This window comes from Vibrio agarivorans, from assembly GCF_030409635.1.
GTDB lineage: Bacteria > Pseudomonadota > Gammaproteobacteria > Enterobacterales > Vibrionaceae > Vibrio > Vibrio agarivorans.
The window spans coordinates 2,820,305-2,935,647 of record NZ_JAUFQF010000004.1 but is presented as its reverse complement, the minus strand read 5'-3'; the positions used below and the strand labels follow the sequence as shown (position 1 = coordinate 2,935,647).

The window sequence follows — 115,343 nt, the reverse complement described above, 5'->3', positions numbered from 1 at the left end:
TCGGCGTCTGCGAATGCGGCTGAAACAGAAGGCACTTGGAAAGTATCAGGCTCTCACTGGGGTGCATTCCGCGCTCGAGTGTGGGGCGGCAAGGTTCAAGAGATTAAACCTCTTGAGATCGATAAATACCCAACAGATATGTTGAATGGTATTAAAGGCATCATTTACAGCCCATCTCGCGTACGTTACCCAATGGTGCGCCTAGATTGGCTGAAGAAGCACAAGTATTCAGCAGACACGCGTGGTAACAACCGGTTCGTTCGCGTGACATGGGATGAGGCTTTAGACCTATTCTATCGTGAGCTTGAGCGCGTACAAAAAGACTACGGCCCTTGGGCTCTGCATACTGGTCAAACTGGCTGGCGTCAGACAGGTCAGATGCACAGCTGTAACAACCACATGCAGCGTGCTATGGGTCTGCACGGTTACTCTGTTAAGAAAGTAGGTGACTACTCAACAGGTGCGGGTCAAACGATTCTGCCTTACGTACTTGGCTCAACTGAGGTTTACGCACAAGGTACGTCTTGGGAGTTGATTCTTGAGAACAGTGATAACATTGTTTTGTGGGGCAACGATCCAGTTAAAAACCTCCAAGTGGGTTGGACCTGTGAAACTCATGAGTCATTTGCCTACCTTGAACAGTTGAAAGAGAAAGTTGAGAACAAAGAGATCAACGTTATCTCTGTTGACCCTGTTCGCAACAAGACCGCTCGCTACCTTGGTAATGATCTACGCTACATCAACCCACACACAGACGTACCGTTTATGTTGGGTGTGGCGCACGTACTTTATAACGAAGGTCTTTACGATGAGAAATTCATTGAGACTTATTGTCTAGGCTTCGAAGACTTCATCAAATACGTTCAAGGTGAGACCAAAGACCGTATTGAGAAGACGCCTGAATGGGCGGCTGAAATCTGTGGTGCAAGCGCACAAGAGATCCGTGAGTTTGCTCGTATGCTTGTCAACGGTCGCACACAGATCTTGGTGGGTTGGAGTATCCAGCGTCAAGAGCATGGTGAGCAGCCTTACTGGATGGCGGCAGTTATCGCAGCGATGGTTGGCCAAATTGGTCTACCGGGCGGCGGTATTTCTTACGGTCACCACTATTCAGGTATCGGTGTTTCATCAACGGGCTTTGCTGCACCTGGTTCGTTCCCTTTGAACATCGACCAAGGTCAAACGCCTAAGCACACTAACCAAGACTTCAATGGTTACAGCCGCGTCATTCCGGTAGCACGTTGGGTTGATGCCTTGATTGAACCTGGTAAGAAGATCAACGCAAACGGCGCAGTGATCACGCTTCCTGACACTAAGATGATGGTATTCAGTGGTAACAACCCATGGCACCACCATCAAGACCGCAACAAGATGAAGCAGGCGTTTAAAGCGCTTCAAACGGTTGTGTCGATTGACTTTGCATGGACGGCAACGTGTCGTTTCTCTGATATCGTACTGCCAGCATGTACTCAGTTTGAACGTAACGATATCGATGGCTACGGTGCATATTCAGGCCGTGGTCTGATTGCGATGCATAAGCTAGTTGACCCATTATTCCAGTCGAAGACAGACTTCGATATTATGACAGAGCTAACGGCTCGCTGGGGTCGTGACAAAGATTACACGCGCGGTATGTCAGAGATGGAGTGGGTGAAATCACTTTACGACAACTGTAAAGCAGCAAACGAAGGCAAGTTTGATATGCCTGAATTTGCAGAGTTCTGGGAGAAAGGCTTCCTAGACTTCGGTAAAGGCCAACCTTGGGTTCGCCATGCTTCTTTCCGTGAAGACCCAGAGATCAATGCGCTAGGTACACCATCTGGCTTTATTGAAATCACAAGTCGTACGATCGGCAACATGGGCTATGAACACTGTCAAGAGCACCCTATGTGGTTTGAGAAATCAGAGCGCTCTCACGGTGGTCCAGGCTCTAAGAAACACCCATTCTGGCTGCAGTCTTGTCACCCAGATAAGCGCCTGCACTCTCAGATGTGTGAATCAGAAGAGTTCCGCGCGACATACGCAGTACAAGGTCGTGAGCCAATCTACATCAATCCAGAAGATGCGAAGAAGAAAGGCATCAAAGATGGCGATGTCGTTCGTGTGTTCAACGACCGTGGTCAGCTTCTAGCCGGTGCCGTTCTGATGGACGCATACGCTCCAGGCGTTGTGCGTATTGAAGAAGGTGCTTGGTATGGCCCTATGAACGAAAAAGTCGGCGCACTAGATACTTACGGCGATCCAAACACACTGACGCAAGACATCCCATCTTCGGAACTTGCTCAGGCGACCAGCGCCAACACGTGTCAGGTTAATATTGAGAAGTTCACCGGTGAATTACCACCAGTAACCTCATTCGGTGGTCCGATTGAAGTGGCATAGCCACTAACCCAACCGAGCTGAACAAAAGGGCAAGTGATGATTCACTTGCCCTTTTTAGTACCAATGGAATAGTCGCTATTCCTATTTTACTGCTTGATTTCGATAGACTAAGTCGCTGGTGGATTTAGCAAGGTTTCGCGCTGCAGTGAGTTAGGGATTACCCACCTATTTACAACAGTAAATTAGACACAGTTTAGGGTAGTCGACAATGAAATTTATGCGCATTGAAAACGGTTTGGTGAAAGATCATACCGGACGTCGTTGGATGAGTATTTGGTTTTATCGCAAGAGCAATAATCTACAAACACAAACCAAACAGCTGACAGAGGCACAAGGTATTGCGCTTCAGCGCGAAGGGCATCCTATGCATTGGGGCGACAATGAAATCATGAAATGTAAAGTGAGGATGTTTCCTGAAGTGGTTTTGGACAATCACTATTCAACAGTGATTTAAATCTGATTTCAGCACTATCTTTAACGGTGAAAGGTATAAAGGTGAAAGCTCAACGGTGTATCAAGCTTTCACCAATATCAACAAAAGCTACTTGCGCTTTGTTTCGCGTTTTTGCAGCTCAAATTCAAACTCATCTGGGTAAAGTACAATGCCTTCGCCCTCAGAGTCTGGAAAAACCACGAGTGAGAGTTCGTCTTCTTCTAATCCACGAGTCCAGCGGCTCTTCCATTTTGCTAAAGAGATCGGCTCTGCTTTAAAGCCTTCCCACTCATCGGTTGCCCACATAAGCGCGTGCTCTTCAGATGGCCATACTGGAACACACTCTTCATCATCAGTATTGAGAAGGACACTACCGTGTTCATCGATCAGTAGCCAAATTTTCAGATCAGCTACCGCAGATTTAAAGAAGATATTCATTCGTTCCATCGGATCTTTAGGAACTGATGGTGTATTTACAGAAGTCATGACAACCCTTTGGTGTTCAGTGAGATAAACTAGATTATAGTCGAGTCGAGTAGCCTGTGGCTACAGCGAGTATAAGGGGGATGGGTGGAACCAATCAGATTAACTCAACAAGACAATGGAACTGACACCTACCTAGGCATAGACGGCTGTAAATCAGGTTGGTGCGTATGGTGCTTATCCGATGGTGTGCTCTCGTTTGATGTATTCCCAACCCTGAACGCTCTGTTTGCATCATTTGATAAACCGGTGCATTGCCTAATCGATATGCCGATAGGTTTTAGTGATGCTGTTACTCCGGATCGATTGTGTGACAAAGCGGCGCGAAAGCGACTGACAAAGGTTAGGCAGTCTTCGGTGTTCCCTGTGCCGTGCAAGGCAGCAGTTTATTCACAAGATTATGCGACTGCATGTAAAGTGAACCTTGAACAATTGGGTAAGAAATTCTCAAAGCAAACATGGGGAATTGTGCCAAAAATCCGTGAACTGAATGATTTTTTGGAGCTTGACTCTCAGCATGTGATTCGTGAGTCTCACCCGGAAGTTCTATTTACGGTGTTAGCTGGAGAGCCTCTTCGCCACAGCAAGCGCAGCAAAGAGGGGCTAGCTCAACGCATTGTATTGTTAGAAGCACTGAGCCCTGCCTTGAAGGAGGCGTTAGAACATGCCTTTCGCAGCACAATGAAAAAGGTGGCAATGCCGGATGATATCGTTGATGCGCTTGTGCTATGTATCGTGAGCCAATCTCAACGCAGATTGACTCGTTTTCCTACCTGCGTTGATTATGATGCAGATGGTCGCTGTCGAGAGATTGTTTATCCCACCGAGTTTTTGGTTCCAACTATCCAACACATAAAGATTGCGGGCGTTTGCTATCCGCTCTCTTAGTGTCTTTGATGCCTAGAAAGGACGCACAGTAGGCTACTCCAGCCAATCACCAGTAGCCATAGGTGGGTATAATGTTGTGACACCTGCTGCCAGCTTGCCCCCATTTGATTGAGCGATAAGAACGCTTTAATCGCTACGGTGCTTGGGAACAAATCAGCTGCCCAAAGGAGCGGTGTTGGTATCATTTCGACAGGCCAAATAAAGCCTGCAAGAAAAACCAATGGCATCGAGCTTATCAGGACTAAGACGGTAACAAGTTCTCTGCGAGGTAGCCAATAGCCCAAAGTGTACCCAACGAGACAGCAAGCAATGAGAAAAGGAAGCAGCATTGAGAGAATATCACCCATGGAAGCAATCGTACTGACACCATGCATCTCAAAGCTCGCACCGAAATAGTACATACTGAGCAGATAGTAAATACCAACAAGGATTAAGGTTCTTGCCGTGAGCAGTTTAAAGCGTGAAAGGTTATCCCAATATCCTGGTTGGCCTTTTTGCGTGCCCACCATCAGGCCTGCCGCCATTACCAATGTCTGTTGCAAAATGAGGACGAATACCGCAGGAACCACATAATCTACATAGCCCATTCGAGGGTTAAAAGTAGGTTTTAAATTCGATTTCACAGCGCTGTATTGCTCCGAGGCAAGCGCAATCGGCTCACCGGAGGAGAGAATTTGTGCAATTTTGACTTCCGCCCCGAGCGTACCGCCTGCTTGCGCAAGCCCCTCAACTACCGTGCCATAAACCAGAAAGTAAGACGCATCACCCGCATAAGATAAGACCGGACTTTTGCCGAGAAGAAGATCTTTGTGAAAATGCGTCGGAATGACAATAAAGCCTGATATATCGCCTTGTTTGAAGGCTTGTTGCGCCTCAGCGAGTGTATAAACGCGCTTGACGACCTGCACTTGAGGCGTGGCATCAATCATTCGTTCCAGCTTCATACTGACTTGGCTTTTGTCGAGATTGACCACCGCGATCTTCTGCTGCAGTGGGGTCTGTTGTGCATACGGCAATGGGTATAAAAACGAATAAAAGACCACGCCACCGAATACCGTTATCACTACGACAGGGTTGGTTAAAAGCGCAAAGAGCTCGCGTTTAAGCAGAGAAAAGACACTCATGCGAATTGCTCCTTGTGTGACTGTTTTTTGATGATCAAAGTAATAACAACCAGAGGAATAAGGTAGCCAATCATAGGTATAAGGTGTGACATCGTTTGAGCGAAAGTCAGCCCGTAGCTTGTTTGTGAGACTTGAACTTCAATGTAGTGGCTAACCGGTAGGAGATTTCGCCATGCCTGAGCGAGAAATCCCATATCCGTGACTGGAAATGTGATGCCCATGAACGCAAAGCTTGGGGCAGTATAAGCGCCGGCAAAGCTTAGAGCGCGAGCAGGATCAAGCGTGATGAAATAGAATAAGCTACCCATGATCATACAGGCAATAATGGTAAACCATTGGGCAAGGGCAACGATCCATAACGCGCCATGTTGCGGCCAATCCAGCCAGTGATAAAACCAGATGAGAAATAGCACGCCCTGAAATGCAAAAACGACAAAATATCGACTAAGTAGTGTTGCCACCGTGGTGACTGGACGCTCGCCAAGCCATTGCTGCAAGGAGTGGTTCGTTGCACGGTGATTGGCAGCTAAGATCATAATCGCACCCACCACAATACCTATTTGCCAGATAGCGGGCACAATCGCTGAGACCAGAAATTGAGCATAGTTGGTGTTTAAGTTAAAAAGAGGCGTAATTTGAGTGCGGATGGGCACCGCTTTTCCCATTGCTGCATCCAGTACCTGATTCCCTTTTGCCAGTTGTTTGCCGGTTTCTATTGACGCGTTGAAGTAACCTGTCGATTGAACCACCGCTGAGCTAATCAGGCGACCTATCAGAATATACTGGCTGTTATAAAACGTGGTCACTTGAGGCAAGGTTTGTTTTGTAAGCTGCTTATCAAAATCTTTTGGGATCACCACATACGCATACACCTCGCTTTCAACGAGTGCATTTTTCGCATTAAGTGAATCGGCATAATACTCGGTCACGTTCAACGTTGGAGAGGCGTTGAAATGGTTAATTAGGCTACGAGAGGCTTTGCTATGGGATAAATCGACGACACCGATGGGTAGGTCTCGAGCAATACCCTGCGAGAAAATCGCCCAAATGGTGACAGCAAGCACAATGGGGATCCAGGTTAAGCATGCCGTTAACCATTTGTCCTGTTTCAGAATCTCAAGCTGTGAGCGTGGGTTGTTCATCCAGTCACTCCGCTACAGTTCAACGACTAAACTCATGCCAACGCGCAGTTCGCTGTCTTGTTTGATAGGGCGAGCTTCAATCTCGAAGGTGCGTAAATCAAACCCTTGTGACGCATCGGTTGAGCGCCAAGTCGCGAAATCACCCATTACCGCTATGTGAGCAACAACAAACTGTTCGCTGCGATCGAGAGCTGGAAGGTAAGCCTCAAAGGTATCGCCTTTTTTGAAGTGCTTTAGATAGTCTTCACGAACATTTAAAACAGCCCAAGCATCTTTGGTGTCGGTAATGGTGACCACAGGAAACCCTTGTGGAGCTAACTCACCACTTTGCAGTAAAACTTGTGCAACTTCCCCGTCAAACCAGCTTTCGATTTGAGTGTCAGCGGCGAAAGCTTCCACTTCGGCGACTTGACCGGCAGCCATACGCACTTTCTCTGCCGCTGCGACTTTCGTCTCTTCGCGCGCACCTTCTTTGGCCATTTGATACATCTGGAAAGCGGCACTTTCAGTATATTTTGCAGCCTGCCATTGGGTTCTTGCTTCATCACGTTTTTGCTCTGCGACCACACCATCAGCATAGAGGTTGTTGACTCGTTGATAGGTCTTTTCCATTAAATCGGCGGCAGCTTTTGCTTTGAGCCACTGATCTTTAGAGGCTTGAATTTGCTGGCTACGAGCGCCGGTTTCTGCTTCTTGCGCCAATGCACCAGCGGCTTTTTCTCCCGCTTTTGCTTGTTCTAACTTGGCTTCAATTTCTGGGCTGTGCAGTGTAAAGATTAGCTGACCTATTTCAATGTTGTCGCCTTTACGCACGAGTACTTGGTCAATCCTTCCTGGCACTTTAGAGGAGATACTGTATTGCTGTGCTTCAATCATACCTTGGATACGCATGGGTTGAGGTTGATAAGCCGTATAGAAGTTGTAGCCAACCCAACCAGCAAGAGCGAGACCAACGACAGCAAGAGAAAGAGTTTGAGTAGATTTCATGACGGCTCCTAGTTGGCACTCACGTAAGCGCTGGTTTGGTATTGGTTAAAGGTGTTCATTTGGCTGCTGACCGCAAGTAGGCGGGTCAGAGAGACCAGATATTGATAGCGAGCAACGGATTGCTGCGTTTGAATACTGGCCAGATAGAGCTGTGCATCCACCACATCAAGCGAGCTTGATAAACCCTGTTTAAAGGCCTTTTCACGCAGGCGCAGGTTCTCTTGGGCAAGTTCAATACTCGACTCTAGCCCAAGAACTTCATCAATCGCTTGCTGTGCTTCTAGATAAGTTTTTTGTACCAATACCGACAGGTCTTCACGCGCTTGTGATTTCAGCGCTTGAACACGCTGAACCATAGAGTTAGCGGCTTTGATGTTATCTGAGCGGCCTGTTGATTCAATTAAGGGGACACTGACGCCAACTCCTACCATCCAGTCGGGTTTCATTTGGCTGGCTAGCGTATCTTCTTCGTAGAGACTGTAATCACCGTAAAGATACACTTCGGGATAATATTTCCCTTTCTCGGCTTTGATGAGGCTGCTTGCCTGCTTTTCTTTGGCACTGAGAAGTGCAAGCCCGGGATAGGTTGCCAGTGTTTGGTCGATATACACCTGCATTGGAGGCAGGTTTTTATTGATAAACAGCAGTTCGGTAGGTTCTACCGAGGTGCCTTGCGCAAGTATTTTACTCAATGCGGACTGGGCAATGGTAAGCTGGCTTAGGGCTTTGCGCGTCTCTACTTTGGCTTTATCGAGCGAAGCGTCTGCTTGTAAGCGCTCAACGCGTGCGATTTGCCCTTGCTCTTCAAGTTTGACTGCAAACTCTTGGTGTTTGTGCAACCCTTGCTCGACAGCTTGTCGGGTCTTTAATACCTCTTTGGCGAGCACGACGGAGAAATAGTATTTGCTGAGATCTTCGTAACGCGCTTGCACTTCCATATCAAATTGGCTTCTCGCCGCTTCGGTTTCACCTTTGGCCGCCGTTTGCGCCGCGGTGATTCGTCCACCAGTGAAAATCGGCCATACCGCTCGAATCGAGGAGGTGAAAATGTCTTTCTCAGCGATTGTTGTTTCTATACCACCGAGTATAGGCAAAAGGCTAGACAACGCTTGAGCAGAAGCTATATCGAGCCCTGGGATAGTTGTGGCGTCAGCAAGCTGCTTACCCGTCACCGTGACATCGTTATCCAAACGCGTGTAATTAGCGCCAATGGAAACTTGAGGAAGGTTTAGGTTACCTTTTGCCGATTCAAGGTGTTGATAGGTTTCTACATTAGCACGCTCAGCGGCTAAAGAGTGGTTGTTGTCTTGCAGCACTTGCCAAGCTTGATCAAAAGAGATCGCACCAGCATAGCTATTGAAAGTGAGCAGTGATGCACTGCTGATTAGTAATAAGCGTTGTAAATGCGCCATCATCCTGAATACCACGCGTTAGAGTATTAACTCTAAATATAACTAATTTATAGGAGCTTGTTAATATTTAACTATAGGATCATTTGTAACTAATTATCTGAAAGGGATAAAAAAACGCGAGCATCTTGCTCGCGTTTAGAGAGTGTTAGAACGGTTAATTTAAAGGCTACTTGCGTTTACCACGGCGTTGTCCTTGGCCTGCAGAAGCTGCAGGTTTACCGTTGTTGCCACGGCGCTGTTGACCTTGAGTGCCGTTATGTCCTGCTGAGCTGCCCCCGGATGAGTTGCGGCTGCCTTGGCTTCCTTTACCTTGTGGCCCTTTATTCTGCCCCGGGCGACCAGCGCCATTACTTTTTGGTTTACCGTCTTGACGGCGATCACTACCTTGGCCAAAACCAGGTTGGTTTTTAGTGTGCTTGGTGGCGAAACGGTTCGCACCATGGCGTCCTGAGCGGCGGCGTTGCGCCGGTGTTTGCGCGTCGAGATCTTCCGCTGGCACCAGACAGTTTGGCTTATCGCCGATCAGATGCTTCTTGCCCATGTTGACTAACGCTTCGCGGATCAACGGCCAGTTTTCTGGATCGTGATAACGCAACAGAGCCTTGTGTAAACGGCGTTGACGCTCGCCCTTAGCAACGGGTACATCTTCGCGTTTTTTGTACTTCACACGTTTGAGTGGATTCGTTTCCGAGTAGTACATTGCCGTCGCATTACACATCGGCGATGGATAGAAGTTCTGTACTTGGTCACACTCAAAGTTGTTCTGCTTAAGCCACAGTGCAAGGTTAAGCATGTCTTCATCTTCTGTGCCTGGGTGCGCAGAGATGAAGTAGGGGATAAGGTACTGTTTCTTGCCCGCTTCCGCACTGTACTTCTCAAACATCTCTTTGAAGCGGTCGTAAGTGCCCATGCCCGGTTTCATCATCAGATCGAGTGGGCCTTTCTCTGTATGCTCTGGCGCAATCTTGAGGTAGCCGCCAACGTGGTGGGTAACCAGTTCACGCACATATTCTGGTGACTCAATAGCGAGGTCATAACGTACACCAGAAGCGATCATGACTTTCTTCACGCCTTTTACTTTACGCGCGGCACGATACAGGTCGATGGTGTGCTTATGATCGGTATTGAGTTTGTTACAGATTCCAGGGAACACGCACGACGGTCGGCGACAGTTCATCTCTGCTTTAGGATCGCTACAGCCAAGGCGGTACATGTTGGCGGTAGGGCCACCCAAGTCTGAAATGGTGCCGGTAAAGCCCGGTACCTTGTCGCGAATATCTTCCAGCTCATTAAGGATAGACTCCTGTGAGCGGTTTTGAATGATACGTCCTTCGTGCTCTGTAATAGAACAGAAAGAACAGCCACCAAAACAGCCTCGCATGATGTTAACTGACGTTTTGATCATGTCGTAAGCGGGAATTTTCGCTTTGCCATACATCGGGTGAGGCACACGAGCATAAGGTAAGCCGAACACGTAATCCATCTCTTCGGTTGAAAGCGGGATCGGCGGTTGGTTTATCCAAAGTTCGCGATTACCGTGACGTTGAATGAGCGCGCGACCAGAATACGGGTTAGTCTCAAGGTGCATGATACGTGCAGCGTGAGCGTACAGAATACGGTCGTTGTTAAGCTTCTCGAATGGCGGTAAACGCACTGCCGTGGTTTCTGCATCATGGCGCGAAGGACGGATGGTTATCGGCTTCGCTTGCGCTTCTTCGACCTCTGATTTGGTTTCACATTGAGTTTCAACTTCGTAAGGGTTTGGCGGAATAAACGCCTCTTTACGTGGCTTTTCAATGCGAGAAGAATCGATGATGTTGTAATGTTCGGGCTCTGTGGGCAAGTTAACTGCCGTACCACGAATATTGGTCAGCTGAGCAATATCTTCACCATCAGCCAGACGATGAGCCACTTCAATCAGAGCTCGCTCTGCGTTACCAAACAGCAGAATATCCGCTTTGGCATCAAACAAGACAGAGCGACGAACTTTGTCAGACCAGTAATCATAGTGCGCAAGACGGCGAAGGCTAGCTTCAATACCACCTAATACAATTGGTGCTTCTTTATAAGCTTCACGGCAGCGCTGCGAGTAGACGAGCGTGGCGCGGTCAGGGCGTTTACCCCCTTCGTTGTGGGGCGTATACGCGTCGTCGTGGCGCAGTTTACGATCAGCAGTGTAGCGGTTGATCATAGAGTCCATGTTGCCCGCAGTAATACCGAAAAATAGGTTCGGCTTGCCAAGCTTCATGAAATCAGTTTTATCATTCCATTTAGGCTGTGCGATGATGCCAACGCGAAAGCCTTGCGCTTCCAGTAGACGGCCGATGATCGCCATACCAAAGCTAGGATGGTCAACGTAAGCATCACCCGTTACGATAATTATGTCACAGCTATCCCAGCCGAGTGCGTCCATCTCTTTTCTGCTGGTTGGCAAAAATGGCGCCGTACCAAAGCATTCCGCCCAGTACTTTTTGTGTTCGTGAATTGGTGTGATGTTACTTAACATAGTTGACTCTCATTTTCAGGAGCGCGAATTATATACTTCTGCCGTGTAAGTTGCACCCTGCGATTAGTACGGGTATTTACTGGTCGAAATCTTGCGCTGACAACGCTTGAGTAAATTGCCCAGCGTCTTGCTTTTCGCTACACTCTCGCCCCATCTATAGGCTCTATTAAGTGAATACCCATCGCTATGATCGCAACGCTGTTAATGACCTTTCCGCCTATGCTGTTAGGTGCGCAACTGGTTCTTACTCTAATTCTAGTCAAAGGTGAGATTTGTCCTGGTCAACGTGGCCGAATTCATCGTGTTTTGCCTGTGCTAGCCATTTTGTGGCTTGCGGTGTGCTCTTTGCGAGTAGAAGCTTTTATGGTGGTATTCGCCATTTTCTATTTTTACACTCAAGTGCAAACGAAAAAGACCCGTGAGCAAGGGCCTATATGGTTACTGTATCTGGCTGGTGGCCTTGCGGCGACATTTACCTTGATGTTATCGCTCCAAGCCCCTCAAGCAGCGATGACATTGGGTATGATCACCTGGCTAGTGTTGTTAGGTGGCGCGTTAGCACACGGCTTGTTGGTGGTCGCACGAACACGACTACAAGCATTTCATCGTCTATTACCGTTTAGCGGTGTGATTGCTGCGATGCTGTTTGCACTTTGTGTGTTGTGGCTGAGCTATGCACTGGACATTGATGCTCATCCACAATTGCTCACGCCTATTGTGAGTGTCGTTGTCATGCTGATCATCGGTGTCGTCGCTTGGTGCTGGCACTTGATTCGTCCAAGCGAGCCGAACAAGTATGTCATTTTCTTCGCACTGATCCTTTTGCTGGGATCTAGCCAAGCATTTTTGAGCCTGTCGTCACTGACAGCCCCGCTATAACTCAGATTTAGAGAAAGGCTGGTGAGATTAGGTGCACAGAAATGATCATATTTGAGTAATCACTCTGTCGAATGCCTGAATAGCTTCTATGCTTACATAAGTGGTGTGAATGCAAGGAGCGTCGTATGGACCTATCAAATGTGAGAAACTTCGATAGTGTGATTTTGTTGGGCATCGTCAATGAGAAGCTGCGACTTGAATGTGATAGTTTTGAAGAGTTAGCCACAGCCTACGAAATTGATGTCGAAGGCTTAGTGGGTAAGTTGGATGTTTTAGGGTATCAATACGACCCACTGACTAACCAGTTTAAATCCTACCCACGCTAGCGCTTTATCAATTTATTAAGCCATCTTGATCCCATCAAGGTGGCTTTTGCATTGCTGGCGAGCGGTAGAAAAGAATGCCTGCAAATAACGCTTATCTTTATCTGATGCACGCGTTGCGGCAAACAGACGTCGCCACAACCCTTCCCCTAGGGGCTTGCTTGTGATCAACCCTTGTCGAGAAAATTCACTGATGGCCCAATTGGGCAAAGCGGCAACGCCTAATCCAGCCGATACCATTTGTACCAGCATCAACGTATTGTCTGCCTGTTTCCATTTTGCAGGTTCGATGCCGGCTGGGCTAAGAAAGTGTTTTACCACATCAAGACGCTGCTTTTGTACTGGATAGCTGATCATCGTTTCATTGATTAGGTGATCAGGTTGGATCACGTCTACTTCTGCAAGTGGGTGGTTGGTAGCGGTGATCAGTCGCATTTCAAAATCAAACATCGGCTCATAGTGGACTTCTGAGCGTGGATTGACATCGGAGGTCACCACTAAGTCGAGTTCGCCTCCAATCAATGCCGGGAGTGGTTCAAATCCAAATCCAGATGAGAAGTCTAAGGTGACACTTGGCCAAGTGACTTGGTACTCCTTGAGTGCAGGCATTAACCACTGAAAGCAGGAGTGGCACTCAATCGCCATATGCAAGCGTCCATTGACATCCTCTTTCAAACTCGCGAGGTCATTTTCAGCCTTGGCAATTTTTGGCAGCACTTCATCGGCAAGCCTTAGCAAGATCTCTCCCTCTGAAGTAAAGCGCACGGGGCGGGTTTTCCGCAGAAATAGCTGACTTCCTAACCGTGATTCAAGATCTTTGATTTGATGCGACAGTGCCGATTGTGTCAGGTGCAAAGAGGTTGCGGTCGCAGTCAGAGACCCTGTATCACGAAGTGCTGAAAGTGTTTTTAGGTGTTTTAAATCAAGCATCTAGGTTGTCCTTATCCCATATGTGCGATTGCTGACTCTGTCCAAGAGCGACTTTTACCATAAGAACTTTATTGAGCATTGTAAATAGAACTAATGAAAGAATTTCATTTATGAAATTTCTTCATGTTTAAGCTGAAACTTTGTCGCTTGGCTCTGGGTTGGCATTGATAAATACTTTAGCCATCCAGACGCCTAAGTTGGTTGGGCGTAATAATCTCAAGGAAAGAACTTATGACAACCACTCATATTCTTGGTTTCCCACGTGTTGGTGAAAAAAGACAACTGAAATTTGCTTTAGAGAAATATTGGCGCGGGGAGATAACGCAAGACGCCTTGAAAGATGAAGGTTCGACAATTCGAGCGATCAACTGGCAAACACAGGCTGATGCGGAGCTAACCTATGTGACTTCCGGTGATTTTGCCTGGTATGACCATGTTTTAGGGACTAGCTTACTGCTTGGCAATGTTCCAAAGCGCCATCAACAAGATCGCATCACACTCGATACGCTTTTCCGTGTTGGGCGTGGCCAGTCGCAAAACGATTGTGGTTGTGGTCAGGCGGCCTCAGACATGACCAAGTGGTTTAATACTAACTATCACTATCTCGTACCAGAGTTTAATGCGGATACCCAATTTTCTGTACAGTGGACGCAGCTTTTTGAAGAGACTAAACAAGCACTGGATGCTGGGCATAACGTTAAACCTGTGTTGTTGGGGCCGCTAAGCTATCTCTACTTGGGTAAAGAAGTTGAAGAGGGTTTTGAGCGTTTATCCCTGTTACCGAGACTCATCACGGCGTATCAGCAGATCATCACGAAGCTGGAGGCACTTGGGGTTGAGTGGGTGCAAGTGGATGAGCCTATTCTCGCACTAGAGCTCGACAACGCTTGGATCGGAGCGTTTAAGTTGGCCTATCAAATGCTGCGCTCGAAAACAAAAGTGCTACTAACGACCTATTTTGATTCAGTGAATCATCATTTAGATCAGATTGTCGAACTGGATGTGGACGGTTTACATATCGATGTTACTCACAAGCCTGAATCTTTGAGTGAAGTAGTGAATAAACTACCTGCCCAGTGGGTGCTATCTGTAGGGGCGGTTAATGGTCGCAACGTATGGCGGGCCGATCTTGCACATTGGTTGGAAACATTACAACCACTGAAAAACCAGCTAGGCAAAAGATTGTGGGTCGCAAGTTCATGTTCCCTTTTGCACAGCCCTGTGGACCTAGAGTTGGAAACTGAGCTCTCCGTTGAAACGAAAAGCTGGTTTGCTTTCGCTAAGCAGAAAGTGCATGAAGTTAGCCTGTTAGGTCGAGCGTTATCAGGCGATGATAAGGCAATAACAGAGTGTCATGCTTACAGCGAGCCATTAAAGCAGCGCGCCTTATCACAGTTTATCCATAAATCTCATATTCAAAAGCAGGTGCAGTCGTTAGTGGCAGGATCGTCAGATCGTTCACTGCCCTTTACTAAGCGTATTGCGGCGCAAGCAACACACTTGCAACTACCTAAGCTGCCTACGACGACCATTGGGTCATTCCCTCAAACAGCAGATATTCGATTGCAGCGCAGTGCTTATCGCCAAGGCAAGTTGAACGAGAGCGACTACACGCAAGCGCTTAAAGGTCATATCGAAGACGCGGTGCGTCGCCAAGAGGCGTTGGACCTCGATGTACTGGTTCACGGTGAAGCAGAGCGAAATGATATGGTCGAATATTTTGCTGAATTGCTGTCAGGCTTTCAAACCACGCAATTTGGCTGGGTACAAAGCTATGGTTCACGTTGCGTGAAGCCAGCGATTGTTGTTGCAGACATCGAGCGTGAGCAGCCAATGACGGTTGAGTGGACACAGTTTGCACAGTCTCTAACCTCTAAGCAGATGAAAGGGATGCTGACAGGGCCGGTGACCATTTTATGTTGGACCTTCCCTCGAGAGGATATCTCTCGTCACGAAATTGCACAGCAGTTATCGTTGGCGCTGCGTGACGAGGTAAGTGACTTACAGCAAGCAGGTATCAATATCATTCAAATTGATGAGCCGGCGATTCGTGAGGGGCTTCCATTGAAAAAAAGTGAGCAACAACAGTATCTCGATTGGGCGGTCAATGCCTTTAAGCTTTCAGCATCGAGCGCGCTGCCACAAACTCAGATTCACACCCACATGTGTTACAGCGAGTTCAACGAGATCATTGATTCTGTTGCGGCATTGGATGCAGATGTGATCACGATCGAAACCAGTCGTTCCAATATGGAACTACTGAAAGCCTTTGAAGAGTTTGAATACCCAAATGAAATTGGCCCAGGCGTTTATGATATACATTCACCCAATGTACCAACTAAGGATTGGATTAAGAACTTGATTCAATCCGCAGCAGAGAAGGTGCCAGTCGAACGGTTGTGGGTGAACCCTGATTGTGGTCTGAAAACACGCGGATGGGATGAAACAGAAAAATCGCTCGCCAACATGGTGGCGGCAGCGAAAGAGCTGCGCAAAGAGTATGAGGGGATCTAACTAGACGACTCATCCATTGTGCCAGCCCCCTTTTTAATAGGTGGTAAAAGGGCAGCCAATGATGGCTGCCCTGATGTATATGCCAAGTGGGAGTGACTAAGCGCTTAGCACACGCAAGATACGGTCAGCATGCTCGGCAACCTCAATTCCTTCATCAGTAAGATAGCCACCGTCTGGCTGAGTACAAAGTTTCTTATCGTATAAACGCGAAACGGCTTGCTGCATCTCGTCTGTTGCCTCTGAGTGAACTTTAATGCCTGTTGCAGAACTGCTCAGGTCAAATTGCAGAAGTAGGTTTAGCTCAGCTAAGTGTTCTGGAGTGTATTTCATGGTTCTATCCTTTAGCTCTTTTTTGTTCAAGCTATGCCTGATTAAGCCTTTGAGCAACCTTGGATTAGCAAAACTGTTAGATAGGTAGCGAATGTAAAATAAAGCCTAAAAATGCCTAGCACTTAGTATCAAAAAAGGCTTCCAATCTGGAAGCCTTTTGCATAATTCATAGTCAATTGACTATCACTTGTTAAGTGACGTTAGTTAAGCCTTAGCGATTTCCGCAGCGGCTTCTTGTTGCTTAGCGGCGGTAAGCATTTTCTTGATAACCCAAGAAGAGCCAAGCGCAACACCCACCATAACGACAGCAAGTACAGTAAGCAGCTGGAAGTACTCACCGTAAACCGTTTGCACAATCTCTTGCGTGATCTCTTGGCCTTTCTCTAACGCGATAGAGGTAGAGAAAACAGCACCCACAATGCCACTTAGCGCAATGGCGACAGAGAACAAACTTACTGAGAAGTTTTCAATGTGCTTTGGTGCGACAGAAAGGATAAAGGCAACCACCATTGAACCTACAACAACCTCAGCAAATGCTTGGAAGAAGTGAATCGCAAGGAAGATTTCAGGGCGAATAACCACATCAGCGCCAACGGTGCTTACTGCCATGGTCAGAATACCAAAAGCAATTGCTGTAAGAACAAACGCGAAGCCAACTTTAGTGGCGGTTGAGAAGTTAATGTTACGTTTCTCTAGTGATGAGAACAGCACAGCAATTAACGGACCTGCTACCATACACCATAATGGGTTCATCGCCATTGCCGCTTCCGGAGCGACAGGAATGAAGCCAAATAGATCGCCACGCATTGTGTTGATCGCCACCATGTTCATTGATGTCATCATCTGACCGTAGTAAACGAAGAAACAAGTCGTTAGGAAGGTCATAATTAGGATCGTGCCCATTTTGAGCTTCTGTGCGTGGTCAACTTTGAACATCAGGCTAATGAAGTACAAGATGGCTGCAGCGCCAATAGCGTAAACGATGTTTTGACCGACATCCATGTTTGAGAACATGAAGAATACCAGACCAATCATCGCGACAGAAAGCACTGAGAAAGCGATCCAGTTTTTCATGCTAACCGGAGCTTGGTCGATATCGGCCGCAACGGAGCGTAGACCTTTTGCTGACAAAATAAGCGTCAGTAGAGCGGCACCTGCCATCACACCAGACAACATAAAGCTGCCATTAAAGCCCAGAACAAGCACTAACATTGGGAAAAGGTATTGACCCAAAAATGCGCCGATGTTGTTGACTGAGTAGTTTACTGGATAACCGTTTTCAAAATCTTCATGGGTCTTGAACGTACGCTTATACAAGCTCGGGTAAGACGGAGACATTAAACCGCGAGAGTAGCTCGCAAGTGCAATACCACACAAAGCCATTGGAACATTCAGTGCCGATGCACCAGCAAAAAGCAAGACATAACCAGAGGTGAAGCCGAGGTATGAAATGGTGAGAGAGCGGTAGGCGCCCAAGAATTTATCGGCAATGAAACCACCGGCAATCGCGAAAAGAGGACCAATTGCAGAGAAAGCGCCCACCACCATCATGGTATCAGCTTCACTGTAGTTGAGTTCTTCAAGGAAGAAACGGGTGAGGATAACCATCACACCGTAGAACGATAAGCCAAACATCATTTGGCAGAACATCATAGATTTATTGAGTTTATTCCACATAGCTTTGTACTTCTCTTATAGCTTCTCGTGGATAATTCGTCCCTAAATTAACACTTGAGCAAAAAATTGTGTTGCTCGTGATTTTCGCACAGTAGCACGTAAATGATGCGTGCCGGAAAGTATGTTTGCTAATTTGATCGGTTGTTGAGGTTTTGGTTAATAAAGTTTAATTGGTTGAGATGCAGTTTTTTCCTTTTTGTTTTGATACGTAAAGGGCAACATCGGCACGTTTATAGATTTGATCAATGGTATAGTCATGAGTGTTAAATTGACTGATGCCAATGCTGATAGACAATTTCATATCACAGCATTCCGGGTCGATCGTCAGTTGAGAGATGCTGTCTTTCATGCGCTTGGCGAGATGTTCAACCGAGTGGTTAGATGTCATCTTATGGATAATGGCAAACTCATCACCACCCAGTCTTCCTAATGTGTCTGAGCGTCTCAATTGGCTACGGCAGCAGTCAGCAAGATTTTGAATCGCTTTATCACCACATTGGTGGCCGTAAGTGTCATTAATCAGCTTAAAATCATCAATGTCGAGAAGCAGAAAACTGTAGTTTTCTTGATAGCGCTGGAAGGAATAAAAGGCGTGTTCAAGTTGAGCAAACAGCTTTCGTCGGTTGAAAGTGTGGGATAGGGCATCGACCTCAGATTGATAGGTGAGTCGCTTTTGTAACTCATATCGTTCGGTAATATTGCGAGCGACCCAAATCACCGCACGTTCGTCATAGCGAAAACCGGGTAAGGGGTTTACACGGCCCTCAAACCTTAAAGTACCCTCGGGCCCTGAGAGTTCGGTGATCGTATTAACATCATTACCTGCTAAGGAATAGTCAAAAACCATCAGTTTGTTCGCATCGAGGGTTTGATGAATACGGTCATGAAACCATTGTGCTTTTTCCAATGGCAGAACTTCAAAAATTGAGCGTCCGACCAAACCGTGGTCTTGATGATAGAGCTCTTGGCTTCCTCCACCGAACACAGCCGCATATCGACCTGATTCCGTTAATACAAACACCAGATCAGGTAGAGCGGAGATCAATGCTTCATGCTCTTCGTAGTTGTCTATACCCATACACTCAAATCCTTTTGAAAACACGGTGAATGACAAGAAGTTCCATTATCTTGACATATTTACCGTATGAATGAGTATGAAATTAATTGAAACGACGATTAAGTTGCAGAATGGCTATTTTGAACTGATAGTTTTCACAATATTCTGGCGTTAGTCGTTGAAGCGGCAATGGTTGAGCGTAGTAACAGAGGTCGTATTGGTTTTTTAGATTCGATTATTTTAGATACAACTAATAGCCGCGTGCTTTCCAAAATTGGCCTTCGTCACGGCCTGTGACTTTAAAGATTTTTTCTGCAATGATTTTCCCCTTCATCTCGAGCACCATTCGCCACTCGCCTAGGTTGCTTTCTAGGCCATCAACGGGGTGAAGCAACTGAATCGTATCACCTAGATAGAAATCCCAGTCGTTGCTGCGAACGTAGATGTCTCCATCGAAAGGGTCGAGAACCTGTCCCTTTTTGTTCAAGATCCCCGGGTGATAAATACAGAAGTTGAGTAGCTCACCTTTTGCTTTCTTGATGTTGACGATAAAGCCAAACTCGACGCCTTCATCAGCCGTTACCGTGGTTGTGAAGTCTTTGATCTTAGGCAGGTCTTTAGAGGCGGCATCCCAATGAGAGTAGATGCCATATGAGGTCATTTCGACAACAGGGGTACGTTTTGCCACGTTGATTGCTCCAGAGTTTGCTTTCACGCAGGCATGCTAAACCAAAATGAAGTTAAATGGAAACAGACAGTTATAGCAGCATAATGAATTCAATTAGCGCAATCGCTGTCGCTATCAAGGTAGTGAGTTTCCAAAAAGTAATCGGGTTACGTTGTAATAGGGGGCGGTCATTAAGCTCCTTTTGCAGAGTTTGATTAGGTGTATAGAGGTCAAGAACGAACTCAGATAAAACCTGATAGCGTTGGTTTGGTTTGGGGTGTGTGGCTTTTTTCAGTGCCAGGTCAATCCAAGTGGGTATGTCATAGCGATACTGGCTTATTGAACGGTAACACCATTGCTTGTGACGCGCTGTTTGAAGGTTTTGGCTGGTGGTAGGCTTATAGGGTAAATGTCCTGTCAGCAATTCATAGCCAATGACCGCAACGGAAAACAGATCCGATAAAATACTCGCCTCTCCAGTATCAAGGTATTCTGGAGCAATATAGTTGATCGCACCCAATGGTATCTGCTCGTGTCTTTTCCCAGAGTCATTGGTTTGGGCAAGCTCGTTCAAGCTCGAGACATGCACTGCGCCAAAATCGATAATCTTAACCTGACCACAAGAGGTCAGCATAATGTTCTCAGGCTTGAGGTCTCGGTGGACCATAGAGGCTCGTTGAAAAGTGCGTAAGGCTTTAATTATCTCATCGACAATATCGCGTACTTGCTGCAGGGGCGGGGTAGGGTGGTCATACATCCATTGGCGCAGCGTGATACCCTCTATATGTTCGCACAGTTGATATAGAAACTGACTGTTTGGCTTGCTTGGGTACATCTGCATGATGCGATGACTGTTGAGCTGCGTCGAGACCCAATACTCGTTGGCAAACAGCTTTAATACGTCGAGGTTATCTTGATCATGCTGCGATGGTGCTTTAAGAACAAATCGCCGCCCGCTATTGAGTTCTGTCACTTGATAGACATGACTTCGGCTGCCGGCATGAAGCACCTTATCGACACGATACCCTTCTAGTACATGGCCCTCGGCTAGCGCAGGTGGGATTTTGCGCGACAGAAGATCATATTGATACTCCGTTATAGAGTGCTCTGGGAGGTGTTCTACGTCGATGATTAAGCAGCTGGTATTGTCTTTGCTATCATTGGTCAGAGCTTGAGAGCAGATTTGGTGACAAAGACGTTCCAGCCCTTGGTTGATATTGTCGCTATAAAGGTCAGTGTTGAGGTGTTCAACCAGTGCAGACTCAGAAATGAAATCATGCACCCCATCAGTACTCAGAAACAAGCGATCGCCTTGTTTCAATGCGACAGCTTGATAGTCAATCTCTAAAGCGCTGTCCATACCTAAAGCACGAGTCAAATAGGCCGCTTTGCCAAAGTTAATCCGTTGATGATCGCGGGTCAATTGGCGTAGTTGTCCTTTGCGCAATAGATAGATTCGAGAATCACCGACATGAAAGAGGTGAGCGGTATTGGATTTAAGGATAATCCCCGTAAAAGTGGTGACAAGGCTATTATGGCTGAGCTTATGTAACGTACCTTGTTCGAAGAGCCAGTTGTTGAGGCTTGAGAGGATCTTATTGGCAGACTGCTTGATGCTCCAACTGTAAGGCGTAGCGTAATAGTCAGAGATAAACTGCATCACAGCAGTGTGGCTGGCGAGTTGGCTGCTGTCACTACAGCTGACACCATCGGCAATACAGGCCACAATGCCTTTGTGGGTTATTTCATGATGATGCTCGGGTACATTGACTGCGAAAGCATCTTGATTTTCGTCGCGTCGACCACGATCAGAATACCCACCATAAGAGAGGCTAAGCGTTGAAGGAGGTATGGCAGCTTTAGAATTCATGGTCGTCCTATCCAACGTGACCCTGTTGAGCCAGAGTGAAAACACACAACCTAGCCACAGGAAGGGCTAGGTTGGGCGAGTGATTAAAGTCGAGTGAGATTAGTGTGAGACATCGATTAAGGTCACACTGCCATCTGCATTAACTTCGGCAATTTTGCCACTGGGCTCTTCCATGAACAGTAAGGCTACAAATCCAATCACTGCGGTAGCTGCGATGACATAGAAGAAGGTTTGATAATCAACAAAAGAGAGAACAGTAAGATATGTCACGGCACCCACGTTACCATACGCCCCAGTCATCCCTGCAATTTGTCCTGTCATGCGACGCTTAATTAGTGGCACTGTTGCAAAGACAGCCCCTTCGCCAGCTTGAACAAAGAAAGAGCACACCATGGCACACACAACGGCAAGCCATACTGGCCATTCACTGCCCACTTGACCCATCATGAAGTAACCCATGGCCAAGCCTGCAGTCAAAAAGAGTAGTGTTGATTTGCGACCAAATTTATCTGAAATCCAACCACCGCCTGGGCGAGACATTAGATTCATGAAAGCATAGGCTGATGCCACCATGCCCGCTAACACCGGTGATAGCTCAAACGTTTCAGAGAAGAACAGAGGAAGCATAGAAACGACGGCTAGCTCTGAGCCAAAGGTTGCAAAGTAGAGAACATTCAGCACCGCAACTTGCTTAAACTTATATTGATGGATCTCTTCGACCGGCTTGGTAAACACGCCTTTATTGACCTTCCAGACTTGAGATGCTTCGATAGCATAAAGGGCGATGAGGCCAGCGTAGATGCCATAGACCATAGTATCGCTCAACATCCCGATGCCACTTGGTGACAGCTTCCACGCGAGTAGGGCGAGAACGGCATACATCGGGATCTTCATACCCAAAAGGAAGAAGAAGTCGCCTTTGGATGTCACTTCCATTGCGGTTAGGTGTTTCGGCTTGAAGTAAGTAGAGCCTTTTGGTGTATCAGACACATTGCGGTAAAAGATGAATGAGAACACAAGACTCATTACCCCGGTAATCGCTACTGCGTAGCGCCAACCTTCGTCACCACCAAAGAGCAAAGCCACAGTCGGTAAAGTAAATGCGGCAGCGGCTGAACCAAAGTTACCCCAACCACCATAGATACCTTCTGCGGTACCCAGTTCGTTGTGTGGGAACCACTCCGAAACCAAGCGAATACCAATCACAAAGCCGGCGCCGATGAAGCCGAGCAGGAATCGAGCGATGGCGGCCTGCATAAATGAGTCTGAAAATGCAAACATAAAGCAGGGAATGGAACAAACTGCTAAAAGCGCGGAGTACACCAATCGCGGACCATATTTATCGGTAAGCATACCGATTATCACACGAGCAGGTATGGTGAGTGCCACGTTGAGAATCAGCAGTGTTTTCACTTCTTGGGTGCTAAGACCCAGTGTCTCTTTGACCATTTGCAGCAATGGAGCGAAGTTAAACCACACTACAAAAGTGATGAAAAACGCCATCCAACTCAAATGGAGGATTTTCATTTTTCCTTTAAATGAAAAGATTGAAAATTGATTGTCTTGCATAATTTTGCCTCGAATTACTTCCGTATAATTGACAGACTTTAATTTTGATAATTTTTATTTTGTTGATACGAGCACTTGAATTTCACCGTTGTGCTCACGAACGCTGTAGGTTTTGACCTGATACTCCGGCTCTTCTAAACATGCGCCTGTCGTGAGGCTGAAGTGCTGTTTATACAGTGGTGATGCCACGACAGGCTCATCGTTGATTGAGCCAATAATGCCGCGCGATAGGATGTTGGCATTGCCAATCGGGTCATAGTTGTCAATGGCGTATAGAGCGCCGGATCGTTGACAGTTGAAGATCGCGACTTGCTTACCGGCCACAAGGGCGCAAACGCCGGTGTTAGGGGAGAGGTCTGCCAGTGTGCAGACGGTTAGCCATGAAGTGGTAGTAGCGGGTTTGATTGTCATTGTATTCATAGGACTCTCCTTATTGCTCAACTTCGACAACATCAATGTCACCGAGGGTTTGCTTAGCTTTGGGTGCTGGTAACTTTTGGTCACGAACTTCAATGAAGTTGAGCTGTTCGTCTCTCGCATCACTGTTAATAAAGTGGTTGAAACGTTTGAGTTTTTCTGGCGATTCAATGGTGGTCTTCCATTCACATTGATACTTGGCAATATTGGCTGCCATCTCGCTCTCAAGCTCACTGCATACACCCAGTTTGTCTTCAATAACGACTTGTTTGAGGTATTCAATGCCACCTTCTAAGTTTTCTAGCCACACGGATGTGCGCTGTAAGCGATCAGCGGTGCGAATATAGAACATGAGCACTCGGTCGACGTATTTGATTAGGGTTTCGCGGTCGAGATCTGTTGCCAGTAAATCAGCATGACGAGGACGCATGCCGCCGTTACCACACACATAGAGATTCCAGCCGTTATCTGTAGCAATGATACCGATGTCTTTAGATTGCGCTTCGGCACATTCGCGAGTACATCCAGAAACGGCGAATTTAAGTTTGTGCGGGGAGCGCAGACCCTTGTAGCGGTTTTCAATATCGATAGCGAACCCTACGCTGTCATCGACTCCATAGCGACACCAAGTGCTGCCGACACAAGATTTGACCGTACGAACTGATTTGCCGTATGCGTGACCGGTTTCAAAGCCAGCATCGACGAGTTTTTTCCAGATGATAGGGAGATCATTGAGTTGCGCACCAAATAGGTCAACACGCTGACCGCCGGTGATCTTGGTATAGAGATCAAACTCCTTTGCGACCTCGCCCAAGACAATTAGCTTATCTGGGGTAATTTCCCCCCCCGCGATACGCGGAACAACAGAGTATGTACCGTCTTTTTGCATGTTACCAAGATAGATATCGTTGGTGTCTTGCAGTTCCATATGCTCATTTTCAAGGATGTAATCATTCCAAAAACTCGCGAGGATTGAGCCAATAGCGGGCTTACAGACCGTACAACCCAGGCCCTTACCATATTGCGTTAACAACTCATCGAACGTCTTGATTTTGTTGATGCGCACAATGTCGCTCAGCTCTTGCCGTGTGTAGGCAAAGTGTTCACACAGGTCGTTATTCACTTCTACACCGAGGCTGAGCAATTCGCTATCTAGAACTTGCTTTGCTAGAGCACTACACCCCCCACAGCCTGTCGAGGCATTGGTACTCTCTTTTAAAGCCGACATTGTGGTGCAGCCTGCTGCTACAGCGTCTTTGATATCGCCTTTAGTGACATCGAAACATGAACAGATGACCGCCGTATCAGGCAGCGCATCGACTCCCATCGCACCAGAGCTATCATCGGCAGTGTTCGGTAAGATAAGAACAGAAGGGTTGGACGGAAGCGGCATATCGTTTTGTTTGTACTGCAATAATGTGCCATAGGCCTCAGCGTCACCAACTAATACAGCACCGACAATCTTGGTGCCGTCAGCAGAGATAATCAGGCGCTTGTAGACTTGCTCAATCTCGTCGTTATAGGTGTATGATTGAGCGCCTTCGGTTTGACCATGAACCTCACCAATACTCGCCACATCAACCCCAAGTAGTTTGAGTTTTGTACTCATATCTGCACCAGTGAAGGCGTGTTCGCTTTCAGAGTCGATAATATGACCCGCAGCGACTTTCGCCATTTGGTAACCCGGGGCGACAAGACCAAATATCTTGTTATCCCATAACGCACATTCACCAATCGCATACACATCGTCTATATTGGTTTGGCAGAAGTTATTGATTGCGATACCGCCACGCTCACCTAACTGGATTTGGGTCTCTTTAGCGAGCTCATCTTGTGGTCGAATACCGGCTGAGAAAACGATCATATCGGTTTCAACGTGGGTGCCATCGGCAAAGTTCATGCGATAACGTGATGTTTCGCCTGCAACGATTTCAGTGGTGGCTTTTTCGGTATGTACAGTCACACCAAGGCTTTCAATTTTACGACGTAGTAGGGCACCGCCCCCCTCATCCAATTGCACCGCCATGAGGCGTGGCGCAAACTCAACGACATGGGTTTCTAAACCAAGGTTTTTAATGGCGTTGGCCGCTTCTAGGCCGAGTAGGCCGCCACCGACGACAACGCCCGACTTGCTCTGTTTGCTAGATAGTTCAATGGCATCGAGGTCTTCAATTGTACGATAGACATGACAATGAGCTTGATCATTGCCTGGGATTGGCGGAACAAAGGGATATGAACCGGTAGCAAGTACTAACTTATCGTACGGCTCCACACGACCCGATGCGGTGATCACCTGTTTATTCTCGGTATCAAGCCCAGTCACCTTTTCATTCACCACATAATGAATACCATTTTCTTGATAGTAGAGCTCATCTGTTAGTGACAGATCTTCTACCGTCTTTCCAGTGAAATAAGAGGTCAGTTGTACTCGGTCATAGGCGAGTCTTGGTTCTTCAGAAAAAGTAATAATATCCAGGTCATCTCGATCAGCGGCGATCAATGAGTCGATAAACTTATGGCCAACCATGCCATTACCGACAACCACAATTCTTTGTTTTGTCATGAGTTCATTCCTTTGCTCTTAAACTTTACTTATTCGTGTGAAATTGAAACTGTTAATTATGCTGACAGCTTGATCGGCTGTGCGTTGTTATCTGTTTGTTGAAGCTGTTGTAACCAGCTCATTTGCTGCGAGACACTGACCACTCGTCCAATGACTATCAGTGCAGGCGATTGAATGGCATGCTGCTCTTTTAATTGGGTCAGAGTTTCAAGTGTGCCAGTCACAATACGCTGATCAGGTGTACAACCTTTTTCTATGAGTGCGACCGGCGTGCTTGGGCACATACCACACGCAGAGAGTTTGTCACTTAGCCATTGAGTTTTTGAAAGCCCCATATACACCACTAATGTCTGATTGAGTGTCGCGAGTGCATCCCAGTTGAGGCTTAAGTCTTTATCTGCATGGGCAGTAATAAAAGTACAGCCTTGGGCGAGGCCACGATGTGTGAGTGGAATATTGGCATACGTAGTGCAACCAGAAGCGGCGGTAATGCCAGGAACAACATTCACCTTGATACCGTGTTTAGCCAGAAACAGCATCTCCTCTCCACCTCGGCCAAAAACAAAGCTGTCACCCCCTTTAACACGGCAAACTCGCAAGCCCTGTTGAGCGCAATTGAGCAACGTGTGGTTGATCTCATCTTGTGTTGAGCTGTGATGATTCTTGGCTTTACCAACATAAATTTGTTGCGCGCTTTGGGGAAATAGTTGACGTATTTCACGGCTGACTAAGTTGTCAAAGATGATGCACTCGGCGTTTTCTATCGCCTTCATGGCCTTAATCGTTAGGAGATCAGGATCGCCTGGCCCCGCACCAACGAGGGTAATATGACCGGATTGATATAGAGTATTTGTCATGTTGCTTCCTGCCCAGCACCTATCGTGTCATTGGTTATTGCTTGAATGATTAGAGGCAAATTAAATGCCAGATGTAAAATTACTGTTGTTACTTTGTTGCAAAGTTCTTTTTGAACAATGGTTTGGGTGGTTTTTGTGTCATGAAGGTAAGCATGTTTATCAGGGTGTTTAAGGCTAAATTTGCTATAAATTGGGCTTTTGTGGTGCAAAACTGTTCAAGCTGGTGCAAGTAAGTTGTTTGCTGGTTATAAAATTACAATATTCAATATAATACTTTAGGGGTAGTTTTGTTTTATCTTATTGTTTTGTAGGGATAAATATTCAAATAGTTATATTTTTTTACGGTTGGATTGAATATTGCTTTGTGATTGGTAATCAACGGAATGAATAACTAGGGTGATAGTAGTGACTCAACAGAACGATGGTTGGATAAAAACGACATGTGCGTATTGCGGTGTGGGTTGCGGAGTAGAGGCTCGCCCAACAATCTCGGGAGAGCTTGAAGTTCGTGGAGACAAAAGCCACCCCTCTAATTATGGCAAACTTTGTACAAAAGGGATCGCGCTCGGCGAGACAGTGATTCAAGACGGAAGGTTACTGACGCCAACATTGAATACGCCTCACGGTGAGCAAAGTTTAGACTGGTCGGATGCGACTTCATTGGTAGCGGAGAAATTTGCCCAAACCATAAAACAACATGGTGCAGACTCGGTGGCCTTCTATGTCTCTGGACAGCTGCTCACAGAGGACTACTATGTCGCCAATAAATTGATCAAAGGGTTTATGGGCACAGCGAATATTGATAGTAACTCTCGTCTTTGTATGGCTTCTTCGGTGGTGGGCCACAAAAGAGCCTTTGGAGCGGATACGGTTCCGGTCTGTTATGAGGATTTAGAGCAAGCGGAGCTGGTGGTATTGGTGGGTTCAAATCTAGCGTGGTGCCATCCAGTTCTATTTCAACGTCTACGCATGGCAAAGCAGGCTAATCCTCAATTGAAGGTCGTGGTGATCGACCCTCGCGAGACTGACTCTGACGAGATCTCTGATCTGCATCTATCAATTGACTCAGGAGCCGATGTTGCCTTGTTTAATGGGCTGCTAAATTACCTTCATCGCCATAATCATGTTGATCAAACCTTTATCAAAAAGCATACCCAACAGTTTGAACAAGCGCTGGAATCAGCACAACAAGAGCAGCGTATTGAGCGTCAAACGGGGCTAAGTGGCGAGCAACTTGCTGCTTTCTACCAGCTATTTGCACAGACAAACAAAGTGGTGACGGTCTACTCGCAAGGTGTCAATCAATCAACCAGCGGTGCAGATAAGGTCAACAGTATCCTCAATTGCCACCTTGCAACCGGAAAAATCGGTAAGCCGGGTTGTGGTCCATTTTCTGTTACCGGACAGCCCAATGCGATGGGGGGGGCGCGAAGTGGGGGCGCTGGCCAATATGCTCTGTGCACACATGGAACTTGATAACCCAGAGCATCATCAGTTGGTGAGCGAGTTCTGGCAAGCCCCTTTATTAGCCAATCGCCCAGGTCTAAAGGCAGTGGATATGTTTGATGCCATGGCGGATGGTAAAATCAAAGCCGTGTGGATAATGGCAACCAATCCTGCGGTGAGTTTACCGAACTCAGAAAAGGTCAAGCAAGCGTTAGCAAACTGCCCATTTGTCGTGGTGTCAGATTGCATCAAGCAGACAGAAACCACGGCACTGGCAGATTTGTTATTACCTGTGCAGGGCTGGAGCGAAAAGTCAGGTACAGTGACCAACTCTGAACGCCGAGTGTCGCGACAAAGACGTGTAATGCCAAGCCCCGGAGACGCAAGGCCTGATTGGTGGGTTATCTCTCAGGTCGCACAAAAAATGGGATTTGGTGAAGCCTTTGATTATCTGCACGAAGGGGAAATTTTCAAAGAGTACGCGACACTGACAGGGTTAGGGAACATGAACGGAGAGCGAGATTTCTCTCTGATTGGCTTGAGTCAGTTAGATGATCAAGGGTATAGCGTGTTAGAGCCACAGCAATGGCCTGTGCTCAAGCACCAAACGGAGGTCGTCAATCAACGCTTTTTCACCCATGGTCAGTTTTACACCGCTGATGCTAAGGCGCGCTTTGTCCCTGTTAGTCATAAGCCACCACAGAGCACGGTCAATAGTGAGTATCCACTATTGTTGAATAGTGGCCGTACTCGCGATCACTGGCATACCATGACTCGCACAGGCTTGGCTGCGCAATTAGGCGATCACACCCCAGAGCCTTATGTACTCGTTCATCCTGATACTGCGGCGAAGTATGGTTTAAAGGATCAGTCTATTGCGCGCCTACACAACCGTTTCGGCGAGTGCTTAGCGAAAGTCACGTATTCACCACAGCAGCAATTGGCAGAGCTATTTGTGCCGATTCATTGGAATGGTCAAACCGCCAACAATAGCAAACCGTGTAATCTTATTGCGCCATACACCGATAGTCTATCGGGCCAACCTGAATTTAAGCATACTCCGGTTGTTATTGAGCCTTGCTTGTATCAAAGTCAGGGGCTATTTCTGACTCGTCAGCCTATCGAACTCGAGGGAATAGAGTATTGGGCAAGACAAAAAATAGCCGATGGTTATGCTTATCACATTGAATCAAACCGTTCCCTCAAAGACCTACAGACTTGCCTTTCTTCGTTGATCAAAGACCAAAGCCGCCATATGCAATATCAAGATGGTAATCAAAATATGGTTAGTCGTTTTATCAGTGACCAGGCACAGGCCATGAGTGAGATGATCGTGGTTAAAGGTGCGTTCGGTGAGGGCGAGAAAGCCGCTTATATTGCGTCATTTAATGAGCCACTCGACACCATTAAGGCACAGTCTTGGTTCCCAGCAGCACAAGAAATCATGGTTTAATGAAAAGTTTCTCGGGGACTGGAGCTTAACAGGAAGTGGAATAAGCTCACTGAGTTCTCAAAGACAATCAATAAGCGTTAAAAACAGGTGCATCGCACGATATTTCACTGCTATCATAACGCCAATAGTCGGGGGGCCAGTTTATGGCTGAGATCGAATTTCGAGACCCGTTGAACCTGATTCAGTTAGCACTGACGTAGGGAACTATCGCGCTTTAGCAAGGCTGTCAAACAGTGGCAGTCAACTTGATGAGGGCTATGTTAGCCTCAACTAAAGCCCGTTCCTCTGCGTCACGCATTAGGAGCGATCATGACGCACGTAAACACTTCTCAAACTCCCATTGTACTTACCATTGCAGGGTCGGATAGCGGCGGTGGTGCAGGCATTCAAGCCGATATCAAAGCCATCTCTGCCACAGGTAGTTATGCTTGTTCGGTGATCACAGCAATTACCTCGCAAAACACCCAGGGCGTTTCTGCTATTTTGCCCATCCCATTGGAGCATGTTGAAAGCCAACTTGATGCGGTATTCACGGACTTAAACATCGTTGCGGTAAAAGTGGGTATGTTGGCCGATAGCAATATTATCAAGGTCGTGGCCAACAAAATTAGACAGTATCAACCTCGCTTTTTAGTGGTTGACCCTGTGATGGTCGCGACAAGCGGCGACTTATTGCTTGAGCAATCCGCCATCAGCACCTTGAAACAAGAGCTACTTCCTCTTGCTGATATCATTACACCTAACCTTCCTGAAGGCGCAGCTTTAATCGGTACATCGGTTCCGCAAACCCAAGCAGAGATGGGGGCGATGAAAGCGCAGCTTCGTTCGCTTAGCGCTAAGGCTGTTCTGCTGAAAGGTGGTCATTTAGAGAAAGATGAAAACAGTAACGATCTGTTGATCACTCAAGAGAGTGACGAGCTGATCAGCGCAAAACGTTTCCCTACCCGTAACACGCATGGCACAGGTTGCACACTGTCGTCTGCCATTGCTTCTTATCTTGCGCAGGGTAATGACTTAACAGCGGCGGTCAAACTAGGAAAAAGTTATATCTCGCAAGCCATCGTACATGCTGATGAGTTAAATGTCGGTCAAGGTCATGGCCCAGTGAATCATTTCTATCAAGGTCATGCGGATGTCCGCTAATGCTATAGGTGTCGGTCTCGAGAGATTGCGCCTGCAGTACCTTGATGCTGATGCCGCCACGTTAGAGCAGTTGACGCTGAATATTACCGCCGGCCAATGGACGGTGCTGCTAGGGCGTAGTGGTTGCGGAAAAACAACACTCCTTCGTTATCTGGCGGGCTTGTTATCGGACAAGGTCGCAGTGTCAGGTAAGCTGCAAGTGAGTGATGGGCATGGCCTTGAGCATCGTATCGCTTATATGGCTCAACAAGATCTGCTGATGCCTTGGTTAAGCGTGCTCGACAATGTATGCCTAAGCCAACGTTTTTCTGATCGCCATAAGGAGGTAACAGTCACTCAAAGTCGTGAGGCTGCGATACAATTGCTGGAAAAAGTGGGCTTGGCGCAATATTCACAAGCGATGCCAAGTCAGTTATCAGGAGGGATGCGCCAGCGTGTCGCTCTTGCTAGAACATTGATGCAAGATAAGCCACTAGTGTTGATGGATGAGCCCTTTTCCGCTTTAGATGCCGTCACTCGCTACAAACTACAAAACTTATCTGCTCAACTATTGCAAGGCAAAACAGTCGTGCTGATAACCCATGATCCACAAGAGGCTGTGAGATTGGCGAATGAGCTGTATGTGTTGCAAGGCAGTCCCGCTAGCGCGCTAAAATTAGCGGTTCCTGCGACGCAAACGCCACGTCAATTGGATACTGAGTGTGCCCAAATACAGCAGTCTATTTTGGATCAGTTGGAGCGAGATTATGACTGACACCACACAGTACAACCAACTGGTTTCTCAAACAGCAGTGCGAGAACGTCTTGACCACCCGGTTATTCGATTATGTATCACCACCTTGATCATCTTAGCGATTTGGCAAGCTGTGGTTGTGGTGTTTGAGCTGCCAAGCTTTATATTGCCCGCTCCGCTTGATGTTATGGATAGGCTCATTGCTCGCTATGATGTGCTTTTGGGGCACTCGTGGGTGACGGCACAGGAGATTTTATTGGGGCTGATGCTGGGTTTGAGCATGGGGCTACTGTTCGCGTTACAAATGTTGATGTTTGAGCCGCTAAAGCGTTGGTTGTTGCCGATTTTGATCGCGAGCCAGGCCATTCCTGTGTTTGCTATTGCGCCGATATTAATGCTGTGGCTCGGCTATGGTATTGCCTCAAAAGTCGTTATGGCTGCCATCATTATCTTCTTCCCAGTCACGACGTGCTGCTATGACGGTTTACGAAATACCCCACGAGGCTACCTCGATCTAGCTCAAACCATGGGCGCGACTAAGTGGCAATGTTTACGTCATATCCAACTACGCGCCGCACTGCCTACATTAGCATCCGGTATTCGTGTTGCGGTTGTTGTCGCACCCATTGGTGCCGTAGTAGGAGAATGGGTAGGTTCAAGTGCAGGGCTTGGCTATCTGATGTTGCAAGCCAATGCGCGGATGATCATTGATGAGATGTTCGCTGCTCTGTTTATACTCGCGCTACTCTCGATATCGCTTTACTTCATTACCGATAAATTACTAAAAAAATGGATTCCCTGGGAAAACCAGTAGGGATATCACCTTCAAAGGAAATACAGATGAAAAAGACTTCATTTCTTACCGCCGCTGCAGTGATAGCCACCACCTTTTCACTCAATGTGGCTGCTGCTGAAAAGAAAATGACCTTGATGTTGGATTGGTTCGTCAATCCAAACCATGGCCCAATCGTAATTGCGCATGAGCGTGGTTACTTCAAAGAGCAAGGTTTAGAGATTGCGATTCAAGAGCCAGCCGATCCAAGCACACCAGCAAAATTGGTGGCCGCAGGTCGAGTTGATTTAGCCGTCTCTTATCAGCCAAGCCTAACCACCGATGTGGCAGCAGGTTTACCTTTGATCCGCGCAGCGACTTTGATTGCCACACCACTAAACACGTTAATGGTGTTGGATAATGGTAAAAATGATTCTCTCGCCGATCTGAAAGGCAAAAAGATTGGTATTGCGATTTCTGGCAATGAGGAAGCCACCATTGGCACTATGCTCGGCAAAGAGGGCTTAACGCTATCTGATGTCGAAACGATTAACGTAGGTTGGGCACTCTCTTCGTCTCTGGCCTCCGGTCAAGTGGATGCGATTTGGGGTGGTCTACGCAACTTTGAAACCAATCAACTCGCGTTAGAAGGCTTTAAAGCGAAAGCGTTCTTCCCAGAAGAGCATGGCGTACCAACCTATGATGAGTTGGTGTTTGTTGCGAATGCGAACAAGCATGATAAAGAAGCGCTCAAGGCATTTGCTAAAGCACTAGAGCAAGCAACTACCTATATTGTTAATCACCCAGAAGCGTCTTGGAATGAGTTTGTCGCTTATTCACCGGACACGCTAGACAATGAGCTGAATGCGCGTGCATGGAATGACACTTTGACTCGATTTGCTCTGCGCCCTTCTGCGGTTGATTTGAAGCGCTACGATGATTATGCAGAGTTTATGTACAACAAGGGCATCATAAAATCCCTGCCGAAAGCGGCGACTTACGTTCCAAGTTTTGATTAAGAGGTCATGATGAAAGTTCAAGATTTGATAGAGGCGTGCCGTGATGACTGGCAAGCTTACACTGAACATGCCTTTGTTCGTCAGTTGGCAGCGGGCACGCTTGCACAGCCCTGTTTTCTTCACTATTTAAAGCAAGATTTCTTATTCCTAAAGCAATACGCGCGAGCGTATGCCTTGGCGATGTACAAAGCGCAAACGCTGGCTGATATGCGTCGCGCCCTGCCAAGTGTTCATGCTTTATTGGATTCCGAGATTGCTCACCATGTGACTTACTGTGAACAGTGGGGACTGAGCGAAATCGATCTGGAAAACGAACCTGAAGATTTCGGTACCGTTGCCTACACGCGTTATGTGTTAGACGCAGGCATGGCGGGTGATCTGGTGGACTTGTATGCGGCACTTGCGCCTTGCTCTATTGGTTATGCAGTGATTGGTAAGATGCTGTGTGAAGATGAAAGCACGGTTATTGATGGAAACCCCTACGCGAGTTGGATTCAGCTCTATGGCGGTGATGAATTCCAAACGGGTGTGGCTGCAGGTGAAGAGTACTTCAACGGTTTGCTGGCAGAAATCGACATCAATAGTCAACGTGGTCAGAATTTGGTCCATATTTTTAGAACGGCGACACGTATGGAAGTGGCGTTTTGGCAGCAAGGACTGGATGCCCTAAAGGCTTAGAGGAAATACAATGCACAAAGAACAGATTATCCAAGCGCTTAGCGCTGTGCGTGAGCAAAAACCGCTGGTAGTGAACATCACTAATTACGTTGTGATGAATAATACCGCTAACGCTTTGCTGGCGATTGGAGCGTCACCGATCATGGCACACTCACAGCAAGAGCTGGCGGAAATGATGTCGTTCGCAGGGGCTTTGGTGATCAACATCGGTACGCTTGACAGTGTATGGACACCGCGCATGACTTATGCCGTAGAGCAGGCGAACGCAAACAATAAGATTGTTGTGCTTGACCCTGTGGGCTGTGGTGCCAGTCAGTTGCGCACGCAAACCTCACGTGAGATCGCAAAGCTGGCGAATCAGCTGATTATTCGTGCTAATGCTTCAGAAATCATTGCGTTTGCGGGCGAACAAGCACAGAGCAAAGGTGTAGATGCACTAGACAGCAGTGACACTGCACTAGATGCGGCCAAGTTCTTAGTGGCAGAGTATGGCGCTAGCGTTGTGATTTCAGGAGCAACAGATTACGTTGTCACTCAGGATTCGGTGGTTAAACTGGACAATGGTGATGCGATGATGCCATATGTAACCGGAATGGGTTGTACTCTTACAGCCTTAACGGGTGCGTTTGCCGCAGTCGGTGATCATACCGGCCTTGCTGCGGCGGCTGTGTTGGGTGTTGCGGGCGAAATCGCTGCCCAGCAGTCACGTGGCCCGGGCAGCCTGCAGCTTAATTTGCTTGATGAGTTGTATCAGCTTGATGAACAGCGCTTGAGTGAGCGTCTTAAACTTAGCTAAACCACTAGGCTCTGCTTGCGCTGTGTGTTTTCAGTGTAAGCAGAGCGATATGAGAAAGTCGATTATGAACCCATATAAACTGTATCTGGTGACGGATGATCAGCAAGATCTTTCGACCTTGACTCGTGTGGTGCAAGAGGCGGTAGCGGGTGGCGTTACCATGGTACAAGTGCGGGAAAAACATGGTGATGTCAGGGCGTTTATCGAGCGTGCTCAGGCGGTGAAAGAGGTTCTTTCAGGGACAGGTGTGGCTTTGATCATCAATGACAGGGTAGATGTGGCGTTAGCGGTTGATGCCGATGGCGTTCACCTTGGTCAGTCGGATATGCCTGCAACCCTCGCAAGACAACTTATCGGTAAAGAGAAGATCTTGGGTTTGTCTATTGAGACAGAGCAGCAACTTGAGCAAGCAGATTCCTTACCGATCGACTATATCGGCCTTAGCGCAATTTTTGCCACGCCCACTAAAACCAATACCAAAAAGCATTGGGGTTTGGATGGCTTGGAGCGAGCGTTAAGAAAGACATCGTTACCCATCGTTGCGATCGGCGGTATTAATGAAGCCAATATTCCGCAGCTATCTGCAACAGGCGTGCATGGACTCGCTTTGGTGTCTGCCATTTGTCATGCCGATGAGCCAAAAGCTGCAACGCAACACTTGTTGTCTTTAATGGCTTAATGCCTCTAGGCCGGTGTTTTTGGAGCTGGCCTAGTCTTCGAAGGATAACACTCTTTTCTTAGATATTATCTATCCATCACAGTATCTCACCGCCATTTACATAAACTAATGATAGATAGCCGATCTTTTGTTGGGGTGGGGTATGGATATTAACGAGTTTGTTAGCGGTGAACATCTTATTTGGAATTTGTTCATCGCGCTGCTGTTGGGTGCAATTGTCGGCACTCAACGCGGCTGGGTGATGCGCAATAGTCTTGAGGGCAGTCGTGTCGCAGGTATCCGTACTTTTTCGCTGGTAGGCCTGCTCGGTGGCCTCATCGCCATCTTGGCTGATCTCTATTCTCCTGCTTTACTGGGTTTTGCTCTTGTGGCCTTAGTGGTGCTTGCTTGTATTGCGTTTGTGATTCAGCAAAAGAAAAGTGATGACATTAGTATCACAGGCGTCGTGAGCCTAATAATCACCTTTGTATTGGGTAGCCTCGCGGTGTCAGGAGAGGCAGTGTTAGCCGCAGCTGCTGCCGTTATCACCGCTGTGGTGCTCGATAACAAAAAAGAGCTGCATCAAGCACTGCAAAGGCTGCAAGAGTATGAGCTTGATGCTGCCTTAAGACTGCTTTTGATCTCCATTGTTTTGCTGCCTCTCTTGCCCAATCAAACCTACGGCCCATGGGGAGCACTGAATCCTTACGAGATATGGTGGATGGTGGTATTGATCGCGAGTATCTCATTTGTTGGGTATTTTGCTATCAAGATTGGCGGCACCAAACGGGGGATTCTATTTACTTCTGTGTTTGCCGGTTTGAGTTCATCTACAGCCTTGACGCTGCAATTTTCGCACTTATCCCGTGAACAACCACAAATGAGTCCACTCTTGGCGAGCGGCATATTGCTGAGTTGTGGCACCATGTTCCCACGATTGTTGGTCGTTCTTTCAGTCATTAACCCTCAGCTGATCCCTCGGCTAAGCCTGATTGTGCTGACAATGATGATCATGTTGTATTTACCCGCTTGGTGGATCTGGCGAACGTGTAAAGACGACACGGTTGAGCCCACAAATAAGCAATCCAACCCCTTAGCGCTGCAATCGGCTCTGTTCTTTGGCGTAGTGTTGGCGATGATTATGCTGCTCTCTCATGCACTTTCTGAGTGGTTTGGTAGCGCGGGTATTTTGATCTTGTCGGCGGTTTCAGGGATGACAGATGTCGATGCGATATCGTTGACCTTAGGTCGGCAAAGTACACTGTCACTCGATATGGATATTGCGGTGTTCGGTATTCTTATCGCGGCATCAGTTAATACCTTGGTAAAAATGGGTCTCGTCATCGCTATCGGGGATAAAACGCTTGGCTATCGTATTGCGCCGGTAATGATGCTAAGTGTGTTGTTCGGTGGCGTTATTTATTGGTTGAGCTAGAGCTTGTGACTGACTAGGAATATTGGCCAGTTCAAGGCGAAAAAAAACCTCCGCAATTTGCGGAGGTTTTGGTAACAACCAAGAATCGAATTAATTCGCTTCTTGGTCTGCTTGGATAGCTGTTAGAGCGATGGTGTAAACGATGTCGTCTACTAGCGCGCCACGAGAAAGATCGTTTACTGGCTTGCGCATACCTTGCAGCATTGGACCGATAGATACTAGGTCTGCTGAACGCTGTACCGCTTTGTAAGTCGTGTTACCTGTGTTTAGGTCAGGGAATACGAATACCGTTGCTTTACCTGCTACTGGAGAGTTAGGCGCTTTAGAAGCGGCAACATTTTCCATGATAGCTGCATCGTACTGTAGAGGACCGTCGATCACGAGATCAGGACGTTTCTCTTGAGCAAGTTTCGTTGCTTCACGTACTTTATCTACGTCTGCACCCTTACCAGATTCACCAGTAGAGTAAGAGATCATAGCAACGCGTGGGTCGATACCGAATGCTGCTGCAGAGTCAGCAGATTGGATAGCGATTTCAGCAAGCTGTTCCGCTGTTGGATCTGGGTTGATCGCACAGTCACCGTAAACCAATACTTGGTCAGGTAGCAGCATGAAGAACACAGAAGATACGATAGACGCATCAGGTGCCGTCTTGATGATCTGGAACGGAGGAACGATAGTGTTCGCAGTTGTGTGAACTGCACCAGAAACTAGACCGTCAACTTCGTCGTTCTCAAGCATCATTGTGCCTAGGAATACTGAGTCTTGTAGCTTCTCGCGAGCAACAACTTCAGTCATGCCTTTCTTAGCACGTAGTTCAACTAGACGAGCTACGTAGTTCTCACGAACTGCATCAGCATCGATGATTTGAACGCCAGCGCCAAGCTCAACACCCTGCTGTGCAGCAACGCGTTTGATCTCTTCTGGGTTACCTAGAAGTACACATTCAGCGATACCGCGCTCAGCACAGATAGCCGCAGCTTTAACTGTACGTGGCTCATCACCTTCAGGAAGAACGATACGCTTACCAGCGCGACGAGCAAACTCAGTTAGCTGGTAACGGAATGCTGGTGGGCTTAGACGACGAGACTTCTGAGTACCCTCAGTCATAGACTCGATCCAGTTACCGTCGATGTGACCAGCAACGTGCTCGTTGATGAACTCGATACGCTCTTTATCGTCTGCAGGTACTTCGATAGAGAAGCTCTGTAGGTTTAGAGAAGTCTGCCAAGTGTTACCTTGTGCTTTGAAGATAGGTAGACCTGTCTCAAATGCAGGCTTACATAGACCTTCGATTTCTGCTGGGATGTCGTAACCGCCAGTCAGAAGTACCGCACCGATATCAACACCGTTCATTGCTGCTAGAGAAGCTGCAACGATAACGTCTGGACGGTCTGCTGAAGTAACAAGAAGTGAGCCAGGCTTGAAGTGCTCAATCATGTTTGGCAGAGAACGTGCACAGAATGTGATGCTCTTGATGCGGCGAGTGTTTAGATCACCTTCGTTGATGATGTCAGCATTTAGGTGCTTCGCCATATCAACTGCGCGAGTAGCGATTAGATCGATGCTCCATGGCACACAACCTAGTACACGAATTGGAGAAGTGTTGAAGATTTCCATCACTTTCATTTCGTTTTGCTTCGCGCTATCTGCTTCATCAAAGATTTCAGATAGGTCTGGGCGTGTACGGCCTGCTTCATCAACTGGTGCGTTTAGCTTGTTGATGATTACGCCAGAGATGTTTTTGTTCTTCGTACCACCGAAGTTAGAACATGCTACTTCGATACGCTCTTTTAGTTGAGCTGGGTTGTCGTTGCCAGGAGTCGCAACTAGAACAATTTCAGCACCAAGAGTTGCAGCAATTTCAGCGTTAAGCTGGTTTGCGAATGGGTGCTTACGAGTTGGTACTAGGCCTTCGATAAGGGTTACGTCAGCATCTTTATTGATCTGGTTGTAACGCTCAACAACGGTTTCTAGTAGCTCATCCATGTTGTCATTACCGATAAGACTCTCAGTAACAGACATTTGCATTGGTTCGCCGATCTTCATATCGCTGTTTGCACTAACGATAGTTGAAGTTAGATCTGGCTGGTCACCGCCGCTGCGAGGTTGAGCGATTGGCTTGTAGAAAGAAACTTTAACGCCTTTGCGCTCCATTGCACGAAGCACACCCATGCTAACGCTTGTTAGGCCAACGCCTGCGCTAGTAGGGATAAGCATAATAGTACGGGACATTGATTAGGACCTCTAACTATATGATTAGGTAAGAACTCAGTTAAACAAATTGGGGTATTTTTGCTTATGAGAGCCCAGAAAAAATCTGGCCAGCCCAAGGGCCAGCCAGATTAGAAAGGATTAAAGACCTGCTAGACGCGCAGTATCTTCAGCAATCACTAGTTCTTCGTTAGTAGAAACAACCATTGCTGGAATGCGGCTGTCAGCAGTAGTGATTACGCCTTCGCCACCGAAGCGTGCTTTAAGGTTAGCTTCGCCGTCAACTTCGATACCGAAGATGCCTAGACGGTTAAGAACTAGCTCACGGATTGGAGCGCCGTTCTCACCGATACCGCCAGTGAATACGATAGCGTCTAGACGACCGTCTAGAGTTGCAGTGTAACCCGCTACGTATTTCGCTAGACGACGAGTCATCACGTCCATCGCGCGAGTAGCCGCTTCTTCTTTACCGAAGTTATCTTCGATGTAACGACAGTCAGGAGTCACTTCAGTTAGACCCATTAGGCCAGACTCTTTAGTTAGCATGTTGTTGATTTGTTCAACAGAGTAACCTAGAGCGTCGTGTAGGTGGAAGATGATCGCAGGATCGATATCACCAGAACGAGTACCCATTACTAGACCTTCAAGGGGAGTAAGACCCATAGAAGTATCTACAGACTGACCGTTCTTGATAGCACATACAGAAGCACCGTTACCTAGGTGACAGTTGATGATGTTTAGTTCTTCAACTGGCTTGCCTAGACGCTCTGCAACTTCGCGAGCGATGAATAGGTGAGAAGTACCGTGCATACCGTAGCGACGAATACCGTGCTCTTTGTATAGGTTGTATGGAAGAGCGTATAGGTACGCTTCTTCAGGCATTGTTTGGTGGAATGCAGTATCGAATACAGCAGAGTTCTTAAGTGCTGGGAACGCTTTTTGCGCTGCTTTAATACCAACGATAGCTGCTGGGTTGTGAAGAGGTGCTAGAGTTGCACAGTCTTCGATACCTTTAAGTACTTCGTCGTCGATAAGAACAGACTTAGTGAACTTCTCACCACCGTGAACAACACGGTGACCGATTGCAGCAAGTTGATCTGCAAGTTCTGGCTTAGAAGCAAGAATAGTTTCAACGATGAACGATAGCGCTTCGTCGTGAGCAGCACCGTCACCTAGTTGAGCTTCGTGTTTACCATCAAGTTTCCACTTGATACGAGCTTCTGGAAGGTGAAGACACTCTGCAAGACCTGTTAGGTGCTCGTCGCCGTTGTCTGCATCAACAATAGCGAATTTAAGAGAAGAACTACCGCAGTTTAAAACTAAAACTAGCTTAGACATGGTTGACTACCTGTAAATTGTCTGAATTTAAATCAGTAATGGTGAAAATCAATCACAAGGATAGTAGACGGCTAAAAAACTGCTACTTGCCTTGGTCAGAAACCTTGAATTTCCGTATAAATGGACCAACGTTCTATAAACAAGTTGGCCTGCATTCCATGCAAAGTCGTCACAGTGTTGCCATAATTGTAAATAAGGGCAACAATGAGATTGAGAGTGCGCATAGAATAGCGATAATGGCTCAATATAACAAAAAAATTTGAAAAAATATTAACTCGGGTCAATTTTTTGCAGGATTAGTTGAATACGTTCAATTTTTTTTAAGAAAGATAGCGAAAGGGTACTGGGGAGGTGTCATGAGTAGACAAGTAGGATTTATCCATAGCATGAAAGATGGACAAAGCTACATGGACATTTGGCCGATGAAAAAGGAGCTCAATCTGCTTTTTCCTGAAGCGCGTGTCATTAAGGCAACCAAGTTTGCGGTTAAAGTGATGCCCGCTGTGGCTGCGATTAGTGTGTTGACGCAGATGGCGTTTCAGAATGCAGACGCGATGCCACAAGCTATCGTTGTAGCGCTGTTTGCAATCAGCCTTCCTTTACAAGGCATGTGGTGGTTAGGACATCGAGCGAATACGCAACTGCCTCCTTCATTAGCCGCTTGGTATAGAGAGATTCATCAGAAAATCGTTGATAGCGGTTTTGCGCTAGAGCCAATGAAAAGTCAGCCACGCTATAAAGAGTTGGCTAAAGTGCTTAACCGAGCATTTCGTCAGTTAGACAAAAACGCTCTTGAGCGTTGGTTTTAACTTCCCCGGGTTATTACCTAATAGATAGTTAGTCTCTGACACATAGAACGTAAAAAAGCGCCCATCTCAATGATGGGCGCTTTGCTATTTGATACTTGCAGTGAGCAAATGATCAACGTTGGTTCGTGAATGGTTAGCTGAACATAGTAATCGCCGTTTCGGCTTCAACGTATTCAAGGTCGAAAGACTCCGCGACCTCTTTGCACGTCACTTTACCATGAATAACATTTAAACCTTCTAGGAAGCCGTTGTCTGAAAGCAGTGCTTCGCGATAACCCTTGTTCGCGAGGCTAACGATATAGGGTAGGGTGGCATTGTTCAAAGCGAACGTTGACGTACGAGCAACGGCACCTGGCATATTCGCAACACAATAGTGGACAACTTCATCAACAATGTAAGTTGGGTCAGCGTGTGTTGTCGCCTTAGAGGTTTCGAAACAGCCACCTTGGTCAATCGCGACATCAACGACAGCAGCACCTGGTTTCATTTTGCTGATCATCTCTTTGGTCACAAGTTTTGGCGCGGCGGCACCAGGGATCAGTACTGCACCAATCACCAAATCGGCTTCAAGCACATGCTTTTCAATCGCATCTGTAGTTGAATAAACAACTTTAGCTCGACCTTGGAACTCTTCATCTAGTCGACGAAGGGTATCGATGTTGCGATCTAAAATGGTGACATCAGCACGCAGGCCAACCGCCATACGAGCAGCGTTCGCACCGACAACACCACCGCCGATAACCACCACTTTAGCTGGCTCAACGCCTGGTACTCCACCTAATAGTAAGCCTCTACCACCATGGGATTTTTCCAGTGTGAGTGCCCCTGCTTGAATAGACATTCGACCGGCAACTTCAGACATTGGCGCTAATAGTGGCAAGCGACCCATATTATCTGTTACAGTCTCGTAGGCAATACAGACAGCTTTGCTCTTGATTAGCTCATCAGTTTGTGGAAAATCTGGTGCTAGGTGCAAATAAGTAAATAATATTTGCCCTTCGCGAAGCATAGCTCGCTCGACCGCTTGAGGCTCTTTTACCTTAACGATCATATCTGCCGAGGCAAACACCTCAGCAGCAGTAGGAAGAATGGATGCGCCTACAGAGATGTAATCTTCATCTGAGAACCCGATGCCAGCACCGGCTTGGGTTTCTACAAACACTTGGTGACCGTGTGAGATAAGCTCTCGCACACTAGCAGGGATCATACCTACGCGGTATTCGTGGTTTTTGATTTCTTTAGGTACGCCAATGATCATCCTGACTCCTCATTATTTTATGGTTTTAACGACTATATGTAGGGTAAAATTGTCGAATTAATTGCTAGTATAGGAAGATATTAGTAGAATTTGATGCTAAATATTAAGAAGTTGTAGTATAAATTTTTGCAAGGAAGTAATAAGGTGGAATAAAATGGCAGATAATTACAAGAAGCCGTCCAAGGATTTAGATCGTATCGACCGTAACATTCTGAACGAGTTACAAAAAGATGGTCGAATCTCAAATGTTGAGTTATCAAAGCGTGTAGGCCTTTCTCCTACACCGTGTCTAGAGCGTGTACGCCGTCTAGAACGTCAGGGTTACATTACGGGCTATACGGCTCTTCTCAACCCGCAGTTCTTAGATACTTCGCTACTCGTTTTCGTAGAAATCACCCTTAATCGAGGTGCGCCAGATGTGTTTGAGCAGTTCAACACGGCGGTGCAAAAGCTTGATGACATTCAAGAGTGTCATTTAGTGTCTGGTGATTTTGACTATCTTCTCAAAACGCGAGTGTCTGACATGAGCGCTTACCGTAAGTTATTGGGCGACACGTTACTTCGTCTACCGGGTGTGAATGACACACGTACTTATGTGGTGATGGAAGAAGTCAAACAATCGAATCAGCTTGTTATCAAAACTCGCTAAAAACTAGCACTGCCCTGATTTTCTGATGTTAATTCATTGGGTTTTTTAGGGCATTGTGTTTAAATCTTTCTGAGCGGCATTAGGCCGCTCAGTTTGTTTTTAGACTAAGGACTAGCTGAGTCAATACTGAGTATTGACTCGCCGAAAAGAATCATCATGTTCATGCAGAACAAAATAAAAACAGTGAAAACCATCGTCAAAACTGGCCAAGATAACCCGAAGCGTAAGCTATCGGGGCTTCAACGTTTGCGTGAAGCCGGGCTTATTCTCTTTATTCTGGGCTCGGTCTTTCTCGCCATATCCCTTTTTACCTTTAACGCTGCCGATCCCTCATGGTCACAAACCAGTTGGGACGCCAAAGTTCAAAATTCTGGTGGCCGCTTAGGTGCTTGGCTTGCCGATACCATGTTTTTTACTTTTGGCATCTTGGCCTACACTCTGCCATTTATTATCGCGGCCGTTTCTTGGTTGTCTTTACGTGTACGTGATGAAGATGAAGAGATCGACTTTGTCATGTGGGGCACAAAATTGATGGGGCTGGTGGCTCTCATTTTGACGAGCTGTGGCCTTGCGGACATTAACTTTGATGATATTTGGTATTTTTCATCGGGTGGCGTCATTGGAGACGTGCTGACCAGCTTATCCTTACCGATGCTTAATGTGCTGGGTACCACGCTCGTATTACTGTTTTTGTGGGGCGCAGGCTTTACCTTATTGACAGGTTTATCTTGGCTGACCATCGTTGAATGGTTGGGTGAGCGTGCGATTTTGGCGTGCCAAGCAATGTTGTCTAAAGTTCGAGGTGAAAAGAGCACGGTTTACAAACCGACCTTGCAAGATGATGAGCCAGTACAGATTGCGGGTGATCAGCATGATCCAGCTTCAGAACTCTCGTTTAGTGCTAACGTGGAATCCGATCCATTACTAGAACAAGCCTCTGACAAAGCTGAATCTGGTCGCCGTTACAACATCCATATGCCAGAACAGGCAGTCACCCCTGCTAAGCCAGATCCAGTCGCGCCATCGATTCCTGTGATCATAGAAGAGCATGCAAATTTCTCTGCTTCACATCAAGCCGAGAGCTCGGAAGTTCAAGTGACTGAAAACCAAGATACGCCGAGAACGATTGAATTGGGTGCGACAATTGCAGAGCTAGAGCAAGATGCGTTAGCGCATGACGACTTAGCATCAGAAGATTTGCAGCCATCGGTTGTTAGTGCCCCTGATGCACCGATAACTGAATTTGTTCAGCCTCTGGTTGAAGAACTCACTTCAGAGCCATCTGCTACGTCAGCTCCCGCAGCAAGCTCAACAATAGAGCCTGAGCTCTCAGCAGACTTTGTGATGGATGATTCGATGGATGATGAGGTTGATGATCGTCAACCAAGCTTCTCCAGTATTGATATTGACGAAGATGTGGATACACCAGTGCCGATGATGTCGGACGCTGACGTCGAGTCGTCATCGGTTGAACCTGATGAAAGCGAGGTTCAAATAAGTGATCTACCTTGGGCGGATGAGTCTGCTCAAGAGGGTGAGTTTGAAGAAATCGATCAGAGCCAAGACCAAGACGTGGCGGCTTTCCAATCTTTGATAAAAGAAGCACAAACGAATGTTGCAGCACAGCAAAACCCATTCTTGGTACAAAACGATGTAAACCTTCCTGTACCAGAAGAGCCAATGCCAACCTTAGAGTTGCTTTATCACCCAGAAAAGCGTGAAAGCTTTATTGATCGTGAAGCCCTAGAAGGGATTGCGCGTTTGGTTGAATCCAAGCTAGCTGACTATAAGATTCAAGCTGAAGTCGTCGATATTTTCCCCGGCCCGGTGATTACCCGTTTTGAGCTTGATCTTGCTCCGGGCGTTAAAGTGAGCCGTATCTCAGGCCTCTCCATGGACTTAGCGCGCTCTCTATCGGCCATGGCGGTTCGTGTGGTTGAGGTTATCCCAGGTAAGCCATACGTTGGTCTTGAATTGCCAAATATGAGTCGCCAGACGGTGTTTTTCTCTGATGTTGTAGGTAGCCAGCAGTTTATCGAAGCTAAATCACCCACCACTGTTGTACTAGGCCAAGATATTGCGGGTGAAGCGGTGATAGCTGACCTGTCGAAAATGCCACACGTTCTCGTTGCGGGTACAACCGGTTCGGGTAAGTCGGTAGGTGTCAACGTCATGATCTTGAGTATGCTGTACAAAGCAACTCCGGAAGATGTCCGCTTTATCATGATTGACCCGAAAATGCTCGAACTGTCGGTTTATGAAGGCATTCCACACCTATTATCAGAAGTGGTTACTGACATGAAAGACGCCTCTAACGCGCTTCGTTGGTGTGTTGGAGAAATGGAACGACGATATAAGCTGATGTCAGCATTGGGCGTACGTAATATTAAGGGCTTTAACGATAAATTGAAGATGGCTGCAGAGGCAGGACATCCTATTCATGATCCACTTTGGCAAGCAGGTGATAGCATGGATGCAGAGCCTCCATTGCTTGAGAAGTTGCCATACATTGTCGTTATCGTCGATGAGTTCGCTGACCTCATGATGGTAGTGGGTAAAAAAGTTGAAGAGCTGATTGCTCGTCTTGCGCAGAAGGCGCGTGCTGCGGGTGTCCACCTTATCTTGGCGACTCAGCGTCCATCCGTTGATGTTATTACAGGCTTGATTAAAGCCAACATCCCAACACGTGTGGCATTTACCGTATCAACGAAGACCGATTCACGTACCATTCTTGATCAAGGTGGCGCTGAATCACTTCTCGGTATGGGTGATATGTTGTATCTACCGCCAGGCTCGAGCCACACTGTACGTGTTCACGGTGCGTTTGCCTCAGATGATGATGTTCATGCTGTTGTGAATAACTGGAAAGCCCGCGGTAAACCGAATTACATTGATGAGATCACCAATGGGGATCAAGGGCCAGATGCGCTACTTCCGGGTGAGACTGCTGAAGCGGATGAAGATACGGACCCATTGTTTGACCAAGTTGTCGAGCACGTGGTTCAATCAAGACGAGGCTCAGTATCAGGCGTTCAAAGACGCTTTAAGATTGGTTATAACCGTGCCGCACGCATTGTTGAGCAACTCGAAGCTCAGGGCATTGTAAGTGCACCAGGGCATAATGGTAACCGTGAAGTACTGGCTCCCGCACCGAATAGGGATATGAACTAGCCTAAGTATCTAAACGTTACGTAATAAAAAACGCAGATGGGTTTTATCCATCTGCGTTTTTTTGTTTCATGCCTTCGGTTTTTCTAGCTAAACATGCGAGGTTTGCTGACGAACTGCGAAATAACAATGAACAGCAGTGCGACGAGATTTCCGGCGAAGATAACGACAAGCCATTGAGGCATAGAGAGTGATAGGAACTCCCATACGACCTTACTGCAGTCACCATACGCTTCAAACATCCAAGGAACCCATTTGTGGAGTGGTGCCCAGTCAGGGAAGTTGACGAACAAGTCACAGGTCTTGAATGGTGAAGGGTTAAATTGATAGTCAACGTGTTCCAGAGAAAGCGCTAAACCTTTGTATGAGCCAAAACCCCAACCGATAAGGCCTATCCAACGGATAACCGGATTTTTAGGTGCAATTGCGCCAAACAGAGCTGCCCCCGCGACAGCAAGCATTGCTACTCGCTCATAGATACACATTACACAGGGCGCGAGTAACATGACGTGCTCAAAATAGAGCGCGGTTGCTTCAAAGCCAATGATGATAAAAAACAGCAAAAGCCAAGAAAAACGACTCTTCGAAAAGGTTTGCAGAGAATACAGAAAGCGCACACTAAATCCTTGTAAATAAAAAAGCTCTGAATACTCAGAGCTTTTTAACGTGTATAAGTTTCTAACGCAATGAAAAATTAATGTCCGTGAGACATAGCAGCGTCTGAAATCTCACCCGAGTGGTGGGTAATCCAACCAATATCGTAAAAATGTGCAGTCATTGGCTCTAAGAAGAAGATGATGCCAATGAAGCCGACAATCGCTAATACAATCGTGTATGGCAGAGCCATAATAACCATGCGTCCGTATGATAGGCGGATCAGAGGTGCAAGTGCCGAGGTCAGTAGGAATAAAAATGCGGCTTGGCCATTTGGAGTCGCAACCGAAGGTAAGTTTGTACCTGTGTTGATTGCAACCGCTAGGAGATCAAACTGATCTCGGTTAATCACACCTTCCACTAACGCCGTTTTCACTTCATTAATATAAACCGTACCTACAAATACGTTGTCGGAAACCATCGAGAGAATACCATTGGCAACATAGAACAGCGCTAGCTGTGTGCCGCTATCTTCGATATGGAGAACGGTGTCAATGATAGGGGCAAACAGTTCTTGATCAATAATCACTGCCACAATAGAGAAGAAGACTGCGAGTAGGGCAGTGAAAGGCAGTGCCTCCTCAAAAGCTTTACCCATAGAGTGCTCTTCAATTACGCCGGTAAACGCGGTCGCTAGTATGATCACCGAAAGACCAATCAAGCCAACTTCTGCCACGTGAAGTGCTAGACCCAAAATCAACCAAACTGCAATTGCACCCTGAATCCAGAGCTTTGCCACATCTTGCTTGGTGCGCTTTTGCTTTTGCTCGTTATCAAAATCTACCAATATCTGACGAACATTGTCGGGTAGCTGTGAGCCATAGCCGAAAATCTTTAGCTTTTCGACGATAACGCAAGTTGCGATGCCGCAGAAAAAGACAGGCAGCGTCACGGGTAGCATACGCATGATGAACTCACCGAAATCCCAGCCTGCTTGGCTTGCAATCACTAAGTTTTGAGGTTCACCTACCATAGTGGTTACACCACCAAGCGCTGTCCCCACACCGGCGTGCATTAACAATGAACGAAGGAAGGCACGGTAGTCTTCTAGGTCCTCGCGGGTAAGCTCATTCAACTGATCATCTTGAGTATGGTCATGCTGGGCAGTAGAACCCTTCCCTGAAACCACCTTGTGATATATCGCGTAAAAGCCAACGGCTACACTGATAATAACGGCAATAACCGTTAAGGCATCAAGGAAAGCAGAAAGGAAAGCCGCAGCGAAGCAGAAGGCAACAGAGAGAAGCACTTTAGAACGGATGCCCAACAGGATTTTGGTAAAGATAAAGAGCAGCAGTTCTTTCATGAAGTAAATGCCGGCGACCATGAAAACCAACAATAGAAGCACAGGAAGGTTCATTTGAATCTCATGATACACCTGCTCAGGACTCGTCATGCCGATCATAATCGCTTGGATAGCTAAAAGACCACCGGGCTGAAGCGGGTAGCATTTGAGTGCCATCGCAAGGGTAAATATAAATTCAGCAACAAGTAGCCAGCCGGCTACAAAAGGATTAACAAAAAAGAAAACAATCGGGTTTATGATTAAAAATGCAACTATGGCAACTTTGTACCAATCGGGCGCTTTACCAAGGAAATTCTTAATAAACGCGTTTCCAAGCGTCATTGGCATGGGAAATACTCTTATGTTGTTTGAATAGACTGGAAAATCACATGAATTCTTTTCTAAACAGTGACTTAGAAAAACAACAGTTGAGCTTTTGTGGTCTTGCCAAGTCACTCCCTACGTCATTCGAGTGAGAGATAAATTCGCCCGCAACTTTACCGAGACTAATATTTTAGTCAACGATTTTTTAACAATTTACTCATGTATGGGTAGGCGTTTTTTGTTGAAACGCGATCCAAGCCACGAGATTGATGCCAGAGAAGGGCTTAATCCGCTTTTGTTTGCAGGCGAGCGAGAGAATGTAAACTAGTTCATAAGGGGTGAATAGCATTTAAATTAACAATGTAATATTGCAAAATTGTTCTTTTGGGTAATTTTAATTGATCTTATGAATAAAGGCTTAAAAAGATGATTTTATATGGTGTATTTTCCCAATTGTTGCCATGTTAATTTGTTTTTTAGTATGACAAATAGATGGGTTTCATTGGTGATAGTGTTCATTAGTTTTCACATCTTGATATAGTTTCTAACCAGGCTTTTATTTGAGGATTACGGGGGATGTAATTAGAGTGTAAACTCTAATTGTTAGGGTGTTGAAAGATTCTTAAGACTTTGTTTTCGCATCAACTGAACTAGTGGTATGATGAGTCGAAATGTAATAAATGAATTGGATCGAGCTTAATGGTAATCAAGGCAAAAAGCCCTGCGGGATTTGCAGAGAAATATATAATTGAAAGTATCTGGAATGGTCGATTTCCCCCAGGTTCTATCTTACCCGCAGAACGTGAACTGTCTGAGCTGATCGGTGTGACCCGAACCACTTTGCGTGAAGTATTACAGCGCCTAGCTCGCGATGGTTGGTTGACGATTCAACATGGTAAACCAACGAAAGTGAACCAATTTATGGAAACATCGGGTTTGCATATTTTGGATACGTTGATGACACTCGATGCAGATAATGCGACGTCTATCGTTGAAGACCTGTTAGCTGCTCGCACCAACATCAGTCCTATCTTCATGCGTTATGCATTCAAAGCAAACAAAGAGAATTCTGAGCGTACGATTACCAGCATTATTGAGTCTTGTGAAAGCCTGCTTGCTGCTGAATCGTGGGATAGTTTCTTAGAAGCCTCACCGTATGCGGATAAAATTAAACAAGAAGTTAAAGACGATGGTGATCGAAACGCTGAGCGCCGTCAGGCATCGCTTGTCGCTCGTACTTTTAATTTTTATGACTACATGCTGTTCCAGCGTCTAGCATTCCACTCTGGCAACCAAATCTACGGACTGATTTTTAATGGCTTACGCAAGCTTTATGACCGTGTGGGAAGTTACTATTTCTCTAATCCTGAGGCGCGTGATTTAGCGCTTAACTTCTACAAGAAGCTTCTAGAAATCTGTGAAAGTGGCCAGCGTGAAGAGATTCCAAATGTCGTGCGTAAATATGGTATTGAGAGTAGCCTTATCTGGAATCAGATGAAAAAGACACTGCCATCTGATTTCACTGAAGATGACGCGTAGCAATCACCCAGAATTTACGTAGTTTAATGAGATTACAAAAAGACCCCGCTCTGAATGTGCGGGGTCTTTTCATTTGTGCTCAAGCACAATGGTGACTAGTTACTTACTACTGTTAGCCATTTATCTGAGCATCAACGCCACCAGCACCTTTAAACCATTGGGTTAGGTGGGTGCGTAGGTCTTTTAGCTCGTCAGGCCCAATCAGTGCTAAACCTAAATCTTCTGCTCGGGTAATGTCGTTATAACGCAGAGGGCGGAAGCTAACGAGCATCGCTCGTGCTTGTAAGCCACCTAGGAGGTCTTTAAGTGACTCTAGTTTATATAGCGTATCATCGCCGTCATCACGCATGCCTTTGGTTTTACATTCAATGATGTGCAGTTTGTTGTTCACCACCGAAGCGACATCGAGCTCGTTTCGCACTTCACGTTCACCTAACTGGCGATAGACTTGAACGTTTAAAGAGCGATCTTGAATGGTTGGCATCGTATCTTGGATCTGTTTAACGGTACTATGGACTAAGGTTTCTAGCCACTCACCATTGGAAAAACGACGAGCATCTTCACTGACGAAAGTCAGAACGCCTTTCTCATAACTCGCGATTTTTGCTTCGACAAGATCATCAAGCAGCATATTGAGCTCGCGATAGCCTTGTTGTTTCTCTGATAGCTCCACATCAAGGCATTGCTCTTTACGACAGGTGGTCGCAAGGTAATTCAGTGTCGCAAGGCCAGGCCCAAGTTCAAGCGCATTGCTCGCCCACTTTTCACCTAACTGATAAAGTTTTTGATCCAGTGTAGGGGGAAGCTCATAGTCATTGAACTCTGCTCGCGCGCCAAAAATGGTTAGGTAGTCCGAGATCGTTATATGGTCTTGAACTTGTGCGTCATTCTTCCCATCTGGGTAGAGCCAGCATAGAGTATCGCTATTTGGCTCGACGACAAAAATTGGCCAGCGATAAGAGCGGAATACTTCATAAACGGAAAGCAGTCGATGTCTTAAGCCACAGCTAGCGTTCAGCTTTACATCTTCGCCTCGCTGTTTCAGAGTTTCAGCCAACTGAGTGACAGACTGTTTAATGAGAGAAGAGTTGGTCACTTCAGGGATAGGGTAAAACTCAGTAGTTATCTCACGTTTAGCCAACACGCTTGTTAAGCGTTGAAACATCGTTTCTTGGCTTTTATCGCCAATAAAAATGATGTGACGACCTACGCTTCGGTCATCAAGTAATGGGGTGACCAGACGGATAGGGTCTTGGTCAATGATCCCAACATGAATTGCCATAATTATCCTCGTTATTATAAAACGGCGTATTGATTATAAGCGTTCGTTAGATGTAAAAACGATGATATGCGAGTGGTAAGGTTGTCTTGGGGAACTCTCCTGCACATATCATTCATTTTTGCCAATGGTTTGCATTGTCCAGAGCAGCACCACTGGTCGAAAAACATAACGAATACTAATAAGAGATATAAAGGCGTGAAGATAAAAAAACAAGGGTAGCTATCAAAGATGACTACCCTTTTACGTTGTTTGCACAAAATAAACACTTGTTACGTGTTATTTGCTCATGTTGCTTAGAGTTTGAAGCGGTGTACGAGTTCGCTTTGTGTCTCTGCAAGGCGTGTTAGATTGACACTGGTTTGTGCAATCTGCGACATCGCTTGGAAGCTTTCATCGGCAATCGCGTTGATCTCTTCGATGTTTTGAGCAATACCCGCAGTCGTCTGACTCTGCTCTCCGGCTGCTTGTGAGATGTAAGAGCTCATTTGACTGATTTCTAAGATCAGCGCCTGAATCTCTTCCATCGCACTGTTTGCACTTGAAGCTTGTTGTACTGAGCGCTCCATATCGCTCATACAGCTTTCAATCACAGAGCTAGCTGACGATGAACTGCTCTGTAGGTTGCTGATCATATTCTCGATCTCTGTGGTTGATTCCGTTGTACGTTGCGCAAGTACTCTGACTTCATCAGCAACAACGGCAAAGCCACGGCCTTGTTCGCCTGCGCGCGCTGCCTCAATCGCCGCGTTCAGCGCAAGGAGGTTAGTTTGCTCGGCAATATTACGAATGACATCAAGGATAGACCCGATTTGGCTACTCATCTTTTGCAATTCGCCTACCGCATCAACAGAGTCGTTCAAACGCGTCTCAAGTTGATTAATCGTGCTGATGTTTTCACTCATGATCTTGCGGCCAGAGTCAGAAGCGGTTTCGACTTCTTTTACCATGGTCAGAGAGTTTTGCGCACTATTCGCGACTTCTTGCACCGAATGTGACATCTCCGTCATTGCGGTCGCCACACTGGATGTTTGCTCACGTTGAGTGTTAAGGCTTGTTTTCGCACTGTTTGATGTATTTTCGTTACTTGAAGCCGTTTGTGTCAGTTCATCGGATGCACTGTTTAGACGTTGAAGAATGTCGTGCAAGTTGTCGGCTAATGAGTTGATGTGTCCGCTGACACGGCTAAACTCATTATTATAACGAATCTCAATGCGATTGGTTAGGTCGCCTTTAGTTAGGCTCTCAAGAGATTTCAGGATACGTGTCAGTGGCTCGCGCACGCTGTTTGCAATGTGGTAACCAATCGCCGTTGCCATCAATACGACCAGAACGAGTGAACCAATACTGCGAATGACACCCTGGTCGTAAACGTTACCTGCTTCAACAAGAGATGCATCAAGGCCCGAAGATGCCTCGGCACTGAATGACTCTAGTACAGCCATTGCAGAGTCAATATCGGCCGCCAAATTGGCGATGTTTTCATACAGTGCAAAGCGTGATTGTAGATACTGGTTATGTTGATCAAGCACGCCGCCTTTTTGGCCGATATCGCGTGTAAATGTATCAACCGAACTACCGAAATTGTTCTTCAGACGAGGCATCTGACTCGCAAGGCCATTAAAAGAGTCGTTAAGATGCGTCACTGCTTTTTTATTTGCTTTGACCGCCTCAAGTACGAAGTTGATATCGTTGCTTGCTAATGCATCAGAAGTGATCACTTCTGCGTCACGTAATCTCAAGAAGTAACTTTTTGCGAGAAACTTTACAGAAGCACTTTCCGCATCATCGACATACTCTTTCATACCTACGCCTAGTTCTGTATGCAGGCGCTGGAATCTGCGTGTAGATTCTTGAACTGTTTCTTGAGCAGCAAACATGGCAACGTAATTGTCCATGGCCGAATTCGCTTCAGTGAAGTAACGCGCTTCTATCTCTTGTAGCTGTTTGATTTGCTGAGACAGCTGAGCGTTGTTGCCACTGATTGCGGATAAATCTTGGAATGACTGATTAAACTCTTCACGCGCTTGGTTAAATTGCTCACGCGCTTCTGCCATGCGGTCTGGATTTTCGGTTGTGAGATAGTCCTTAAATGATTTATCTGCAGATAGTAGACGAACCGATGTTTCATTGGATTGGGATACCAATGGTAGGGCAACATCAGAAACAGACTTGAAGTTGGTATGGATTTGGTTCATGCCACTGATCATCATGTAAGTCGAAATAACAAACAAAACGATAATGACAGTAAAACCGGCATACATACGGCGTATAACCGAACCTTTCATTTTTCTCTCCATGTATAACAACGTATATCAACCAAAACGGCTGAAAAATAGAAATCTTGAATAGTTTTTTGGTATATCAAAATTTGCCTTAGTTTAAACCGGAGAGGGCGCACAGTTTTTGACGAGCTATACAAATATTTCATCCATTTTCATATCAATGTTGATAAATGAGTCATTGAGCGGGTTCATATTGTGCTTTCAAGGGAGATAGCGCATACTCAACGGCGATTAAATCTATCAATTTCAAGGAGCTCCCATGGCTGAAGAAACCATTTTTAGTAAGATCATTCGTAAAGAGATTCCATCGGACATCGTTTACCAAGATGATTTGGTTACAGCTTTTAGAGATATCACCCCTCGTGCTCCTGTTCACGTTTTGATCATCCCTAATAAATTGATTCCGACGGTTAACGATATCCAAGCTGACGATGAGTTAGTGATGGGACGCTTGTTTACCGTGGCTAAGAAAATCGCCAAAGAGGAAGGGATTGCAGAAGACGGTTTCCGTTTGATAATGAACTGCAATTCTCATGGTGGCCAAGAGGTATATCATATTCATATGCACCTTGTTGGTGGTCGTCCACTAGGACCGCTATTAATGAGCTAAAATAGCGATTGATGAGCTAAGATAAAAGTTAAGCGCTGCATGCAGCGCTTATGTGTTTTCTATTCATGAGGCTTTCATTGAAATCATACTCTCGCAAAGCGGTATTGCTGTTAGCAACGGTCGGTTTGGTTGCTTGTAGTAACTTGTCAGTGAGTAATCTATTCAGTCACTATTCCGTGGCCAATCAGCCTGCACGAAATGCACTGGTCAAGGGCGACTACAGTGCCGCACAAAAATCGATAGAAAGTCGTGCCGATCAAACGATGCTGGGTGGATTTGAACTGGGTCGCGTCTCATTTCTTAATCAACAGCCTGACCTTGCCTTTACATCGCTGCAACGTTCGGACACACAAGTTCGTCAGTGGCAAGATAAACCAGTTATTTCTGTCTCAGATAGCTTATCTAGTGCCGGTGCGCTTGCCGTTAATGACAATCTTACCGATTACCATCCTCGCGATTACGAACTCGGGTTTCTTCATCTTTATCTGGGTCTCAACTATATTTATAGCAATGACTTAGAGGGCGCATTAGTTGAAGTCCGTCGTGCTAATCAAGTTCAAGAAGCGGCGAAACAGAAGCGTGAAAAAAGCTTAAAGTCAGCGGAAAGTGAGCTTAAATCGCAGGGGATTCAACCTAATTTAGGCAGCGTATTGTCACGTTACCCAAATGCGGGAAAGAAACTGCAAGCGGTACAAAACGGCTATCTCTTTTATCTGTCTGCGCTTTTGTACGAAGCAGAAAGAGATCTTAACAGTGCTTATGTCGATTATCGACGCGCGTTGGCAGTAATGCCTAACAACCAAGCGATTATTGACGGTGCAAGGCGTGTGGCGCAGCGTTTAGGCATGCGCCAAGATCTTGAGCTATTAGAGCAGAAATACGGACAAACACCAACGTTGGCAAAAGGCCAAGCTCGAGTCATTGTGCTAGAAGAACGCGGTGTCGTCGAAGCAATGAAGGGATGGCGACTAGATTTACCCATCTATGACAGTCGAGATAACTTAGCGATCTATTCTATCGCACTCCCATACTATACTGGGCAAACTCAACAGTCATGGCCGCCACTGATGGTCAACGGATTTTCAAGTTCTAATGATTTGTTGGTGGATGTAGACGCGATGGCGCAGCAAGCGCTGTCTGAAGAGATTCTTGGCGTTGTAACTCGCCAAGCGATACGCGTTTGGCTAAAAGACCGTATCCGCAAAAGAACCGCGGGTGACGATGATGTTGGCAACGCTCTGTTCAGTGTGTGGAATGCAGTGACAGAACAGCCTGATACACGTTCATGGCAGTCTTTACCACAATATGTGGTGGGGAGTGAATTACGCGTTCCGGCGGGTAAACAAACAGTACGAGTGGATGGCGTCGAGTATCCATTTACAGTAGAGGCAGGAAGAACAGTCCTAGTATGGGCTTCTCGTCATGGAAATCAGCCAGTCGTCTGGCATAAGCAGTTAGGTAATTTGTGATGAAAAAAGTATGGGTCGCATTGATGTTGGTTATTCTGGCAGGGTGTACAACCCCCACCGCTGGTTTGAGAATCGACAGCAAACAACAGAATGTCATTTTTGGTGACAATGTTTTAGGTCAACGATTACAAGTGAATGATATCATCACCACAGAAGTTGATGGGCGCACACGTGGTGTGGTGACGTTGGAAAGCTTTTATAAAGGCGATCAAAATATTCAATACCGCTTCTACTGGTATGACGATCAAGGTTTAGAGGTCAACACCAAGTTGGCTCCGTGGAAGCAGATTGTGGTGCGTGGTGAAGAGATCGTAACGATTTCCGAAGTGACAGTGAATCCAAACGGTCGTCAGTTCCGTGTTCAAATTAGACAAGCAGACTAAGCATCGTGACAGCGACGCTCAATTTTATAAGTAGGAAAGTAAGATGAAAAAAAGTGTAATTGCTATGCTCGGCCTAGCCGTTATTCTCGGTGGCTGTTCAAATAAAGTCAGCTATGGCGATGCTCAAGCAGTTGAAACAACGACCATTGATTTTGGTTCAACGGATCTTCAAACCATCGTGGGTGAGATGGTGGATAGCATGCTCATGTCAGGTTCTGTAGCGGCAATTACGCGTGAAGAACGCCCGATTGTATTCGTTGAGCGCATCAAGAATAAAACGCCAGAACACATCGATACCGAATCTATCACTGATAGTATCGCGACGAAAATGCTGAATTCTGGTAAGTTCCGCTTTGTTGATATGGACCGTGTTGAATCTGTTCGTGAACAGCTAAACTTCCAAAACAATGATGAGCTTGTCAATCAAAGTACAGCGATTCAATTTGGTAAAATGGTCGGCGCGCAATACATGTTGTATGGCAATTTATCGAGCATCAATAAGCAAGCGGGCAATGATAAAGACGTTTACTACAAAATGACGATGCGTTTAATGGATTTAGAAACGGGTCTCATCGAGTGGGCCGATGAAACAGAGATTCGTAAGCAAGAATCAAAAAGTTTCTTAGGGCTATAATCGCTGAAAGTGACAAGAAGCTGCACAGAATGTGCAGCTTTTTTTTGCTGTCAATCTAGCAATCACCCGTCATCAAGTGATGAGAATGAATCGAAATCAAAACCCCGCCGTTGATGTGAACCTCAAGGCATTAGCTTCAAGATTGGAAACCACCTTTGTTGAAGCATCTCCGTTAAGTGGTGGTTTAACCAATCGATGTTGGAAGTTAAAGGACTCAAGTGATAATCAGTATGTTTGGCGTCCGAACTCACTAATTCTAGATGTGTTTGGTTTAACCAGGAAACAAGAATTTCAAGTACTGAAACTTCTCGATGAGGTTAGTTGGGCTCCTAAAGCAATCGACTGTACGTCACGGGGTTTATTAGTGTCCTGGTTAGAAGGGGAAGTCACAGACAGCAATAGCACAGTCAGAGTGAATCAGTTGGTCGACTTATTGTCGACCATTCATAAAACAAAGTTACCGCAAGGGCATAAGTTAGCCTCGTTTGATTACGAGCAACGTATCGAACACTATTGGCAGCAGCTAGACCCGAAGTATCATTCACAGGCTTTGCGAGAGCTGAACCTAAAGTATCAACATCAACCCGTTCTGCCTGTTGTCGAGCCGGCACTGTGCCACCTTGATTTCGGTGTTCACAACATCGTGCAAGCGCAAGAGGGGCTCAAAGTCATCGATTGGGAATATGCGGCTATTGCCGATCCGCGTTTAGATCTTGCAATGGCGCTGGATATGGTAGGTGAAGTTTCCTACTCTGTGGTTGAACGCTACTTAAGCAACCGCGGGTTAACTCGAAGCGAAATGCAGAGTTATCACTGTGGCGTGCAAGCATGGCTTAATCACTCGAGGTACATGGCTATACTCTGGTATCTGCTTGCTCATCAACACTATCAGCAACCCTTGTATAGGGATTCCGCGTTGGCGTTGATTGCTCAATTAACTGCGTAAGTTTAAATGGTTATTTTTGAGTCACCCTCTATCATTTGTGATAAAGAGATCACTTTTTGATAATCAAGTAGCACAATTTCATTCACAATTCATTTTAAACCCTAGTAATCATGGTAGATTGAGGGAAATGAAATGCTGAAATACCGTTTTAAGAGTCACGCTTTCAAGTAGGCTCAATGAGCAAGAACAAGGGAATGCCTTATGATTATTTATTTGCATGGTTTTGATTCAACAAGCCCTGGTAACCATGAAAAAGTACTTCAGCTGCAGTTTATCGATGAAGATGTTCGCTTCATCAACTACAGCACACTTCATCCTAAACATGATATGCAACACCTTCTCAAAGAAGTCTCTAAAGTAATCGAGCAATCTGGGGACAAGAACGCGCTGATTTGTGGTGTTGGCTTGGGGGCATACTGGTCTGAACGTATCGGATTCTTGTGTGGAATCAAACAGGTGATGTTTAATCCGAATCTACATCCTGAGAAAACCATGCAAGGGCGTATTGACCGCCCTGAAGAGTATGAAGATATTGCCACCAAATGCGTAGAGAAATTCCGTGAAAAGAACAAATTGCGCTGCATGGTAGTCTTATCAAAAGAAGATGAGATTCACGATAACTCAAAGAGTGCTGCTGAATTAGAGCCATACTATCAAGTGACTTGGGATGATACCCAGACTCATAAATTCAAAAAGATCTCTCAGCACTTGCAAGCTATGAAGGCCTTTAAACAAGCCTAGCTTATGTCATGTGGAATCATTTAGAAAAGCGATGCTCTTGTAGCATCGCTTTTTTTGTTAGCATTACGAGTAATAAATTTACAAAACCGTAAAAATAATAATGAAATTCTTCCGCGTTTCCCTTGCGCGTTGGGCCAAGCCCTATATAATGACCGAAACTAAAAAAAATTGATAAATATCAATAAAAGTTGAATAAGGCATACAATAATGCCATTAAGACTGTCTCAGGAAACGGCAGCGTAAAGTCAGAACTTAGATGAGCACCGCTTAACATGCTCACAGCTTTAGGCTAAGGGAATAACCAGTTTCGAGTCGATAGAGCCTGTCTGTCGATGAAAATTTTGAAGTAAAAAAATTAAGAGGAAGTGTATTGTGACTAGTATTGTAGTTGTCGGTGGCGGCGCAGGGGGACTGGAGCTCGCTACCAAATTAGGTCGTACACTAGGTCGTAAAGACAAAGCGAAAGTAACACTGGTTGATAGAAAAGCCAGTCATCTATGGAAGCCTTTGTTACACGAGGTAGCCACTGGGTCTCTGGATGAGGGTGTTGATGCTCTAAGCTATCGCGCTCACGCTAAAAACCACGGTTTTGATTTCCAAATGGGTAGCCTTGAAAACATCGATCGCGAGCAGAAGTTTATTACTCTAAGCGAGCTTAAAGATGAGCAGGGTGAGTTGTTAATGCCAAGCCGTACTATCGCCTATGACGTGTTAGTGCTTGCGATTGGCTCGACGTCGAATGACTTTAACACTCCCGGTGTTCGTGACAACTGTATCTTCCTAGATAGCCCAGAGCAGGCGCATCGCTTCCGTACTGAGATGAACAATGAGTTCTTGAAGCTACACGCGAACAATGGTCAAGGCACTGTTGATATCGCTATTGTCGGTGCGGGTGCAACGGGTGTGGAATTATCTGCTGAGTTACATAATGCTGTAAAAGAATTACGTACATACGGATTTGGCGACCTAGACTCAAGCAAACTGAATGTAAACCTCGTTGAAGCGGGTGAGCGTATTCTACCTGCACTGCCACCACGCATTTCATCAGCAGCCCACAGTGAGCTGACGAAACTCGGTGTCAATGTTCGCACAGCGACAATGGTGACACAGGCTGACAAAGATGGCTTGACCACCAAAGACGGTGAGAAAATTCCAGCTCAAATCATGGTTTGGGCTGCAGGTATCAAAGCGCCAGATTTCATGAAAGAGATTGCTGGCCTAGAAACCAACCGTATTAATCAGCTTGTGGTGAAAGACACGCTTCAAACCACACGAGACGACAGTATTTTTGTGATCGGTGATCTTGCGCAGTGCACTCAAGCAGACGGTTCATTTGTACCACCTCGCGCACAAGCGGCTCATCAAATGGCTTCACAAGCGTATAAAAACATCGTTGCGCAAATGAATGGTCGCGAGCTTAAAGCGTATGAGTATCAAGACCACGGCTCTTTAGTTTCTCTGAGTCGTTTTTCTACCGTAGGTAGCTTGATGGGTAACTTAACCAAAGGCTCAATGATGGTTGAAGGGCGCATCGCTCGCGTTGTCTATATTTCACTCTACCGCATGCACCAAATGGCGCTGCATGGCGTGATGAAAACAGGCCTTATGATGCTGGTGGGGCGTATCAACCGAGTATTGCGTCCAAATCTTAAGTTGCACTAATACTAAGTCATATACTGAACAGACAAAGCCGCTTTTTCGAGCGGTTTTGTTATTTATGGTGTTTACGCCAGCATCAAGATAAGCCCACCAATCGTTGCCGCTGCGGAAATATATTGCCCGGCAGTATAAGAAGGGTCGTTCTGCTCTTTGACCACATCTGGGTGATCCATACCGAGAGCGCCGTAAGCAAATGCCTCTACGCTGCCGCCTTTTTCTTCCTTCATTTCGGCGTCTTTTGGTGCTTGTTGTGACAGTTGTACCGACTCATTGGACAGCGTCACTTTGTCTTGCTGCCCATGAGTTGAGCTTTGTGTCGCCTGCTCTTGCTTAGTAGCAGAAGAATCTGACTTTGGCGCTGCCGCGTTCTGTTGAGCCAGATAAGCGTTGGTAGAATTAGATTGAACAGGATTCACGACTCCCTCCTAAATAGCGACCACGCGGTTAAAGCCTAAACATTCGGCTATGGTCTCGCTAACTATTATATCGACCTGTATGTGAAAAACTTGTGGCAAAAATTACATGCAGTAACATTTGGCAAAGATAAGCTAGCAAGTTAAGTGCCTAACTTTTGCACTGCAAAGTAATCTTCTAGTTTTTCACTGGCAATCTGGAGCCTTAAAGGTGTGCCCCATAGAATGATAGGCTTCCATCTGATGCTTCTCTTGCACATAGCGTTTAGGAGGGGAAAGGACAAGTAAAGTGTAATCGCTACCGGATTCTATTTCTGCTGATGGACTGATCGTAACCACCTTTAAATCAGGGTTTAAGCGTTGGATTACTCGGCCAATGCCTAAGCCTTTGTTGATGTGGAAGTCGCCAGCGATATGCATGACTTGTGTTTTAGGTGAGACGCGTAAAGCGTTGACTATGCTCTCTGCCATCGTTTCGTCCCAAGTTGCTTGCGCCGCATACTGTCGCTCATTCATCGCTGGGTCACCATGGTGCATTGACGACAGAAATTTTGACTTGTATGGGTTATCACTCAAATCAATATCTTGAGCTACCCATTGGCGCTGGCTCTCGGGCAAGTTGTCTAGATGTTTGGCACCATGATAACCAACGCACTTTACGATGTCTCTCGGGGCATTGGCAGCAATGACCTTTTGCTGGTGGCTCTTTGCAAGCTCGACCAAGCTTCTATAGTCGCTTTCATAATTTGGCCACGCATTCGCCTTACGCTTGAGAAACTGCTCTCCAATGGTGCCTTTGAGATAGGCGTCCATAAGTGATTGCTTATCTCGACTGAACTGTTCCATTGATAATGTAACATTGTGGTTTTGTTTCAGCAGTTGGTAGTACAAATCGGTCTGAAATCGATGTACTGCTGAATGGGTGTGCCATTCACCCACCAAAATGACATCTGCTTCAAGAACATCAGTTGGCAGCGTATTGAGTGTGACAGGGGCTTGTTGACGTAAAAGTTGGTAGTCGTAGTAATGGGCAACACTAGGCGGTTGCGCTGGAGCATGGTTCGATTGTGTGCAACCACCAAGAAACAGAGAGAAGGTGAGTATTAGCGTTGTTTTTGAGTGCACTGTTGCCATGGTGTTTTCCTTTCACATCGAACCTCTCTTTTCTGTTCAGTCTAAGAGAGGCGCAACATATTGGCAAACAGAGCAGCGAGCTTTTGCTTAATTCGCACCGAATTGGTGTTCAAGCTACTTAGTTTGTTTTTCGATAAACTCTGACTGAAAAATCCGTTTCGCAGATGAAGGTCTCACTTGCTTTGAGGTTATTGACGACTTCGGGCGTGGCTTTCCACGCAAATGGTGTCATCTGCAATAGGTCATACGCATCTGATCCCGAAAGGTGCATTGGGTAGCTCAATTTTTCGTCCGATTCTAACTCAAAACCTTCGATGACTTCCGGTTGCTCATCATGTAGGCGAACATCACTGTAAATCAGTTCACGCAGTTGATAGAGGTGTCTTGCCGCTGGTGTTACGGTGATAATGATCCCTTGATCTTTCAGCGTGCGATAGAGTTCATCGTGCTGACAAGGGGCATAGATACGCACAATGGTACTCAATGTGTTGTCAGCAAAAGGTAGCCGCTGACTAGAGGCGACAGTAAAATCAACCTCGCGGTAGCGTTTTGCGGCATGCTTAACCATCGCTTTTGAGATATCAAGTCCATAAACCTGCGCTTGGGTTTTCTCGGCGATGTAAGCTGTGTAGTAGCCTTCACCACAGCCAATATCGAGAATCGTAGGCTGATCAGATTGGTTATTTTCTAAACACAGTTTTGCAACGCTATCACGCAACGGTGCGTAGTAGTCGTGCTCAAGAAAGCGACGTCTTGCCTGCATCATCTCTTTGTTATCACCCGGATCTTTAGAGCGTTTGTGCTGCACAGGCATAAGGTTGACATAACCTTCTTTGGCTAAGTCGAAGCTGTGATTATTGGCGCAACGATAGGTGCGTTCGGTGAGACTGAGGGACAGATGACAAAGGGGGCATTGGTAAGACATAGCATACAATCGTTAGAAAAAGTGCGCTAAGTCTAACAGGAATTGAAAAGGGGCTAAAGCATCAGCATAGCCCCAATGCGAGGGTTTATGCCGAGATAATCGTTGCTAAAACATGCGACTCGCCTGGCTGCAAAGTCATCCCTTGTTCAAGGCTATTCGCGTGTACAGTCGATTCAACACACAGCATAGTCTGATAACCATCATCGTTCATGTCGCCCATCCCTTTTGCGCCTTCCGCCCATGGGTTCCATAGTACGGCGGAGTTATGACCTTGGTTTTCGACACTAATGTTACGCTCAAGGGCTGGATCTTCAACCACAATTTGCGCCTCTGGTTGGGTGTAGACGCGATCAATCGTATCGCTGAGGATCAGTGTATCTTCACCTTGGCACACTTTACCGTTTTGCAAGCTATCTATGTACTCAAGCCCCATGCCGCGCGTTTGAGTGTTAAGAATATCGCCAACATTAAGGTAAGTGTGTAGAGCGCCAGAGAAAGTCCAGGCTTGGTCGTCAATGTTGGTCACATGCAGTGACACCTTCAACACATCAGAGACCTCGACAATCAATCGTGCGTCAAACATATGTGGCCAAATGTCATGAGTCTCTTCAGAAGGGTAAAGAGCAAGCTCAACAATCACACCATTGTCGTTTTCACGATGCTCTACTAGCTCCCATTGTGTAGTGCGGGCAAAGCCGTGCGCAGGCGTGGCAATGCGACCAAACCAAGGCCAGCAAACAGGGATACCGCCACGAAGGGCAGCTTTGCCATCGAATTTCGCTTCTTTGCTCATCCAAATTAAATCTGGCTTGCCTGTTGGGATAAATGACATCACATGACCGCCGTGAAGAGATATCGCCGCAGAGGCTTTTTCATGTTGAACGCGAACGATTTTAATGTCTTCAAGCTGTGCGATGGTCACGCAATCAGATAGGGCACTAACGGTTGGGAGAGTTGAGTAGTCCATTGTTTTCACTCCAAAGGGCAAGGTAATAACGATAATAATCTAAAGAGCAATGGGTGAAGATGTGTCCCATTGCTATTGAGACTAAACGCAAATTACAGGCACTAAAAAGGCGACCCTAAAGTCGCCTTTCTTCAACATAATTCTATGCTAAACGCTTAATCTAAGTAATTACTTAGAAACGTGAGCGATTAGGTCTAGAACTTTGTTTGAGTAACCGATTTCGTTGTCGTACCAAGATACAACTTTAACGAACTTGTCGTTAAGTGCGATACCAGCTTTAGCATCGAATACTGAAGTGCAAACTTCACCGATGAAGTCTTGAGAAACAACTTGGTCTTCAGTGTAACCAAGAACGCCAGCCATTTCGCCTTCAGAAGCTTCTTTCATAGCTGCACAGATAGCTTCGTAAGAAGCACCGTTCTTAAGGTTAACTGTTAGGTCAACTACAGATACGTTAGCAGTTGGTACGCGGAAAGCCATACCAGTTAGTTTGCCGTTTACTTCTGGAAGTACAACGCCTACAGCTTTAGCAGCACCAGTTGAAGATGGGATGATGTTCTGAGAAGCACCACGGCCACCGCGCCAGTCTTTAGCAGAAGGGCCATCTACAGTTTTTTGAGTTGCTGTAGTAGCGTGAACTGTAGTCATAAGACCAGACTCGATACCGAACTTGTCGTTAAGAACTTTAGCGATAGGCGCTAGACAGTTAGTAGTACAAGAAGCGTTAGAAACGATGTCTTGACCAGCGTAAGTGTCGAAGTTTACGCCGCTAACGAACATTGGAGTAGCGTCTTTTGAAGGACCAGTTAGAACAACTTTCTTCGCGCCAGCAGTGATGTGCTTACGTGCAGTCTCGTCAGTTAGGAAAAGACCTGTTGCTTCAGCAACAACGTCAACACCGATTTCGTCCCATTTTAGGTCTTCTGGGTTACGCTCAGCTGTAACACGTACAGTTTTACCGTTAACGATTAGGTTACCGCCTTCAACTTCAACAGTACCGTTGAAACGGCCGTGAGTTGAGTCATACTTAAGCATGTAAGCCATGTAATCTACGTCGATTAGGTCGTTGATACCTACTACTTCGATGTCAGCGCGCTCTTGTGCTGCACGGAAAACGAAACGACCGATACGGCCAAAACCATTAATACCTACTTTGATAGTCATTATAGTTGCTCCACAACTTTATATTTCTTGATGAAAGATAACTGGTAGTAAAATTACAAAACCGGTTGAAAATCTGCAACAGATAATCCGACTTAAGTTGTTTCATGTCAAAAAAAACATTCGATTTTTTTCACAATTTGTCTTAAGTGCTCGTTTTTTATGCGTGTTACAGGTTTCTTTCGTCAAGCGTTCACTTAAAATACCAAGCCAACAGAGAGTTTTCAGGGTTTAGTATTACCTTGTTACGGTGAGAAAGTATGTGCTACAACCATGCTATTTCGCAAGTCCTAATTTTGAAAAAATAAGTCGGTAATCTAGAGACAAATACTCTCGTACAATAAATAACAAAAGAAAGCGGAAATTGAGAATGGAAAAGATAGAGAAGCCTGATGCCGTATGGCGTCAGGAACTGAGTGAGGAAGAATTTCGAGTTTGCCGAGAGCAGGGCACGGAGCCACCATTCTCGGGAACGTTACTGCATAACCGTGATACTGGTGTCTATAACTGCACCTGTTGTGAGGCCCCGCTATTTGAGTCTGACAACAAGTTTGATTCAGGCTGTGGCTGGCCGAGTTTCGATGCCCCGATAAATAGCGAGGCAATTCGTTACTTGAGTGATACCAGTCACGGAATGGTGCGTACAGAGATCCGCTGTGCTCGCTGCGATAGCCATCTAGGCCATGTTTTTCCTGATGGCCCTCCGACAACCGGCGAGCGTTTTTGCGTCAATTCAGTTTCGTTAATTTTTGACAAAACTGAAAGCTGATTGTCATTAGGTTGCCACAATCTAGAGTTGCCTAAAGTGGCGACTCTTTTGAACCTATAACTTAATACTGCGGCTTTGGTAGGACCCGAGTTCAACTTCTTGCAAAATTACGTCAACTTGCTTGTTGAGTTCGGTTTTCTGAGCTGAATCTAGGTCACGATATAAGTAAGACAACTCTTCATCTGATGCAATTGGAACGCCATGTGCTTTCGCGATCATTGACCATAAGTAGGCTTGCTCCGCTTTTTTGTTTCGGTAATACAAGCTACTAAGGGTTTTGAAAATCTCAACATTAGGCGCAGTGGCTCCTGTTAGCTCTAGTGATCGGTGCAGGAGTTGTTCTGTTTTTTGTTCGTTTCTTGAACTGTAAAATGTGGCGAGAGCGTATTGCATTGACGCGGTGTCTAGCTCTGGATGTCCTTCACGTTGCAGAAATTGTCGGCGAGCGCTTTCATCTCCTGTTTTCGACCAAAGGAAATACAGCACTTCTGCAGAATTGCGTGATTTTAGGTTTTCTGTGAGGCGAGCTTGCTCCTCCCCCATGTAGATCATGGTTTCTACACGGTGGGTTTTTCTATCGCGGCCATCAATTGGCTCGATTTGAGCTGATAGTTCTAAGCAACCACGATATGCTGAAACAAGTTCGATCTCTTTAATTTTGTTAACATCAGTCGGGTGTTTTTGTACCTCATATTTGTGCCACACCAGATCGGTTCGTGGGATGCGGCATTGTCCATCATCCATATTGAGATATTCACACTGCAAAGCAGGGTTGTCTTGACACAACCTATCTGTATCGGTTGTGTTATCAAAGCACCCATTGAGGAGGGTAAGAGAGGCGATCATCGCGCCTATTTTTGCCAACTGATTCATCATATGCGTGATCAATTCCGCTTATTAATTGTCTGACGGTTGACTGGTTTTACCAGCGAGTTATTGTTTTTGTAACAAAAGATTTCAGATGTGCATTAAAGGTATCCAATTGAACTGTAGAGGTTGAATATACGTTTAATAAAGATACCGTGATAACAAGGATTCTTATTATGGATGTAAACCAACTTCTTGAAGCAATCACTCCAGAGGTCTATCAGCGATTAAGCTATGCTGTAGAGACTGGTCGTTGGCCAGAAGGCCAAACATTAACGCAAGCTCAGCGCGACTCTTGTATGCAAGCCGTGATGCTATATCAATCCAAACACAACACCGAAGCACAGCACATGACAGTCGCAGCCGGTGGTGATATTGCGTTTAAATCTAAGAGTGAGTTGAAGCGCCAGTTTCAAGCACAGCAGGAAGACATTGCTCGCTTTAAGGTTTCTGAAAGCGAGGCTTGAGCCGTTTCTCTTTTGTTGTGACGTGATGATAAAAAAAAGGTAGCCACAATGGCTACCTTTTTTAGCAAATTGGTCATAAAAAAGCACATAAAGTGTCTTTTCTATCTTATTTGTGTGAGAAATTAACTAAAAGGGTTACAGACTCATCTCGCCACGCAAGACTTGCTGCATCTGTTGTTTGATCTCTTCATAACCCAAATTTTGGCTGAGTAAGTAATGCAACTTAGCCAGAGCTGCTTCGGGTGTCATGTCAAAGCCACTGATCACGCCGGCATCTGCAAGAGCACAACCGGTCGCGTAACCACCCATGTTGACTTTACCTGCCAAACACTGAGTCAAGTTGACGACAATAACACCTCGCTCCGAGGCTTCTTTTAGGTGAGCAAGAAGTTCGGGATTTTGCGGTGCGTTGCCGACACCAAAGGTCAATAGGATCATCGCATTGACGGGTTGGCGAAGGGTATTGCGAATGACTTCGTGAGAGATACCAGGATACATGGTAATCACGCCAATCGGTTGTGGTGTGATGTTATGCACGGTGAACTCACCTTCAGGCCTTTCATTGACTTCAACACCATTACTGACTTTTATGCTGATCCCAGCTTCTAAAAGTGCGGGCAAGTTCGGTGAGGTGAAAGCACTAAAACCATCAGCGTGAGATTTTGTACTGCGGTTGCCACGCATCAATTGATTGTTGAAAAACAGGGTCACTTCATTGATTGGGTAATTCGCAGCAATATGCAGGGCATTGAGTAGGTTTGCCTGGCCATCAGAACGAAGCTCTGCAAGCGGAATTTGTGAGCCAGTGACGATAACCGGTTTTGCGAGATTTTCTAGCATAAATGACAGTGCAGACGCGGTGTAAGCCATCGTATCTGTGCCGTGCAAAATCACAAAGCCATCATACTTGTCGTAGTTGTCGCGAATATCATCTGCAATCTGTTGCCAGTCCTTTGGCGTCATATCTGATGAGTCGATCAATGGCTCATACTCATGGATCGTATATTCTGGCATTTCTGGTCTATGGAACTCTGGCATGCTTGCCAGTTGTTTCTCCATAAAACCAGCAACAGGAATATAACCATGATCGGACTTTTGCATGCCGATGGTGCCGCCAGTGTATGCGATGTAGATATGCTTTCTAGTCATAGGGCTGCTTCAGAATAGGAAAAAGGACGCTAATTATATAACCAGCGTCCTTTTAGTCTAGAGCAAATCGCCAGCCTGACACGGCTTTTTAGTTGAACTGTCTAGAGCAGGTTACAGTTCAAGCACAAGGCATAATGACCTTTAGGGTCATTGAAACTATTTAGCAGGTTTGCATCCTGAGTCATTTGCTCGGTGATCGGCGTAATCGCTGATGGAAGCGAGACATTAAAATGCTCGAATGCAGCAATAGAAACTTGATTGAACATTTCATTGAGGAACTGTTGAACAGGAGAGAGAGGCTCTTGCACCCAATGCACATTGTAGTCGTCTAACTCGGCTAACTCAGCCGCTGCGGCTAGGGCATCATCGAAATCACCCATCTCATCAACCAGACCTAGGTTCATCGCATCTTGACCAGTCCAAACTCGGCCTTCTGCAATCTTTTGCATCTCGTTGATATCGATGTTACGACCTTCTGCAACCAGACCAGTAAAGCGACTATAGGCATGCTCTACGCCTAGCTGAATCGCCTGTGAAGCGCCATCAGACAGGCCGGTTGTCACGCCCACACCCGAAAACGGTGAGGTGCCGATGCCATCAGTATTCACGCCAATATTATCTAGGCCTTTCTCGAAGGTGGTAATCACACTAAAGACACCGATAGAGCCGGTGAGAGTGGTTGGTTGAGCGATTATCTTATCGGCGCTCATTGAAACCCAGTAACCACCGGATGCCGCCAAACTCGACATTGAGACGACAACAGGCTTACCGGCCTGACGCAAGGCGACCACTTCGTGACGAATCACTTCCGAAGCAAATGCGCTACCACCCGGGCTATCGACTCGCAATACCACAGCTTTGACGTCATCATCGTTGCGTGCTTGGCGAAGAAGCGCAGCTGTTGTATCACCACCCACAGTATTACGCTGTTGACGGCCATCCATAATCGCACCACTTACCACCACAACGGCGATGTCATCGCTGGCGCTTGAGTAATCGTTAAAGAAGGTGTTCTGGTATTCGTAGAAACCAATTGCGTTATAGCTGTCTTTGCCTTTTGCTCCAAAAACATCCGCCATTTGAGCGCGGATCTCTTGGCGCGTTGCCAGCTCATCAACTAAACCGATTTTCAGTGCAAGAGCAGCGACATCGCCATTGACTTCTTTCATCAACGCCAAGAACTCTTCCATAGAAGGGTTTAGAGCTTCCGGTTTGATGTCACGGTTGCTTGCCACATCATCAACATACGCTCCCCACATTTGGCTCAACCAACGTGAAGCTGCTTCTTTCGCCTCTGGTGACATGTCATCACGAGTAAAGGGCTCAATCGCAGATTTGTAAGTACCGACTCGGAATACATGAGTGTTAACATCGAGCTTCTCTAACAGCGCTTTGTAATACAGGTTGTAGGCGCTGTAGCCTTTTAGCATAACGCCGCCATCAGGAGAGAGAAAAATCTTATCGGCATAGCTTGCGAGGGAGTACTGGCTTTGGTTGTACATACCGCCAGCTGCATAGACAGGTTTACCCGAAGTGCGAAACTCTGTCAGCGCTTTAGCGATATAGCGAAGCTTTGTGAGGTTGGTTTCTGGCATTTCATTGAGCGCAAGCACAATGCCTGTGATTTGTGGATCATCCTGCGCATGGCGGATGGTGTCGACAATATCAAACAGCACGTTTTCGCGTGGCATTTCGCTGCCAAGAAGAGAGCCTGTAATCGAGTCCATCGGGTTAAGGTAAGAGCGCTCTTCTACGATTGGTCCTGAAATGTTAACAATAAGCGCTGACTCTTTTTTCACTTCTGGCAATGCTGTGACCTGCTCAGCTTGTTTAAAGGTAAAGAAAAGAACGGCAATAAATACCAAGAAAAGTAGGTTGGCAAGCGCCATTCGGATGAAGGTTATCGCTTTCCAAAAGCCTTTGAATATCATGCCGATAAACTTAAACAGAGTTTTCATTATATCTCCACAGTGAAGTCCGCATCCTGTCTGTACAGGGAGAGAGCCCCTAATCCTACGTGATGCCGAGCTATCTAACAACTTTAGGTGAAAAACTGACATTGATCGTTGTTGCAAAAATGTAAACGCATGTTTGATTTTTAGTTTTTGCCTGCCTATTCTGGTCAGACCATAACTATAAAAGCTGCTCAACACTTTAAATGTTGCTGAGCGTATAACGATCAATAACGAGAAAGCGAAGTTAGCCATGTACCCAAATCTATTGAAACCACTCGACCTCGGTTTTACTCAACTACGTAATAGAGTGCTGATGGGCTCAATGCACACAGGACTTGAGGAACACAAAGAGGGGCTAGATAAGTTAGCCGCCTTTTACGAAGAGCGCGCCAAGGGCGGTGTCGGGCTTATTGTCACAGGGGGATTTTCTCCTAACTTACGTGGTCGCTTACATCCACTCAGTGCGGAGTTCAGTAAGCCCAAGCATGCGCAAGCACATAAGGTTGTCACCGAGGCGGTACATCGTCACGGCGGCAAGATCGCGTTACAGATTTTGCATGCGGGTCGTTATGCGATGCATCCATTTGCTCAAAGTGCTTCTTCAATCAAAGCCCCAATCGCGCGCTTTGCCCCGAGCGAGATGAGCTCACGTCAAATTCGCAACACAATTGAGGCCTTTTCTAACAGCGCTTCACTAGCCCAATTAGCGGGTTATGATGGGGTTGAGATCATGGGCTCAGAAGGTTATCTCATTAACCAGTTTTTATGTAAACGAACCAACATGCGTTATGACGAATGGGGTGGCAGTTATAAAAAACGCATGCGTTTCCCCATCGAAATTGTTAAGTCGATGCGTAAGGCTGTTGGCAAAGAGTTCATTATTATATTCCGTCTGTCGATGTTGGACTTGGTAGAGCAGGGCAGTACATTTGAGGATGTTGTGGAGCTGGCTAAAGAGCTAGAGAGTGCAGGCGTCACCATCATCAACACTGGTATTGGCTGGCATGAAGCACGCGTTCCTACTATCGCGACTCAAGTTCCCCGTGGTGCATTTACTTGGGTGACTGAGAAGGTGAAGCCTTATGTTTCGATCCCGGTTGTCACCTGTAATCGAATTAATACCCCGGAAGAAGCAGAGAAAATATTGGCCTCGGGGCAGGCTGATATGGTGTCAATGGCGCGTCCATTTCTCGCAGACCCGTATTTTGTGCAGAAAGCCCAACAAGAGAAAAGCCAGCTAATCAATACCTGTATCGGCTGTAACCAAGCCTGTCTCGACAATGTGTTTAAAGGCAAAGCGGCGAGCTGTCTGGTGAACCCTCTCGCGTGTCGGGAGGCTGAACTTAAGGTTGAGCAAGCTGCGCAAAGTAAAACTATCGCAGTAGTGGGGGCGGGGCCTGCTGGTCTTGCCTGCGCAACAACCCTAGCGCAGCGCGGGCACAGAGTTGATCTAATTGAACGTAATGATCGCATTGGAGGTCAATTCCGCCTTGCAATGCAGATCCCGGGTAAAGAAGAATTTAGGGAGACGATTCGCTACTTTGCTAATCGCATCGATGAAACGGGCGTTAATCTTCTGCTGGACACGGAAGCAGATTTAGAGCAGCTGAAAGAGTACGATGAGGTCATACTTGCTACGGGTGTAGAGCCTCGCAAAGTCTCGATTGATGGCTTAGAAGGTTCGGATAAAGTCATCGACTATCAAACGTTAATCAGAGACAAAACGGATGTTGGAAATAAGATAGCGATCATTGGCGCTGGTGGCATTGGTGTTGATGTCGCAAGTATGCTGACTGAGCCTCAAGGACATAACCTAGACGACTGGCTGCATGATTGGGGCATTGATAAAGAGATGGAACAACCTGGTGGCCTTTATCCGTTCCCCGATTCAGTATCCGATAAAACCGTATGGTTATTACAACGCCGTAAAGGGCGCGTAGGTAAAGGACCGGGCAAAACAACCGGTTGGATTCATAAACGCACACTCGAAAAGCGCGGTGTGAATCTTGTAGGCGGCGTAAGCTACAACAAGGTTGATAGTGACGGTCTCCACATTACTCTAGGAGGCAATCAACAGTTGTTAGACGCCGATAAAATCATTGTTTGCGCTGGACAAGAGTCCGTCAGGCCATTTGAAAACCAATGGTCAGAGCTTGGAGAGAAACTCCATGTGATTGGCGGCGCTGATTACGCAGGTGAGCTTGATGCGGTGAGAGCGATTAAGCAAGGTGTTGAGTTGGCGTTAAAATTATAGATCAATTGATAACTAAAAAGGCGGGCAGTGTTGCCCGCCTTTTTTTTGAGAACAATAAATTTAAGTACTAAATCAAAATATTTTTTACCAAAAAAACAAATGCTTAGGAGTCACCTGGAGTTCGGGGTGTTTTATTTTGTTACAAATTGCTGTGATTGATCTGGTTGTTTTCAGTATAGCACAAAAGCAAGATATGCGACTTATTGAGGTGTGATATGTCGCAGTGTAACTGCATTGATTTGATGAATTGACTTTAAATCTCTAACAGTTGCGTCACGTTAGTTGTATTACAGTGATTTGAATAGAAAAAATAAACATAAATGAGGCCTTGCTTCAAAAAAAAGAACCAATTTCGTGCATATTGCATTGTTTTTGAAGTTTAGGCAAAGCAGACCCAGAGAGGAAGCATTAACCATGTTTGATAGAATACTGATTGTTTGTGTCGGCAATATATGCCGTTCTCCAGCCGCAGAGTCACTTCTAAAGCGACTTTTTCCTAATAAACAGATCAATTCTGCAGGAATTGAAGCTGTGGCTGGTCGTAAAGCTGATGACTTAGCGATCCAAGTGAGCTCAAACAATGGTTTTGACATTCAAAACCATAAGGCGACTAAGTTGACTCGCGAAATGTGTGCTAGCTACGATTTAATTCTAGTTATGGAGAAAGAACATCTCACCTTATTGTCTCATCTCGCGCCAGAAGCACGAGGGAAAGCATTTTTATTAGGCAAGTGGCTTAGTGATGCAGAGATCCCTGATCCGTACAATAAAAGCAGAGAAGCTTTTGACCATGTTTACAAATTGATCGAGCAGTCCGTAAATGCTTGGTCATCAAAAATCCCGCAGTGAGACAACGCATGACTGGCGTATTAAAGAATAGTCTCGCGTTATTGGCAATATTTCTTATTCAAGCGTGCACTATTCCAGGATCTCATATCGATGTTGATACTGGAGCTAGAACTGCTCAAAGTGAGGTAACAGTCATCAAGCTTAGCTCCGAGAATATTATTCAGTTTGCGTCTGAAAAGGTACTTGCCCAATCTAATCCAATCCTTGAACAGCAGATACAGAGTTATGAATATCGAATTGGGGTGGGGGATGTACTTAATATCGTCGTTTGGGACCACCCTGAACTTACCATTCCAGCAGGCTCTTACAGGAGCTCAGAAGAGGCGGGAAGTTGGGTCCATTCTGATGGAAGCATATTCTACCCATATGTAGGTACAGTGAATGTAGCAGGTAAAACGGTAACTCAAGTAAGAGACGTCTTGGCTGAAAAGCTCGCGCTTTACATTGAGAGCCCACAAATTGATGTAAACGTTGCTGCATTTCGTTCTCAAAAAGTTTATATCACAGGTGAAGTTAACTTACCGAGCCAACAGAGTCTCACCAATATTCCTCTTACATTGTTAGATGCGATAAATGTAGCTGGTGGATTATCACAGGATGCTGATTGGAGAAATGTTGTTTTGACACGCGATGGGAGTGAGGAAGTTATTTCACTCTCCGCCCTCATTCAATCTGGGGATCTGAAGCATAATCGATTACTCCACCATGGTGATATTGTTCATATTCCAAGAAACGACAGTCAAAAAGTATTTGTGATGGGTGAAGTCAACTCACCACAGCTTCTCAAAATTGATCGAGCGGGAATGAGTCTTACGGAAGCATTAAGTGCGGTAGGAGGGATTAACGAGCTGTCTGCGGATGCTACGGGTGTGTTTGTTGTGCGTTCAGCCTCGATGTATCAAGACAATTTGGCAGATATTTATCAGCTTGATATTCAAGATGCAACCGCTTTGGTGATCGGCACAGAGTTTGAACTAAAGCCTTACGATATCGTTTATGTAACAGCTGCGCCTGTATCTCGCTGGAATAGGGTCATTGCCCAACTAATCCCGACAATTAGTGGTTTTAATAGTTTAACCGAAGGCACGAATAGAATTCGAAACTGGTAAGTTTTATAAATAATCAAGAGAACTGGCATGGCAGAGAGTATTAACCGTACCCAAACTGAAGATGAAATAGATTTAGGTCGTCTGTTTTCTCATCTAATGGAGCATTGGTGGTTTATTATAATTTTGACAGTGAGTTTCACTGCTATTGGAGGTATTTATGCGTGGGTTTTAACACCTATCTATAAGGCTGATGCGCTGATTCACGTTGAGCAGAAGTCTTCAGGGGTTAGCTCGTTAGTAAGTGATGGGTTCGGTGATATGTTTCACTTTGACTCGTCAGCAACAACTGAGGTAGAAATTCTAAAGTCTAGGATGGTATTAGGTAATACGGTGGATAAACTGGGCTTAGATATCTCTGTAGAGCCCCAATACTCATTTTTAGGAGGTCAAGCGACAGCGAGAGCACTTGGTCTTAATGCGTTTGCGGATGTCGGCTACATAGAGCATTTGTCACATAGGTCAGAAGATTTTCTATTGGTTAAAATTGATAATGTTAAGTTTGATTACGCTCTTTATGACTTACAAGGTAAGCATCTACTAAATGGCCGAGTTGGAGAAATGTCTACGGCAAATGATGAGGTAGCGATCTTTGTGGTAGATTTAGTCGCTGAGAACGGGCAAGAGTTTATAGTGTCGAGGGGCTCTAGAGTCGATGCGGTAAGTCGCTTGCAAAATAGTCTTTCTGTTAGCGAGCGTGGGAATCAAAGTGGAATTTTACAGCTTTCTCTAGAGGGGACGAACCAAGCGCAAATTGAACGAATTCTAGACGATATTAGCGTTAACTACTTGAGCCAGAATGTGTCCCGGCAACAGGCTGAAGCGGAAAAGAGTTTGCTCTTTTTGCATCAACACCTCCCTGAGGTACAGAGTGCATTGAACCAAGCTGAAGATCTATTGAATGAATATCGTCAAGATCAAGAGTCGGTTGATTTGAGTTTAGAGGCGCGTTCGACACTTCAAGTGATGGTGCAGTTGGAAGCCCAATTAAACGAGCTGTCTTTCAAGGAAATTGAGGTCTCACAGCGCTACACTCCTGACCATCCCGCATACGTCTCTTTATTGCAACAAAGACAAACGTTGTTGGCAGAGAAGGAACGTCTGAATAAGCAGATACAACGGCTACCTAGGACACAACGCGAAGTACTTCGACTAACGCGCGATGTTGAAGTAAATCAGCAAATTTATGTTCAGCTACTCAATAAAGTTCAAGAACTGAATATTCTAAAGGCAGGTACGGTAGGTAATGTACGTATTATTGACGATGCTCAGTCATCTCTTCATCCAGTCAAACCTAAAAAAGCACTCATTGTAGTATTGGCGACCTTGCTTGGTAGTATGTTGAGTGTTGCGGCTGTGCTTGTTAAGTTAGCGTTTTACAGAGGAATTGTATCCCCGGATGAAATAGAGGAGCTCGGTATCGCCGTTTATGCATGCGTGCCGAAGTCAAAGCAGCAACAGGAGTTGACCCTGAAAGGAAAAAACAAATATGTCAAAGCTGTTTTAGCACACGTAAATCCAGCTGATATATCTGTGGAAGCTTTGCGGTCATTAAGAACAAGTTTACACTTCGCGATGCTTGAAGCAAAAAATAATATTGTTGTTATATCTGGGCCTTGTCCAAATATTGGTAAGTCTTTTGTTGCCACGAACTTTGCGAGTGTCGCTGCACAGTCTGGTCAACGCGTATTGCTGATTGATGGTGATATGCGTAAAGGCCAAATACACAAACCCATGGGGCTAGAACAAGAAAATGGGTTGTCGGACTACTTAATCGGGTCGGCCTCAGCCGAACAAATTATTGAGAGCACTCAGTCATTTAATGGAGACGTTATTACAAGGGGTACGACGCCACCGAATCCATCTGAGTTGTTAATGAGTGCTCGATTTAGTGAGTTACTAGAGTGGGCAAACCAAAGGTATGATCTTGTTATTGTCGATACGCCGCCAATACTTGCAGTAACAGATCCCAGTGTGGTAGGTGCGATGGCAGGCACAACTATGTTAGTTGCTCGCTATGGTGTAAATACAGCGAAAGAGTTAGAAGTATCAAAAGCTCGATTTGAACAAGCTGGTGTTGATGTAAAAGGTGTGATTTTTAATGCTGTCGAGGACAAGCGTTCAAATGGTTATGGTTATTACAGCTATGGCTACGCTTATACTGATAGAAATTAACAATTATGTGTATTAGTAATTCATTCTTCGTTTGATATCTGCTGATGAGAACAAAACCGCGCACTTCATATCGAGGGCGCGGGTTTATTAACCTTACTGCTTTTCAGCAAACGTCACTTGGTAAGAACCAATACCCGCGTATTCAATCGTTGTTGGCTTGTTGAACTCAACTTCTACGATGCCACAGTAAGAGCCTGTGATGATGGCTTCACCGGCAGCGAAATCTGTGCCGCGACGCGTCATGTAGTTGATTAACCAGTAGATTGGCGTTTGCGCTAGTGAGTTAGGGTGTGTGCCAGCGAAGGTTTGTACATTGCCTTCTTGCGTTACTGTGATATCAATATTTGCTGCTGCGAATGCTTTCTCACGCTCGATTTCTGGACCGATGAACATGCCTTGGTTCACTAGGCAGTCAGCCAGCTTCTCGAAGAACTCTGCGCCGCTGTCATCTGCAAAACGAGCTTGCATTAGTTCAAGTGCCATGTGGCATGAACCGATTGCGTCGTTGATCTCTGCTTCGCTGTAACCATTTGGGTTAGCAGGTAGCGCTTTGTTTAGTACAAATGCGATCTCAGGTTCGACGCGAGCAGCGTTGTTGTCAGCAAAAAGCTCACACTTCTCACCTTGTTGGATGCTGTCAGCAAAGATAGGTGCAACAACAAACCTGTCGTCAGCCAGTGGCAGAAGACACTTCCAACCGCCCACTTTGTCACTATGTAGGTCAATCATTGATGACTGGATAGCCAATGCATCTTCAACGTTGCTTGGGCGCTGTGTTTCTTCAAGACGTGGCGCTTTGGTACCTGGCACGCGGCGGCTTAGCAGCTCTGAAGCAGCAAGTTTAAATTCGTTAGTCATATTGTATTACCTTTTGGTTTGTATCCAACGATAATAACCAAAATTACTATGAGTGGGTAGAGAAAGAGTAAAGAGTGTGATTTGACGAGGCATTACGGTGAGAAAGTGCCGTGTAGAGAAACACGGCACGACAAATGATGTTAAAGAATAACAGTCTTATTTCCGTAGACGAAAACGTGGTCATTAAGCACTTTATTCAGTGCTTTACTAAGTACATTCTTCTCAACATCTCGACCCGCCTGCGCCATGTCTTTGGCACTGAAGTTATGATCGACGGGAATCACATCTTGTTTGATGATCGGGCCTTCATCGAGGTCGTTGGTAACAAAGTGCGCAGTCGCACCGATGATCTTCACACCACGCTCATACGCTTGTTGATAAGGCTTGGCGCCAATAAAGGCCGGTAAGAAGCTGTGGTGGATGTTGATGATTTTGTGATGATACTTTTCAACAAAGCCCGGTGTTAACACGCGCATATATTTAGCAAGTACTAGGTAATCTGGTTGGTATTGCTCTACCACCTCTAACATCTTTTTCTCGTGCTCTTCGCGATTAAGTTCTTGGTGAGAGACATGGTGGTAGGGAATATCAAACTTTTCAGTCAGAGATTGCAGTGTGTCGTAGTTACCAACCACAGCAGCGATATCAACATCTAAGCTACCGTCGTAGGTTTTCATCAAAATATCACCTAAGCAGTGGGCTTCTTTGGTCACTAGGATAACGACTTTCTTACGTGACGAATCAACCAACTTGCGGTTAGCACCATCGGGCAGTGCTTGATCTAAATCGGCGAGAAACGTTTGATCGTTAAAATAGCCTTCAAGCTCCGTGCGCATAAAGAAATGGCCACTGGTATTATCCACGAACTCATTGTTGTGAATGATGTTTAGCTGATGTTTATAACAGATATTGGTGATCTTTGAGATCAGTCCCGGCGCGTCACTGCAATGGGTTAATAGTGTTTTCTTTTCCATTGACGAAATACTTCCATGATTAATTTACATTCCGTTCAGCCACTCCAACGATTGTGATTTTTTTCAGTCGAGTGTCGGAGTGAGGCTAATTGACTCTAATAATTAATCTATTCTCGACTTTGTTTCAACCAAAGAATGTCGCACGGCCGTCTTAAAGCTGCCATAATCGCTACTCATTTCATCAAACATCCAGAGCAATGATCGACAAGACCTTTTCCGCAGACGGCGCGTTAGGTAAAGCTATTCCAGGCTTTCAGCCTCGCCAACCACAGCTCGATATGGCGCAAGCCGCCCACGATGCGATTCAAAACCAGAGTCAACTGGTGGTTGAGGCTGGAACGGGAACAGGAAAGACGTTTGCCTATTTAGTGCCTGCGCTGATGAGTGGGAAAAAGGTCATTATTAGTACGGGCTCGAAAAACCTGCAAGAGCAGCTGTTTCACCGAGACTTACCGCTGATGGTCGATGCGCTTGGATATTATGGCTCGGTCGCCCTATTAAAAGGGAGAGCCAACTATTTGTGCCTCGATAGACTGAGCCGCCAAATGGTCGAGGTGCATAATATTCAAGTGGAGAATGACGCACTGAGTCAGCTTATCAAGGTGCGAGCATGGTCTTCATCCACCAAGAGTGGTGATTTGGGTGAGTGCGAAGACATAGCCGAAGATAGCCCAATCATCCCGACTATAACCTCCACCAACGATAATTGTTTAGGCAAAGAGTGCCCAAGTTATACCGATTGCTTTGTGTTAAAGGCGCGCAAGCGTGCCATGGATGCCGATATTGTGGTGGTGAATCACCATCTGTTTCTTGCTGATCTTGCCATCAAAGAGACCGGGTTTGGTGAGTTAATCCCAGAAGCGGAGGTGTTCATCTTTGATGAAGCCCATCAGATCCCTGATATCGCCAGCCAGTATTTTGGTCAAACCATCTCGAGTCGAATGATTCACGAGCTCGCCAAAGATATCGAAATTGGCTATCGCACTGAAGCCAAAGACATGAAGCAGTTAAGCAAAGTGTCTGAGCAACTGGTGCAAACGGCGATGGATCTGCGTATCAACCTTGGCAACGCTGGATTTCGTGGCAACTGGCGTGAAGCGGTGAACTCACCAGCGATAAGCCTGGCTATCGGTCGCTTAACGGAATCACTCGATTTTGCGCTAGAGGTACTCAAACTGGCCTTGGGGCGCAGCCAAATTCTCGATTCTGCTTTTGAGCGAGCGACAACCATCGCCAACCGAATAGAGCGGGTGTGTGATGTGTCGATTACGGGGTATAGCTATTGGTATGAAACCACTAATCGTCATTTTGCCCTACACATTACCCCACTTTCGGTGGCAGATAAGTTTTACGAGCAGATTGAGCTCAAGCAGGGCGCTTGGATTTTCACCTCTGCTACGCTTGCGGTTAATGGTAATTTTGACCACTTTTCTGCGCGCTTGGGCTTAAAACCCACTAAACAGTTCTCTTTGCCAAGTCCATTTGATTATCAAAACCAAGCGCGTCTTTGTGTGCCCAAATACCTACCCGAACCTAACAGCCCCGGCCTTGCAAATAGGCTGGTGGATTTGCTTGCCCCGGTGATTGAGCATAACCGAGGCCGTTGCTTCTTTTTGTGCACATCCCATTCGATGATGAGAGAGCTGACAGAAGGCTTTCGTGAAACATTGACCATTCCTGTGTTGATGCAAGGTGAAACCACGAAACAAAAAACCTTGGCAGAGTTTATGGAGCTCGGCAATGCTCTATTGGTCGCAACAGGGGCATTCTGGGAGGGGATTGATGTTAGGGGCGACGCGCTTAGCTGTGTTATTATTGATAAATTACCCTTTACAGCACCGGATGATCCGCTGCTTAAGGCACGAATAGAAGATTGTCGCTTGAAAGGCGGCGATCCTTTCAGTGATGTTCAAATTCCTGATGCGGTCATTACGCTGAAACAGGGGGTTGGGCGTCTGATTCGAGATAAGAAAGATCGTGGTGCGTTGATCTTGTGTGATAATCGCATGGTCACGCGTGATTATGGTGGTGTGTTTCTATCCAGTTTACCACCTATTCCAAGAACGCGAGATTTACGTGTCATTACGGACTTTTTGACCGTTGAACAAAACCAAGATTAGAGATTTACATGAGCGTTAAAATATTGGCTGTCGACACAGCTACTGAGAACTGTTCGGTTGCCCTACTTGTGGGCGATAAAGTCTACAGTCGCAGCGAAGTTGCGCCAAGAGACCATACCAAGAAAATTCTGCCTATGGTCGATGAAGTATTGAAAGAGGCTGATCTAGCTCTAACGGACCTTGATGCATTGGCCTTTGGTCAAGGGCCTGGCAGCTTTACCGGTGTGCGAATTGGTATTGGTATTGCCCAAGGGTTAGGCTTTGGTGCGGAGCTACCGATGATCGGTATCTCCACCCTAAAAGCGATGGCGCAAGCTTCTTACCGCGTTCACGGAACAGAGCAAGTCATCGCAGCGATTGATGCTCGAATGAGCGAAGTTTACCTAGGTCAATATCAACGACTAGAAAGCGGTGATTGGATTGCGGTTGTACCAGAGTGTGTGATTCCACCACAAGAAGTCAATGGGCTGCTCGATTCGTCACCACTGACGTGGAAAACCGCAGGTACGGGCTGGGATGCTTACAGCGAGGCTTTGAGTGATTTGTCTTTGAGCTTATCAAAAGGCGACGTCTTGTATCCTGATGCGCAAGATATGGTTGTTTTGGCCAAATTTGAACTTGAGCAGGGTAATACGGTCGAAGCAGAAAGTGCTAGCCCAGTTTATCTGCGTGATAAGGTGGCTTGGAAAAAACTGCCAGGTCGTGAGTAGCAGGCTTGACCGTCAGTAACTGTCCTGAGCGCGTTAGTAGCGAAGTGATTCGCTAGAGAGAGTCCGTAGAGGTAAATATGGTTTCCATTGGTGGATTACCCCCTTCGTCGATACCCAATAATCGACGTGTAGGTAAGGCAAAGAACAACAAGCAAGTTCAAAAGTCTCAAGGTAAGACGGCGGTTGGTCAACCAAGTAAAGTTGCCAATGCGGTCTCTCATTCTATTCGTGACATCAACGAATCTGATCTTCACCGTGCACGTATCCAATATGACTTGCCGGAAGGACGTGGACGAAAGGCAATGCAAGAGTATATGGATGTGATGAACCAAGCTCGTCGCGAAGAGTTGTCGCAAATGTTGGGTGTCGACGTGTACATCTGATCCCCATCGATTCCTTTCACTTTCTATTCATTTCAAATCAAGGACGCTTTGTGTCGTTTCGTCTATCTGAGTGTCACATCAACAAAAAAGTGCAGTTGGAGTGGGGCAGCCTTGCCTATCGAGACTATCAACCTGCTCAAGCTGATCTAAATACGCCGACAGTGGTGTTTCTGCATGGCTGGCTAGATAATGCCGCCAGCTTTGATTCTACAATTGTCGAACTGATTAAATTACTACCGAATATACGGTGTATTGCGGTTGATTTAGCCGGTCACGGCTGGTCGGACCATAAATCATTAGGTCAATACTACGGATTTCATGAATACTTAGACGACTTTTCGCAACTATTGTCTAAGTTATCAGCAAATAGGTGTTTGATAGTAGGGCATTCTCTTGGTGCTTTGCTAGCAAGTTGCTATAGTTCCGCCTTTCCTGAGCATGTGATGGGTCTGGTGCAAATTGAAGGCTTATTACCGATAGCCGAAAATCCAGATAATCATGCTACTCGCATTCGACAAGCAGTGATCAGTCGACAGCGGATTCGGCAGAAGTCGCAAAAGAGCATGGACAGTTTTGCGAGTGCGATAGCTAAACGCACTCGCGCTAATCAACTGACACCGGAGCAGATAACGCCCATCGTTGCGCGAGGGACAGTCGAGCACGAAGGACGTTGGTTTTGGCGTCATGATCGCCGCTTATTGGCGGAATCAATTTATCGCATGTCGCCCGAGCACGCACAGGCAATCGTAGAGCAAGTTCAGTGTCCGTGGATATTGATTTTAGGAAGTCAGGGTTATCCAACACTCAAATCTCAATGGAAGAGCTATCTTGATGCAGACAAGGTAGTGACAATCAATGGCGGGCACCATTGTCATTTAGAGCAACCTCAACAGGTTGCAACCATAATTAGTGGCTTAGTTAACAAAATTTAAACAGTTGTTTGAGTGATTCGTGCTCTCCATCCTACGCTATGGTGTAATAGCACGATAATGATAACAGCTGTACTAATAACGAGGAGTTTTAACGTGGATAAACCTTGGCTTTCTCGCTACCCAAGCGATGTACCCGAGAGCATTAACCCTGACCAGTACGAATCATTGGTTGAGATGTTTGAGCAGTCTGTTCAGAAATACGCTGACCAACCCGCCTTTATGAATATGGGCTCGGTGATGACGTTCCGTAAGTTAGAAGAGCGCAGCCGTGCCTTTGCTGCCTACTTACAGAATGAACTGAAGCTTAAAAAGGGCGACCGCGTTGCTCTGATGATGCCAAATTTACTCCAATATCCAGTCGCCCTGCTTGGTGTGCTGCGTGCGGGTATGATTGCTGTCAATGTGAACCCACTTTATACGCCTCGTGAGCTTGAACATCAGTTGAATGATGCTGATGCAAAAGCAATTGTCATTGTGTCCAATTTTGCGAACACGCTTGAGCAAGTCGTAGACAACACGCCAATTAAACACGTTGTGCTAACAAGCCTTGGTCAAATGCTGCCACGCGCGAAAGGCACAATTGTTGACTTTGTGGTTAAGTACGTAAAAGGCATGGTGCCTAAGTACAACCTGCCAGGTGCTATCTCAATGCGCCAAGCGTTACACAAAGGTCGTCGCCTGCAATATGTTAAGCCGTTTATGTCTGGCGATGATATCGCGTTTTTACAATATACGGGCGGTACTACTGGTGTCGCAAAAGGCGCGATTCTGACTCACCGCAATATGATTGCAAACGTGATGCAAGCAAAAGGTGCATATGGGCCTGTTCTGTCTGAAGGTCGTGAACTCGTTGTAACGGCACTGCCGCTTTATCACGTCTTCGCGCTGACAGTAAACTGCCTACTGTTCATTGAAATGGGTGGTCGTAACCTATTGATCACGAACCCACGTGATATTCCAGGCTTTATTAAAGAGCTTAAACAGCACCCATTTACTGCCATTACCGGTGTAAACACACTGTTTAATGCGCTGGTTAACAATGAAGACTTCCATGAGCTCGATTTCAGCAACCTGCGTTTGGCTGTAGGTGGTGGCATGGCGGTTCAGCGCGCTGTGGCAGAGAGCTGGCAGCGTACGACGGGTTGTTACCTTCTTGAAGGCTATGGCCTAACTGAGTGTTCTCCACTGGTTGCAGCTTACCCGCATGATCTCGTGAAATACAATGGCTCTATTGGCCTGCCTGTACCGTCAACAGAAGTCCGTATTGTTGATGAAGAGGGTAATCCTTTAGCTAATACTGAGGTGGGTGAGCTTCAGGTTCGTGGTCCTCAAGTAATGCAAGGCTACTGGCAGCGTCCAGAAGCAACCAAAGAGGTGATTAACAGCGAAGGTTGGCTATCAACTGGCGATATCGTGAAGTTTGATGAAGATGGCTTCTTGCATATTGTTGACCGTAAAAAGACATGATCTTAGTATCGGGCTTCAACGTGTATCCTAACGAAATCGAAGACGTTGTCGCACTTCATGGTAAGGTGTTGGAAGTTGCAGCAATCGGTCAGCCACATGAAGTATCGGGTGAACTGGTGAAAATTTATGTGGTTAAGCGTGATCCTAGCTTAACCAAAGATGAAATCATTGCTCACTGTCGCCAGCATCTAACAGGCTATAAAGTGCCGAAGCTGGTAGAGTTTAAAGAAGATCTACCAAAGACCAACGTCGGTAAGATTCTTCGTCGCGTACTTCGCGAAGAGAATGATGCTGAGTTAGCAAAAAAGAGTCAGCGTAATTCGTTGTTCGTTTTGATAAAATGCCAGCACACATGCTGGCATTTTTATTTTTACAGCCCCCACAAAGAGAATTTTGAGTGAAATACCAAATCGTTAAGAGTCAGGAAGCACTAGTGTCGGTCTGCGAGGCCGCTCGCCGAGCAGAAAAGGTCATGTTGGATACCGAGTTTGTACGTATTCGTTCTTACTTTCCTAAGCTGGGCTTAGTTCAGTTGTTTGACGGTGAACAACTGTCATTGATTGATCCACTAGAACTGCACGATTTAGAACCTTTAGCTGAGTTGCTACGTGATGAATCTGTACTAAAAGTACTTCATGCCTGCGGCGAAGATCTAGAGGTGTTTCAAAATGACTTAGGCTGTTTGCCAACACCGATGCTCGATACACAAATCATGGCGGCGTTTCTTGGCCACGGTTTATCCACTGGCTTTGCTAGCTTGGTCAACGAATACCTCGGGGTTGAGTTAGATAAATCAGAATCGAGAGCTGATTGGACAGCCCGCCCATTAACGCAAAAGCAGCTAGACTACGCCGCAGCAGACGTACACTATTTGTGGCCGCTGTACGAAAGTTGGCACAGAAGTTATCACAAACCCCGTGGCAGGCAGCTGCGCAAGACGAATCGGCATCGCTGGCAGCTAAGCGTATAAAAACAATTGAGCCGACTAAACTTTACCGTGACATAAAAGGCGCTTGGCAACTAAAGCCAAAGCAGCTCGCTATTTTGCAGCCTCTCGCCGCTTGGCGCTATAAAGAGGCGGTGAAGCGTGATTTGGCATTAAACTTCATCTTCAAAGAGAATGAGCTGCTGGATATCGCGAGTAATGGTGTCACTTCAACCAAAACGATGGAAGGGATGGGGATAGACCCACGCTCTATTCGTCGTCATGGCGAGAGAATCGTTCAGATCGTTAAGAAGGCACAAAACGTGTCTAAAGAGAGTTACCCAGCATCGATTACTCGAGTGGTTGATCTCCCGGGTTATAAACAAGAGTTCAAGTTGCTTAAAGACGAAGTGAAAAAAGCCAGTGCCAAAACTGGGCTTGCGACTGAGTTTTTAGCGTCTAAGAAGCAACTGAATCAGTTTATCCGCTGGGTGAAAGACTATGACATGTCTGTTGAGCGTAAACCGGATGTGATGAAAGGTTGGCGAGCAGAATGCTTTGAAGAACGTTTGGTTAAGTTACTGAAAAGATAAAATAAATCAGCCATAAATATTGATAAAGCCAGAGTTATTACTCTGGTTTTTTTACGGCGATAATAAAGTCTGTAACGGATTGTAACTGTGCTAGTAGAGTTGATCTTGCGCAATAAGTTTCGTATTTGGATTGAGTAATGTTGCACTAGTAAGCGACAAGGTAAGTTGCTTTGTCGCTCTAATCAGCCCAAATGGAATTAATATAATTATGAAAACGAAAACTCTAATCGCAGCTTCTTTGTCTGCACTAATCACTCTTCCAGCACTCGCCGATCACACTGTGATTGATGGTCTTGATTTTGGCCCACTAGCGAAGCTAGTCGGCACATGGCAATCGGTTGACGCTGGTGGTGTCGACATTTCTCCAGGTCAAGAGGGGAGCGATGTTGGCAAAGGCGGTCCTGCAGTAACCCCTTTTTATGAAACGATCACCTTTGAAGTGGCTGCTGATGCGGTAAATGCAAGTGATCAGATGCTAGTTGCGTTATATTACAAACAAGAAGTATTCCGCAAAGCCGATGACAGCAAGTTCCATGACCAACGTGGTTACTTTATCTATGATGCTAAAAACCAAATCGTATATAACTCTTACTGTGTACCTCGTACTACCTGTGTTACAGCTGAAGGCCCTGCAGGGAACGACATGACACTAGTTGCTTCAGGACGTGGTATCGCGGAATCGAATTACATGACCGAAAACGCATCAACAACGTCATTTACGATGAACATTAAGTTCGATGAAGAGACGCTAACTTACACTCAAAGCACTGGTCTTGATATCTATGGCAATCAATTTGCCCACACTGATTCGAGCACTCTGAAAAAAGTGAAATAATAAGATTTCCCTAAATAGTCTTTGATGACATTTCAATTAGCGCCGGCTTTTAGTCGGCGCTTTTTTGCATCAAACTTGCAGTTAATGCGTACTTCTTGTGTATATCATGTCGTGTTTTTACGCGACACTAACATCGAACGCGTGTATATGCGTTTAAATGATTATTGCCAACACCTATATCCATATTTGCAATACGGAAAAGTCGGGAGGCTTTTATGGAAATGAAGACCCTTTACCAAGTCCTATTGATTAGTGTGCTCTCTGGAAGTGCCTATGCTAACGCGCGATATGCCACGCAGGTGAGTTCCGATGTCATTTTAGGTCAAGAACATAGCACGCAAGAAGAGGCTTTACAGGAAGGCAAGACGCTGGAGTCACAGTTACTAAGTCAAACCTCATATGAGTTGAGTAAGTCACAAAGAACAAGGGTGGTGACTGTCAATAATCGTTCGTTCGAGGTGACGAAATCTGACGTTAAGGTTCTGTCACAGTTTGACGAAAAGGGAAATAAAGTGTTCAAACCAGAAGTCAGTTATAAGTATCAATACGATTATCGCGACTACAATTAGTAAACAAAAAGAGCAGTGTCTTAACTGTGTCGTCAAGCCTTGCTGCTCTTTGTTCTTTATGTGTGGTTTAAACTAGCAAATCACTTTAATTGCCAGTCCACCTTGAGAGGTTTCACGGTATTTGGCGTTCATATCTTTACCCGTTTCAAGCATCGTCTCGATAACTTTATCTAACGATACACGAGGGTCTGATGAACGGCGCAGTGCCATACGCGTAGAGTTAATCGCCTTAACCGCAGCGATGCCATTGCGTTCGATACAAGGGACTTGAACTTGACCAGCAACAGGGTCACAAGTCAGGCCAAGGTTGTGCTCCATAGCGATTTCTGCTGCCATACACACTTGCTCAGGGCTGCCACCCATCAGCTCTGCTAGGCCGGCCGCCGCCATTGAGCAGGCCACACCCACTTCACCCTGGCATCCGACTTCAGCACCCGAAATAGACGCGTTCATCTTGTAAAGAGAGCCGATAGCACCAGAAGCAGCAAAGTAACGCGTGTAGTCTTTTTCAGTAACCTGCTGAATGAACTTGTCATAGTAAGCTAATACCGCAGGGATGATGCCACACGCACCATTGGTTGGAGCCGTTACGACGCGACCACCTGCAGCGTTTTCTTCATTGACAGCGAACGCAAACATGTTGACCCAATCGACAACTGCCATTGGATCTGTACTGGTCTTCTCGCTCGTCAGAAGTTGCTGACGAAGTGCAGAGGCACGGCGAGGCACACGAAGTGGACCCGGCAGAATACCTTCGGTGTTCATACCGCGCTCCATACACTCATGCATGGTTTGCCAGATATTTGCGTAGTTAGTGCGAATGGTTTCTTCCGCGTTTAGCGCGCGTTCATTGTGCATCACCAAACCACTGATAGACAGGCCGCTCTCTTTACATTGAGCAACCAGTGTTTCAGCTGAGTTGAATGCGTAAGGCACTTGAATAGGGTTTTCTTCTGTCTTACCAAAGTTCTCTTCGTCAACGATGAACCCACCGCCGATAGAGTAATAAGTTTTAGAATACGCTAACTCATCACCCGCCCATGCGTGAATCTGCATACCATTCTCGTGTAGAGAAAGGTTTGAAGTATGGAAATTCATACCGCCTTCACGAGGGAAATCAACAGTATGGCTACCGTGATCAAGTGCAAGCTTCTCTGTAGCCTCAACATTGGCAATAAAGCTTGGAATAGAATCTATATCAACGCTCTCAGGGCTGTTTCCTCCTAAGCCCATAATGATAGCGATATCTGTGTGGTGACCTTTCCCTGTCAGTGATAATGAGCCATAAACGTCAACGGTAATTTTTGTGATGGTTTGCAGCTTCTCCATTGAGCGCAAATCATCAACAAATTCTTTACCCGCTTTCATTGGACCTACTGTATGCGAGCTAGAAGGGCCAACACCAATTTTATAGACATCGAAAACACTAATCATGTTCAACCTCGAATAAAAATGGCCCCACTACTGGGGCCAATTGAAGGGCGGTAGTTTATATCGGATTTATTCTAATGAGAAGATTAGAAAATACCGTTAATTGCAGATGTTACCGCTGCTAGACCACAGATGGCGGTGAAGATTTGTGCCGCTTTTGAAGTTTTCAGCTTCGCCATCGCAGGCACTTTGTTCATTGTGTAGATAGGTAGCAAGAACAGAATCGCTGCGATCATTGGAGCGCCAAGTTCCTCGATCATACCCAAGATATCTGGATTGATGATAGCCACAGCCCAAGTTGTTAGCACGATGAAGAGAATTGAGCCTTTTTCGATTTTAGATTCTGGCATGCTAGAGCGAGACTTCACTAGACCCACTAGGCCTTCTTGAGCACCTAGGAAGTGACCAAAGTAGCTCGAAGTGATCGCCGCAAACGCAACGATAGGGCCAAGGGTTGAAATCAGTGGTGATTCGTGGATATTCGCCAAGTAAGACAAAACACTGATGTTTTGCGCTTGTGCTTCTGCGAGTTGCTCTGGAGATAGAGAAAGTACAACAGAGAATACAAAGAACATAACGAAGCCCATTAGCATTACGGCAGCACCGCCAGTAATAGCATCTGTCTTCTTAACAGCGTTGTCACCGTGCGCAAGGCGCTGCTCTTTAGTGAACTGGCTGATGATTGGGCTGTGGTTGAATGAGAATACGATCATTGGAAGCGCAAGCCAGATCATTGAAGGCATTGAGCTCCAGTCTGGGCTAACAGACATCATTGATGTGTTCCAATCAGGGATTAGGTAGAAAGAGAGAGCAAGCAGGATGATCACCAGTGGGTAAACTAATGCCGATGTTGCTTTAAGCATCAGCTCTTTACCGAATAAGATGCCCGTAGTCATCATTGCAATCAGTGCACCAGAAAGAAGGGGACGTGGAATCGATTCCATACCCATCTGGTTGACTAGGAATGAATCCACGGTGTTTGTGATACCAACACCGTAGATAAGCACGATAGGGTAAATCGCAAAGAAGTAAGCGAAAGTGATGAGGTTTGCGCCAGTTTTACCAAAGTGCTCTTCAACGGTTTCACTGATGTCTGCGTTTGGATTCTTTGCAGAAAGCACGAAGCGAGCGAGAGATTTGTGTGCGAACCAAGTCATTGGGAACGCGATCAATGCAAGAATAGCCAGAGTCCAGAAACCACCTGCACCAGCACGGATTGGTAAGAAAAGAACACCAGCACCTACTGCCGTACCGAATAGTGATAGACACCATGTGAAGTCTTTGTAAGTGAACTTACTTGTGTTTACAGCAGTCGCTGTATTAGTAGAAATAGTCATGATTTAGATTACTCATTATTTTGGGAACAGGAAATAATCGGCGCCAATTCTGCAATTTAAAATTGCAAAATTATTAGATCTAGATCACATAATGTAAGCGGGCGTTTCAGTGTTTTTGCAAAAGTTGTCCTGTGTCATATTTTTACGTGCTACAGCATTAGGGTTGTTATTTTTTGACATTAGAAAAACTAATTAACTTTGCGATGATATTTGAGCGGATTAAAATGAATTTAAGCAAACGTTTACTTTTCTTGTAATACAATATTACCACTGGGTTGCTTGTGTAAACTGCTGATTTAGCGTGTTTTTATTAAATATGCTGCTCATCGATAAATGACAGGTGCAGGGCGAGGTTATGCAGTATTTGTCCTGTCACACCCCAAATGAAATGATTCTTGTAGCTAATGCCAAACAGGCGGTGATGAGTGCGTTTAATGGTGACGGTGGTGGTTTTGAGAACACTCGGATCGAGTAATTTAACCACCGGAATTTCTATCACTTCCGCGACCTCATCGCGGTTGATGGTCAATTGATGATTGTCATCGATAAAAGCCAAAATCGGCGTTACGTTGAATTGACTGATTGTCGGGAGAGGGGGGAGCGTTCCGATAGGTGTAATCTTTGATGAAGGGATACCGACCTCTTCTTCCGTTTCTCGAATCGCCGTTTCAAGTAAGGAGTGGTCAGTTGGATCTTGTTTTCCTCCCGGGAAGCTTATTTGCCCAGGATGATGGCGAAGGTGCTGCGCTCGTTTAGTTAACAGCACAGATAAACCTACAGGGCGTTCAATAAAGCCGATGAGTACCGCTGCAGCACGAAACTGCTCGATAGGCATAGTGGCTAAACGTCCAAGGGATTGAGGATGGTAGTGTCTTTGTGGAGAGAGGCTAAAGTGCGTCAATAGATCTTGGCGCGTTATGGTCATGTCTCTCTCCTTAGTTAGCTGTGTCAGTGGGCGACGTCATTCGTCCTTGAATGTGCGTGTGTATCTTGTTTACTGAGTCAAAGTCATTTCTAATGAATAAACTATAGTACAGGCAGAATTTTGCTGACCTTATCGAAGGTTTCTTGATATTCACTCTCACACACACTGTCTGCTACGATGCCGCCGCCTGCCCACGCATGTAAAGCACCATTTTCTGCCACCAGTGTTCTGATGGTGATACTGGTGTCCATCTGACCATGACGGCTTATATAGCCGATACTTCCGCAATAGGCACTGCGTCTGTGAGGTTCAAGCTCTTCAATAATCTCCATTGCTCTGACCTTAGGAGCACCAGTAATTGAGCCGCCAGGGAAGCAGGCGCGCAAAAGCTCACTAGGGCTATATTGTGCATCGAGCTCTGCTCTGACTGTGCTAACGAGGTGATGTACAGCTGGAAAGCTCTCAATATCAAACAGCTTCGGCACATGGACACTACCAGGTTTGGCTACTCGGCCAATATCGTTTCGCAATAGATCGACAATCATCAGGTTTTCTGCCTGATCTTTTTCTGCGCTGGCCAGTTCATTAGCCGACTGTTTGTCTTGCTCAGTTGATTCGAAGCGTGGGCGGGTTCCCTTGATCGGCTTCGTTTCGATGAGCTCTTGTTTAAGCTGAATAAATCTCTCAGGAGAGATACTCAGAATCGCACTCTCTTCTAGGCGAATAAAAGCCGAAAAAGGCGCACCATTAACTTGCTCAAGTTTTTGATAAGCTTGCCACTCGCTACCCTGATATTGCGCTTTCCAGCGCTGAGCTAAATTGATTTGATAGCAGTCGCCCGACAAAAGATAGTCATGGATGGCAGCAAATTTATCGGCATAGTCTTGTTGTGACATATTAGCCTGCCAATCAGAGGTTAAAGCGAATGTCTTAGATTGTGGGCTGTGCTGCTCAGTAAGCCACTGTAGTTTCTTGCGTGGGTTATCTGCCACCATATAGGCCGCCTGCTGCTGGTGGTCAACAATCATTGCCCAGTCATACAAACCAATCGCCATGTCAGGTGTTGTGAGATCTTTTGTGGCGAGCTCGGGCATGTTCTCTACTCGACGACCTAAGTCATAACTAAAGTAGCCAAGCGATCCGCCAAGAAACGGTAACTCACTATCACTTTCGATAGTGGGAAGGTATTGTTCAGAAAGCGCTTGAATCAGCGCAAATGGGTCTTCACTAGAATGTGTTTTTTCGTCAGGTGTCGTTACAGTGCTCTCATTACCGACGGTCGTTATTGTCACAACAGGCTCTGCCACCAGAATATCGAATCGACTATCAACATGATCTTTAGACGCAGAGCGCAGCAACATCGCCCATGGCAGATGCTCTACGCGTGAAAAGTAGTCACAGGCCAGTGTTGGCTGATACTCAAGTGGAAGAATATTTGGTTCAACGCGAGTTAAAGGCATAGCAGTGAAGGCTTCTAATAACGAAATTAGGCGCAATTTTTCCTGATGTAGTGATGAATAGCAAGCCAAGAGCAAGCGATTGCTCGCCTCGAGTGATAGAAAGCGCAAGAATCGCGCATCTTTTCTACGACCCGCCTGAATATGTGCACTGTGATCTAGTTGCCCGTGACGATAGTCGTTATCATGGTGAAAAAACAATTCGTCATCAGAACCTTATCTGAGACAAATACTTGAGCAAGAGGAACGCAATGACGGTTATAAAAAGGGAAGACGTGATCAGCAGTGTCGCTGATGCACTTCAGTACATTTCTTACTATCATCCACTCGATTTCGTCCAAGCACTTGAGCAGGCTTACCATAAGGAAGAGAGCCAAGCTGCAAAAGATGCCATCGCACAAATTCTAATCAACTCTCGTATGTCTGCAGAAGGGCATCGACCGATCTGCCAAGATACCGGCATTGTCACCTGTTTTGTGAATGTGGGGATGGGTGTTCAATGGGATGACACCGATATGACGGTTCAACAAATGGTCGATGAGGGCGTTCGTCAAGCTTACACCAACCCAGATAATCCGCTGCGCGCTTCAGTCTTGATGGATCCAGCGGGCAAACGCATTAATACCAAAGACAACACCCCCGCAGTTGTTCACATCAATATGGTGCCGGGTGATAAGGTTGAAATTCAAATTGCGGCCAAAGGTGGCGGCAGTGAAAATAAAACCAAGATGGTCATGCTCAACCCTTCAGATGACATTGCTGAATGGGTAGAGAAGACGCTCCCAACAATGGGGGCGGGATGGTGTCCTCCTGGCATGCTCGGTATTGGTATCGGTGGCACAGCAGAAAAAGCCGCAGTTTTAGCCAAAGAATCGCTAATGGAGCACATCGACATTCAAGAGTTGATTGAACGTGGTCCACAAAATGCCGAAGAAGAGCTACGTCTTGATATCTTCAACCGAGTAAACAAACTGGGTATTGGCGCACAGGGCCTCGGCGGTTTAACCACAGTCGTGGATGTCAAAATAAAAACAGCACCGACGCATGCCGCATCAAAACCTGTGTGTATGATTCCAAACTGTGCGGCAACGCGTCATGTACACTTTACGCTAGATGGCACAGGCCCTGCGGATCTACAGCCACCTAAACTGGAAGACTGGCCAGATATTACGTGGGAAATGGGCGAAAACACACGCCGTGTGAACCTTGATACAATCACTCAAGAAGAAGCTCAAGATTGGAAAACAGGCGAAACGCTATTGCTGAGCGGTAAGATGCTAACGGGTCGTGATGCGGCTCATAAGCGCATTCAAACCATGCTCGATAATGGTGAAAGCTTACCTGAAGGCGTTGACCTTAAAGGTAAGTTTATCTATTACGTTGGCCCTGTTGATGCGGTAGGAGATGAAGCGGTTGGCCCGGCCGGTCCGACGACTTCCACGCGTATGGATAAGTTCACCGACATGATGCTTGAAGAAACCGGCATTATGGGGATGATTGGTAAAGCAGAGCGTGGCCCGGCAACTGTTGAGTCGATTAAGAAGCATAAGTCAGTTTATCTGATGGCGGTTGGCGGTGCGGCTTACTTAGTGGCAAAAGCGATTAAGAAAGCGCGTGTTGTTGCATTTGAAGATTTGGGTATGGAAGCGATTTATGAGTTTGAAGTCGAAGATATGCCAGTGACCGTCGCGGTGGACTCAAGTGGTGCTAATGCCCACCAAATCGGGCCAGATACTTGGAAAGTGAAAATTGCCGAGGCAGAGGCTTAGTCGCTATTTACCCCAATAAGACTTGCTAGCTTAATTGGGGTAGTCTAGGTTTACTAGTGGCACTAAGTTTATGGAAAAACGAGAAAAATAAGGGAGTATGGCATGCCACGTTTCGTGCAGGTTTTGCAAATCATTATCGCGGTCGTGATTTTGTTTTTTGTCGGTTATGATTTGATCCTTCATGGGGTCAGTATCTTCAATGAGAAATACGTCACGATCACTTGTGCGCTATTTGTTCTACTTGAAATCGCACTGTTTGTGATTTACAAACTGATAGAAGAAGACTGATTCACGTGTTTTTCACGGACAGTTTGGTTGAATTAGCCTCGGATTATCCGGGGTTTTTTGCTCTTAAGGGGCTATTTGTTTTTAAGGTGCTATTTATTCTCAAAAAGAGAGTTTGAAGGCACAAAGGTTGAAGGCATAGAGGTTGTATGAGAAGTATCACACGAGACGTATCTGATTTAGTCAATCGAAGCTTAGATGCACACGTTCGTGTTGCTGTCACAGGGTTATCGACGGCGGGGAAAACCGCATTCATCACCTCTCTAGTGAACCAGTTACTCAACAGCTCGACACACGATAACTTGCCACTTTTGAGTGTTGCTCGAGAAGGGCGCTTAATTGGTGCTAAGCGTGTTCCTCAGAAAAACTTGTTAGTCCCTCGGTTTGCGTATGATGAAGCGATGGAGCAACTTTCTGGCGAAACACCCGCATGGCCGACGCCAACGCGCGATGTCAGTGAAATTCGTTTGGCGGTCAAATATAGGCCAAAAAGTAAAACGCGTCGGTTGCTGTCAAAAACCTCAACGTTACATATTGATATTGTCGATTACCCCGGTGAATGGCTACTGGATTTGCCTCTGCTTGAGCAAGATTATTTTGTATGGTCTGAAAGTCAGCTTGCTGCACTGAGTGGGCAACGTAGCGTGTTGGCAGAAGGTTGGTTAGAGTGCATTGATCAACTTGACTTGGATGCGCCTGCGAATGAAGCGAAACTTCAAGCCATAAGTGAAGCTTACACGCAATATTTACTGGATTGTAAAGATGTAGGCTATCACTGGGTACAACCCGGACGATTTGTTTTGCCGGGTGACTTGAAAGGCGCTCCAGTGCTGCAGTTTTTTCCCATAAAAAAGCATGATCTCGATTCGGTCGTCAAAGGCTCGAACCTTGAGATGCTATTGTCACGCTACAAAGAGTATCAAACGAGTGTGGTGAAGCGCTTTTATAAAGACTACTTTTCCTCGTTTGATCGCCAGATTGTTTTAGTGGATTGCCTGACGCCACTCAACTCAGGGCGAGAAAGTTTTCAAGATATGCGCTTTGCTATCGAACAAATTATGCAAAGCTACCGTTATGGCCGCTCTAGCCTGTTATCAAGACTGTTTGCACCCAAGATTGATAAGGTATTGTTTGCTGCTACCAAAGCGGATCATGTTACCCCAGAGCAACATCCCCCTTTGGTTTCACTGTTACAAAAGATGGTGCACAAGGTATGGCAGCAAGCCGCTTATGAACACATAGATATGCAGTGTATGAGTATCGCTTCGATTGAGGCGACTAACGCTGGGCATGTGTATGCTGACGGCAAAATGCAGAGCGTATTAAAAGGGGCAACAATGCAAGGCGACAAAATCACTGTGTTCCCCGGAAGTGTTCCCAAGTCACTGCCAGATGTGAGATTTTGGCATGAAAATCGATTTGATTTTGCCGCATTTCGTCCACAGCAGCTCGAGGATCATCAGCCATTACCGCATATTCGTATGGACAAGGTAATCGACTACGTTTTAGGGGATAAGTTACGATGAGCGACCACCAACCGAAAACGATTTACCATGAACATGATGAGGCTGAACCTGCCCAGGTTGATAGTTTGTTTGAGCGCTCTCAACAGTTCTCAGAGCAAGAAAAATTTGTACCAGCAGAGGTAACGCCTTCACCCACCGATCAAGCTGTTGATGAGTTGGAGGGCATTATTCGCCCAACTAAGTCGCGCTCAAAGTTGTGGCTAGCTGGCGCTGTGAGTTTTGCCGGACTGGTTGGTTGGCAACTGTTTGATAATGTCACAACGGCGATCGCTACAGGAGATTGGCTATCACTTGGCTGGAGCGGTTTTATCGCAGGGTTGAGTACATTAGGCGGTGTAGCTCTGACCAAAGAGTATTTTAAATTGCGTAGGCTTAAAGGCCACTTTAGTGTTCAAGAGCAAGCAGAGCAGCTCATAGCGACAGATTCTGTCGGCAAAGGGGTTAACTTTTGCCATCAGCTCGCCAAAGAGAGTGGCTTAACTGATGAGTACACCCCGTATGAGCGTTGGCAGAACCAAGTTCAACCGACCCACAGTGATGCAGAAATTCTTGATATGTATGACTCAATGGTGGTGTCTCAACTGGATAAGCAAGCGGTTAAAGTGGTGACGCAACACGCAACAGAATCAGCTGCATTGGTGGCGATTAGCCCGTTGGCTGCGGCTGATATGTTGCTGGTGGTGTGGCGGAATATCAAAATGATCAATGCGCTATCGGAGGTCTATGGCTTGGAGTTAGGTTATTGGTCACGAATACAATTACTACGCTCTGTGTTTGTCAATATGGCCGCAGCAGGGGCAAGTGAGCTCGCAATTGATGCCTCAATGGATATGATGTCGATGGACCTAGCAGGTAAGTTGTCGGTGCGCGCAGGGCAGGGGCTCGGGATTGGGATTCTAACTGCAAGGCTGGGGTTGAAATCAATGGAGTTATTGCGTCCGACGCCTTGGCATGAAGAACGCAGGGTCACTTTAGGCAACATTCGCAAACAAATTGTCGCAAAAGTGGCAGCTTTGACCATGAAATGAGCGTTTTAACGCAGCAAATAACGACTGTTCTTGACGCTAGATACAGGGTGGGAGAAACTACTGTCAACTTTTCGTGACACCATTGATAGGATTAATTCGTGCGTCTAGAAGTCTTTTGTGAAGACCGATTGGGTTTGACTCGTGAACTACTGGAAATTTTGGCAAAGCGTAGTATTGATTTACGCGGCATCGAAATTGATGTAACAGGGATTATTTACCTCAACTGCCCAGATATCGACTTTGATACGTTTAGCGAGTTGATGACTGAAATTCGTCGAATTTCAGGCGTCAAAGATGTACGTAAAATTCAGTTCATGCCAATGGAGCGCCAAAACTACGAGCTGCTTGCGGTTCTTGATAGTCTTCCATCGCCCGTCTTATCCGTTAACCTCAAGGGATACGTTGATACCGCGAACCATGCTGCAAACGCTCTTTTCAGTGCTGATTCAGATACGCTAATCGGTCGCTCCATCGCCCAGTTACTGCCGAATTTTGACTTTAGTGACTGGTTGGACGGTCAACGCACGCGTGTTCGCGAAAACGTCGTTCACAATGGTTTAGACTACATACTTGAACTGATGCCGGTATTTATTTCTGGCGATGATAAAGAGCAGACCTTAGTCAGTGCGGTATTAGCACTGCGCCCAGCGGCAGAGGTTTCCCATAACTCAGACATATTAAGCCCGAGCCAAGAGCTTGGCTTTGAGCACTTTGTTGGGATCTCAAACCGCCATAAAGCGCTGATTCAACAAGCGAAGAAGCTCGCTATGCTGGATCAGCCGCTCCTTATCGAAGGGGAAACTGGGACGGGCAAAGAGATGCTCGCACGTGCGTGTCACAATCGTTCTCATCGTTCGTCTCAGCCTTTCTTAGTGTTGAGCTGTGCCTCGATGCCTGACGATGTAGCCGAAACCGAGTTGTTTGGTAATGCGCCAGGATCATTCAATGATGAAAACGGACATAAAGGCATTTTTGAGCAAGCAGATGGTGGCACGGTCTTTCTCGATGAAATTGGCGAGATGAGCCCGCATATTCAGATAAAGCTTCTTCGCTTGCTGCAAGACGGCACCTTCCGCCGAGTTGGAGAAGAGCAAGAGATGCATGTGGATGTGCGCGTCATTGCGTCTACACGCCACAACCTGTCTGATTTAGCAGAGGCAGGATCCTTCCGTGAAGATTTATATTATCGCCTGAACGTACTGACACTGACTATCCCGCCACTACGAGAGCGAGCAAGTGATATATCGCCGCTGTTGGATCTATTTGTAGCCAAGCACGCTCATCACATGAACATGATGATCCCGAAATGGTCATCAGAGCTTGTTAGCCAGCTTTCGACTTATCATTGGCCGGGGAATATGCGCCAATTAGAAAACATGGTTTTGCGCGCACTGACTCAATTAGAGGATGAAGAGCTGAGGGCAGAAAGCTTCCAGTTACCGAGCAATGAAAAGCTACCTGCTTCGTTTAACAGTCAGCAACTTGATGGTTCACTGGATGACATCATGAAAAACTACGAAGCACAGATTCTAGAACACCTATTTCAGACTTACCCATCGAGTCGTAAACTTGCCAAGCGCTTGGATGTTTCTCATACCTCTATCGCTAATAAGCTTCGCGACTACAGTATCCGCAAGCAATAGGAAGGCATTGTGGTGTTAGGAGAGGTGTATCGAGCAGGGGAAGGCTTCATTCTACGCAGTGCAAATATTGCTGATGCTCAATTAATTAGTGATTACTTCACTGATAATAAAGCGTTCTTGAAACCGTGGGAGCCAGAGCGAGAAGCCGAGTTTTATACTCAGGAAGGCTGGCAGAGAAAGCTCATTAAATTACAAGAGTTACACCGGCTTGGTCTGGGTTTTTACCTCTTGATCATTGACCTTGAGACCGGCGCTATGATGGGGACAGTCTCATTTAGTAGCGTGACCCGTTTCCCGGTTCACAGCTGCAGTGTGGGGTATTCATTAGCAGAAGCGAGTGTTGGACGTGGCATTATGACTAAAGCGCTTGCTCTGGCCGTGCGATACATGTTTGAAGCGCAGAATATTCACCGTATTAGTGCCGCTTATATGCCGCACAACCAAAGAAGTGCGGCAGTATTACAACGTGTGGGCTTTATTAAAGAAGGCTTCGCACCTGAATATATATTGATTGATGGAAACTGGCAGGATCATATATTGACCGCCATTGTTAATCCGAGTTGGAAAAAGAGAGACTAACATGTCAAACCGATTAGAAAAGCAACTGACGCTATTAATGGAGCTTGATCAGCTCAAGTCAGTGCTGCGCCGCACACGTGTAAAAAGCGCGGACGGCCGATTAGAGAACAGTGCAGAGCACAGTTGGCATGTTGCATTAATGGCCATGCTGTTTGAAGAGCATGCCAATGAACCCGTGGATCTTTCCCGTGTGATAAAAATGCTTCTGCTGCATGATATTGTTGAAATTGATGCTGGCGATACGTTCGTGTACGACGCGGTGGCATCTTTAGAGCAAGAACAAAAAGAGCTGGAGTGTGCACAGCGTCTGTTCGGTTTATTACCTGACGATCAGGGTGAGGAGCTATTTTCTATTTGGCGTGAATTTGAAGCGGCACAAACGGCAGATGCAAAATATGCCAAAGCACTGGACCGTATTATTCCTATGCTGTTGAATCATCATAATGATGGCCAAAGCTGGAAAGAGCATGGTGTACACAAAGAACAAGTATTAAAAGTGAATCGTCGTATAGAAGATGGCTCACAATCTCTGTGGCAAAAAGCGCAACAAATTGTTGATAATGCAGTGTCTCAGGGATGGTTGAAGGCGGATTAATTTATGTCATATACATCAATTCATGAATACAGTCGCAAGTGGATTTTCACTCATCAGTCTATGCCGCTGCCTGAGGCAGATCTTGAACTTATCAAGCCAATGTCTCAAGCGCGAGCTGCGCAACTGTGGAAGGAGCAAGTGAGTGCGACTAGCCCAGATGCTGCGCGATTTAGTTCTCAAGACTGGCCGGCTAAAGAATCGAACTGGAGTGAAACGATTAATTGGATGATCGAATGGGACTCTGATGAAAATGACATGCCACCAGCATTATTGCAGTATATTGACTGGCAAGATGACGTGACGGTGTATTTTTGTTATGAAAAATACAACATCTTAGAAACTAAGTGGTCGATATTTAAAAAGCACTGGAAGAACTTTTTGTTCTATGATGACGGTCCGATACTTATTGGTAAAAAACGTGCACAAGCCCTTTGGTTTCAAGAAGATGGTACGGTAAAGTTAGGCCAACGCAGATAGAGCAATTAAAGCCCTTTAAGTGACTATAAATAACAAAGGGCTTTATTTCCCCGATTGTCACTAGTAGAACCCTTTGGTTCGATCATTAAAATGATCTTGTGCGTATTTACGAACATTATTTAACTGATTTCGAATTTAGATATTCATTATTACAATAGTTTGAAGTAAGGCCTCAAATTAACGGTTTTTTACAAGATAAGTCGTGCAATAACGTTTTATTCTGATATTATTTCCACCAATTAGAAAGGATTTTTAATTTGTTTACTGCAGGGATGTTGTCGTGGAAACCTTGATCACTCAATTGAAAAAAGAATTTTATACTCAACTGAGTGCATTTCAATCTGCCACCTTGCCGCATTCCGAGCCGACACTCTCTTTGTTGACACCGGAAGAGCTTTCAGAATTAGAGTCAGCGTGGGTACAACTCTCTATTTGGAAAAAGAAACAACTTCCGACTAACCTCTAAACTTCACCCCTCTTCATTACGTTTTTTTTTGGTAAAGAGAACGCCCAAACTATTTCCTTACACAAAATAAGGTCTTAATGTCCTGTTTTTCATTTCGCTAGCACGTCACTTTAGTGTTGGTATTCTGCGTCTCTTTGTTTACAATTGTTATATTATAACAGTATGAGTTTGCTACGAATGTCGTTTTATCTATTGAACTTTTTGTAAGTGACCTCATATATAGGGCACGGATGTCGTGCAACTACATGACAATCATCAGCAAATGAGGCTAACCTCGTTGCGATAATCATTAGAGAGAGAGTTATGGCGGAAGTTCGAGCCAGAGTGAATTTTAAAGTCGGCCAACAAAGTGATATCGAAGCGGAGCTTTTGTCGTTTCATGGTTTGAAAACAGACAAAGAGCACGTTGCAGTGATATTCCAGCAGGCAGACCAAACTCAAGACCTACCTTTGGTAAGAATGCACTCTGAGTGCCTTACGGGTGATGTGTTCCACTCATCTCGCTGTGATTGCGGCGAGCAATTAGATGAAACCATCAACAAGATGGGTGAGCATGGTGGCATCATTCTTTACTTACGCCAAGAAGGGCGAGGGATAGGGCTCTATAACAAAATCGATGCTTACCGTTTGCAAAGTGAGGGTATGAACACTTACGAGGCGAACAACCATTTGGGTTTTGGCGATGATTTGCGTGATTTTACCGAAGCGGCACAAATGCTTAACGCACTCGGCGTAACAAAGATCCGCCTTGTGACCAATAACCCTAAAAAGATCAAAGAACTTCAAGACAATGGCATCGAGATTGTGGAAGTGGTTCATACATCTGCACATATCAAGTCCGGAAATGAAGATTACCTGAAAGCCAAAGTCTCGCACGGTAAACATAAACTGCCGATGTAGAAATCTATCCTGTTTTGAAAAAGCACCATACTGAGCAGTACGGTGCTTTTTTTGTGTCTTCAGGGCTTGGTGAGATTCAAAATCATACTGCTAAAGTTGTAGAGAAAGCCCAGTCACGTCAATGGCAATAAGATAACCATATGATATTCATTGATAATCTCTAGAGACAAAACCCACCAACATATTAGACTTAAGTTTCTAAGGTTTAATACAACATTCACTTTATTCTTTGCCATACTTATCTCATACATTATGTTCGGGGGAGGCGAATGTATGAGAATAATAACAGGATGCGCATTGTTGCTAATGACGCTCCACGCGAATGCAGTGGAAACAGAACTTGTTGAGCCTATCCTAAATGATCAACAACAAGACAACTATGTTCAAGAACCGATCTACGTAGAGGGAATTAAGCTCTATTATCCCGATCTTGTGGCGAAGTTTGATCAATTGGAAACACCACTCTGGATCGAGCCAGACAACCGCTTTCTGCTCGAAGTGCAGCTTGATGTTGTCGCGCTTTCAGGGGTCAGTCCAGTCATTAAAACGCGTTCTGAGCAGCTCAAGCAGTTTGCTAAGGAAGAGAACTGGATCGCGTATGATCTGCTAGCCAGCGATACCTTGTTGCTTTATGTGAGCTATACCGAGAACATTTCTGAAATGGGTCAAGAGTGGTTTTATGAATCACCTATGGTCAAGCAGACGACTGCACCGAGTAAAGATGCAGTTCTAGCGCTCGAGAAAGCGGTTGAAATGAATGCGTTGTCACAATTCATTGAGTACTACCGCGCTCCGCATATTGACTATGACGATATCGATATTGCGCTCAATGATTTACGCCAATACCTTACAGAGTCGGTCCCTTTGGTTGGCTACGATGGCTTAAAGCGTACTGGTGATCTTCTTCCTGAAAGAGACATTATCATCGAACGTATTTCGATGGCGGCTGTTGATACGTCAATGGTGACACCAGATCTTGATTGGTATGACGAGTCATTAGAAGCGGCGATTCTTGAGTTTCAACGCATTCATGGGTTGAAACAAGATGGTGTTATTGGCCCCAAGACAACCAAGTGGTTCAATGTGTCTCCACGTTATCGAATGACCAAGTTAGCGCTTAACGTAGAGCGGTCACGTTTGTGGAACAAAGGTAATGCTACACAGATTGTTGTAAATGTGCCGAGCTTTGAGATGCGATATTCACATTCAGGGGAGCAGGTCTTTGAATCGAAAGTCGTGGTGGGTAAGTTACGCAGACCGACACCGATCATGCAGATTCATATGCAGTCTGTCGTTTTGAACCCCACGTGGAATATCCCATGGAAAATCATGGTTGAAGATATCGTTCCCAAGGCGAAGAGAGATCCGAGTTACTTACAACGTCAGGGGATCGATATTCTTGAGAGCTGGACGTCGAACCGCATTATCCCATATGAGAGTATTAATTGGGCGACGATGAATCCTCGTTCGTTTCCATACAGAATGCGTCAGCGTTCGGGATACAAGAATGCACTTGGTCTCTATAAGTTCAATACACCTAATGCACGTGCCATCTATTTGCATGACACACCGAGCAAGAATCTATTTAACCAAGACATGCGTGCCTTTAGTTCTGGCTGTATACGTGTAGAGCATGCAGAGGAGTTTGCAGAGGTGCTACTCGACTATCAAGGCATTGAAAGAAATCGATTGAGCACCGCGCGCTCAAATAAACACATTCAATTTAATCAACAGATACCAGTTTTCATCATTTATCAAACGGCGTGGCTTGAGAACGGCGAAGTGCATTATCGTGATGACATTTACGACCTAGACTCGCCATATATGGCGAGTCATCCCAGGACGCTCGAAATCGTTTCAGTAACCCCTAAGCGCTAACTCATCCCATCCTTTAGCATTGTCAAACCCGTGTCGAAATGTCATAGTCTGTGCAGCAAAAGACTATGACATTTATAGGGTAAGTTATGTCTCTCAAATACCAAGTAGTGCCAGTCACTTCATTTTCTCAAAACTGTTCTATCGTATGGTGTGACGAAACTATGAAAGGGGTAGTCATTGATCCCGGCGGTGACGTTAAACAACTTGAAATGCTGATTAAAGAGCTCGGTATAAGTGTTGAGCGTTTAGTATTGACACACGGCCATCTGGATCATGTCGGTGGGACAGAACCTCTGGCAAAGGCACTTGGTGATATTGAGATTGTCGGCCCACATAAGGCAGACAATTTCTGGCTACAAGGGCTGGAAGGTCAAAGCCAAATGTTCGGATTTCCACTAACAGAAGCATTCGAGCCTAATCAATGGTTAGATGAGGGTGACGTTGTCACATTTGGTCAGCAGAAGTTAGATGTTATACATACGCCAGGCCATACGCCGGGACACGTCGTACTGTTCAGCGATGAGGCGAAGTTGGCGTTTGTCGGTGATGTCTTGTTCAATGGCGCAATTGGACGCACTGACTTCCCTCAAGGCGACTTTAATACACTGATTGCTTCTATCAAAGAGAAGCTTTGGCCACTGGGTAATGAAGTGCGCTTTGTTCCAGGTCATGGCCCAGAGTCCACATTTGGCTATGAGCGTAAAACCAATCCATTTGTGGCAGACGAAATGCCAATGTTCTAACTGCTGTTCTCAAAGGCACAGGCGCTAATTGTCCGTCTTATCTGACACTGGCTCTACGGCTGCGAGATAACGTCGAGATAGGCCGATAAATTCTTCTATTGGCCTATCTAAATCACCCTCAGCAATAAAAACATCATAGCCATAGGCGGTTCGCATATGGTGCATTCTGTTCGCCACTGTCGCTTGCAGGCCTTTGAAACAACGGTCACCTGATTGATAGCGTTTAGAGTCCAAAACCATATCTTGAAATTTCTCTCGATTGTTTCCCGCGACACCTACATATAGTAGTGCACGTTGCTCCATAAGGAGCTCTACGGCAAGTCGAGGACAAATAGAGTCAACAAACGGCTGATAGTCCTTAATTCTAATTCCGACCCAAGGAAGTGGGCGCTTCCAACCATCGACCTCTTCCTCACACTGACCTATCCGCTCTATATTGTGCCACGACAAGACCCAGCCTCCTTTGACTCTGTGCTGTTGCAAGTGAGTAGGTGTCAAGGTGAAACCATTATAGGCCTTGCGCATGATGTGGTAGGTCATTGCGACCGCAGCAACCGCGACCAACAAGGATATGAGAGCGGTGTTGATGCTGGGCGATGTTAAAAAGAGAAACAGCAGAGCGACCCCGATCATAATGCCGATCAGTTTGAGGACCATTGATTGGGTGATTCTCTCACGATTACTTAGGTGTAAAGTTTTCATCGTCTACGCTCTTTAAGATATCTGAATTAAGTGTAGTAGAAGGTGTTATCGTTTCTTGCCTTGAACGCGTTGTCTAACCGTATCCTTAATTACTACTAAAGTGACGAAAATAAGATCATTTCACTGATTATCGATACAGTGGTTGTTAATAAATTGAGGTGACTTGGCTGCATTTGGCAGCAATTCAACTCGCTACCCTACAAATCGTCCAATTTTTTTGGTATAAAACGCGCTATTAATTTTTGACCACTGCATGATGCAGTGAAGCGGAGAGATATTAATGAGACTTGCTCACAAGCGTAAGGTACAAGCGAAACTACAAAAATACATCAAAGCAACCGTAGCAAATGTTGCGTCTGCTAAGAAAGTAGCGCCAGTTAAAGAAGCACCAGCACAAGCTGTCGTAAAAGAAGTCGCACAACCTAAAGTGGCATCAAACGTTTCACTGACTCCTAAGCAACAACAGGTTTTCGATATCGTAGCGAAAAACGCTGAAGGTATTAACCCGAAAGGTATCGGCCTAGCGGCTGGTCAAGAAGATGCTAAAGCGGCTTCTTGGGCAACAGGCGCACTTAAAAAACTACTTGAAGAAAACTTGGTAGTAAAAGAGCAACTAGCAGGTAATAAGGTTATCTACAAGACAGCTTAATCTTGAGATACTTGATTTAAAAAACGGCCTTTTTAGGCCGTTTTTTATTATATAAACAATAAGTTATATAATAAATTGGCAGCTATATTAGTAGCTTCAATTAGGCTTTTAATTGACGGAACAAACAAGTCAAATTTCCATCAAATCCCTACACAGCAATGTGTTCGATATTCTTTTCCTCATAGTTACACACCTACCTATGAATAGTTGCCGGGTTTTACGAATATAGTTTTGTATTGAGCGGTTAAAGGAATGCTATACGGATCTCGTTTTATTTTTAATATGTCGTTGTTACATGTTGTAATAAAGTGATAATCTTCACATACAATATGATATGCATCGAAAGGCTGACTATTTATATGGTTAATACCATGTTTGATAACAAAAATGACCTTTGATGTTGACAATAACAACTGACAGGTAGTGCACTGACACTGAGACCAAATTTGAGTCGAAGTGACAGTTTGAGGCGTCAGTAAAACTTTGAATACTATTTAGAATGCTGTACAACCCAGAAGAATCGGTCAAGATCTCGATAGACGATCTTTCGGTCGGAATGTTTGTTACCGGGATAGAAAATAACAAACGTGTCAATTTATCCAATGCGGGTCGTGTAAGTAACCAGGCCGGCATTGAGCGTCTTGTCAGTAATGACATTAAGTATGTCTATGTTGATCAAAACCTCTCGATGAAAGGTTGTGTTATTAAACCATTGTCGGAAGATGAAGGGGTCGAGCCTGCACCCGCTTCAGAGCAAACGGAAACCACGAAACGAACACCTCGCCGTTATTCTCGAGCCTCGCAACAGAAACAAGCTAAGAAACTGATTAAAGAAGCGAAAACGTTAGCACAGCGATTATTAAACGTAACGTTTAACAGTCAGCCGCTAGATGTTGAAGAGATCGATCAGTGGGCTGATGAACTGATCGAAGTCGCGCTGGTGGACTCTGATGCGCTTCATTGTGTTTCTGCACTGCGTAGCAAAGACAGCTATTTACTTGAACACTCGGTTAATGTCGCCTGTTTATTAGTAACGTTTGGTAAGCACCTTAAGATGGACAGTGAAACACTCAAGTCGCTTGCTATTGGGGGCATTATTCACGATGTCGGCAAAGTAAAAGTGGATGACGAGGTGCTGCACAAACCAGGTAGATTAACATCAGAAGAGTTTGAGCACATGAAGTTGCATCAGGTGTATGCGCAAGAAATCATTCACGGAGTACGTGGTTTGAGTCCTGTGAGTCGTGATGTTTGCTTGATGCACCATGAAAAACTCGATGGGACAGGATACCCGAACGGCTTAAAAGAAGATCAGTTGCCGACTGTCGGTAGGATGAGCAGTATTGTTGATATCTATGATGCACTTACCGCCGACCGTTGTTATAAGGCGGGCATGAGTTCTGCCGAAGCGTTTAAAATCTTGCTCTCTCTTACACCTAATCACCTCGACCGAGAGCTGGTCTATAAGTTTATCAACTGTATTGGTATGTATCCGGTCGGTTCATTGGTGGAGTTGAGCGACGGAAGGGTAGGTATTGTCTGGACGTCGAATCAATCTGATCCGCTTAAGCCAGTGATCAAGTGCTTCTACTCCAACAAATATCAACGCTATACCGAAGTGACCTATCTCGATCTTAAAGGATCATCACACAAGATCGTTAAAGCAGTCTCTCCTAAATCGCTTAAAGTTGATTCTGCTCCGTTCTACGACGAGTAGCCTAACAAGGTTACTGTATAAAATCACAGTAAAACATTGCATAACTTCGACCATCTCCTATACTGTATATAAAGCCAGTATTGGAGGTGCTTATGTTGTTAGACAAACTAGAGCGAATCAATCGCCTTCGTAAAGAAGCAATGAATAATCCAGAGTTTCTCAAAGCGGCACAAGAACATCAGAAAGCCTTAGAGCACGCCGATAAGGCTGTGAATGAAGCGAAAAAGCGTCAATACAAATCACGTGCGGCTCGATCACTATCGGATATCTATCAAGGCGTAGATGTTGGTCAACATGAAAGCACTCATCACTAGAACTAGAACTAGAATAGTTAACTTGTCTGACAAGTTAAGTGTAAAAATGTAATCGGCGTTATTCCAAATTTACGTTTTAGTTGTGCCATTATAATCACCGATAGTTAAATGTAGTTGACACGGAAGTATTGTGCCTAGCACCTCTTGTAGGGTGCTAGGCTTTTTTTTGTTTGTTCATAGCACAACTGACCGAGATGAGTCACAATAAGGTCACATGGACCACATTGGTTGTGGGGAAACAAGGAAAGGGAAGCGTATGGCCGTGCTATCTACGATGCCAAAATATCACAAAGAACTACTTAAGGTGCTGTTTAGTAGGAAGAAAAAAGAGCTGTCTTCACTGTCATTTCCTGACATTACTGTACAATCAGCCCGTATAGATCACGCACAACTCGACGCTTACAATCGCTATTTTGCTTTTGTGAATGATGCTATTCCATTACCTTTCTGGTTTGTTTTTTCTCAACCCGCGCAACTAGCGTTGTTTAATCACCCTGAGTTTCCTGTGTCTGCGATGGGATTAGTTCACACTGGATTGGTGATTGAGCGTCATACAGTCGGGGAAATAGGGGATGACTACCAGGTTAATGTCTCGGTAAAAGCCTGTCACAGTGTCGCCAAGGGTAAGCAAATCTCACTACTTATTGTCATACAAAATAAAGGCAATCCAGTTGTCACTATCGAAAGTGAGTACTTGAGTTTGGCTCCAAAGGTGCGAGACAAAACGAGTGAAGCTAAAAGGGCGGTTTCTGACGATCGTCCTTTTGAATTAGTCGATACGCGTCAAGTCGACTACAACGTGGCGAAAGCCCGTAAATACGCGAAAATATCGGGTGACTACAACCCCATCCACATTCATGCAGTGTTGTCTCGGCTGTTTGGCTTTAAACAACCTATCTTGCATGGAATGTATTCTGTCGCATCCCTCTATGCCTATTGTTATAAGAGAAATGTTGGCAGTGACAAGCAAATGCGCGTCAAGTTTAAAAGACCGTTGTTGCTTCCACAAAGTGCTCATATACTGCAGGAAGATACTCGGGGCTACTTACTCAATAGTGAAGGAAAATGCTGCGTTGAGATGGTTTGGTAATATACCTAGCAATGTCAGTGGCACATTCATACGTAGGCGCTAAAAACTATCAATGAGAGTTTAAAGCGCCTACGTTGTTTTCAGGCGCTGGGCGTTTGAGGTTAATGAGTTATCTAAGATTAATGAGAGATAACGGTAAGCCCACTTGGCAGTGTATCGCCAAACAGTCGTTTTGAATCGCTCTGCGATAGGCTTTGCACACTTTCGACCATAGGAAACCAAGAATCAGGGACTTTGCTGCCTTTGAGCTTGGCAATGACCTGTTCGCGGAAGTGATCAGAGATATCCAGTTTTCTGTCTCCGGTCTTTCTGCACATCATCACGGCTGCAAAACCTATCATGGTCTCTTTATTCCAGTCTTGTTCTAGCAACTTAGGTAACCATTGCTCAGCTTGCTCACGAGCAATAACGTTGTGCTGACTGCCGTAGAGTGGCGTTCGTGAAGCGAGGCGACCAAACGCCCACCAGTGTGCTTGAATGAATTGGTTCTGCGTGGTTGCTTTACTCAAAAACCAAGAAGCGAGTAAGGTTTTATCTTCTACATCGAGGTTTTCTAGCGAAGCGGAAAGTCTCACCATAGCCTCGTATCCCATATCTTGCGCTGCTTGGGCAGACTTGGGATTTTTCATCGCCCCTGGGTGCAGATATTTGGCGATATCAGCCAATATGGTCTCTTGCTGCTCTTGATTTAAACCACCCGATACACGGCGCCAAAATACCCACCAGTCACTGTAACCCTGATGGTTTTTAAACTGTATGCCTTGCTGATACAAAGCCCAAATCTGTTCAATTCGCCATGAGTCGGTGGGGTCGCCGAAACCTGGGCGTAGACAGTAGCCAGACAATCTTAGCCAGTTTTTCTCGTGTTGCTCTGAGCGTCTACGGCGCTTCCGACCTTGTGAGAAAGTATCAAATAGCTGACGTAATGTGACAAAGTCCCACTCTTCACGCTTTCCTAGTCGTTTCTCAAGATCTTTACTTAGTGTTTTGATCTCTTTAGTGTCAGCGCTCTTTTTGTTGCCGCTATAAAGGCGTGTGACGATCTCCTGACATTCAGCGAGTCTAGGGTGAAGCTGCACCTTGTCATCATCGTCGGCTTTTTGGTTTCTGACTTCAAATTCGAGTTGCCAGCGCTGAGCGTCATCCTCTACGCTGACACACTCCATTTTTAATGTGCCGACTTCTGTCAACTGGCAAGCGAGTTGTACTTCAACGCGTTCTTTTTGGTTGGCTTTAAGGTCGATACCTTGGCTACCTAATGTTGATATGTAAGGCGGCAGTGGCGTGAAGAGGTCAGGGTCGATGTCACTGATCAAGCCATTTTGTATTTTGGTCTCATTGCTCAGGGTATCATGAGTCGAGGTTAATAAGTTGAATCTGACAGGCTCGCCTAAAGTAAGCGCAAATCGACGGCCAGTGAGGCGAATTTCATGCCCTTCATCCGTGCCCTTTGCCAGCAAGCAAAGCGCTTTACCCATGCTGTTCTTTTCTTGCAGGTGAAGGAAATAGGAGCGCGCAGCACCACCACCAATTTTAAGCTGTGCACCACGTCTCGCCTTACCATAAGCAACAGCGCCCAAGGCGACAGACCAGTCTGGATGTGGATTATCAAGGACGGTTACCGGAGCTCCGCGCCAGTGTTCAAGCAGCGTTGTGACACGCTCTGTGACCAGCGAACTATTGAAGACACCACCGTTGAGCAGCAAACCAACCGGTATTGCCGGTTGAGAGTCAGAGACCGAGGTTGCCTCATTGCTGTTTAGTGCAGCCAACGACACTTGCTGGTGCTGGGTTAAGAATTCAGCCACGTGCTTGCTGACTGCAGGATCAGCGACATACGGTAGACCAAACTCGACCACAGCACTGCGGCGTTTGTCTGGTATGGCGGAAAAGTCAGTCATTGGGAAGAAGCCATCAAGAGCAATTTGATGCACTTCTTGTTTCGTCAGTCCGATACTTTTGGTGCCACCAAGCAGTTTTGAGCCACTTCCTAGCATCGTGATTTTGATTTCTTCAGGAGCTTTGGTTGAGAGTAGCTGCTCTTTGGCCGCTCGAGTTTGCTGGATGAGCTTGGTCAGACTTGAAGCGTTGAGCTTTTTCGAATTATCAAAGCGCTGCTCAGCAAGATGAGCTAGAGCTAGATCAAGGTTATCCCCCCCGAGCATCAAGTGCTCACCCACACCGATTCGATCGAGGCTCAGTTCGTTGTTATGATATTGCGCTTGAATCAAGCTCAAGTCGGTCGTACCACCACCTACATCACATACCAACATGAGCGGAAGATCTTTCAGTTTGTCAGCGGCCGTGTCTTGATGACGAGCATACCAGTCGTAGCATACCGCTTGAGGCTCTTCGAGAAGCATAATCGAGGAGAGACCCGCTAGCCTCGCTGCCTCTAGTGTCAGTTGGCGTGCGGTTTCATCAAATGAAGCAGGGACAGTCACCACGACCTCCTGATCTTCGAGCTTGTTGCTTGGGTTACGGTAGTTCCATGCCTGTCGAATGTGGTTCAAGTAACTCGCGCTTGCGACAACCGGAGACACCTTCTCCACGTCATTAGCGCCGGCCCAAGGTAAAATTTCAGAGTTGCGGTCTACCCCTTGATGAGATAGCCAACTCTTGGCGCTTGAGACTTGGCGACCTTCAACTTTGGCCCCAAGCTCTCTTGCCCACTCGCCGATGATGACTTGCTCTGCGTCACCTTCAACAGACTGAGACTCCCAAGGTAGGGTTAGGTCAGTGGCAGCGATTTGGCCTTGAGCTGGGTGATAACGGAAAGAGGGGAGGAGGGGTTTACGAACTACTTCTCCTGCACCGATAAGTTGATCAACTTCAAACAGTGTAACAGGGGATTGTTGTAGATCTTCAGAAATTTCGCAGTAGGCGACAACGGTGTTGGTCGTACCTAAGTCGATGCCGACTAAAAAACGAGGAGATGCCATGCGTAGCCTCTTATTGTTCTTATCTCTCTAAAAACGGCACCATAAAGGTGCCGTTGGATATTCTATAGTGCTTGCTCTTCACTAGAGTGATTGTCTTCGCGGACATCAAACTCGACATGCCATTTCTGACCGTTGTCAGAGGCAATGGCTTCTAGATACAGCGTACCTAACTCAGTGACTCGTGAAGCGAGGGTAACTGGCACTACTTCGCCCTCTTTACGACCGTCTGATACGGACAAGGTCACGTGAATTTCTGGTAGCTCCTCGAGCTCTTCCGGTGCCCAGTGATCAAGGTGCGTACCTGCCTCATCATCTCGGCGTACAGTTGAACCAAAGAAATGGAAGTGAACAGGCTGACCAATAACCAAGCCGAACTCTTGGCTAGGTACATTGACACTTGAGCCTTCTTCCATGCCGAATGGCGCGACGCAAAGTGCTTCTAGAGGAGGTGCCATGCCTGGAATCGCTGGCATCGCGCTTTCGATACCGACGTAGTATGCCGAAGCAATACCGCCACGAATACGAACCCCTTGGCCACGGCGAACTGAGCCGTAGTATGACGCGCCACTTGCGACTGCAAGATCGAGGTCTACACCGGTAAGACGTTTTGCTGATTCAGCCTCAGCATCAATTAACCAGTCGTTGATGGTTTCTTGTAGACGATTCGCAAGCAGTTCAGATTTCAGCACACCACCATTGAAAAGAATAACCGTTGGCTTAATGAAATCAGTCGTCGATGCTTGCTCCATTCCCGGCATACCAGGCATACCCGCAAATGGGTTGTGCTCTTGAGCAGGCGCATCACCACCTTGGGCATTCGCTTGCTTTGCAAGGAAAGCCGCAATATGGCGAGTAATTCCCGCGTCTTGTGCATACGGCAGACCCATCTGTGTTAGTGCGCCACGCGATTTTTGTACTGGGTGCTCTGTGATCGCGACTTTAGGGAAGAAACCATCAACCAGCGTTTGTTGAACTTCCTGCTGAGTCAATTCAGTTTTTAGAGTCGCACCAAGGAGTTTTGAACCACGGCTGGGGACAACAATCGGCACTGCTTGTAGCTCAGCATCATTGAGTAAGGCTTCTTTCGCATCGCGACAAGCGTGAGTCATCGCTTGAACTTGCCAAGGTTGTAGCTCTTTGCCTTCTTGCGCCAGTTTCATCTTTAGACGATACGCTAGAGCAAGATCCATATTGTCACCACCCAGCAGGATATGCTCACCAACCGCGATACGGTTGAGAGTTAAGTTGCCCTCATCTTCGGTGACTTCGACCAGTGACAGGTCGGTCGTACCACCACCGACATCGACAACCAGAACGATGTCACCCACAGTGACTTGGTCACGCCAGCTGTCGTTACTGTTGTCAATCCAGTTATAAAGCGCGGCTTGTGGCTCCTCAAGAAGAGTTAGGTGAACAAGGCCAACGTTACGAGCTGCTTCTGCAGTAAGATCGCGTGCAGCAGGATCGAATGAGGCAGGGACAGTAATCGTGACATCTTGCTCTGCAAGCGGGTTACTTGGGTTGGCGTGATCCCATGCTTGTTTCAAGTGCTCAAGATAGAGCTCAGTTGCACGTAGAGGGGAGACTTTCTCCACTTCTTCAGGGCTGCCCGCTGGTAGGAACGCATCACGACGATTAACACCGCCATGACAAAGCCAAGATTTCGCACTGGCAATCAGGCGAATAGGTGTTTTTGAGCCAAGGTTACGAGCGATGGCACCGACAAGCGCTGTTGGTTCTGTCGTCCAAGGCAGTACACGTGAAGCTGGGTTCATTTCGTGCTCGTGTGGCTGGTATAGGAACGAGCCTAACTGCTCACGAGACTCAACATTGCCGGGTGCGGTCAACTGAGGCACTGGCATGACGCTAACACGTGCCTCTTCATCCGTAGTATCGATGTAAGAAAGCACACAGTGCGTTGTTCCCAAGTCGATACCGACACTGAATTTAGGGTGTTGTGTGTTCATCTCTTCCATTACAGCTCAACCTCAGCAGGTGCAATCACTGACGCATCGTAGTTTTCAGCCAGTTTAGGTAGGTTCATTGCAGAGGCTTTCCAACCTTTATGAACTAATGTACCGTTAAACGGTGCTGAGCCCGTTACGTTACCTGTTAGGCGAACTTGCTGAGGGTTAAAACCCTCCTCAACAGTGATGCGTGTCTCTTCATCTTCATTGCGGATGTGCTCAAGCGTGACATACTCAGCCAATACTTTTTGACCTCCGGTATGAATAACGCGAGCTGCTGCGCCGACCTCTTCGTCAGAGAATGACGTCAGGTCTTCTTTTAGGAAGTCGATTAGGCGCGCTTCCTGCTGCATGATAGAGAGAAGCTGCATAGCAGAGTCGGTAGAGGCTGTTGCGAGCTTAGACTCAACTTCAACCACTTTTTCGATGACCTTTTCAACTTCAACGACTTTTTCAACTTCAACGATCTTCTCTACCGGCTTTTCAACTTCGACAATTTTCTCAACCGGTTTTTCAACCACTTTCTCGATGACTTTCGATTTGCGAGAAACAGCGATAAGAAGTAGCAAAACGCTCGAAGCCGTAAGGCCAGCGTGCAGCATGTCGAACGTTTGAGGAATCATTTGTAAATCAAAATTCATAATCAATACTCTTGTTATGAGTGCGCCGTATTTGCGCGGTTTCATGACTTAATTTTGTGACGAATAGTAGCATATTCAAGTAATAATCCTTCATAAAAGCGTAAACAAGTGGAGGGTTTTTGCTCTATTGCCTTGGATTTAATCAATATAAGGCGCAAATATGAGCGAACAACTGTGCAGATTCGATCTTTTTTGATAGCTCAGGTAGACTTTGCAGCGTTTCGTCACAGGTAATAGAAAGAGAAATCATAGAATGAACCACAATCGAATCGTCTGTTTTGATCTAGAAATGTGTTGCTGGAACCAAGATGGTGTCGGCACAACAGGAGAGATCATCGAGATTGGCTTGGCTGAGATTGACTTGGTAAAGCAAGAAGTGGTGAAGCGCGCTCAGTACTATGTCAAGCCTGAAAAAGACGAAGTGTCGCTGTTTTGCGTAGAGCTGACCGGTATCACACCAAGGAAAATTGAGAAGCAAGGTCGACCTCTCGAAGCGGTTTTGCAGTCTGTGGTGAAGAACTTTGGTGGCGCGAATAAGATTTACGCCTCTTGGGGACGAGATGATCTCATTTTAAAGAAAGAGTGCCAACAAAAGGGCATCGAACTGCCATTCAAAGAGTTTATTAATCTCGCTACGCTATACCGTATTCAAAACCGCCTTAAAGATAAGCGCATTGGCCATAAAGCGGCTCAAGAAGCCAAAGGTATTGATTGGGAAGGGCGACAGCACTCTGGATATGTTGATGCTTATAATTTGGCAAAACTGGCGTTGACCATGTTGTAGTTTCTAATGTATTGAGCCCCGTTAATCGGGGCTCAAACGTAATATCATGCTCTAAAAAAACGTTATGCATTTAGCGCTTGTTCAAGGTCATGCAAAATGTCGTCAATATGTTCTATTCCCACCGATAGACGAATCATCTCTGGTGCGACACCTGCTTGCGCTTGCTCCTCTTCACTTAACTGACGGTGAGTGGTCGATGCTGGGTGGCAAGCAAGAGATTTGGCATCACCAATATTGACTAATCGCTTAAAAATCTGCAGAGCATCATAGAATTTGACCCCTGCCTCATAGCCATCTTTTAAGCCAAAAGAAAGAATGGCAGAAGGCTTACCCCCCATATACTTTTCTGCAAGTGGGTAGTATTGAGAGTCAGGTAATCCGGCATAACTTACCCAACTCACTTTGTCGTGATTTTGCAGATAATGCGCAACCTTCAATGCGTTTTCTGTGTGGCGCTCCATGCGCAGAGATAAGGTCTCTAGCCCTTGTAACAGCATAAAGGAGTTCATCGGTGACAGCGCCGCCCCGGTATTGCGCAGTGGAACCGTTCTAGC

At 46.0% G+C, this 115,343-nt stretch carries 95 protein-coding genes, 5 pseudogenes and 1 riboswitch (2 of these 101 running past the window's edge); of the genes and pseudogenes, 57 read left to right on the top strand and 43 right to left on the bottom strand.

Annotated elements, in window-relative coordinates:
- Both torA and QWZ05_RS21940 read left to right on the top strand, forming a co-directional pair.
- Positions 1 to 2,382 carry the 3' portion of a trimethylamine-N-oxide reductase TorA gene (gene torA, locus QWZ05_RS21945; RefSeq protein WP_290300701.1) on the top strand. It extends 81 nt beyond the left edge of the window, so 2,382 of the gene's 2,463 nt are visible here — the last part of the coding sequence; its start codon lies off the left edge, out of view; it ends in the stop codon at positions 2,380 to 2,382.
- A 208-nt stretch (positions 2,383 to 2,590) separates the two neighbouring features.
- Entirely contained in the window at positions 2,591 to 2,836 is a 246-nt protein-coding gene (locus QWZ05_RS21940) for a hypothetical protein (protein ID WP_264875189.1), read from the top strand.
- Between the two features lie 87 nt (positions 2,837 to 2,923).
- On the opposite strand, the gene QWZ05_RS21935 is transcribed toward QWZ05_RS21940, so the two are convergent.
- Positions 2,924 to 3,301 carry a DUF2750 domain-containing protein gene (locus QWZ05_RS21935; RefSeq protein ID WP_390216191.1) on the bottom strand — a complete coding sequence of 126 codons (378 nt, stop codon included), beginning with the start codon at positions 3,299 to 3,301 and terminating at the stop codon, positions 2,924 to 2,926.
- Between the two features lie 84 nt (positions 3,302 to 3,385).
- Here QWZ05_RS21935 and QWZ05_RS21930 point away from each other — a divergent pair, with 84 nt between their 5' ends.
- Positions 3,386 to 4,186 carry a DUF429 domain-containing protein gene (locus tag QWZ05_RS21930; protein WP_290300699.1) on the top strand — a complete coding sequence of 267 codons (801 nt, stop codon included), beginning with the start codon at positions 3,386 to 3,388 and terminating at the stop codon, positions 4,184 to 4,186.
- Here the strand turns inward: QWZ05_RS21930 and QWZ05_RS21925 are convergent.
- The 5 genes from QWZ05_RS21925 to QWZ05_RS21905 form a co-directional block, all read right to left on the bottom strand.
- Positions 4,183 to 5,310 (bottom strand): ABC transporter permease, encoded by a 1,128-nt coding sequence (locus QWZ05_RS21925; RefSeq protein WP_290300696.1) that lies wholly within the window; start codon positions 5,308 to 5,310, stop codon positions 4,183 to 4,185. The two genes, QWZ05_RS21930 and QWZ05_RS21925, sit on opposite strands and share 4 nt — an antisense overlap.
- On the bottom strand, positions 5,307 to 6,452 hold the full coding sequence (locus QWZ05_RS21920; RefSeq protein WP_290300694.1) for an ABC transporter permease: 1,146 nt from the start codon (positions 6,450 to 6,452) through the stop codon (positions 5,307 to 5,309). The genes QWZ05_RS21925 and QWZ05_RS21920 overlap by 4 nt, the downstream gene beginning before the upstream one ends.
- A gap of 12 nt (positions 6,453 to 6,464) precedes the next feature.
- The gene (locus QWZ05_RS21915) at positions 6,465 to 7,439 is read right to left on the bottom strand and encodes an HlyD family secretion protein (RefSeq protein ID WP_264875194.1); all 975 of its coding nucleotides are present in this window, start codon (positions 7,437 to 7,439) and stop codon (positions 6,465 to 6,467) included.
- Positions 7,440 to 7,447: 8 nt separating this feature from the next.
- Positions 7,448 to 8,854: a TolC family protein gene (locus tag QWZ05_RS21910; protein ID WP_264875195.1), complete on the bottom strand. Its 1,407-nt coding sequence runs from the start codon at positions 8,852 to 8,854 to the stop codon at positions 7,448 to 7,450.
- 163 nt (positions 8,855 to 9,017) lie between these two features.
- Positions 9,018 to 11,357, bottom strand: coding sequence for a YgiQ family radical SAM protein (locus QWZ05_RS21905; RefSeq protein ID WP_290300692.1), 2,340 nt, complete (start codon positions 11,355 to 11,357; stop codon positions 9,018 to 9,020).
- A 186-nt stretch (positions 11,358 to 11,543) separates the two neighbouring features.
- Between QWZ05_RS21905 and QWZ05_RS21900 the strand changes: the two genes are divergently transcribed.
- A complete protein-coding gene (locus tag QWZ05_RS21900; RefSeq protein ID WP_290300690.1) occupies positions 11,544 to 12,236 on the top strand; it encodes an HI_1241 family integral membrane domain in 693 nt (230 codons plus the stop codon).
- A gap of 125 nt (positions 12,237 to 12,361) precedes the next feature.
- Complete coding sequence (locus tag QWZ05_RS21895; protein WP_264875198.1) at positions 12,362 to 12,562, top strand: DUF4250 domain-containing protein; 201 nt, start codon at positions 12,362 to 12,364, stop codon at positions 12,560 to 12,562.
- Positions 12,563 to 12,577: 15 nt separating this feature from the next.
- Here QWZ05_RS21895 and metR read toward each other — a convergent pair whose 3' ends face one another.
- Positions 12,578 to 13,489, bottom strand: a complete 912-nt coding sequence (metR, locus tag QWZ05_RS21890) for an HTH-type transcriptional regulator MetR (RefSeq protein WP_264875199.1) — start codon at positions 13,487 to 13,489, stop codon at positions 12,578 to 12,580.
- Between the two features lie 231 nt (positions 13,490 to 13,720).
- On the opposite strand from metR, the gene metE reads away from it, so the two are divergent.
- Entirely contained in the window at positions 13,721 to 16,003 is a 2,283-nt protein-coding gene (gene metE / locus QWZ05_RS21885; protein ID WP_290300687.1) for a 5-methyltetrahydropteroyltriglutamate--homocysteine S-methyltransferase, read from the top strand.
- Between the two features lie 96 nt (positions 16,004 to 16,099).
- On the opposite strand, the gene QWZ05_RS21880 is transcribed toward metE, so the two are convergent.
- The 9 genes from QWZ05_RS21880 to cobA all read right to left on the bottom strand — a co-directional run bounded on the left by QWZ05_RS21880 (position 16,100) and on the right by cobA (position 27,010).
- Entirely contained in the window at positions 16,100 to 16,333 is a 234-nt protein-coding gene (locus QWZ05_RS21880; RefSeq protein ID WP_264875201.1) for a TIGR02647 family protein, read from the bottom strand.
- A 204-nt stretch (positions 16,334 to 16,537) separates the two neighbouring features.
- On the bottom strand, positions 16,538 to 18,010 hold the full coding sequence (locus QWZ05_RS21875) for a peptide MFS transporter (protein ID WP_290300684.1): 1,473 nt from the start codon (positions 18,008 to 18,010) through the stop codon (positions 16,538 to 16,540).
- Positions 18,011 to 18,176: 166 nt separating this feature from the next.
- Positions 18,177 to 19,088: a sensor domain-containing diguanylate cyclase gene (locus QWZ05_RS21870; protein ID WP_290300683.1), complete on the bottom strand. Its 912-nt coding sequence runs from the start codon at positions 19,086 to 19,088 to the stop codon at positions 18,177 to 18,179.
- A 229-nt stretch (positions 19,089 to 19,317) separates the two neighbouring features.
- Entirely contained in the window at positions 19,318 to 19,755 is a 438-nt protein-coding gene (locus QWZ05_RS21865) for a DUF3859 domain-containing protein (protein ID WP_264875204.1), read from the bottom strand.
- Positions 19,756 to 19,825: 70 nt separating this feature from the next.
- The gene (locus QWZ05_RS21860) at positions 19,826 to 21,604 is read right to left on the bottom strand and encodes a bifunctional protein-serine/threonine kinase/phosphatase (protein ID WP_264875205.1); all 1,779 of its coding nucleotides are present in this window, start codon (positions 21,602 to 21,604) and stop codon (positions 19,826 to 19,828) included.
- 99 nt (positions 21,605 to 21,703) lie between these two features.
- Positions 21,704 to 23,173 carry a NarK family nitrate/nitrite MFS transporter gene (locus QWZ05_RS21855; protein ID WP_290300677.1) on the bottom strand — a complete coding sequence of 490 codons (1,470 nt, stop codon included), beginning with the start codon at positions 23,171 to 23,173 and terminating at the stop codon, positions 21,704 to 21,706.
- 54 nt (positions 23,174 to 23,227) lie between these two features.
- Entirely contained in the window at positions 23,228 to 23,593 is a 366-nt protein-coding gene (gene nirD, locus QWZ05_RS21850) for a nitrite reductase small subunit NirD (protein WP_264875207.1), read from the bottom strand.
- 10 nt (positions 23,594 to 23,603) lie between these two features.
- The gene (gene nirB, locus QWZ05_RS21845; protein WP_290300676.1) at positions 23,604 to 26,153 is read right to left on the bottom strand and encodes a nitrite reductase large subunit NirB; all 2,550 of its coding nucleotides are present in this window, start codon (positions 26,151 to 26,153) and stop codon (positions 23,604 to 23,606) included.
- A gap of 56 nt (positions 26,154 to 26,209) precedes the next feature.
- The gene (gene cobA, locus QWZ05_RS21840; RefSeq protein ID WP_290300675.1) at positions 26,210 to 27,010 is read right to left on the bottom strand and encodes a uroporphyrinogen-III C-methyltransferase; all 801 of its coding nucleotides are present in this window, start codon (positions 27,008 to 27,010) and stop codon (positions 26,210 to 26,212) included.
- Positions 27,011 to 27,415: 405 nt separating this feature from the next.
- On the opposite strand from cobA, the pseudogene QWZ05_RS21835 reads away from it, so the two are divergent.
- The 9 genes and pseudogenes from QWZ05_RS21835 to QWZ05_RS21795 all read left to right on the top strand — a co-directional run bounded on the left by QWZ05_RS21835 (position 27,416) and on the right by QWZ05_RS21795 (position 37,143).
- A pseudogene (locus QWZ05_RS21835) lies at positions 27,416 to 29,909 on the top strand (molybdopterin oxidoreductase family protein).
- A 119-nt stretch (positions 29,910 to 30,028) separates the two neighbouring features.
- A riboswitch (TPP riboswitch) is annotated at positions 30,029 to 30,129 on the top strand.
- A gap of 89 nt (positions 30,130 to 30,218) precedes the next feature.
- Positions 30,219 to 31,052, top strand: coding sequence for a bifunctional hydroxymethylpyrimidine kinase/phosphomethylpyrimidine kinase (thiD, locus tag QWZ05_RS21830; protein WP_264875211.1), 834 nt, complete (start codon positions 30,219 to 30,221; stop codon positions 31,050 to 31,052).
- Positions 31,042 to 31,806, top strand: coding sequence for an ABC transporter ATP-binding protein (locus QWZ05_RS21825; protein ID WP_264875212.1), 765 nt, complete (start codon positions 31,042 to 31,044; stop codon positions 31,804 to 31,806). Before thiD ends, QWZ05_RS21825 begins: the two co-directional genes overlap by 11 nt.
- Entirely contained in the window at positions 31,799 to 32,599 is an 801-nt protein-coding gene (locus QWZ05_RS21820) for an ABC transporter permease (RefSeq protein WP_264875213.1), read from the top strand. Before QWZ05_RS21825 ends, QWZ05_RS21820 begins: the two co-directional genes overlap by 8 nt.
- A 26-nt stretch (positions 32,600 to 32,625) precedes the next feature.
- The gene (locus QWZ05_RS21815) at positions 32,626 to 33,576 is read left to right on the top strand and encodes an ABC transporter substrate-binding protein (protein WP_264875214.1); all 951 of its coding nucleotides are present in this window, start codon (positions 32,626 to 32,628) and stop codon (positions 33,574 to 33,576) included.
- Between the two features lie 9 nt (positions 33,577 to 33,585).
- Positions 33,586 to 34,254 (top strand): thiaminase II, encoded by a 669-nt coding sequence (gene tenA / locus QWZ05_RS21810; protein ID WP_264875215.1) that lies wholly within the window; start codon positions 33,586 to 33,588, stop codon positions 34,252 to 34,254.
- A 10-nt stretch (positions 34,255 to 34,264) separates the two neighbouring features.
- Complete coding sequence (gene thiM, locus QWZ05_RS21805) at positions 34,265 to 35,050, top strand: hydroxyethylthiazole kinase (protein WP_264875216.1); 786 nt, start codon at positions 34,265 to 34,267, stop codon at positions 35,048 to 35,050.
- A 64-nt stretch (positions 35,051 to 35,114) separates the two neighbouring features.
- On the top strand, positions 35,115 to 35,729 hold the full coding sequence (gene thiE, locus QWZ05_RS21800) for a thiamine phosphate synthase (protein WP_264875479.1): 615 nt from the start codon (positions 35,115 to 35,117) through the stop codon (positions 35,727 to 35,729).
- 142 nt (positions 35,730 to 35,871) lie between these two features.
- On the top strand, positions 35,872 to 37,143 hold the full coding sequence (locus QWZ05_RS21795; RefSeq protein ID WP_264875217.1) for an MgtC/SapB family protein: 1,272 nt from the start codon (positions 35,872 to 35,874) through the stop codon (positions 37,141 to 37,143).
- A gap of 90 nt (positions 37,144 to 37,233) precedes the next feature.
- Here QWZ05_RS21795 and pta read toward each other — a convergent pair whose 3' ends face one another.
- Both pta and QWZ05_RS21785 read right to left on the bottom strand, forming a co-directional pair.
- Positions 37,234 to 39,378 carry a phosphate acetyltransferase gene (pta, locus tag QWZ05_RS21790; RefSeq protein WP_264875218.1) on the bottom strand — a complete coding sequence of 715 codons (2,145 nt, stop codon included), beginning with the start codon at positions 39,376 to 39,378 and terminating at the stop codon, positions 37,234 to 37,236.
- A 120-nt stretch (positions 39,379 to 39,498) separates the two neighbouring features.
- Entirely contained in the window at positions 39,499 to 40,695 is a 1,197-nt protein-coding gene (locus tag QWZ05_RS21785; protein WP_264875219.1) for an acetate kinase, read from the bottom strand.
- Positions 40,696 to 41,051: 356 nt separating this feature from the next.
- Here QWZ05_RS21785 and yfbV point away from each other — a divergent pair, with 356 nt between their 5' ends.
- The gene (gene yfbV, locus QWZ05_RS21780; protein WP_264875220.1) at positions 41,052 to 41,504 is read left to right on the top strand and encodes a terminus macrodomain insulation protein YfbV; all 453 of its coding nucleotides are present in this window, start codon (positions 41,052 to 41,054) and stop codon (positions 41,502 to 41,504) included.
- Positions 41,505 to 41,637: 133 nt separating this feature from the next.
- Here yfbV and ald read toward each other — a convergent pair whose 3' ends face one another.
- Positions 41,638 to 42,762 (bottom strand): alanine dehydrogenase, encoded by a 1,125-nt coding sequence (gene ald / locus QWZ05_RS21775; protein ID WP_264875221.1) that lies wholly within the window; start codon positions 42,760 to 42,762, stop codon positions 41,638 to 41,640.
- Between the two features lie 154 nt (positions 42,763 to 42,916).
- Here ald and lrp point away from each other — a divergent pair, with 154 nt between their 5' ends.
- Both lrp and QWZ05_RS21765 read left to right on the top strand, forming a co-directional pair.
- Positions 42,917 to 43,411: a leucine-responsive transcriptional regulator Lrp gene (gene lrp, locus QWZ05_RS21770; RefSeq protein WP_290300672.1), complete on the top strand. Its 495-nt coding sequence runs from the start codon at positions 42,917 to 42,919 to the stop codon at positions 43,409 to 43,411.
- Between the two features lie 156 nt (positions 43,412 to 43,567).
- The gene (locus tag QWZ05_RS21765) at positions 43,568 to 46,582 is read left to right on the top strand and encodes a DNA translocase FtsK (RefSeq protein ID WP_290300670.1); all 3,015 of its coding nucleotides are present in this window, start codon (positions 43,568 to 43,570) and stop codon (positions 46,580 to 46,582) included.
- Between the two features lie 83 nt (positions 46,583 to 46,665).
- On the opposite strand, the gene dsbB is transcribed toward QWZ05_RS21765, so the two are convergent.
- Positions 46,666 to 47,196, bottom strand: a complete 531-nt coding sequence (gene dsbB, locus QWZ05_RS21760) for a disulfide bond formation protein DsbB (RefSeq protein ID WP_264875225.1) — start codon at positions 47,194 to 47,196, stop codon at positions 46,666 to 46,668.
- A gap of 77 nt (positions 47,197 to 47,273) precedes the next feature.
- Entirely contained in the window at positions 47,274 to 48,866 is a 1,593-nt protein-coding gene (gene nhaB, locus QWZ05_RS21755; RefSeq protein ID WP_290300668.1) for a Na(+)/H(+) antiporter NhaB, read from the bottom strand.
- Between the two features lie 675 nt (positions 48,867 to 49,541).
- Here nhaB and fadR point away from each other — a divergent pair.
- The gene (gene fadR / locus QWZ05_RS21750) at positions 49,542 to 50,381 is read left to right on the top strand and encodes a fatty acid metabolism transcriptional regulator FadR (RefSeq protein ID WP_264875227.1); all 840 of its coding nucleotides are present in this window, start codon (positions 49,542 to 49,544) and stop codon (positions 50,379 to 50,381) included.
- A gap of 112 nt (positions 50,382 to 50,493) precedes the next feature.
- Here fadR and QWZ05_RS21745 read toward each other — a convergent pair whose 3' ends face one another.
- The 3 genes and pseudogenes from QWZ05_RS21745 to QWZ05_RS22410 form a co-directional block, all read right to left on the bottom strand.
- Positions 50,494 to 51,663: a DUF1887 family protein gene (locus QWZ05_RS21745; protein WP_264875228.1), complete on the bottom strand. Its 1,170-nt coding sequence runs from the start codon at positions 51,661 to 51,663 to the stop codon at positions 50,494 to 50,496.
- 293 nt (positions 51,664 to 51,956) lie between these two features.
- Positions 51,957 to 53,594: pseudogene (locus QWZ05_RS21740) on the bottom strand (methyl-accepting chemotaxis protein); the annotation flags it as partial.
- Positions 53,595 to 53,624: 30 nt separating this feature from the next.
- A pseudogene (locus tag QWZ05_RS22410) lies at positions 53,625 to 53,948 on the bottom strand (CHASE3 domain-containing protein); the annotation flags it as partial.
- A 256-nt stretch (positions 53,949 to 54,204) separates the two neighbouring features.
- Here QWZ05_RS22410 and hinT point away from each other — a divergent pair.
- The 7 genes from hinT to QWZ05_RS21705 all read left to right on the top strand — a co-directional run bounded on the left by hinT (position 54,205) and on the right by QWZ05_RS21705 (position 60,390).
- On the top strand, positions 54,205 to 54,555 hold the full coding sequence (gene hinT / locus QWZ05_RS21735; protein ID WP_264875230.1) for a purine nucleoside phosphoramidase: 351 nt from the start codon (positions 54,205 to 54,207) through the stop codon (positions 54,553 to 54,555).
- Positions 54,556 to 54,620: 65 nt separating this feature from the next.
- Positions 54,621 to 56,024: a COG3014 family protein gene (locus tag QWZ05_RS21730; protein WP_290300861.1), complete on the top strand. Its 1,404-nt coding sequence runs from the start codon at positions 54,621 to 54,623 to the stop codon at positions 56,022 to 56,024.
- Positions 56,024 to 56,407: a YcfL family putative periplasmic lipoprotein gene (locus QWZ05_RS21725; RefSeq protein WP_264875231.1), complete on the top strand. Its 384-nt coding sequence runs from the start codon at positions 56,024 to 56,026 to the stop codon at positions 56,405 to 56,407. The genes QWZ05_RS21730 and QWZ05_RS21725 overlap by 1 nt, the downstream gene beginning before the upstream one ends.
- A gap of 43 nt (positions 56,408 to 56,450) precedes the next feature.
- Positions 56,451 to 57,041, top strand: coding sequence for a penicillin-binding protein activator LpoB (gene lpoB / locus QWZ05_RS21720; protein ID WP_264875232.1), 591 nt, complete (start codon positions 56,451 to 56,453; stop codon positions 57,039 to 57,041).
- Between the two features lie 85 nt (positions 57,042 to 57,126).
- Complete coding sequence (locus QWZ05_RS21715) at positions 57,127 to 57,987, top strand: phosphotransferase (protein ID WP_290300664.1); 861 nt, start codon at positions 57,127 to 57,129, stop codon at positions 57,985 to 57,987.
- A 201-nt stretch (positions 57,988 to 58,188) separates the two neighbouring features.
- Entirely contained in the window at positions 58,189 to 58,728 is a 540-nt protein-coding gene (ycfP, locus tag QWZ05_RS21710; protein WP_264875234.1) for an alpha/beta hydrolase YcfP, read from the top strand.
- A 372-nt stretch (positions 58,729 to 59,100) separates the two neighbouring features.
- On the top strand, positions 59,101 to 60,390 hold the full coding sequence (locus QWZ05_RS21705) for an NAD(P)/FAD-dependent oxidoreductase (RefSeq protein WP_264875235.1): 1,290 nt from the start codon (positions 59,101 to 59,103) through the stop codon (positions 60,388 to 60,390).
- Between the two features lie 62 nt (positions 60,391 to 60,452).
- Here QWZ05_RS21705 and QWZ05_RS21700 read toward each other — a convergent pair whose 3' ends face one another.
- From QWZ05_RS21700 to gap, 5 genes are all read right to left on the bottom strand, one after another.
- Positions 60,453 to 60,803, bottom strand: coding sequence for a hypothetical protein (locus QWZ05_RS21700; protein WP_290300661.1), 351 nt, complete (start codon positions 60,801 to 60,803; stop codon positions 60,453 to 60,455).
- Between the two features lie 183 nt (positions 60,804 to 60,986).
- Positions 60,987 to 61,934 (bottom strand): ChaN family lipoprotein, encoded by a 948-nt coding sequence (locus QWZ05_RS21695; RefSeq protein WP_290300659.1) that lies wholly within the window; start codon positions 61,932 to 61,934, stop codon positions 60,987 to 60,989.
- 118 nt (positions 61,935 to 62,052) lie between these two features.
- Positions 62,053 to 62,859, bottom strand: a complete 807-nt coding sequence (gene rlmA, locus QWZ05_RS21690) for a 23S rRNA (guanine(745)-N(1))-methyltransferase (RefSeq protein WP_290300657.1) — start codon at positions 62,857 to 62,859, stop codon at positions 62,053 to 62,055.
- A gap of 85 nt (positions 62,860 to 62,944) precedes the next feature.
- Positions 62,945 to 63,826, bottom strand: coding sequence for a D-hexose-6-phosphate mutarotase (locus QWZ05_RS21685; protein WP_264875239.1), 882 nt, complete (start codon positions 63,824 to 63,826; stop codon positions 62,945 to 62,947).
- Between the two features lie 168 nt (positions 63,827 to 63,994).
- The gene (gene gap, locus QWZ05_RS21680; RefSeq protein WP_164647847.1) at positions 63,995 to 64,990 is read right to left on the bottom strand and encodes a type I glyceraldehyde-3-phosphate dehydrogenase; all 996 of its coding nucleotides are present in this window, start codon (positions 64,988 to 64,990) and stop codon (positions 63,995 to 63,997) included.
- A gap of 367 nt (positions 64,991 to 65,357) precedes the next feature.
- On the opposite strand from gap, the gene msrB reads away from it, so the two are divergent.
- A complete protein-coding gene (gene msrB, locus QWZ05_RS21675; RefSeq protein WP_264875240.1) occupies positions 65,358 to 65,756 on the top strand; it encodes a peptide-methionine (R)-S-oxide reductase MsrB in 399 nt (132 codons plus the stop codon).
- Positions 65,757 to 65,810: 54 nt separating this feature from the next.
- Here the strand turns inward: msrB and QWZ05_RS21670 are convergent, their stop codons facing one another.
- On the bottom strand, positions 65,811 to 66,632 hold the full coding sequence (locus tag QWZ05_RS21670; protein WP_264875241.1) for a DUF2989 domain-containing protein: 822 nt from the start codon (positions 66,630 to 66,632) through the stop codon (positions 65,811 to 65,813).
- 167 nt (positions 66,633 to 66,799) lie between these two features.
- Here QWZ05_RS21670 and QWZ05_RS21665 point away from each other — a divergent pair, with 167 nt between their 5' ends.
- Positions 66,800 to 67,090 carry a YeaC family protein gene (locus QWZ05_RS21665; protein ID WP_264875242.1) on the top strand — a complete coding sequence of 97 codons (291 nt, stop codon included), beginning with the start codon at positions 66,800 to 66,802 and terminating at the stop codon, positions 67,088 to 67,090.
- A gap of 135 nt (positions 67,091 to 67,225) precedes the next feature.
- Here the strand turns inward: QWZ05_RS21665 and ansA are convergent, their stop codons facing one another.
- Positions 67,226 to 68,239, bottom strand: a complete 1,014-nt coding sequence (ansA, locus tag QWZ05_RS21660; RefSeq protein ID WP_290300653.1) for an asparaginase — start codon at positions 68,237 to 68,239, stop codon at positions 67,226 to 67,228.
- Positions 68,240 to 68,340: 101 nt separating this feature from the next.
- Entirely contained in the window at positions 68,341 to 70,197 is a 1,857-nt protein-coding gene (gene sppA, locus QWZ05_RS21655; RefSeq protein WP_290300651.1) for a signal peptide peptidase SppA, read from the bottom strand.
- A gap of 247 nt (positions 70,198 to 70,444) precedes the next feature.
- Between sppA and QWZ05_RS21650 the strand changes: the two genes are divergently transcribed.
- The 4 genes from QWZ05_RS21650 to QWZ05_RS21635 all read left to right on the top strand — a co-directional run bounded on the left by QWZ05_RS21650 (position 70,445) and on the right by QWZ05_RS21635 (position 76,578).
- Positions 70,445 to 72,448, top strand: a complete 2,004-nt coding sequence (locus QWZ05_RS21650) for an NADPH-dependent 2,4-dienoyl-CoA reductase (RefSeq protein WP_290300648.1) — start codon at positions 70,445 to 70,447, stop codon at positions 72,446 to 72,448.
- Between the two features lie 414 nt (positions 72,449 to 72,862).
- Positions 72,863 to 73,297: an arsenate reductase/protein-tyrosine-phosphatase family protein gene (locus tag QWZ05_RS21645; RefSeq protein ID WP_290300646.1), complete on the top strand. Its 435-nt coding sequence runs from the start codon at positions 72,863 to 72,865 to the stop codon at positions 73,295 to 73,297.
- 8 nt (positions 73,298 to 73,305) lie between these two features.
- Positions 73,306 to 74,406, top strand: a complete 1,101-nt coding sequence (locus tag QWZ05_RS21640; RefSeq protein ID WP_290300645.1) for a polysaccharide export protein — start codon at positions 73,306 to 73,308, stop codon at positions 74,404 to 74,406.
- A gap of 27 nt (positions 74,407 to 74,433) precedes the next feature.
- Positions 74,434 to 76,578 carry a polysaccharide biosynthesis tyrosine autokinase gene (locus QWZ05_RS21635; RefSeq protein WP_290300643.1) on the top strand — a complete coding sequence of 715 codons (2,145 nt, stop codon included), beginning with the start codon at positions 74,434 to 74,436 and terminating at the stop codon, positions 76,576 to 76,578.
- 93 nt (positions 76,579 to 76,671) lie between these two features.
- Here the strand turns inward: QWZ05_RS21635 and QWZ05_RS21630 are convergent, their stop codons facing one another.
- Positions 76,672 to 77,436: a hydratase gene (locus tag QWZ05_RS21630; RefSeq protein ID WP_290300641.1), complete on the bottom strand. Its 765-nt coding sequence runs from the start codon at positions 77,434 to 77,436 to the stop codon at positions 76,672 to 76,674.
- Between the two features lie 140 nt (positions 77,437 to 77,576).
- The gene (purU, locus tag QWZ05_RS21625; protein ID WP_290300638.1) at positions 77,577 to 78,410 is read right to left on the bottom strand and encodes a formyltetrahydrofolate deformylase; all 834 of its coding nucleotides are present in this window, start codon (positions 78,408 to 78,410) and stop codon (positions 77,577 to 77,579) included.
- 197 nt (positions 78,411 to 78,607) lie between these two features.
- Here purU and yoaA point away from each other — a divergent pair, with 197 nt between their 5' ends.
- The 8 genes and pseudogenes from yoaA to QWZ05_RS21585 all read left to right on the top strand — a co-directional run bounded on the left by yoaA (position 78,608) and on the right by QWZ05_RS21585 (position 86,944).
- Positions 78,608 to 80,530, top strand: a complete 1,923-nt coding sequence (yoaA, locus tag QWZ05_RS21620; protein WP_290300636.1) for a DNA repair helicase YoaA — start codon at positions 78,608 to 78,610, stop codon at positions 80,528 to 80,530.
- An 8-nt stretch (positions 80,531 to 80,538) separates the two neighbouring features.
- Complete coding sequence (tsaB, locus tag QWZ05_RS21615; RefSeq protein ID WP_264875249.1) at positions 80,539 to 81,240, top strand: tRNA (adenosine(37)-N6)-threonylcarbamoyltransferase complex dimerization subunit type 1 TsaB; 702 nt, start codon at positions 80,539 to 80,541, stop codon at positions 81,238 to 81,240.
- Positions 81,241 to 81,317: 77 nt separating this feature from the next.
- Positions 81,318 to 81,623, top strand: a complete 306-nt coding sequence (locus tag QWZ05_RS21610; RefSeq protein WP_290300633.1) for a chromosome partitioning protein ParA — start codon at positions 81,318 to 81,320, stop codon at positions 81,621 to 81,623.
- Positions 81,624 to 81,673: 50 nt separating this feature from the next.
- The gene (locus tag QWZ05_RS21605; protein WP_290300631.1) at positions 81,674 to 82,555 is read left to right on the top strand and encodes an alpha/beta fold hydrolase; all 882 of its coding nucleotides are present in this window, start codon (positions 81,674 to 81,676) and stop codon (positions 82,553 to 82,555) included.
- 93 nt (positions 82,556 to 82,648) lie between these two features.
- Positions 82,649 to 84,333: pseudogene (gene fadD, locus QWZ05_RS21600) on the top strand (long-chain-fatty-acid--CoA ligase FadD); the annotation flags it as partial.
- 86 nt (positions 84,334 to 84,419) lie between these two features.
- A pseudogene (gene rnd / locus QWZ05_RS21595) lies at positions 84,420 to 85,540 on the top strand (ribonuclease D).
- A gap of 208 nt (positions 85,541 to 85,748) precedes the next feature.
- Positions 85,749 to 86,375 carry a heme-binding beta-barrel domain-containing protein gene (locus QWZ05_RS21590; protein WP_264875254.1) on the top strand — a complete coding sequence of 209 codons (627 nt, stop codon included), beginning with the start codon at positions 85,749 to 85,751 and terminating at the stop codon, positions 86,373 to 86,375.
- Positions 86,376 to 86,590: 215 nt separating this feature from the next.
- Positions 86,591 to 86,944: a DUF3316 domain-containing protein gene (locus tag QWZ05_RS21585; protein ID WP_264875255.1), complete on the top strand. Its 354-nt coding sequence runs from the start codon at positions 86,591 to 86,593 to the stop codon at positions 86,942 to 86,944.
- A 72-nt stretch (positions 86,945 to 87,016) separates the two neighbouring features.
- Here QWZ05_RS21585 and QWZ05_RS21580 read toward each other — a convergent pair whose 3' ends face one another.
- The 4 genes from QWZ05_RS21580 to pabB all read right to left on the bottom strand — a co-directional run bounded on the left by QWZ05_RS21580 (position 87,017) and on the right by pabB (position 92,097).
- The gene (locus QWZ05_RS21580) at positions 87,017 to 88,378 is read right to left on the bottom strand and encodes an L-serine ammonia-lyase (RefSeq protein ID WP_264875256.1); all 1,362 of its coding nucleotides are present in this window, start codon (positions 88,376 to 88,378) and stop codon (positions 87,017 to 87,019) included.
- A gap of 83 nt (positions 88,379 to 88,461) precedes the next feature.
- Positions 88,462 to 89,712 carry an aromatic amino acid transport family protein gene (locus QWZ05_RS21575; RefSeq protein ID WP_390216222.1) on the bottom strand — a complete coding sequence of 417 codons (1,251 nt, stop codon included), beginning with the start codon at positions 89,710 to 89,712 and terminating at the stop codon, positions 88,462 to 88,464.
- A 310-nt stretch (positions 89,713 to 90,022) separates the two neighbouring features.
- Positions 90,023 to 90,637 carry a CoA pyrophosphatase gene (locus QWZ05_RS21570; protein ID WP_290300627.1) on the bottom strand — a complete coding sequence of 205 codons (615 nt, stop codon included), beginning with the start codon at positions 90,635 to 90,637 and terminating at the stop codon, positions 90,023 to 90,025.
- A 101-nt stretch (positions 90,638 to 90,738) separates the two neighbouring features.
- Positions 90,739 to 92,097, bottom strand: a complete 1,359-nt coding sequence (pabB, locus tag QWZ05_RS21565) for an aminodeoxychorismate synthase component 1 (protein ID WP_390216332.1) — start codon at positions 92,095 to 92,097, stop codon at positions 90,739 to 90,741.
- 248 nt (positions 92,098 to 92,345) lie between these two features.
- Here pabB and QWZ05_RS21560 point away from each other — a divergent pair, with 248 nt between their 5' ends.
- The 12 genes from QWZ05_RS21560 to QWZ05_RS21505 all read left to right on the top strand — a co-directional run bounded on the left by QWZ05_RS21560 (position 92,346) and on the right by QWZ05_RS21505 (position 103,983).
- The gene (locus QWZ05_RS21560; RefSeq protein WP_290300623.1) at positions 92,346 to 93,863 is read left to right on the top strand and encodes a fumarate hydratase; all 1,518 of its coding nucleotides are present in this window, start codon (positions 92,346 to 92,348) and stop codon (positions 93,861 to 93,863) included.
- A gap of 102 nt (positions 93,864 to 93,965) precedes the next feature.
- Positions 93,966 to 94,151, top strand: coding sequence for a hypothetical protein (locus tag QWZ05_RS21555; protein ID WP_290300621.1), 186 nt, complete (start codon positions 93,966 to 93,968; stop codon positions 94,149 to 94,151).
- 146 nt (positions 94,152 to 94,297) lie between these two features.
- Positions 94,298 to 95,674, top strand: a complete 1,377-nt coding sequence (locus QWZ05_RS21550) for a YcjX family GTP-binding protein (RefSeq protein ID WP_290300620.1) — start codon at positions 94,298 to 94,300, stop codon at positions 95,672 to 95,674.
- Positions 95,671 to 96,702, top strand: coding sequence for a YcjF family protein (locus QWZ05_RS21545; protein ID WP_264875262.1), 1,032 nt, complete (start codon positions 95,671 to 95,673; stop codon positions 96,700 to 96,702). The genes QWZ05_RS21550 and QWZ05_RS21545 overlap by 4 nt, the downstream gene beginning before the upstream one ends.
- Positions 96,703 to 96,800: 98 nt before the next feature.
- Positions 96,801 to 98,345, top strand: coding sequence for a transcriptional regulator TyrR (gene tyrR, locus QWZ05_RS21540; RefSeq protein ID WP_264875263.1), 1,545 nt, complete (start codon positions 96,801 to 96,803; stop codon positions 98,343 to 98,345).
- Positions 98,346 to 98,357: 12 nt separating this feature from the next.
- On the top strand, positions 98,358 to 98,924 hold the full coding sequence (rimJ, locus tag QWZ05_RS21535) for a ribosomal protein S5-alanine N-acetyltransferase (RefSeq protein ID WP_373875515.1): 567 nt from the start codon (positions 98,358 to 98,360) through the stop codon (positions 98,922 to 98,924).
- A gap of 1 nt (position 98,925) precedes the next feature.
- On the top strand, positions 98,926 to 99,519 hold the full coding sequence (locus tag QWZ05_RS21530) for an HD domain-containing protein (RefSeq protein WP_264875265.1): 594 nt from the start codon (positions 98,926 to 98,928) through the stop codon (positions 99,517 to 99,519).
- Positions 99,520 to 99,522: 3 nt separating this feature from the next.
- Positions 99,523 to 99,996 carry a DUF2947 domain-containing protein gene (locus tag QWZ05_RS21525; RefSeq protein ID WP_264875266.1) on the top strand — a complete coding sequence of 158 codons (474 nt, stop codon included), beginning with the start codon at positions 99,523 to 99,525 and terminating at the stop codon, positions 99,994 to 99,996.
- 280 nt (positions 99,997 to 100,276) lie between these two features.
- Positions 100,277 to 100,462: a hypothetical protein gene (locus QWZ05_RS21520; protein ID WP_264875268.1), complete on the top strand. Its 186-nt coding sequence runs from the start codon at positions 100,277 to 100,279 to the stop codon at positions 100,460 to 100,462.
- A 303-nt stretch (positions 100,463 to 100,765) separates the two neighbouring features.
- Positions 100,766 to 101,362, top strand: a complete 597-nt coding sequence (locus tag QWZ05_RS21515; protein ID WP_264875269.1) for a GTP cyclohydrolase II — start codon at positions 100,766 to 100,768, stop codon at positions 101,360 to 101,362.
- A 273-nt stretch (positions 101,363 to 101,635) separates the two neighbouring features.
- The gene (locus tag QWZ05_RS21510) at positions 101,636 to 103,240 is read left to right on the top strand and encodes a L,D-transpeptidase family protein (protein WP_290300616.1); all 1,605 of its coding nucleotides are present in this window, start codon (positions 101,636 to 101,638) and stop codon (positions 103,238 to 103,240) included.
- Between the two features lie 86 nt (positions 103,241 to 103,326).
- The gene (locus tag QWZ05_RS21505; protein WP_264875271.1) at positions 103,327 to 103,983 is read left to right on the top strand and encodes an MBL fold metallo-hydrolase; all 657 of its coding nucleotides are present in this window, start codon (positions 103,327 to 103,329) and stop codon (positions 103,981 to 103,983) included.
- 24 nt (positions 103,984 to 104,007) lie between these two features.
- On the opposite strand, the gene QWZ05_RS21500 is transcribed toward QWZ05_RS21505, so the two are convergent.
- Positions 104,008 to 104,685, bottom strand: coding sequence for a DUF2982 domain-containing protein (locus tag QWZ05_RS21500; RefSeq protein WP_264875272.1), 678 nt, complete (start codon positions 104,683 to 104,685; stop codon positions 104,008 to 104,010).
- A 280-nt stretch (positions 104,686 to 104,965) separates the two neighbouring features.
- Between QWZ05_RS21500 and QWZ05_RS21495 the strand changes: the two genes are divergently transcribed.
- The 4 genes from QWZ05_RS21495 (at position 104,966) to QWZ05_RS21480 (ending at position 108,455) form a co-directional block, all read left to right on the top strand.
- Entirely contained in the window at positions 104,966 to 105,334 is a 369-nt protein-coding gene (locus tag QWZ05_RS21495) for a MarR family transcriptional regulator (protein WP_264875273.1), read from the top strand.
- A 499-nt stretch (positions 105,335 to 105,833) separates the two neighbouring features.
- Positions 105,834 to 107,051 (top strand): cyclic di-GMP phosphodiesterase, encoded by a 1,218-nt coding sequence (locus QWZ05_RS21490; protein WP_264875274.1) that lies wholly within the window; start codon positions 105,834 to 105,836, stop codon positions 107,049 to 107,051.
- Between the two features lie 92 nt (positions 107,052 to 107,143).
- Positions 107,144 to 107,365, top strand: a complete 222-nt coding sequence (locus QWZ05_RS21485; protein ID WP_264875275.1) for a hypothetical protein — start codon at positions 107,144 to 107,146, stop codon at positions 107,363 to 107,365.
- A gap of 256 nt (positions 107,366 to 107,621) precedes the next feature.
- Positions 107,622 to 108,455 (top strand): MaoC/PaaZ C-terminal domain-containing protein, encoded by an 834-nt coding sequence (locus QWZ05_RS21480; protein WP_290300612.1) that lies wholly within the window; start codon positions 107,622 to 107,624, stop codon positions 108,453 to 108,455.
- 119 nt (positions 108,456 to 108,574) lie between these two features.
- Here QWZ05_RS21480 and QWZ05_RS21475 read toward each other — a convergent pair whose 3' ends face one another.
- The 3 genes from QWZ05_RS21475 to QWZ05_RS21465 all read right to left on the bottom strand — a co-directional run bounded on the left by QWZ05_RS21475 (position 108,575) and on the right by QWZ05_RS21465 (position 114,005).
- Positions 108,575 to 111,397, bottom strand: coding sequence for an Hsp70 family protein (locus QWZ05_RS21475; RefSeq protein ID WP_264875278.1), 2,823 nt, complete (start codon positions 111,395 to 111,397; stop codon positions 108,575 to 108,577).
- Between the two features lie 62 nt (positions 111,398 to 111,459).
- Positions 111,460 to 113,373, bottom strand: coding sequence for an Hsp70 family protein (locus tag QWZ05_RS21470; protein ID WP_290300610.1), 1,914 nt, complete (start codon positions 113,371 to 113,373; stop codon positions 111,460 to 111,462).
- Positions 113,373 to 114,005, bottom strand: coding sequence for a DUF2760 domain-containing protein (locus QWZ05_RS21465; protein ID WP_264875280.1), 633 nt, complete (start codon positions 114,003 to 114,005; stop codon positions 113,373 to 113,375). Before QWZ05_RS21465 ends, QWZ05_RS21470 begins: the two co-directional genes overlap by 1 nt.
- Before the next feature lie 253 nt (positions 114,006 to 114,258).
- Here QWZ05_RS21465 and QWZ05_RS21460 point away from each other — a divergent pair, with 253 nt between their 5' ends.
- Positions 114,259 to 114,789 carry a 3'-5' exonuclease gene (locus tag QWZ05_RS21460; RefSeq protein ID WP_264875281.1) on the top strand — a complete coding sequence of 177 codons (531 nt, stop codon included), beginning with the start codon at positions 114,259 to 114,261 and terminating at the stop codon, positions 114,787 to 114,789.
- Between the two features lie 62 nt (positions 114,790 to 114,851).
- On the opposite strand, the gene QWZ05_RS21455 is transcribed toward QWZ05_RS21460, so the two are convergent.
- On the bottom strand, positions 114,852 to 115,343 hold the final stretch of the coding sequence (locus QWZ05_RS21455; RefSeq protein ID WP_264875282.1) for an O-acetylhomoserine aminocarboxypropyltransferase/cysteine synthase family protein. Its footprint extends 777 nt past the window's final position; only the last 492 of its 1,269 coding nucleotides appear in the window; its start codon lies beyond the right edge, outside the window; it ends in the stop codon at positions 114,852 to 114,854.

Excerpts from the sequence above, each read along its gene's own strand:
- QWZ05_RS21695 (WP_290300659.1), bottom strand. The coding sequence starts at position 61,934 with ATGGCAACAGTGCACTCAAAAACAACGCTAATACTCACCTTCTCTCTG.
- metE (WP_290300687.1), top strand. The coding sequence starts at position 13,721 with ATGACAACCACTCATATTCTTGGTTTCCCACGTGTTGGTGAAAAAAGA.
- QWZ05_RS21910 (WP_264875195.1), bottom strand. The coding sequence starts at position 8,854 with ATGATGGCGCATTTACAACGCTTATTACTAATCAGCAGTGCATCACTG.
- QWZ05_RS21480 (WP_290300612.1), top strand. The coding sequence starts at position 107,622 with ATGGCCGTGCTATCTACGATGCCAAAATATCACAAAGAACTACTTAAG.
- QWZ05_RS21785 (WP_264875219.1), bottom strand. The coding sequence starts at position 40,695 with ATGTCTAAGCTAGTTTTAGTTTTAAACTGCGGTAGTTCTTCTCTTAAA.
- QWZ05_RS21570 (WP_290300627.1), bottom strand. The coding sequence starts at position 90,637 with ATGACCATAACGCGCCAAGATCTATTGACGCACTTTAGCCTCTCTCCA.
- fadR (WP_264875227.1), top strand. The coding sequence starts at position 49,542 with ATGGTAATCAAGGCAAAAAGCCCTGCGGGATTTGCAGAGAAATATATA.
- QWZ05_RS21495 (WP_264875273.1), top strand. The coding sequence starts at position 104,966 with ATGAGACTTGCTCACAAGCGTAAGGTACAAGCGAAACTACAAAAATAC.
- lpoB (WP_264875232.1), top strand. The coding sequence starts at position 56,451 with ATGAAAAAAAGTGTAATTGCTATGCTCGGCCTAGCCGTTATTCTCGGT.
- yoaA (WP_290300636.1), top strand. The coding sequence starts at position 78,608 with ATGATCGACAAGACCTTTTCCGCAGACGGCGCGTTAGGTAAAGCTATT.
- sppA (WP_290300651.1), bottom strand. The coding sequence starts at position 70,197 with ATGAAAACTCTGTTTAAGTTTATCGGCATGATATTCAAAGGCTTTTGG.
- QWZ05_RS21580 (WP_264875256.1), bottom strand. The coding sequence starts at position 88,378 with ATGATTAGTGTTTTCGATGTCTATAAAATTGGTGTTGGCCCTTCTAGC.
- QWZ05_RS21665 (WP_264875242.1), top strand. The coding sequence starts at position 66,800 with ATGGATGTAAACCAACTTCTTGAAGCAATCACTCCAGAGGTCTATCAG.
- rlmA (WP_290300657.1), bottom strand. The coding sequence starts at position 62,859 with ATGTCTTACCAATGCCCCCTTTGTCATCTGTCCCTCAGTCTCACCGAA.
- nirB (WP_290300676.1), bottom strand. The coding sequence starts at position 26,153 with ATGACAAAACAAAGAATTGTGGTTGTCGGTAATGGCATGGTTGGCCAT.
- QWZ05_RS21635 (WP_290300643.1), top strand. The coding sequence starts at position 74,434 with ATGGCAGAGAGTATTAACCGTACCCAAACTGAAGATGAAATAGATTTA.
- QWZ05_RS21610 (WP_290300633.1), top strand. The coding sequence starts at position 81,318 with ATGGTTTCCATTGGTGGATTACCCCCTTCGTCGATACCCAATAATCGA.
- pabB (WP_390216332.1), bottom strand. The coding sequence starts at position 92,097 with ATGCCTTTAACTCGCGTTGAACCAAATATTCTTCCACTTGAGTATCAG.
- QWZ05_RS21585 (WP_264875255.1), top strand. The coding sequence starts at position 86,591 with ATGGAAATGAAGACCCTTTACCAAGTCCTATTGATTAGTGTGCTCTCT.
- QWZ05_RS21795 (WP_264875217.1), top strand. The coding sequence starts at position 35,872 with ATGGATATTAACGAGTTTGTTAGCGGTGAACATCTTATTTGGAATTTG.
- QWZ05_RS21855 (WP_290300677.1), bottom strand. The coding sequence starts at position 23,173 with ATGCAAGACAATCAATTTTCAATCTTTTCATTTAAAGGAAAAATGAAA.
- cobA (WP_290300675.1), bottom strand. The coding sequence starts at position 27,010 with ATGACAAATACTCTATATCAATCCGGTCATATTACCCTCGTTGGTGCG.
- QWZ05_RS21725 (WP_264875231.1), top strand. The coding sequence starts at position 56,024 with ATGAAAAAAGTATGGGTCGCATTGATGTTGGTTATTCTGGCAGGGTGT.
- QWZ05_RS21715 (WP_290300664.1), top strand. The coding sequence starts at position 57,127 with ATGAATCGAAATCAAAACCCCGCCGTTGATGTGAACCTCAAGGCATTA.
- QWZ05_RS21645 (WP_290300646.1), top strand. The coding sequence starts at position 72,863 with ATGTTTGATAGAATACTGATTGTTTGTGTCGGCAATATATGCCGTTCT.
- QWZ05_RS21640 (WP_290300645.1), top strand. The coding sequence starts at position 73,306 with ATGACTGGCGTATTAAAGAATAGTCTCGCGTTATTGGCAATATTTCTT.
- QWZ05_RS21465 (WP_264875280.1), bottom strand. The coding sequence starts at position 114,005 with ATGAATTTTGATTTACAAATGATTCCTCAAACGTTCGACATGCTGCAC.
- QWZ05_RS21825 (WP_264875212.1), top strand. The coding sequence starts at position 31,042 with ATGTCCGCTAATGCTATAGGTGTCGGTCTCGAGAGATTGCGCCTGCAG.
- msrB (WP_264875240.1), top strand. The coding sequence starts at position 65,358 with ATGGAAAAGATAGAGAAGCCTGATGCCGTATGGCGTCAGGAACTGAGT.
- hinT (WP_264875230.1), top strand. The coding sequence starts at position 54,205 with ATGGCTGAAGAAACCATTTTTAGTAAGATCATTCGTAAAGAGATTCCA.
- thiD (WP_264875211.1), top strand. The coding sequence starts at position 30,219 with ATGACGCACGTAAACACTTCTCAAACTCCCATTGTACTTACCATTGCA.
- QWZ05_RS21510 (WP_290300616.1), top strand. The coding sequence starts at position 101,636 with ATGAGAATAATAACAGGATGCGCATTGTTGCTAATGACGCTCCACGCG.
- QWZ05_RS21575 (WP_390216222.1), bottom strand. The coding sequence starts at position 89,712 with ATGACTATTTCTACTAATACAGCGACTGCTGTAAACACAAGTAAGTTC.
- QWZ05_RS21905 (WP_290300692.1), bottom strand. The coding sequence starts at position 11,357 with ATGTTAAGTAACATCACACCAATTCACGAACACAAAAAGTACTGGGCG.
- QWZ05_RS21545 (WP_264875262.1), top strand. The coding sequence starts at position 95,671 with ATGAGCGACCACCAACCGAAAACGATTTACCATGAACATGATGAGGCT.
- QWZ05_RS21560 (WP_290300623.1), top strand. The coding sequence starts at position 92,346 with ATGACGGTTATAAAAAGGGAAGACGTGATCAGCAGTGTCGCTGATGCA.
- QWZ05_RS21915 (WP_264875194.1), bottom strand. The coding sequence starts at position 7,439 with ATGAAATCTACTCAAACTCTTTCTCTTGCTGTCGTTGGTCTCGCTCTT.
- QWZ05_RS21860 (WP_264875205.1), bottom strand. The coding sequence starts at position 21,604 with ATGAATTCTAAAGCTGCCATACCTCCTTCAACGCTTAGCCTCTCTTAT.
- ycfP (WP_264875234.1), top strand. The coding sequence starts at position 58,189 with ATGATTATTTATTTGCATGGTTTTGATTCAACAAGCCCTGGTAACCAT.
- QWZ05_RS21895 (WP_264875198.1), top strand. The coding sequence starts at position 12,362 with ATGGACCTATCAAATGTGAGAAACTTCGATAGTGTGATTTTGTTGGGC.
- QWZ05_RS21935 (WP_390216191.1), bottom strand. The coding sequence starts at position 3,301 with ATGACTTCTGTAAATACACCATCAGTTCCTAAAGATCCGATGGAACGA.
- nhaB (WP_290300668.1), bottom strand. The coding sequence starts at position 48,866 with ATGCCAATGACGCTTGGAAACGCGTTTATTAAGAATTTCCTTGGTAAA.
- QWZ05_RS21590 (WP_264875254.1), top strand. The coding sequence starts at position 85,749 with ATGAAAACGAAAACTCTAATCGCAGCTTCTTTGTCTGCACTAATCACT.
- QWZ05_RS21550 (WP_290300620.1), top strand. The coding sequence starts at position 94,298 with ATGAGAAGTATCACACGAGACGTATCTGATTTAGTCAATCGAAGCTTA.
- QWZ05_RS21765 (WP_290300670.1), top strand. The coding sequence starts at position 43,568 with ATGTTCATGCAGAACAAAATAAAAACAGTGAAAACCATCGTCAAAACT.
- QWZ05_RS21500 (WP_264875272.1), bottom strand. The coding sequence starts at position 104,685 with ATGAAAACTTTACACCTAAGTAATCGTGAGAGAATCACCCAATCAATG.
- ansA (WP_290300653.1), bottom strand. The coding sequence starts at position 68,239 with ATGACTAGAAAGCATATCTACATCGCATACACTGGCGGCACCATCGGC.
- tsaB (WP_264875249.1), top strand. The coding sequence starts at position 80,539 with ATGAGCGTTAAAATATTGGCTGTCGACACAGCTACTGAGAACTGTTCG.
- lrp (WP_290300672.1), top strand. The coding sequence starts at position 42,917 with ATGGCAGATAATTACAAGAAGCCGTCCAAGGATTTAGATCGTATCGAC.
- QWZ05_RS21470 (WP_290300610.1), bottom strand. The coding sequence starts at position 113,373 with ATGGAAGAGATGAACACACAACACCCTAAATTCAGTGTCGGTATCGAC.
- QWZ05_RS21555 (WP_290300621.1), top strand. The coding sequence starts at position 93,966 with ATGCCACGTTTCGTGCAGGTTTTGCAAATCATTATCGCGGTCGTGATT.
- purU (WP_290300638.1), bottom strand. The coding sequence starts at position 78,410 with ATGGAAAAGAAAACACTATTAACCCATTGCAGTGACGCGCCGGGACTG.
- QWZ05_RS21525 (WP_264875266.1), top strand. The coding sequence starts at position 99,523 with ATGTCATATACATCAATTCATGAATACAGTCGCAAGTGGATTTTCACT.
- QWZ05_RS21685 (WP_264875239.1), bottom strand. The coding sequence starts at position 63,826 with ATGGACTACTCAACTCTCCCAACCGTTAGTGCCCTATCTGATTGCGTG.
- QWZ05_RS21900 (WP_290300690.1), top strand. The coding sequence starts at position 11,544 with ATGATCGCAACGCTGTTAATGACCTTTCCGCCTATGCTGTTAGGTGCG.
- yfbV (WP_264875220.1), top strand. The coding sequence starts at position 41,052 with ATGAGTAGACAAGTAGGATTTATCCATAGCATGAAAGATGGACAAAGC.
- QWZ05_RS21530 (WP_264875265.1), top strand. The coding sequence starts at position 98,926 with ATGTCAAACCGATTAGAAAAGCAACTGACGCTATTAATGGAGCTTGAT.
- QWZ05_RS21505 (WP_264875271.1), top strand. The coding sequence starts at position 103,327 with ATGTCTCTCAAATACCAAGTAGTGCCAGTCACTTCATTTTCTCAAAAC.
- ald (WP_264875221.1), bottom strand. The coding sequence starts at position 42,762 with ATGATCATTGGCGTACCTAAAGAAATCAAAAACCACGAATACCGCGTA.
- QWZ05_RS21475 (WP_264875278.1), bottom strand. The coding sequence starts at position 111,397 with ATGGCATCTCCTCGTTTTTTAGTCGGCATCGACTTAGGTACGACCAAC.
- thiE (WP_264875479.1), top strand. The coding sequence starts at position 35,115 with ATGAACCCATATAAACTGTATCTGGTGACGGATGATCAGCAAGATCTT.
- gap (WP_164647847.1), bottom strand. The coding sequence starts at position 64,990 with ATGACTATCAAAGTAGGTATTAATGGTTTTGGCCGTATCGGTCGTTTC.
- thiM (WP_264875216.1), top strand. The coding sequence starts at position 34,265 with ATGCACAAAGAACAGATTATCCAAGCGCTTAGCGCTGTGCGTGAGCAA.
- QWZ05_RS21670 (WP_264875241.1), bottom strand. The coding sequence starts at position 66,632 with ATGATGAATCAGTTGGCAAAAATAGGCGCGATGATCGCCTCTCTTACC.
- QWZ05_RS21460 (WP_264875281.1), top strand. The coding sequence starts at position 114,259 with ATGAACCACAATCGAATCGTCTGTTTTGATCTAGAAATGTGTTGCTGG.
- QWZ05_RS21880 (WP_264875201.1), bottom strand. The coding sequence starts at position 16,333 with ATGAAATACACTCCAGAACACTTAGCTGAGCTAAACCTACTTCTGCAA.
- pta (WP_264875218.1), bottom strand. The coding sequence starts at position 39,378 with ATGTCCCGTACTATTATGCTTATCCCTACTAGCGCAGGCGTTGGCCTA.
- QWZ05_RS21630 (WP_290300641.1), bottom strand. The coding sequence starts at position 77,436 with ATGACTAACGAATTTAAACTTGCTGCTTCAGAGCTGCTAAGCCGCCGC.
- QWZ05_RS21875 (WP_290300684.1), bottom strand. The coding sequence starts at position 18,010 with ATGTGGAATAAACTCAATAAATCTATGATGTTCTGCCAAATGATGTTT.
- QWZ05_RS21820 (WP_264875213.1), top strand. The coding sequence starts at position 31,799 with ATGACTGACACCACACAGTACAACCAACTGGTTTCTCAAACAGCAGTG.
- QWZ05_RS21650 (WP_290300648.1), top strand. The coding sequence starts at position 70,445 with ATGTACCCAAATCTATTGAAACCACTCGACCTCGGTTTTACTCAACTA.
- QWZ05_RS21730 (WP_290300861.1), top strand. The coding sequence starts at position 54,621 with ATGAGGCTTTCATTGAAATCATACTCTCGCAAAGCGGTATTGCTGTTA.
- QWZ05_RS21485 (WP_264875275.1), top strand. The coding sequence starts at position 107,144 with ATGTTGTTAGACAAACTAGAGCGAATCAATCGCCTTCGTAAAGAAGCA.
- QWZ05_RS21815 (WP_264875214.1), top strand. The coding sequence starts at position 32,626 with ATGAAAAAGACTTCATTTCTTACCGCCGCTGCAGTGATAGCCACCACC.
- QWZ05_RS21925 (WP_290300696.1), bottom strand. The coding sequence starts at position 5,310 with ATGAGTGTCTTTTCTCTGCTTAAACGCGAGCTCTTTGCGCTTTTAACC.
- metR (WP_264875199.1), bottom strand. The coding sequence starts at position 13,489 with ATGCTTGATTTAAAACACCTAAAAACACTTTCAGCACTTCGTGATACA.
- nirD (WP_264875207.1), bottom strand. The coding sequence starts at position 23,593 with ATGAATACAATGACAATCAAACCCGCTACTACCACTTCATGGCTAACC.
- QWZ05_RS21515 (WP_264875269.1), top strand. The coding sequence starts at position 100,766 with ATGGCGGAAGTTCGAGCCAGAGTGAATTTTAAAGTCGGCCAACAAAGT.
- tenA (WP_264875215.1), top strand. The coding sequence starts at position 33,586 with ATGAAAGTTCAAGATTTGATAGAGGCGTGCCGTGATGACTGGCAAGCT.
- QWZ05_RS21490 (WP_264875274.1), top strand. The coding sequence starts at position 105,834 with ATGCTGTACAACCCAGAAGAATCGGTCAAGATCTCGATAGACGATCTT.
- QWZ05_RS21870 (WP_290300683.1), bottom strand. The coding sequence starts at position 19,088 with ATGGGTATAGACAACTACGAAGAGCATGAAGCATTGATCTCCGCTCTA.
- QWZ05_RS21920 (WP_290300694.1), bottom strand. The coding sequence starts at position 6,452 with ATGAACAACCCACGCTCACAGCTTGAGATTCTGAAACAGGACAAATGG.
- QWZ05_RS21940 (WP_264875189.1), top strand. The coding sequence starts at position 2,591 with ATGAAATTTATGCGCATTGAAAACGGTTTGGTGAAAGATCATACCGGA.
- QWZ05_RS21745 (WP_264875228.1), bottom strand. The coding sequence starts at position 51,663 with ATGGCAATTCATGTTGGGATCATTGACCAAGACCCTATCCGTCTGGTC.